The following is a 115,343-nucleotide window of genomic DNA, read 5'->3' as shown; positions in this document are numbered from 1 at the left end:
ATGACCGGCAGAACATCGATCTGAGCCAGTTTTCCCGTGGTGGCTACATCATGCCGGGTACGTACGACATGGTGGTGCGTATCAACAAAAATGACCTGCCGGAGCAACAAATCCCCTTTTATGCCCTGAAGGATGACCCCAAGGGTAGCCGCGCGTGTATTACCCGGGCACTGGCGAACGAACTGGGGTTCAAGGAAGAGGTGCTGGCCGGGCTGACCTGGTGGTATGACGGCGCGTGTCTGGACGAAAACAGTGTGCAGGGTATGGAGGTGCGGGGCGACTTGTCCACCAATGCTCTTTACCTGAGTATCCCACAGGCCTTTCTGGAATACACCGATGAGAATTGGGATCCACCGTCACGCTGGGATGAGGGCATTCTCGGCGTGTTACTGGACTACAACGTCAACGCACGCAGCCAGCAACAACTGAAGCAGGGGACCCGCGGGTATAGCCTGAGCGGCAACGGTACACTCGGTGCCAACCTGGGGGCCTGGCGTCTGCGGGCGGACTGGCAGGCTAACCTTGGCCACCAGACCGGCAGTGGGCCGTCGACTCGTCAACAGTTGGACTGGAGCCGCTATTACGCCTACCGGGCGGTGCCGTCGTTGCGTTCGAAGCTGACGATTGGAGAGAGCTACCTTGACTCCGGTATGTTCGACAGCTTCCGTTTCATCGGGGCCAGTCTAGTATCGGACGACAATATGCTGCCGCCGAACCTGCGGGGCTATGCGCCAGAAGTGGTGGGGGTCGCCAAGACCAACGCCAAGGTGATCATCACCCAGCAGGATCGTGTGCTGTATGAAACCACGGTCGCGTCGGGGCCGTTCCGCATTCAGGACATCAACGATGCGGTCAGCGGTGAGTTAAAGGTCCGGGTCGAGGAGCAGGATGGCAGCGTGCAGGAGTTTGTGGTCAACACCGCCAGCATTCCTTACCTGACTCGCCCCGGCATGGTGCGCTACAAGCTAGCGGCGGGCAAGCCCTCGGATTTTGACCATCATTCACGCGGCCCGATATTCGGTACCGGCGAGTTCTCCTGGGGGGTAAGCAACGGCTGGTCGCTGTATGGCGGGGCCCTTGCAGGCGGCGATTATAACGCGCTGTCCCTCGGTATCGGGCGTGACCTGATGATGCTGGGCGCATTGTCATTCGATGCTACCCAGTCGCGGGCCCGGTTGCTGCAGGAAGGCGGCACGCTCAGCGGTGGCTCGTACCGTATGAGTTATTCGAAAAACTTCGACGAGTATGACAGCCAGGTGACGTTTGCCGGTTACCGCTTCTCGGAACAGAACTTTATGAGTATGAGCGAGTATCTGGATGCACGTAATTACGGTGCTCGAACCGGCAACGGCAAGGAGATGTACACCATCACCTTCAACAAGCATTTTCGTGACTTGGGGTTAAGCAGTTATATCAACTACAGCCACGAGACATATTGGGACCGGCCGGCCAACAACCGTTATAACCTGACCGTGTCGCGTTATTTCGACGTGGGCCGCTTGCATAATGTGAGCCTGTCGCTGTCGGCGTATCGCAATCAGTACAACGGTACTAACGACGACGGGGGGTATCTGTCACTGTCGATGCCGTGGGGAACCAGTTCAACCGTCAGTTATAACACCTCGATCAATCGTCGCGATACGACACATCAGGTTGGTTATTACGACAGGATTGACGAACATAACAATTACCAACTGAACGCCGGGATGTCGCGTAGCGGAGGTACCGCGAGCGGATATTACAGTCATGAAGGGGATATGGCGCGCATGAGCGCCAACGCCAGTTACCAGCAGGACCGTTACAGCGCCTTCGGCGTGTCGATGCTGGGAGGGATGACCGCCACGCTGGAGGGGGCTGCCGCCCACCGCGGCGGTGTGGCAGGTGGCACCCGGATGTTGATTGACACCGGTGGTGTGTCGAATGTGCCGGTGCGCGGTTACGGGAACACGACCAGCACCAACGTTTGGGGCAAAGCGGTGATAGGCGATGTGAGTAGCTATTACCGTAACAAGGCGAGCATTGACCTAAACCAATTGGGTGACAACGCGGAGGCCGCCACGTCGGTGGTGCAGGCGACCCTGACCGAGGGTGCCATTGGCTACCGGAGATTTAATGTGATTGCGGGTGCCAAGGCAATGGCGGTCATCAAGCTGGCCGACGGCAGCGAGCCGCCGTTTGGCGCCACGGTGCTGAATGCCCGTAAGCAGGAAACCGGCCTCGTCAATGACGGCGGCAGCGTGTACCTGAGCGGCATTAATGCCGGTGAGCAGATGACTGTGCACTGGGGCGGCGCGGCACAGTGCGATGTGCAGATGCCGACCCCACTACCGGCGGACATGTTGATGAATACGTTGCTGTTGCCGTGCCATCCGAAACGTCAGGCCCTTGAGAAAGCCGCTGAGTCGGCGTTAACCGAAACTGAAACCCTGTTGAAAGCGGCCACTGAGGCCGGGGAAGAGAAAAATGCATAACACTGAGTTAAACGAGTTAAATATGAATAAAAACGTTACGCGGCTGTGCGACGTGTCGGCCCGTACCGTCATGCCGATGGCCCTGACCTTATTGCTGTTGGGCACTCTGGTTGCCCAGCAGGCACAAGCTGCCATCGCGCTGGATCGGACCCGGGTGATTTTTGACGGCAGCCAGAAGTCGGTGAGCCTGAATGTCAGCAACCAGAACAAGCAGCTGCCGTATCTGGCACAGGGTTGGATAGAGGATGAGCAGGGCAATAAAATCCAGAGCCCTCTGACAGTATTACCTCCGGTGCAGCGCATCGAACCGGGGAAACCGAGCCAGGTGAAAATTCAGGCGCTGCCGCCGGCGAAGCTGCTGAGCCAAGACAAGGAGACCCTGTACTACTTCAACTTGCGTGAAATACCGCCGAAGAGTAGCAAGCCGAACACCCTGCAGATTGCGCTGCAGAGCCGTATCAAGTTGTTTTACCGCCCTGCGGGATTGAGCATTGACCCTAACGCTGCGCCCCCTCAGGAGCAAATGACACTGACGAAGCAGGGCGACAAATACGTGGTCAACAACCCGACGCCGTATTACGTGACCCTGGTCGACGCTAGCAACAAGAAAGACGGCCCCGGCATCAAGGATTTTGAGCCAATGATGGTACCGCCGAAAGGCAGCCTGCCTCTGACGGTGAGTGCGGCCAGCGTGGGTGGCAACCCGGTGCTGACCTATGTCAATGACTACGGCGGCCGTCCGCAACTGAGTTTTAGTTGCAGTGGCACCACCTGCACGGTGGTACCGGCGAAGAAGGTATAACCGGATTAACGCCCAGGCGGACACCGGCGAGGCGAAGGACAAGAGCATGACAGGCAAGAAGGACGGCCGCTGGCAAGGCCGGTTCGGGTCGGCTGAACTGAAATACTACGGCACGCTGGGCGGTCTGGCGCTGATGGTGCCGCTAACGCTGGGTGTGATGCTGTGGCTGCTGCCATCTGCCCAAGCGACGGTAGATAACTGGGTGGTCGAGGGTGCTAACGGGACGCTGTATGTGCATGTAGGCCCTGTCACGGCCTTTGACAGCACCGTGCTATGGACTAACAAAAATGGATTGGGTATCCAATTGCTGCAGGGCAGTACCAAGCTGCCTGTCAACACATGGCTGAACTTCACCTACCCCAATAAGCCTGAACTGTGGTCGGTGCCGGTGAAGCCGAGCTGGGTAACCCTAAAGGGCGGGGAGTTTGCCGCAGGTGCCACCATGAAAGTGGATTACCAGTAACGGGAGCAGAGCATGAGCAGAATGATGATGATCCTGCTGCTGACCAGCGGCCTGGCAGGCGTTACCGGCCCGGCGCAGGCAAAGGACGGCGAGGCGGACATAACGTTCCACGGTACGCTGATAACCTCGCCGCCGTGCACCATCAACGACGACAACCGGATAGACGTGGACTTCGGCGAACGGGTGGGCATCAACAAGGTGGACGGGGTGAGCTACCGTCAGTTGATTAACTATCAGATAACCTGCAGGGAGGGCGACCCTGGACAATGGGCAATGACACTGAGTCTGAGCGGCAATGCGGCGGGGTTCGATAATGAGGCGCTGCTGACTGACAAGGCAAACCTGGGTATACGCGTCTATCAAAATGACCAGCCCTTTACGCCGAACACCACGCTAAAAATTGACCGCGATAACCCGCCGCGGCTGGAGGCGGTGCCGGTGAAAAATACCGGCGCGACCTTGACCGAAGGGACCTTTGAGGCCTGGGCAACGCTGCGTGCAGAATACCAATAAGGAACCCGTGATGAAACGTAACAGAAGCCGTTTTTTTGACCGGGCAGTAACGATGAGCGTAGCGGTTCCTTTGTTTGTGGCACTAACGACGGCGCCTGCCGAGGCTGCCGGGGAGAATAACGTTCACCTGTATGGTGCCCTGGTGGCGGAGCCCTGTGTAATACGGCCAGGTGATGAAGAAATCGCGCTGGATTTTGGCAGTGTTATTGACAAAGACCTGTATCTGAACACGCGCACGGTGGGCCAGGCCTTCGAGATACACCTGGAGGAATGTGATCTGACGGTGGGCAAGACGGTGAACGTAACCTTTACCGGCACTGAAAACGGCACCTTGCCGGGTCTGTTGGCCATCAAGGGCGGCAGTCAAGCAACGGGCATTGCCATCGGGTTTGAGACACCGTCTGCCAAACCCCTGCAGCTTAATCAGGCTGGCAGCAAACTTTTGCTGCAGGAAGGGCACAACATTATTGCGCTAAAGGCCTATGTGCAGGGCGAGCCTGATGCGCTCAGGGAACGGCGTATTGAGCGGGGTGCGTTCAGTGCGGCGGCCACGTTCAGCCTTGAGTATGAGTAGGCATGGTATGACTACCATCGAGCGTTTTAAATATGTGGACCAGAGTGGCAGAGACCAAGAGTAAGCCCTGGCAGGCTTTTGTGGGCCAATGGCTTATCCGGTTAGTAAGGTAATTGCCAATCATTCATTTGGGTATACTGACACCACCATAGGCTAGCAATAATGGAAAAAATAAAATTGGAATATAAACCCATCGGTTGCTGGGTAATTGTGATGCTAATGTTCCTTGGTGTTGCTGAAGCGTCGCAAGAGTCCTTTATTATGTTTGATGTTACCGTTATGGCCCCAACATGCACGATAAACGACAACAGGGAAATCGCCGTCGATTTTGGAACTAATGTCATCATTAGCCATCTCGGTGAGTATGGTTATAAATTGACACCGATTATATTTACCTTGAACTGCGCGGCACCCGGGAATTACTCTTTTATGGTTCAAGGTGCTGGAGCTGTCTTTGATGAGGAGCTCCTTGCTACAAATAAACAACAGCTTGGCATAGAGATTACCTATGATGGAAGGCGCCTCCCTCTAAATACGCGACTCTCATTTACCTATCCCAATATTCCAGTGTTGCAGGCTCAGCCAATAGCGAGTAAAATTGGTCTGCTCGCTCCTGGTGAATTTTCAGCAACGGCAAGCGTTCGGGTTAGTTATGATTAAAAAGTATTTACCATTTTTATTCCTGCTTCCTTTTCAGGTATATTGCAATAACCTTCACTTCGCTCCTATTTCAAGTGGCGGATATTTTGTTACTGGTGAGGTGGACCCCAATTTGATGACTCTCAACCCAGGTGTTACATGGGGGAGGTTTTATGTTAACGTCCATGAAACAAAGAGGGATTACTATGCTTTCATTAATAAATACAGCCAATATTGTTCTGTAGATAGAAATGAGGCGGCTGCATATATGAATCGCATTCTCAAGGATGGAGTGAGTGCTACAACGAAGATGACATTTGACGACCAAAATGGGAATTGGACTGTGAGTGTGTTTTGCCAAGCCAGTGCCACCGAATACTGGTATGCTGAGACAACCCTCCCTTCACCACCTTCCAGTGCGAGATGTGATATTGATTATCCATCAACAGTGTCTTTTGGAAGTGTGGTATTGGGTGAGCGGAAAAGTATTAATGCCAATATCAAGATTACTTGTAGCAAATACGCTTATATGAAGGTAAGTCTGTCTAAAAATATCATAGACCTTAATGATGCTAAGGTGAAATATGCGTTCCCTAATGGAAGTAATTCATTCCAGGGAGGTATTAATGGCTCTACCCCCGCAAGTTTTGACGTAACATTTACGTTAGATAATACCGGCACGGCGGTTGGCTATAAATCTGGTAGTGCCGTCATGCTTTTTCAGTGGGAGTAAGTTTTGAATCACGGCTCGAGAGGCGAGCTATGGGAACAACCAAACAGGGAGGCGGCATGTTTTCTCCGCAGGTTGAAGGACTGCCTGCGCACTTCGGCGGGCGGTCGTGGCGAGCGTACCCGCGCGTTCGGGGCTACACACAACTTATCGTACAACGAGGGGCTTATGGAATTACGGAAGCGGTACACTACGATCATAGTCATGCTGACAGCATTCGCCTCGGTGCACTGCAAAGGTGAATTCATTGATATTACAATATAAAACGGCTACAGCTGTAGCTACGAAGCCCTCGGTATCGGTAGATGGGACGTGCTGGCGGAGGGTATGGCTCGTATGTCCAGTTTGATGGGAGAAAAAATGGCTTCCTTCGTCGCTGGACATGCTATGGGACCTTTACCGTTATCCTGCCACCGCTTCAGTGCCAGGTTAGTCAGATTCGTCCGTTCGACCTTGGCACCATTAATGCCGGGGATTCAGTCAATTGTAGCGCCAATGCCCCGGTTCTATTACGTGCAATGCAACTGCAACCACGAGTGCTAAAATTCGTACTCAATTGCAGCTGGAGGGACAAGACGTTGAGTTCACCATGAATGGTAAAACTCTAGGTCTGCAGCCTACCGTGATCGCTAGGGGGTATAACCATACATCAAAGGTGCACAGTGGTGCATAGTAGAGTGATGAGCAGTTAGTTTGTAATTAATTGATTTAAAGCAATTAATTTAATGCGTGAACAGTAAGCATAGTTTTTACATAAATCTTTCTTGAGTAATGAAACTAGGAGGGGTGGCGAAGTATTGTTCATGCAATGGGGTCACTCCAAAGGCCTGCGATTCAGTGAAACGCGTTTTATTCATGATGAGCCTCCATTGGTTGTATTTAAACCAGAGAACTCCATCAAGCGGTAAGACTAAATTCGGGAGGAGGTTACAATTTATTGTCTTCTCGGATGCAGGAATTAATACCTGTCGAGTAAAAATCTATTAAAAATAAAGGGGCAGCATTTTATCCGCATGAGCAGCAATTTTACCGTGTTGGAAGCAAAGCATGTGAGGGCGTAGAACCAGATTTTAAATGAGAAGTTTTGAGAATAAAGGAGAGCTAAAAAAGGATTAATTTTTTTAGATCACTAACATCCTTTTCACAAAAAATGCGTCTTTTCAATCATAAGAAGCCAGGGATGAGTCAGAGAAAATTGTTTCGTGAAGAATCAGTAAAGCACCAGCAAGATAAGTGGGCAGGCAAAGCCATGCTTCTGTCTTCGCTACCAGCAAAGTGGGTAGCAACCTTTTCAATATTATTTATTCTTACACTGATTGCGTTTCTGATATTTGGTAGTTACACGCGCCGTATTCAGGTGAGCGGTGAGGTTACCACTCAACCCGGGGCAATGAACGTTTTTTCGACTCAGCAGGGTATTATCAGCAAGCGTTATGTTAAGACAGGTCAGTGGGTGAAGAAAGGGCAGCCATTATACAGGATTGATCTTGGCAGGGTTACTGACTCGGGCAAAGTTAGCGTGATGACTCGCATTTCAATTGAAAGTCAGCTCACAAAAAACCACAGTATGATTAACAACCTAAAAAAGAATAAAAAAGCAACATTAGATAATGTAGTGGCGCAGCGTGAGCAATATGTTAAAGCGCATAAGCTCACGGAAAAATTGTTGGAAAAAACACTTAAAGATCTTGAAAGCATGCGCAAGTCCAGCCAGAGCTATGCGGAGTATCAGAGGCGTGGGTTAGTTACCAAAGAGCAGTCAAACAACCAGCAGTACATGTATTCCCAACAACAAAATACCTATCAGACACTGTTTAGCCAGAGTATGCAGGAGTCGGTCCAGATTGCCACGCTCGGGACAGATTTAGTGACCCGCAGTGCTGAATTTGATAACCAAATCGCACAGCTGGAAGCACAGATGAATGACCTCGAACGTCAGCAATCTGAAGCAGAAGCTAGCGGCACGATTATTATAAATGCACCTGATGATGGCAGGGTAGAGTCACTGAGTGTAACCCAAGGGCAGATGGTAAATATCGGCGATAGCCTCGCACAGCTTTTGCCAGGAAATAAGGTAACCTATTATTTAATATTGTGGGTACCTAACAATAGCGTTCCCTATATTAAAAAGGGTGATCGGTTAAATTTACGATATGAAGCATTTGCCTATGAAAAATTTGGGCAGTTTCCGGGGGAGATCGCTAATATCTCCTATTTACCCACATCAGCTCAGGAAATGTCAACTTATCATAGCTCTCCTTTGAAAGGGGAGGAGAAAAGTAGCAATGCTTATTATAAGGTACTGGTCGATATTGATAGTACGGCATTCAAATATAAAGACAAAGAGTTACACCTTTCAAGTGGGTTAAAAGCAGACGCAACACTATTTTTGGAGACAAGGCCACTTTATCAGTGGATGTTTGCACCATTTTACCGTATTCAAAAAAGTATAACCGGAGTAGTAAATGAATAAGAATAATAAGATACGCGAACTCTACAACCGGTTACACCTGTCCTGGCGACGCCGGACACCTAAAATGCTGCAAACGGAAGAGGCGGAGTGTGGCCTGGCCTGTTTAGCGATGATTGGAAACTTCCACGGTGTAGATGCAGACTTACTTTCTTTACGTCAGCGTTTTGGTGTGTCATCTCAGGGGACATCATTGACAACATTAATGACGATTGCCGAGAAGCTCAAACTTGATTCACGTGCACTATCATTGGATATCAATGAAGTCAGTGAACTCAAGTTGCCATGTGTTTTACACTGGAACCACAACCATTATGTGGTGCTGACCGAGGTAAAGCATGCACATTTTGTCATCCATGACCCAGGTTTTGGTGAGCGAGTAATCAGTTATAATGAGTTTTCACAAAACTTTACCGGCGTGGCTCTGGAAGTATGGCCTGCGAGTGATTTCGTTACTGTCAAATGGCGGGATAAGTTAAAATTACGCTCCCTGCTAAAGAATGTTCGTGGTCTACCTTCGGCACTAACTAAAATATTTTTTCTCTCTTTGGTTATTGAAGCCATTAACCTGATTTTTCCAGTGGGCATTCAGCTGGTCATGGACCATGTCGTACAGGCAAGTGATCGGGACTTGCTAACCGTAATTTGCTCTGGATTGCTTGTTTTGGTGCTGCTTCGCACAGGAATGATGGTGTTGCGTTCGTGGACTTCAGTAGTGATGAATGCGCTGATAGATATTCAGTGGAAAAATGGATTATTCAATCACCTGTTAAAACTACCTGTTACCTATTTTGAAAAACGTAAACTGGGTGATATCCAGTCACGCTTCGGATCTCTCAATACCTTACGAGAAACCTTCACCAGTAATATCGTCAGCGGGATTATTGATATTATCGTAGCGATAGGCGTGCTGATAATGATGGTCCTATATGGCGGCTGGCTGGTATGGGTAGTTCTGGGCTTTACTTCGCTGTATACCATTTTGCGCGTATCAACCTATCGCTTGTATCGTCAGGCAAATGAAGAACACGTGATAAAAGAAGCGAAAGCAGAATCGCATTTTATGGAAACCTTGTACGGAGTCACGACGCTCAAATCAATGGGACTGGCTAGTACTCGCTCGCGTTCGTGGATGAATTTAAACATTGATACAGTGAATGCACAAATTCGCATTTCACGCCTCGATATGGTGTTTAACAGTGTGAGCACGTTGATTGCAACCTTCGATGAAATATTGATTTTATGGCTGGGTGCAGCGATGGTCATCGATAGCAAACTGACCTTTGGCATGTTTATTGCCTTTAATGCTTACCGAACTCAATTCACAGAGCGCACCAATAACCTTATTGATGTCGTATTACAGCTTCGAATGTTAAGCCTCCATAATGAAAGGGTTGCAGATATCGCACTGACGCCACCGGAAACTGAAGCAGCACCGAGGCGAATTATACCTGCTGTGGGACCAGCAAAATTTGAAGTTACCAATCTACACTATCAGTATGACGATATCAGTCAACCCATTCTCAGGGGATTTAACCTCTCTATTGCAGCAGGCGAAAGTGTGGCAATTGTGGGGCCTTCGGGTGTGGGAAAAACAACATTGCTGAAGATCCTTAGCGGTCTGGTTCCTCCGACTGAAGGAACGTTGAAAATTAATGATATTGACATACAAACTGCAGGTATTAATAACTATCGCCACTGTATAGCGAGCGTGCTCCAGGAGGATAAATTGTTCTCTGGTACTATCGCTGAAAACATTGTGGGTTTTGAATCAGAAATAGATGAAGAACACATGATTCAGTGCTGTAAAGATAGCCACATACATGAAGATATTATGAGTATGGCAATGGGATATTACTCACTAATTAGTGAGTTGGGTGGAAGTCTGTCGGGAGGTCAAAAACAGCGACTATTTATTGCACGGGCACTCTATCGTAGGCCATCTATTCTCTTTATGGATGAGGCTACCAGCCATCTTGATGTTAACAATGAGGCACGAATCAATGAAGCAATTGCAGCATTGAATATCACTAAGGTTATTGTTGCTCATCGCCAGTCAACAATTAATTCTGCTGACAGAATTATTGAGCTAAAGAGAGATAAAATTGAGACAAAATGAGGGTGGTGAGATAAAAAAAGGTTATGATTAGATTGTTGCGACAAAGAGCGCAGTAAAAAGGTGAGCATTACTTGAAAAATGATGTTCAGTATATTAATTAGAGTTCTAACTATTTCTTATGGGAAATAAAAATGAAGGTATTATCAACTCAGGAAACTAACCAGGTTGTAGGTGGTTTTTTCTTCTTTAAATTGTTCTCTTGCGTTATCTCAAAGTTCTGCGGATATAAAAATTCGTCCAGACCACAAGTAGTGAATCCACCTGCTGTTAAACCGCCAGTAGTGAAGCCACCGGTTGTTCACCCGCGCTAAATGATAAATTCAGGCATTAATGGATCAATGCCTGATGCAGCGTAAATGAAATCGGCAGGTGGCTAACCTGCCGATTTTAGCGTAAAGAGTTTAAAATCAAACTGATAAGGTGATGTTAATCATTTCGACTTACAGGGAATGTGCTGGTTCATCCTTTCCTGTCGATTTCATTATACTTCTGAAGTTTTAAACAATTATGACATCACCCCCGCGATAAGAATAAAGATTGGACGTTAACGTGCGATTGATATCGCTATGGATAAACTGTCCCTCTTACAGGTGTCCTCAGGGTTGTGGAGAATGCGGATTTACAGCTACAGTATCAGACTATTATTCTTTAAAATCATATATGCAAGTTAGTAATGCTGTATGAATTATTTTTTATCAAGATGTGGGCATTAAAATATTGCAATATATCATGATGATGTAAATGAGTAGTTAAGATGATTAAGTAAGGTTATAATATGAATCAATGAGCTCGCAAAAGATTTATTGAGTGCTATTCTTGACGGAAAAAATGAGTAAGTAATATACTTATTTTACAAGGCAGTATAAAATGTTTAAGAATGGTTTTTAGGGGATTTTATAATTCGGGTATGGAAATCGGAGTTAGCACATGCATGGTACGGAAGGATATCAAGATATTATATTTACTCTCGATAACGGCGTAATATTCGTTCCTTCAAAACGCTGTTTGATATCAGATAGTGATAAGATTTTTGAACTGTCAGAAAACAGTTATCGTTTTCTGTTATTGCTATTGCAGGGTGAAACAGATAAGCAAAATATTATTAAAAAAGTGTGGCATGAGCAGCGCGGATCTGTTTCAGAGAGCAGCTATTATGGCCAACTCTATCTGCTACGACAGGCATTCACCTTCGTCGGGTTATCTAATACCTTGATCAAAACTATTCCTCGCCGCGGAGTAAAGTACATTGGTTATGTTACCAGTGGAAAGATTGCAGAAACCGAGTTATTAGAGCGCATTACCAGTAATGATAAGAATGTCGTTGCAGAGAACCTCGGCCCGATAAATTCACCCCTGCCGACCGCAGAAACTCCAGTGGATACAGAAATACTCCATTCCGAGAGTATCAGTAACGAAACATCCATAGACAACTGGTATCAGACCAGGAGTTGGAATATTTTTGTCACTACGCTTGCTGTGTTAGCAGTGTGCTGGCTCACTACTATCATCTTTTTTATGGTTGTCTTTCTCAAAAAATGAAAAAAAACACTCTATTGTGATATTTATAAAAATAAAATGAGAGTGAAGTGAAGATCATGATAAATGAGTAGTGTTTAATTTGATGGTCAGGTAGTCAAGCGAATGGAGAGTATCTCTAGTCAGTATTTTATTGCTTGTGCCTTTCTTATCGATAACATATTTTTTAAAAAACGCTACTAGAATAGGGAGTTTTAAATGACTAACATCATCACGAAAGCATACATTATGGTACAATTACGTAGTGAGCAGTTCCTTAAAGACCAGCGCGGCGTAACAGCAATCGAATATGCGCTTATTGGTGTGGCTATGGCAACCTTGCTGGCAGCTATCTTTGGTAACCAAAATTCCGGCTTCCTCGGTGCGATTAATACGGCCTTTACCAAAATAGTTAGTTCAATTACCAGTGTTACTACCGGGAACGGAAAGTAAGCATACTTTTTTGGGGGGGGGGGGGCGCCCCCCAATACTAACAGAAAAATTTTAATTTCAGATGTCTATTTTGTTTGATAGATAAACACCTGATTTTAAGTAGGGTTTAATTAGAAAATAAAACTTGTATAGAACGATATTTTTCGAACGTAAAGATAAAGGGGACATTCTGTGCAGTGGTTGAATAATGTTTGTTACCTGATAATAATAATTATCCTGGCTAAAGTTTGCATGGATGATCTTCGCAAAAGAATAATAAGTAATACAAATGTGTTGTTGATAATTTTCATGGTATGTATTTTGAGTTTATCAGCAGATACAAGTCCTAATATTTTTCTTTCATTATTTGTTTTATTTTTTGGGTTCATGCTCTTTATCAGTAAAATTTTGGGGGCTGGCGATGTGAAATTGATTGTTGCTCTCTCTTTTGCCTTTAACTATGTTCAGTTCATCAATTATCTTTTCTTGGTAGCAGTGCTAGGTGGAGTATGTGCGATCATCGGATTACTTTTTTATCATAAAAACGTCAAGAAAAATGGTATTCCCTATGGCGTTCCTATTGCATTAGCATTCATGCTTTCCTACCCCGTAGGATAACGTAAATATTTTTTAAGGAGCCTGAAGTTGAGTCACCGGACACTATTAATTTTGTCAGTTTTATTACTGGCAGTCGGCGTTGTTGGTATTGTTTGTAACAAAAATGAAACTATTGTAAAGACTGAGATTCCTCCTTCCTCAACAAAAGAGCGAAAAATTCAGGTTGCAGTAGCGAACAATGCATTGCAGCTACGAGAAATATTACGAACGGAAGACTATAAAATCTCCACGATTACCATTCCTGCGGAGTCTACGGATAATCGTGATATAAGTTCTTACTCAAAAGGTGATATAAGTGGATTTTTGATAAGAAACAATGTCGAGGCAGGTAGTGTATTGACAGCCGAATTGCTTGAATCACCAGAGAGTCCAACTTTTTTTCAACATGCCATAAAGTCTGATGAGATTCCTTATCCACTTATAATTAATTCCATTGACTCTTATTTGCTCTCATTACTTCATTCTGGGGATAGTATTTCATTGTATTTGCGATATTCTAAAGGGAGTGAGAAGAAAACTGGGGGAGGTGCAGTCATTCAGGAAGTGTCTGGGGCTATGAGAAGTGAAAGTGAAAAAAAATTAGACCTCATTTTCTCTCGATTGAAAGTTTTGGAAGTTAAACCGGTTGAAAAACATAATTCTATTGATGCACCATTCGCCGGTGATGAAAAAAAAGTCGGTACTATCGCTGTGAAAGTCAGTACAAAACAATATGCCCAGCTTAAAGTCATTGAAGGTAAAGGTGAGCTAATAATTATTCCAGAAAGGCCTGGGCAGAAACTACCTTCACGTATAAGAGTTGGTAATTTATTACCGGTATTTAGTTCCATAGATGAATTGCGAGGGAAAAATTGAACGTCAAGGTAATCTTCCACGCGAACCTGTTTCGCAATTTTTTAGTTATATTGTCTCTGTTCGTGTCCGTGCACAGTCAGACTTCGTTCGCTGCAGAGTCATATTTGTCACCTGGCGAATCTCAAGTTATACAGGTAAAGGGGAGTGTTGATACTGTTTTCATGTCTTCACCCGAGGTCGCTGATTATGAGATGATCGGCGATCGGAGCATCGTGGCCTACGCGCGTAAAGAGGGGAAAACAGATGTTATTGCTTTTGACGAAAATGGAGAGCAGATATTTAAGACAACGTTGGTAGTAAACTCATTGCTCGGCGAAGTACATAAAAACATCAGCAGAATATTCCCTAGCAGTGATATTGAGATTAAAAAAATAGGCCAAAGTTATGTTATCTCGGGAACGGTGGCATCAGAAGATGAAAAAGATAAGATTTATCAGATAGTAGGAGAGGGGATTGGTGCGGCGGCGACTATAAATCAGAAAAAAGTCAGCGCTATCCAGGGGGCTGATAGTACGAGCGACGATAGCAACAATAGTAGTGGATGGCTTGATGAGGTCATTTATAAAGGCGTTATTAATAAGTTGCAGATGCCACTTGCCAATCAGGTCAATGTTAAACTTACCGTGGTCGAAGTCACTAAAAACTTCAGTGAAAATCTGGGCGTTGACTGGGGAACTATCACAGGAGCGTCGTCCAGTGTTACACCTGGTGCATTTCGTTTTGTGAAATTTAACGCTGATACGCTATCTAGTATGGTCCATGCGATTAGTAACGACTCAGTAGCCCGTGTACTGGCTGAGCCGAATTTGTCGGTACTATCCGGAGAAACAGCTCAGTTCCTGGTGGGAGGAGAAGTTCCGCTAGTCACATCATCGCAGAATGGCACGAGCGTACAATATAAAGACTTCGGCATAAAATTGAATATCGGCGCCAAAGTACGAGATACGGGACATATCCGTATCTCACTTAATGAAGAGGTGAGTAATATTGATTCGACGTTCAATAGTCAGGCGGGGATGAGCTTTCCAACTTTCCAGACCCGAAGGGCCCAAACCATCGTAGAACTGGCGGATGGTGAAAGCTTCCTCCTTGCTGGATTGGTGAATAATAGCGAACGTGAAGCACTATCGAAGATCCCGTTTATTGGCGATGTACCTCTCTTAGGTGGGATGTTTCGTAATGCTGCAACTGAGCGTTCGAACAGTGAGTTAGTTGTGGTTGCTACGGTAAATCTGGTTAAACCTGCTAATAAGCGTAATATCAAGATACCTGATTTCCAGCGAACCTCTACGTTGTCCAGATTTTTTAATCTTAGCAAAATTGACAATCGTCTTGAAAGAAAGCGCGCACGGGAATTTATAGAGCAGGGTGGTTTTTCCCATTGATAAGGGTGCACTGATCCATTTCATGGCATGGGGGGCGCAACCATGCTTTTTATATACCTGAAATACAGTATATATAGATTCGGGTTATTTCATACCAAGAAGCGCAAGGTGAAAATTAGTCTGTGCGCCTTTCAATGATGGTAGTTCTCTTCTATAGGGATGTTAAGGGAAAGTAATGTTGTTATTTCCGCAAAAAAGCGTTTCATCTAATGATGTTAATAAGAAAGAATTTTATATATTATCTCCTCGTGTTGGAGTTTTTACAGCATTGAGTGAAAACCTGCGCATGGCAGGTATCAGCTCGGTTGAAAAAATCCGCGTTGATATTACCACGCAGCAACTTAGCGTGCCTGAGAATGCCAATGGGGTAGTGGTCGACATAGGAACCAGCGTTGAGGTTGACAAGATTATGCTGACAATTCATTCACAGATACCACGTGGAGCTTGGTGCTGTCTGGTGGGTGATAGCGATTCAATAGGTCTGGCCCAAAGCTTTATGAAAAATAACATCCACTATTTCAATATACATTCACAGCAGGATAATCTGGTACAGGCGGCGGTGTTGGGTACTGAATTGAAGAGTATCCGCCATCCGGTAAGCGTCAGCGTTCTGGGTTGTAAAGGTGGGATTGGAACTACAACTTTAGGGTTTCTGCTGGCTAATGAGATTGTTCGAGCCCGTAAGTTACCTTCGTTATTTGTGCAGGGTAAGTTTGGCTCACGTGATTTGGACCTCATTACTGGAAAAAAACTGTTGCCTGAGCTGACCCCTGTGTCGAAACAGCTTGATTTAATGAGTAGGGAGAGCGAATTCCTCCCGGACCTTAGCCAACCTGATTTGCAAAAATATAACTTCGTGGTGTTTGAGCAAGCGATCAATGTCGCGAATAAAGAATTGCAACGTGACTTAGCCGAACAGTCGAAATGCGTTGTACTGGTACTTGACCGCTCGATGTCATCAGTGCGTGTAGCACGGAATATGATTGAAAATATCGAAGTTTTGAAACGTTCGAATCGTGTATCGCGTCGTTTATTTGTCTGTATCAGTGATACCAGACCAGTAACGATAAATTCGTTGACTCATGATGATATGAGGGTGCTGTTGAATCATCCTATTGATGCCGTCATACCCTACTCGCGGGAAAAGGGGGGGGGTAGTGCTAGGAGAAAAATGTTTTTCAATAATCCTTCACCATTGCAAGAGCTGGCACGGCAGGTGTTAGGCGGCGCGGTGCAAAAAAAACAAAATCTGTGGCGAAATATTATTATGAATGGCAGGAAGGTTAACTGATGAATAATAGCGTAGATATTGAGCTTCAGGAGATCTTGCGCAATGGTGTACTGAGCAATATCGATATCAATGTTATCGAACATCTGGTGACCGATCGTGCACAGTTGATAACTGAAATGAATCGCATTCTTGAGCGAATCGTTGAGTTGCAAAATATTTATTTGAATGTGGTCGGTCAGCGCCAGATGGCTGAAATGATGGCAGATGAAGTCATTGGATTTGGCCCCCTGCGGCCACTGCTGGAAGATGATACCGTTAGCGATATCCTGGTTAATGGCCCAACAAAAATTTTCGTTGAGCGATTTGGCAAGCTGGAATTAACCCAGCATCGATTCATTAATAATGCACAGTTGACTGACATCGCTAAACGGCTGGTGCAGAAAGTTGGCAGAAGGCTCGACGAGGGGTGTCCTCTGGTGGATGCTCGCCTATCAGACGGCAGCCGTTTGAATGTCGCCATACCCCCCATCGTCTTAGACGGGACGTCGATTTCAATTCGCAAGTTTGGGAAGTCATCTTTACAACTGGCGGATCTTGTTGAACATGGTGCATTGAGTGGGCAGATGGCGAACTTTCTGGTCATTGCCGCACGTTGCAGAGTGAACATTATCATCTCTGGGGGAACTGGTTCTGGTAAAACGACATTGCTTAATTCATTGTCGAAATATATTGATGAAAGTGAACGTATCATCACTATGGAAGACGCAGCAGAGCTGAGACTAATGCAACCTCATGTACTAAGAATGGAAACACGCCTTGCTGGAGTTGAAAATACGGGGCAGGTCACCATGCGTGCATTGCTGATCAACTCATTACGTATGCGACCAGACAGAATCATTGTTGGTGAGTGTCGCGGTGAGGAGGCATTCGAGATGCTGCAAGCCATGAATACAGGTCATGATGGTTCCATGTCAACGCTACATGCTAACAATCCCCGCGATGCAGTATCACGTCTTGAAAATATGGTCATGATGGCGGGCATGAATATACCGATGGAGTCGATAAGGAAGAATATCGTTTCCGCTGTAAATCTTATCATTCAGGTTTCCCGACTAAATGATGGTTCTAGGAAAATCATGAATATTAGTGAGATCATGGGTATTGAGGGTGACAGAATTATTTTACAGGATATCTTTCATTTCAAAAGCCAGAATGAGCGTGATGAGACAGGGAAAATACAAGGTGAGTTTGTTAATAATGGGTTGTTGATGCGTTCAAGTGTAATGAATAATGCGATAATGTTTAACCTGAGTAATGAGTTGAAGTTGATATTTGGAATGAGTTAATTAATGTACTATTTATTGTTTTTTTTCGGGCTAGGTTTGCTATTAGTCAATCTGTATTATTGGCGTCGTATGATGAAAGGCGCTATAGGAGCGGCAGAACGGTCTGTAGCCAGGTTCGGTATTATAAATCTCTTAAGAAAACGACTGGATGAATGGTGTTTGTATGCCATTTCCGATAATACAATAAAAGGAATGCGTGGGTTAATTATTGCCTTTTTGTTTTTATTAGCGGCACTAATATCTAACTACCTCTGGTTGCATTTTGATTGGATTGGGCTGATCATTATCACTAGTGTAACGATATTTTTTGGGCAGATTAATATTGGCCGGATGCTGCATCATAAAAACTATGAGGCTCGCTTCCCAGAAGCGTTGTCGATTATCAATGCTGCGGTTTCGGCAGGTAACAGCATTCATCAGGCATTGCAGCGTTGTGGTCAAGGGATCGATGGAGAAATGGGGCAGACTTTCAATCGTATCGCGCGAAGACTGAATCTGGGTGAAGAACCTGAAAGGGTAATGAAGGATGCCAGGGGGCTTTATCCTTACCGCGAGTTCTACTTTTTCTCTGTGATTATTTTGATTAGTATTCAGCGTGGTGGACAGTTACGTGTGCTTATTAGTCGACTTTCCCGGATAGTTAACAATAGTAAAACTATCGCTCGGCGTAAAAAGGCCATGACATCAGAGGCACGTTCTTCGGCGAAGATTGTTGCAGCGATCCCTATCTTGTTTTTTATAAGCATGAAATTTTTGAGTCCGCAGAATTATGACTTTATTATTAACGATCCGCTGGGGAGAATGATCTTATACTATGCAGTGAGTAGTGAGGCTTTGGGTATGTTTATTATCTGGCTGCTATTACGTAAGGCGACGTAATGATATTTATATATAGCGTAACCCTAGTGTTTGGTCTGGTAGTGACAATCTGTACTCTGCTAAGAATGCAGTCACTGTCGAGCCAGAAAAAAATTATTGAGCAAAGTCACGAGTCGAACAGTAATGAAATTTTGACGACTATTGATCACCGCTTACTTATTATTAACAACAATTTATGGTTAAGTCGCCTGGATCTACTTGATAAAAAAGTTAGCCTGAAATTGAGGTTGTGTGGTGCTGTAGGAGGGGGGGCTCTACTGCTAAAATTTACAGGTGCATGGAACCTGTCAATGCAGGAGTTGGCGATGATATTACTGATTGTGTTAGTGATAATTATTGTCACTCCAGGCATTCTGGTCAATATGGGAGTGAAAACGCGTATGAAATTACTCATTGACGCAATTCCATACTATATCGATCTTGTGGCGGTTTGTGTGCAATCCGGGATGACTGTTGAAAGTGCATTACGGTTTGTTTGTGATAATTTCCATGAAATTGATCCAAATTTAGCCAGTCTAATGTTAATTGTTGTTAAAAAGGCGGATGTCAGTGGTCTGCAGTCTGGCCTAGAAGAACTATACCGATCCATGGAGGAAACGGAAATGCGCATGTTTTGCTCTACACTTCAGCAAAGTGTATTTTATGGGACCTCTTTATATGAGAACCTCCTCGAGATATCAAGAGAAATTCGTGAGTTACAACTACTTGATACTGAGGAGAAGGTTGGAAGCCTGTCAGCAAAGATGAGCATTCCTCTTATTGTATTTATCATGTTCCCAATTGTCGTTTTGATCGCGGCGCCAGGTATTTTAAGGATAATGAAAAGTGCTGTTTTTTAAGAAATCAATTATTATTGTTTCATTTTGCACAATACTATCTGGCTGTAATTTGCTGGAAGGGAAAACTGCGCGAGATGATAAAGTAAAAGAAACTGTCTTGTTACAAACTAAGGATTACGATGGGTTGATCAATTTATATCGTGGAAGTTTAAAAGAGCGAAATAATCCTCAGGACCGTTTTAAACTGGCTTTTTATTATCATGAAGCTGGTGATTATAAATCATCCCTTTACTATCTGGAACCACTGGCTGGGGAGAATAGTGAAACGGACATACTGTTAACTAAGGACCTAATATATTTAGGACAATATGATAAGGCGCTAGCGGTGACTCAAAATATGATTAAGAGAAACCCGAATAATGCTGAAGCCTGGAACCTACAAGGTGTTGCCAGTGCGCTAAATGGAGACTCTGTCGCTGCGCGTCGCTTCCTGTTGTCTGCCCGTGACCATTTTCTTGCTGATGAGAAAAGTATCAACAATTTAGCCATGCTATCAATCATGGATGGAGATTATAGTGATGCCGTTGCCATGTTACTACCACAATATTTTCGTGGTAAAAAGAGCAGAGTGATGATGCATAACCTGGTGTTTGCACTGGTTAAGACATCGGATTTGCAATCGGCTTACAATATTATTGAAAGAGAAAATCTCTCAGAGCATCCTTACGATCTCATCGAATCGCTTAGTCAAGTCCTATTAACCGATAAAATGAAAATATGAAGAAATTAATTTCGGTTTTTTTTAAAAATAACCGTGGCGTAGCCAGTATTGAATTTTCTTTAACCGTTATATTGTTCATCTTTATGGTTATGTTTGTCGCTGAAATTGCTCGTATGGCATATATATCCTCGGTGTTAGATTTAGCTATATCTGAGGGAGCTAAGGACGCAAAAAATTACTCATCTGCTAGTGGTAATGATTACCAGACTCGCTTCAGACAACGTATGACAGAGCAGGGAGGAACCTTGTGGGGTTTCCTGGCTGAAAAAGATATGCTGGCTATAAACGTTTCTTATGCTAGCTCAATAGCTGAAATGATTTATAGCGGTGGTGGAGTCAGTGGAAGAAATAAACCGTTGGCAAGATATTTTGTAAGATATCGCTATCAACCTATTTTTTTTCCGGTACCTGATGCATGGAAAGAATCAACATTTATCCGAGAGGTGATTTTTGTTCAGGAATATGAACGTTCGGAATTTATGGACTGATCAGCGAGCGTCGATAACGGTGGAGTTCGTCTTTATCGCTATTGCTCTGGTAACATTTATTTATTTCCTTGGGGATTTAGTTATGCGTCAGGCACTGATTGGACGCCTGGATCGTACTGCCTATTCGATAGCCGGAGTACTACGAGAAAGAACGCAACTGTACGCTGCGCGTGAAAATTTATCGCAATACGACGTTGATAGTGCGCTTTTACTAACAAAGAAAATATTGGCAGATATGGACCCTGCAATAGACCAAAATGCCATTGGTTTGATAGTAGAAGAGGCGCATTTTTATCCTCCCTCTAATGTTAATGATACTTCAAAAAATTTAAAGATGTATCGGTTATGGACGGCAAATAACTCATCCGTTAGCTGTGCGCCTCCGGTATTACTGTCCAGACAACTGGCTCTATCTCCCAGAGGAAGTTATACCCGCTGGGTGCCTATTTATCAAATTACGGTTTGTGCACCCACTTCTAGTATCTATACAAGGATGACCAGCGGGTTATGGACTAAGCCGGTGATGACATCGTATGCATCCGTTATGGTTCGCTAATTCATCATTATTAATTGTTATCCGCCACTGAGTTTTTACCAACGGAAACAGGTCTGCCATTTTCTTGGTCAGCCAGCCGCATACGTGAGCTTTATAAGAAGGTTGGTATGGATAACATTAATCATGAACCGAGGTAAATCATGTTAAAAATTAGAAGATTATTGAAGACGCCAGGAGCATTTCTTCGCGATCAGGGAGGGGCATTTGCCGTCAGCTTCGTCATGATGAGTGGTTTTCTGCTTGCAATGGCAACGTTGGGCCTTGAAGGATCGAGGATTATCACAGACAAAGCCAGACTATCTGATGCGATGGAACAAGCTGCACTAGCGCTAACTGCAGAAGATAACGGAGCAGGAAATCCCCGTAATAACGTTATTGCTACCGCTTATTTTAATGCTTACATGCGCCACAATACGGCAGTATATACACCAAAAATTACTGTGTTAAATGGACGTTCTGGATACGATGGTAATCTATCTTATGTCGAATACCGAGTTTCTGGTCAGACCGTGCAAGATGCCTGGCTTGCATCGCCTCTTTTCCCTAACTTCGGGAAAAAAATTGTGGTGGGTAACAATGCGGCAGCCCGTAAGTATCGTTCAAATATCGATGTGGTTTTTGTCACGGATTTCTCCAGTTCGATGACCGATTACATCGATGGCTATCAGAAGATTACGGAGCTAAAAAGAATCGTTCTGAAACTCTCGAATGAGCTTTTTTCACAGAATGTAGGCAATAAAGTTGGTTTTGTACCATTTAGCTGGGGGACGCGTACCGGAGATCACTGTACTCCACAATTTGTGACTCGCGTGCCGGCCCCCAAAGGGATCCTCAGTGAGTTTGAGTCTATGGAAAATCTGGGCCAGTACATTGATAGCCGTGCCACCGTTGCGGCTATCCCCAATAGGGTGGACGATATTAACGTACCGATCGATGATGTTTACGAAGATCTGTGTCTTAAATTCGCTAATGCCAAACAAATTCCGCTCACCGGTAGCATGACAGATATTTCAAAAATCAATGCAATGACCGCCCATGGGGGGACGCTAGTTAGCTCCGGTGTACTTGCTGGTACGCAGGTTTTGGCAAAGGGAAGTGGCAACCGTAAAGTGTTAGTAATTATTTCTGATGGTATGGACGACCCTGATGCAGCGAAGGTTCCTATCACTCGAAATCTCATTGCCGCAGGGATGTGCGACAAAGTGAGGAATTCACTACAGGTTGGTAGGGCGATAGGTAAGATTGCTTTCATCGCACTAGGCTATAATCCGACGGTAAACTGGAGTGCCTGCGTAGGGGCCACTAACTACTATACCCCACATAGTCTGAGACAGTTTGAAGACTCATTACGCCGGGCCGTATTTGAAGAAGTAGGGCACAACACGATTAAAGATTATTAGATAATAACTAATTAAACTTTTATACGGATTTATAAGGTCTCAATCAGGTAAATAAGGATTAGTGATGTTAATATTCTCTATCATTGGCAGGGTGAGAAGGAATATATTATCTTGCTAATGCGGATGTAATTAATGCCATCCTTTAATGGATGGGGTAATTACTAAAATATCTGTACTTTTAAGGACTAAACAAATGAAAAAGATTTTCGCGCTTTCTCTTATCACTGGTGCTATGTTCTCTGCTTCAGTATTTGCCGCAACGCCAGCAAGTTATGATACTAAATTCAACGTTAGCGCTAACGTACCTGACAGTGCGCACATCACCGATGCAAGTGGCCGTCCTCTGACCGATCTTGATGTTGAGTTAAAGCCTGCTGCAAGTGGCTTCATGGAAGCGACTACTCCGGCACTGCGTCTGTGGAACAATGACGTGGCAAAGCTGGAGGTTTCACTGATCCTTGACGATGGCCAGAACGCAAGTGGTGGTGCTTTTACTCTGTACAGCACCGATCGTGACACGTTGTCTTCTTTAAGCTATAAAATTAATACCATCACTGAAGTGGGTCAGAAAGCTTACGTTAAGTCAGGCGATTCTCAAGATTTTACCCTGCAAGCTAACGGCACCCATGGCGAGCTGCCGGTGGCATTCAAGTTTGTTTCTGACGCTAAATACAGCGAACTGGGACAGGGTAACTACACCGGCGTAGTTTACGCTAACGTAAATGCGAAAGCCTAACTCTTAATCGAGTGTCAGGGTTAGGTAACTGACCCTGTTTTTTAATGATAAAACTAATTCAAACAATAATTACTCTCGTTATCATAATCGTAGCGATGACGGACTGTGTTGCAATAGAGTCACCTAAGTTTGACGTTAATATTAATGCGGAGTCGATACCACGAGTGGCGCTATATTATAAGTTGCGTCCGATCAGTAACGGTGAAATTGATTTCCCATTACCTATAAATGGGGCTTCAAAACATTTTGAAAATACCTCTACCTCATTTTATATAGTAGGAAATATTCCGGGTGCTGAAGTGGTATTTTCCGATTCGGATTTTACTCTCTATTCGTTGTCAGGAAGAGATAATGTCATCAATCTTACGGGGGAGTTTGTTTTCAATAATAATCACTCGTCAGCTTTGCAGATGATTTCTATTCCTGTTCTTAAGAATATACTGTTTGCAAACTCGACTAATGGATTTAAAGTTCATTTCAAGTCAAAATCCCTAGCGGGTAATTATTCCCAGGGTGGTTATGCAAACTCCTTCACATTATTAGTAAAACCAACGCTTTAATTCTGGCAGGGAAGTATGAAAAGTAGAATGGCGCTAGGAATGGTATGTTTTGTATGGTGCATGGGTTTAAGGCCTTTTACTGTTCAGGCTTCCGTAATAGAATTGCCTGTCGGATTTGAAGAGATTTTCAATGCTCAACAAAACGAAATATTTGATTTTATTTATAGCGGCGCCTCTATCGGTTCATTCACTGCACTTTTCGATAACGATAAGGTCATGCTAGATGCACCGCAAAATATATTTGAGCAGTTAACCGCCGCAGATATGCCTGCATTAAGTGTAGATAGAAATAAATTACTAAAAGAACTTTCTGCACCTTTGAAAAGAGTGGCGGGGCAGGAATTTGGAAATCATAGCATTACTGTGTGGATAAACAGTTCTGATGCTTCTTTGCACCTGTTGTTACCTGCAGAGTACTTTTCCTCTTCTGAGGGTGTGACTAAAAAAAATTATATTACTTATAAAAAACAGTCCGGGTTCGTACATAACCACAATGCAAATTTCTTAGCAGATAGTTATGGCGATAGCTTTACCTTTTCATCGGTAGATACATTAAATCTTACCGGTAATAGCTATTTAAAAGGTGCATGGAGTTACTCGAAAGAAATAAAATATCATATTGATGAACTGACATTATATTTTGAGAAAAATAGTACGCGTTTCAAGGCTGGTCGCCAGCGTATTAATGATAACTATACTTATAGCACTCCCTCATTGCGCTACAGTTTTTTCAATCCTCTGAGTTTTGATGGGATATCGGTAGGATATATGACCGATAACTATTTGGATCTGACGCGAGGGGCTGCCTCCGGTGTCACTGTTTTTCTGCCGCAGTCAGGTACGGTTGAGATTTATGCTAATGGAAAAATGATTGATTTACAGCAATTACCTCCGGGATTGCAAACCCTTAATACGGATAGCTGGCCGATGGGGGGCTATGATGTACAACTTGTTACCATCCTGACAAATGGTGCCCGTGAAACTAAAATTCAACCGTTCTTCAAGCGTAGCGGAATGTTCCGCTCGGGCGATCTCGAGTATACTCTTCAGGTTGGTAGTTACGACCGGGAACAGTCTAACGTCATTTCCAGTCGTAATTATGAGTGCGTTGAATGTATGGGCAATCAACGACGTGATAAATCCGCCCGTAGTACACTGGCGAGTTTCGCTGCGGGTTATACCACTAGCTCTGTCGTCTCTTTTGGCGGTGGTGCGTTACTTGATTATAGTAATTCCTACCTCAATGGCAACCTGGATATACCGGTTGACAGCTGGGTTGCAGAACAACTGCATACCGATTTTATCATTGGCAATGATGGTAGCTATGGCTATCAACTGGGGATGAATAAAAACCTTAATCATCTGGGTCTTAATCTTAGCTACCGTAGCCATCGCTATCGTGGTGACGAGCCGGATTACCGTCGGCAGGGCGCGGTGCCAGCTTATGACTTTAATTTTTTTCAGCTTGGTGCCACAACTTTTATACCATGGAATATCGGGCTTTCAGCAACATATAGCATGAACACTCAATATCAGCAGTATAAGATGCGTGATAAAAATAACTATAATTCCTGGGATATTTCATTAAACCGGGATATGCCTCTTTCACATATGATGAACTTGCGTGTCGAGCTGGGCTACCATCAGGCCTCAAATAAATCTATCCGTACGCTGGCGGGACGTGACTCATTGAGTAAAAGCAATGACGACCGTTTTTTTGCAAACTTTACCCTCGGATTCCGTGAGCAGAGCTTTAACCACTATCAGACTCTTAACCTGCGTGGTAAGCTCAGTGATAACCCGCAGGAAAAAGCTGATTACAGTACTGACTATGCCGTAGATTTATACAATCCCGATTTTGACCGAAGTGGGATCTATTCACTGAGCGCCAGCGCCAGTCAAAGTCAGGGCAATCAACGTAGCGCAGGAGGCAGCCTGTTAGTTGATAATAATCTAGGATACAGCTCAGCGGGAATAGTTCACACGCTCGGCAGCGGAAGTTATAACCAGTACTATTTTTCCCAACGTAGTGGTTTCGCCATAGGCGATAATTCCATGGCGTGGGGTAAAACCGATAATACGTCTGCCTTGATTATCGATGCGACTGAACTGCCTCGCGGTCAGTATTTCGAAATCAATAATCGTGATAGCCAGGGGGTTGTCGTTATGGGGGGTAAAAAAACGACGCTTAACATACAACCTTATCGTAAGATTTTACCTATTGCAGAACAGTTGTTTAATGATGAAATAAATCAATTTTATAATTTGTCCACCCGCTCTGCGTCGACATGGGCGCTTCCAGGCCAAGTATATAATGTAAAGTTGATGGCAACGAAAAATCAAACCGTAACTGGCCGTGTTTATTCTAAGGGGTATCCTTTGCCTAATGCCCGCATCGTGGGGGGCAATGCGATCACTGACAGTGAAGGCTACTTTGTTGGTGACTTTATACTCAATATTCATAGTCAGTTGGGCAGTCTTAAAGTAGAAAAAGATGGCATCAAATACCAGTGTCCATTGCAGAATGAAAATATCAAATTAACACATGGCGTAATGCAAATTCGAGAGGTTCAGTGTGAGGTTAAGTCGTAGTGCTACAATGCTTTCTGTTGTCGTTTCAGTTTGTCTACTTTCGGTTGATTCAGTTAAGGCAATTGAAGTATTTCCAATTATTAAAGAAGTCAAAAGTAACTCGCCAAGAGACAACTATTTAACTGTAAAGTCAAATTTTCAGGTTTCTACTGATGATACCAATACAAATTCGGATAGTCAGCAATATGAATTTGTGACGCTAGAATTATACTCCGTAATCAATCCAGGTTTTGAAAAAGAGCGGCTGGAAAAAGTGCTGACTCAGGAGGACCCTGAAATTATCTATTCTCCTTCACGGATGGTTGTGCCATATGGTGAAGAGCGAAAAGTACGATTGATGCCACTTAAAGCAGTAGATGTGGAGAAAGTGTATCGGCTACGAATTCGCCCCAGCTATCCTGAACATGAAATAGATAAAGGAAAAGTCCGGTTTGCCATCGGCTATGATGTGCTATTACGCTATTTACCAGAAGGTAAACATACGACAGGAGTAGCTATTCGTTGCAATGGTGATAACTGGGAAATTAGTGCAACCGGGAATGTCCGTAGTGAGTTAAGGAATCTGGTCATTGATGGCAGGAAGGACAAAGTAAACTTTAATGTTTACCCGACATCCAATCGTTCCTTGCATGTTAAGCATAATCTGGCCTTTGAGATGGATAAAACCACTTACAGATATCAAGACTGTAGGCTAAAGGAATAAATAATTATGCGTCTACTGTCCATGATATTGCTAATGTTTAATATTCACTCTGCGCTGGCAAATGAGTTACTCCTTCGTCCCCTGCCGGCAGGTGGCTGGAGTATTACTCAAGGAGCGGTGACTGACATGGCGCCGAATATTGTTTCGCAACCGCAACCAGCGGGCAAGGCATTAGTCATCCAGATTATGCCTGCCGGTTATGGTACCTGTGAAGGGAACCGGCTTAGTGGCCTGGGTCGACTTTCGTCAGTCAATATTTCCTTCAGTGCCGTCTCAGGAAGTGGAAAACATTCGTCTGAGATGATGAGCTGCGGTCAGTCGATAAATATTACCGGACCAACCGAATTGCAACGTCCGGCTGTTAAAGCAGAGATAGTTAACGTCGATAAGCGAGCATTTAAAAGTGATCTTCAGGAATTGTATGGGCAAAAAATATTATTGGGGAGTATTACTTTCATCAACGAAGGTAACCGGCCAGTCATTCATCATATTTACCTTGATCTGACGCTGTTGCCCACAGCGGCCCCAGCGTTACAGGCATCATTCAACAAGGCGACATTATTACTTGGTGAGGTTAATGCGTTTAGGGATGCTCGACAAAGGTTAATGTTGAGTATCAGTAAAACTCAATATGCTGGTAATCTGGCACAGCCATATATTTTGAAATTTGAGTCAAGCCAGATGAAGGATAATAGTTATCAATTAAAATCTGTACAGGGAGATATTCATGTGCCATATAAGGTTATGATCCATGACGTAAATATTTCTCCAGGCGATGAGTATCGTGGCGTGGTTGCCGCTGGCGAAGCAACATCTGATATCGTTCAGATTGAATTCTTACTGCCTTCAACACAGGTGGGAGGGATAGCCGCAGGGACTAAACTTTCCGATGTTTTAACAGCTGTGATTATTCCGGACAGTTAATGAGGGTTGTCATTTTGCATCTGTCAAAAATATTTTTTTATTCCCTTACTGTTTTCTGTTCCGTAAAGGTGAGTGCAGCAATTGTGCCAGTACGAACAGACATCAATGTTCAGGCCGAGGTTTCAACTGCCGTGCAGATTTTCGTGAACGGCAAGGATGTTACTAACGGCAGTATAAACCTAAGTTTGGTTGAAAATAAAGGGTATCTCTCGGCTACCACACCGCCATTTCTTTTTATCGGTAATGCCCGAAATGTCTCCCTGAGTTTACTTCAGCCAGCGAGAAAATCATTACTTTCTCAAAACGGTGATGCCATGCAACTTGCCGTTAAGTGGATACGGCTTGATGGGGGGATGGTGTACGCTGATTATGATTACAGTAATATCCCAGTCTATCCCAGACTAGCAGAAGTTCCTGACCCAAATGGTGGGGTAAAAGTCCTTTTTGAATCTGTAAACAGAGCCGAGTCCTACCCCTTAGGGATATATAGTGGTACTTATACGGTTATTGTTACTCCATCTGCTTGATTGTTAATTTTCCCCGTGATTGCGGGCGTTGCGTATCTAATGGCTCCTTAAATATGCAGCGTTTCCGCATCCTTTTTAATTTTTAGCCTGGAGGGGGCATTACTTTCTGGGGGGCGCGCAAATTTAATATGTTAATGCTACTGAAATTCTGGCAATCACAGGGTAAATGCTATCTGGCAAGTATTTGTCGCACTCTGGCTTGATTTAATTCACGACGTTAAGTTTATCTTGCTAGCCCATACAGCGAATTTAAGGCCCCTGTGGACCCTTACGTTTCAGACATCGCTGCGCAGTGGTACAGCGTATTATTATCTGCCTTTTAAGTCTTACGGAAGTTAGCGTAACAGATCTCATATTGGCATCTATTCTGACTTCATTTAATCCCGGTTATTATAAAGTTAATCTCTGGTGAATACGCTGCCTCAATGGCATAAACAGTTTCCGCCCCTTCCATGCCACGCTTTATGCGCCTGGCGGGGAGGGACTGAAGCCCTTCAATACTGTACAACGTAAACCAGTAATCCATCGACCCACTGATGAACGGGGGCAGCAGAGCGTTCTGACCACAAAGCTGACTCGGTTGCCCGCAGCATCAGCACGGCACCCAGCCTGCGGGTGTGGTTCTTGTCACGCGTTTATGGATAGTTTTTGCATTAGATGTCGTTCGGTACGGGGTATGGGGGCTATGATCGGCATACCTCAGTCCGGTTGGTGGTTTGGGATATTCAGCGATTGATCAGATCGCTTAAATCAGACCGAGTTCCCTCTGGTGACCTACTCTTTAGAACGGCTATTTAGGCGAAATTACGCTAATGGTCTAAGCGCGTCCTGGCAGTGGCAAGCTGAGGCTGGAGAGGGTAAAATAGACAGAATGATCGAGATAAGTGCTTAAAAAATAAAAGTGCTTTAAATTCATATGGTTGATTAACTGTAGGTTAAAATTAAGATTTTAGTCATAGCGCTTAAAAAACCCATAAAATCAAAATAGGATGGAATAATGGCTAAGAACCGTAGTCGTCGTTTACGTAAAAAGTTGCATATCGAAGAGTTTCAGGAACTAGGCTTCTCTGTAGCCTGGCGTTTTGCTGAAGGGACCGCCGTTGAAGATATCGACAGCACCCTGGACGCGTTTATCGAGGAAGTGATCGAGCCGAACGGCCTGGCGTTTGACGGCAGTGGCTATCTGCAGTGGGAAGGTTTGATCTGCCTGCAGACGATTGGCCATTGCACCGACGAACACCGTGAGCTGATCAAAAACTGGCTGGAAGCACGTAAGCTGAACGATGTGAAAACCAGCGATCTGTTCGACATCTGGTGGGATTGATCCCGTCCGATTAGCATTGCCGAAGGTGCCTTAATGGCACCTTTGTTTTATCTGGTGTCCTTTCTGGAGTAGTGAGCGCGGTGGTAACAACATTAGATAACGCGTTGCTGGAAGAGATCCTGCAACAGGTACGCCCGTTGATTGGGCAAGGTAAGGTTGCAGACTATATTCCCGCTTTGGCAGAAGTCGCCGCCGATCGGCTGGCGATCGCCGTCTGTACCGTTGACGGTGAGCTGTTTCAGGCCGGGGACGCGACGGAGCGCTTTTCGATCCAGTCGATCTCCAAGGTATTGAGCCTGACGCTGGCGCTAACGCGTTATCAGGAAGGTGAAATCTGGCAGCGGGTGGGGAAAGAGCCCTCTGGCCTGCCGTTTAATTCGTTGCTGCAGTTGGAGATGGAGCAGGGCAAACCGCGCAATCCGTTTATCAACCCCGGAGCGCTGGTGGTATGCGATATGCTGCAAACCCGGCTTAGTGCTCCCAAGCAGCGGATGCTGGAAGTGGTGCGCCAGTTGGCAGGCGTTGATGACCTATCCTATGACACCCGCGTGGCGCGCTCTGAATTTGAGCATTCCGACCGCAATGCCGCCATTGCCTATCTGATGAAGTCGTTCGGTAACTTCGACAATGATGTGCTGACCGTGCTGCAAACCTATTTTCACTACTGTGCGTTACGTATGAGCTGCATTGAGCTGGCACGCAGCTTTGTCTACCTGGCTAACCAGGGCCGGACGCTTGATGGCGAAGAGGTGATCAGCCCCTTGCAAGCCCGGCAGATTAACGCCTTGATGATGACCAGCGGTATGTATGATGGCGCAGGCGAGTTTGCCTATCGGGTTGGCATGCCGGGCAAGTCTGGAGTGGGCGGCGGTATCATCGCCATCGTCCCTGATGAACTGTCGATTGTCGTCTGGTCGCCGGAGCTGGATGCATCCGGTAACTCATTGGCGGGAACTGCTGCACTAGAACTGTTGTCTCAACGCATTAGCCGTTCGATTTTTTAACTCCATCGCACATGCGGTTGGAAGGGAGTCAGGAGAAACTATGTTAAAGAGAACCGGATTGGCCTTGCTGTTGTTAACGGCTTCACAGGCGCATGCCGAGTACCAGTGCAGCGTCAGGCCACAGGACGACGTGATTATCAGCCCACAGACCGTACAGGTGGTAGGTGCCAGCGGTAACCTGCAAATCACCGCCGACGGCGATGTCACTCGTGATGGCAAAGCATTGAGCCTCAACGATAGCCAGCGCCAGAAGGCGTTCAGCTACCAGAACGCATTGCGTAAAGACTTACCCTGGATCGATCAGGGTGCGCAGCAGCATCTGGAAAAGGCGCGGGTAGCGCTGGATAAAGTCATCGTTCAGGAGTTGGGCACAGACAGTAACGTACGCAACCGCCTGACCACGCTCAACGATCAGTTGAAGCAGCAGATGAACCGTATTATTGAACACCGCAGCGACGGCCTCACGTTCCACCACAAGGCGATCGCTCAGGTGGAGCAGGATGGCCGCAATATCGTGCAGCAGAGCATGGGCGGTGTATTGCAGGACAGCCTGAACGAAATGGGCGTCAAGCAGGTCGCCAACAGCAATGGCAACCCGTTGCAGGCGATTATGGGCAACCTGGGTGGGCTACAGCAGGCCATCAAGAACGAATGGAATAATCAGGAGCAGGACTTCCAGAACTTTGGTCGCGACGTGTGTAAGCGCGTAACGGCTCTGGAAACCCAGCGTAAGGATCTGGTTAAGGCGCTGAACTAAGGTTTGACGTTAACAGGTTCCGTTGTTTTAAGAGTTGCACTCTTAACTCGACGGAACTTTTTTTTTGCCAGGGAAGCGTGTGGCAGCGAACCGCATTGATTAGCTAAACGGGCGCAGCATGCGGCGCCCCCTACAGGTTAGTTATTCTTCCGGCAAGAACAGTTCCAACAGCGAATTAAGGAACAGTTTGCCATGCTCGGTGATCTGCCAATACTCTGGCGTCTCTAGCAGATAGCCTTTAGCCAATGCTTCGTCCAATGGCGCGCGGATCACACTCTCATCCAGCCCGGTATATTGGGCGAACTCGGCGCGTGGCGCAGCTTCCAGCAGGCGGAAACGGTTCATAAAGAACTCGAATGGCCGATCGTGCGCCTCGACTTCATGCAGCTTGTCCCGATAGTCACCCCGCATAAAGCCGCGCGGATGCTTGGTTTTGGCGGTGCGCAGAATGCGACCATCGGCAAAGGTCAGCTTGCCGTGTGCGCCACAACCAATCCCCAGATAGTCGCCAAAGCGCCAGTAGTTGAGGTTGTGCTGACACTGATAACCCGGTTTGGCGTAGGCCGAGGTTTCGTACTGCTGATAACCGGCGGCACTCAACAGCTCATGCCCTTGTTCAAAGATATTCCACAGCGCGTCATCATCCGGTAATACCGGCGGGCGTGAGCTGAACAGGGTATTTGGCTCGATGGTGAGTTGGTACCAGGACAGATGCGGCGGATTAAGGGCGATAGCCTGGCGCAGATCGTCCAGCGCTTCTTCCAGTGACTGATCCGGCAAGCCATGCATCAGGTCCAGATTGAAACTGCGTAGGCCCAGGCCGGTTGCCAGATGCGCCGCGCGTTTGGCCTCATCCGGGCCATGAATGCGCCCCAGACGGGTTAACTTCTCGGCGCTAAAGCTTTGTACGCCAATCGAGATGCGGTTCACCCCGGCGCGCTGGTAGCCACTGAAGCGATCGGCCTCTACGGTGCCTGGGTTGGCTTCCATGGTGATCTCGGCGTCATCCGCGACGTGAATGCGTGCCCGCACGCCATCCAGCAGCGCCTGCATGGCTTCGGCACTCAACAGGCTCGGCGTACCCCCACCGATAAAGATGGTGCTGATTGCACGACCGCTGGCGAGCGGCAAATCGGCATCCAGATCCGCCAGCAGATGATCGACATATTCCTGGTGCGGCACTTCGCCCTTCAAGGCATGCGAGTTGAAATCGCAGTACGGGCACTTTTGTACGCACCAGGGAATATGGATGTACAGGCTGAGCGGTGGCAGTTGTACGCTGTTAGCTGGCATTACGCATCGCTTCCAACATCAACTTCAACGCCTTGCCACGGTGAGAAATGGCAATTTTCTCTTCCCGCGTCAACTCTGCTGCGGTGCAGCCCAACTCTGGCACATAGAAGATCGGATCGTAACCGAAACCGCCAACGCCGGCCGCTTCAAAAGTAATCTCACCGTTCCAGCAACCGTGGAATACCAGCGGAGTTGGATCTTCTGCATGACGCATATAGACCAGCACGCAATGGAATTGAGCACCGCGCTTGCCCTCAGGCACGTCTTTCAGCGTCACCAGCAGCTTGTCCAGATTCTGCTGGTCGCTGGCCTCTAAACCGGCATAGCGGGCAGAGTAGATACCCGGAGCACCGCCCAAGACATCGACTGCCAGGCCAGAGTCGTCGGCAATCGCTGGCAGGCCGGTGATCTGCGCGGCATGGCGGGCTTTGAGAATGGCGTTTTCAATAAACGTCAGGCCGGTTTCTTCGGCGGAGTCTACGCCAAGCTCGGTTTGCGCTACCACGTCAAAGCCGAAATCGGCCAGCAGTTCGGCGAGTTCACGCACTTTGCCGGGGTTGCCGGTGGCAAGAACGATTTTTTGCATATTAGATACCTTGAAATTATTCGATGAGCGCCGCGATGGCCTCAGGGATCTGTTGCGGGTTGAGGATGCGCAATTGCTTGTGCCGCCCTAGTTCGCCTTTCTCGATGATCACGTTGCTTTTCGCCACCTTGAACTGCTTGGCGATAAACTTGATGAGATGGGCATTGGCCTGGCCATCAACCGGCGGTGCGGTGATGGCGACTTTTATCTCGTCGCCATGCAGGCCAATAATCTGATCGCGGCTGGCTTTGGGCTGAATATATAGCCTGACCACCAGCCCGTCCAGTTGCGGGGTAACTGCACTCACAGCAGGAACCAGAGCTCGCCAAACAGATCCATCCCCAGGTAGTTGATCAGATACAGGATCAGGATCACCACCATCGCGGAGAAATCAATACCGCCCATCGCCGGGATCACGCGACGGATAGGGGCCATCAACGGCTCGGTAAGCTGGAACATCACATAGTCAATCGGGCTGCGGCCCTGGCTGATCCAACTCATCAAGGCGCGAATGATCATCACCCAGAAGATCAGGTAGCCGACGGATTTGATTAGAGAAATCAGGCCAAACAGCAAGTTGTACAGGCTGAGTGACAGGGTACCGCTCTGGATCAGCAGCAGTAGCGGATATTTGATGGTCATCAGCAGGAACGCCAACAGTAATGAGGCGCTATCTACCGGCCCCATCGAAGGAACGATGCGGCGCAGAGGGCCGACGATCGGCTGGGTGATTTTCACCACAAACTGCGAAAACGGGTTATAAAAGTCAGTGCGCGTCAGTTGCATCCAGATGCGCAACAGCAGCACCATCACGTAAATATCAACGACGGTTTTGACCAGGAAAGTCAGCGTTAGCATGTAAGTTACCCTTCTCCTTAACTTCTGGGTTATCCCCTTGGTTATCAGACCACCGTGGCGGCCTGAAACTCATCGGGCATAGTTAAAATGATTTTTCCATTTCCTGCGCACGGGAAACGGCGGCCTGCATGGCTTTGGCAACGGTCTCTGGCAACCGCTGTTCGTTGAATACCCGCAACGCCTCGGCTGTGGTGCCCCCTTTGGAGGTCACCTGCTCACGTAGCGTGGTTAGCGAGATCTCCGGGTTGGCGGCGGCTAATGCCGCAGCACCGATAGCGGCTTGCTGCACCAGATCGCGAGCGGCCTGGCTGCTGAATCCCATACGTTCGGCTTCCTGTTGCATGGCATCCATAAACAGGAAGAAATAGGCCGGTGCACTGCCTGCGGCGGCGATCACGCCATTGATACCGTTTTCGTCATCAACCCAGCAGACTTTACCCACCGAGCTCATCAGATCGCTGGTGTAATCACGATCCTGTTGGCTAACCTGCTCGGGAGCATACAGCCCGCTCATTCCTTTACCGACCAATGAAGGGGTATTGGGCATGATGCGCACGATATTCAAGCCTTCGCCGAGCATTTGATAGAAACGGCTCACCAGAATACCGGCGGCGATCGACAGCACCAGTTTACCGGAGAAATCGACCTGTTCCTGTAAAGGTAAGCAAACCTGCGCCATCATTTGCGGTTTCACTGCCAGGACCACGACGTCGGCCTGTTGTGCACAGCTGATGTTGTCTGCGCTGCTGTTGATGCCATATTCGGCGGCCAGGGCGTCACGGTTTTTTGCCGACGGCGCACAAACGCTGATGGCCGTTGCCGGATAGCCACCGGCGACCAGGCCAGCAATGATAGCGCGAGCCATATTACCGGCACCAATAAAGGTAATTTTGCGATGTTGCATCCAATCCTCGTTATACGGTGGTGTGCGAGTAGTCACGGGCGCCAAAAATTGCGGTGCCGATACGAACCATCGTGCTGCCAGCGGCGATCGCTGCCTGCATATCATCTGTCATGCCCATCGACAGCGTATCCACCTGCGGATAGCGCAGCTTGAGCTCCTGGAAAGCGTCATTCATCTGGCCGAATGTTGCCAACTGGCGCTGATAGTCGTGTTCCGGGGCCGGGATGGCCATCAGCCCACGCAAGCACAGGTTAGGCAATGCGGCGACCGCCTCGGCCAGCGCAGGCAGCTCACTCAATACAATGCCAGATTTACTCTGCTCGTCACTGATATTTATCTGGATCAGCACGTTTAATGGCGGCATTTCTGCGGGGCGCTGATCGCTCAGGCGCAGGGCAATACGCAAGCGGTCAACGGTGTGGCACCAGGCAAAGTGCTCTGCCACCAGCCTGCTTTTATTGGATTGCAGCGGGCCGATAAAGTGCCATTCCAATCCAGCCCCTTCCGGCCGCTGGGCAAAATACTGGATCTTGTCTACCCCTTCCTGCACGTAATTCTCGCCGAACGCGTGCTGGCCTGCGGCGATGGCTTGTGCGATCGCCTCCGCAGGTTTGGTTTTGCTGACTGCAAGCAATGTCACTTCTTCTGGAATGCGTGCGCAGTCTTGAGCGGCCGCTGCGATGCGGCTCCTGACATCCTGCAGATTCTGTTGGATAGTGCTCATGATTAACCCGGGAGATTGATATGGATATCGATGAATTTGTGGCCCTTAGTGTAAAGCATAATGCCTCCGATCTGCACCTATGTACCGGCCATCTGCCAATGTTACGTATCGATGGGGAACTCCAGGCCGTGGAAAGTGGGGAAATCCTCACTCAACAACAGATGGCGGCATGGTGCCAAACGCAGTTGTCGCAGACAATGTGGCAGCAACTCCAGCAGGTGGGGCAGCTCGATCTGGCGCTAGCCCTGGCTGATGGTACCCGGCTGCGTGCCAATTTCTTTTTGCAGAACGCCGGGGTCTCTGTGGCGCTACGCAGGATAGCCAGCCAGTGCCCAACGTTGGCCGAACTGACTACCCCGGAAATTATTCCGGCGCTGCTGCAGTGTGAAGATGGCTTGATACTCGTCACTGGCGCTACCGGCAGCGGCAAGTCGACCACCTTGGCGGCGATGATCGACTTTATTAATCGGCATCAGCGCCGCCATATCCTCACGCTGGAAGATCCGATCGAGTTTATCCACCGTAGCCAGCGTTCCCTAATCCAGCAGCGGGAGTTAGGCCGGGATACCCACAGTTTTGACGATGCGCTGCGGGCCGCACTGCGTGAAGATCCAGACGTGATCCTGCTAGGGGAGCTACGTGATACCACCACCGTTCGGCTGGCGTTGACCGCGGCAGAAACCGGCCATTTAGTTCTGGCTACTTTGCATACCCGCAGCGCGCCACAGGCGGTGGAACGGCTGGTGGATGTATTCCCGGCGGAAGAGAAAGCCTATGTTCGGGCCCAGTTGGCCAGTAGCCTGCAGGCGGTGATCGCGCAAAAGTTGCTGAGCAAGCCCGGGGGAGGGCGTGTGGCCATTTACGAGATCCTCACGGCCACGGCGGCGGTGAGCAGCATGATCCGCGAAGGTAAAACCCATCAGTTGGTCAGCGTATTGCAAACCGGTGCGCAGTCAGGCATGCAAACTTTTGAACAAGGGTTGCAACAGCGTGTTGCGCAGGGAATATTATAATGCCACAATCGATTAGCTATTTTTCCCTTATACCTTATATTTAATTGCAATCAATAGCGCAGAGGTTGCGTGCGAGAGCGAAATATATTGGTAATTCAAGAGCGAATTGTGTTGCAGTATAAGCAACTATCTATGGGATGTTATTTTTAGGACTAGTATTAGGATAAGGATATTCTTATGGGTTCTTGGCTGATTGTTGACGATCACCCCGCAATTTGTTTCGCTGTGAAAGCAATTTTATCTTCATTAGGTAATGACTCGATCCAGACCGCAACTAACGGTCTGGATGCCATGGCGCGAATAAGGGAAAATACGCCGCAGCTGGTGATCCTTGATATCATGCTGAACAAAATGGATGGGCTGCAGATCCTGCAGCATATTCGCCAGGTGGACAGCGCTATTAAAGTGGTGGTCTATACCAGCCTGCCCACGGGGAGCTATGCAGAAAGAGCGTTGCGTGCCGGAGCTAGCGGGTTTTTCAACAAGGATCAGGATATCAGTCAATTGGCACCATTGTGCCAACTGGTGCTGCAAGGCTATGCCTGTTTTCCACAGATTACTCTGATGCCTTTGCTAAACTCACCGCAAAAGAGTGAGAATAATCTTACGAATCTTTCCAATCGTGAATTGACCGTGTTACGGTATTTGTCAGAGGGTCTTAGCAATAAGGAAATAGCCGATCGTCTGATTTTGAGCAATAAAACTATCAGCACTTATAAGACACGTCTGATGGAAAAACTAAAAGTTAGTAGTACAGAAGGTTTGGTGGCTTTTTTTCACCATCAGAGTGAACGACCTGACGATGAATAAATTGCTTTTGATACTTTTGTTTTTTTGCTGCGGTGTTTCCGCTGGGGAAGTTCCAGCATTTCGTGAAACTAATTTGCTTAGCCGTAGCCAAGTTCAATTATCCGAACCCGAGCTAACCAGTGATGATTGGCAATGGTTGCGCCGTAAACGTGTGCTGGTTTTCGGCATTGCGGCACCCAATTATTCTCCTTTTGATATCATCAGTGGCACCCGGGATTATGGCGGTATCAATGCTGATTACCTGGGGATTGTCGGCTATAACCTTAACGTACAGATAAAGGTGCGTTACTACGAAGATGCCTCAGCCCTGCGGCGGAGTCTGGATAAGGGAGAAGTCGATCTGATCGGCAATGTCGCTGCAAAAAACGTAGCCGATCCCGACATGCTGCTTTCTACACCTTATGTCTCTGCCTCACCGGCATTGGTGGTGCGCACCGACAGCCTGCTGCAACATAGTTCCCCCAAGCGCATTGCTATCGAGCGCCTATACAGCGGTAATCAGAGCTTGGTAGCACGCTTCCCGGCGGATTATCAGGTTTTTGACATACCGCGCCGGGCGCTGGAGGCGTTGTCGTTCAAGAAGCTGGACGCTTTTATTGGTGATGCCACGGTAGCTCGCTATTTAATCAACCAGGGCAACCTGAACAATCTGCGTTTGCAGCTACTGCCGCAGCAGGATATCAAAGGTTTCTCCTTTGGTATGGCCAGCGGGAACGTGCGTTTACAGAGAATATTGAACGCTGTTTTAGCGAGAATTCCGGAAAGCACTCAAGCAGAGATCCAAAGCCGCTGGAATGGCGGGATCCCCATGTCACAAAGTGATGAACACCTGCTGCTGACCTCACTGGAAAGAAAGTGGGTGGAAGAGCATCCCAGGGTGCGCTTGGCCGTGAATGGTGATTTTGCCCCTCTGGGCTTTTTCGACGTTCAGGGGGAGTTCCGTGGTTTGACGGCGGATGTCATGGAGGCTATCTCTAGCCGTATAGGGCTAAAATTCGACATTATCCGCGCGCAATCACTGCAAGACTCCCTGGATGCGGTGAAAACCGGCAGGGCTGATATTGTCGCTGGCGTGACGCTAGATGCAATCTGGCCTAACGGGTTGCTGACCACTCGATCTTATTTATTCAACTCTTGGGTATTGCTGGGGATCCAGGAGCAGATTAGCCATGATCCTCCGCAGTTGATTGCCCTGGTCGCAGGGCACCCTCTGCAGGTTATCTTGCGGGAACAGTACCCCGAGAGCCGGATCATTACCGTGCCTTCACCCCAAGCCGGTATTGAGGCGCTAAAAGCGGGGAAGGCTGAAGCACTCGTGTTGCCGATGATTAGCGCCGATTATTTCCTGGCTCGGGAGCCCACATCGGGGCTTAGTATTCTGAGTGCTCTGGATATTGAACCGGCGCGTTTTGTGATTGGTGTCTCTGGTAATGAATATCCCTTGGCAACCATCCTCGATAAGGCATTGCTGAATATCCCCCCAGAGGATATCCATGCGATGACCAGCAATTGGTATAACAACACCTATCTGCTTGAAGGGACCCCGGGTGATGGAGAATTGCTTGCCCACTGTTATTCCACTGCATGGTTACTGATCGTTCTGTTGCTGGCAATGCTGGTGATCGTTTTGGTTATCAGCCGGTTGCGCAGTAAGCGCCGCCTGGTGCAGCGTTGCCAGGCGATCATAGATAGCGTGCCCTTGCCGATTTACATCACCAATCTGAAAGACCAGATAGTGATGGCGAACACGCCGTTTTTTAATGCCATCAATGTTCCTGCAGAGAAGGTGATCGGTAGCTCACTGGACAATTACCCACTGCAACTGCCTGTTACGCTGGATATTGGCCGGGGCGGTGAGCAGGAACAGGTTTTATCTGTTATGCAGTTGGGAGGCCAGCCGCATACTTTGCAGCAGTGGGGCCAATTGCTGATTACTGAAGATCAGCGTGCAGAAGGCAAAATCGGCGGGTGGTTCGACGTGACCGAACGCGATCGCCTGATTGCGCAGTTACAGCAGGCGAAAGAGCGCGCAGACAGTGCCAACCGGGCTAAAACCACCTTCCTGGCCACCATGAGCCATGAGATCCGTACCCCGCTCAATGCCATTATCGGCATGTTGGAACTGTTGCTGAACCGCCCGCAACGGGAGGAAGCTTTAGATCGAGAACTGCTGAGCGTTGCACATGAGTCTGCCCATTCTCTGCTGGCCTTGATTGGTGACATTCTTGATATCTCACGCATTGAGGCTGACCGTCTGATCCTGCATCCACAGCGTGCAGATATCCGTCGTTTGATTGAAGCCGTAGCGATGTTATTTGACGGTGTGGCACGCCAAAAAGGGTTAGCGTTCAGGTTGGATATTGACGCGGAGATCACCGGCGATGTGTTAGTTGATCCCATGCGTTTCAAGCAGGTGCTATCCAATCTGGTGAGTAATGCCATCAAGTTTACCGAGCAAGGGCAGGTCACGCTCAGCGTCGTGGTCGATCAGATTAGCGAAGAACGAGCGGATCTGCGGCTACGTGTTTCTGATACTGGCAAGGGGATTGATGCTGTTACTCAAGCGCGTCTTTTCCAACCCTTTACTCAGGGCAATGGAGAGGCTGGCGGGACAGGGCTTGGGCTGTATATTTGCCGCAAGCTGGTGGAGATGATGGGGGGGACCATCGCATTGAACAGTGAGGTGGGTATTGGCAGCGAGGTCACCGTGCTGCTTTCGGTGCCGAGATTGCTGAAATTCTCCCCTCAAACACCTCTGGAGGAACCAGCCCCGGTGGCATCATCCCAACTGCGGGTACTGATCGTTGAAGATCATCCTGCGGGCAGAATGTTGTTGACCCAACAGTTACAGTTTCTAGGCCATCAGCCCAGTGCTGTGGGGGATGGGGAGCAGGCGCTGCAGTTGCTGGAGCAAGAGAGCTTCAACCTGATTATTACCGACTGCCAGATGCCTGAACGTGATGGTTACAGCCTGAGCCGCCAAATTAGGCACCTCGAGCATGAACAGCAGTCCGTTCCTACGGTGATCTGGGGGCTGACGGCCAATGCGCAAGAAAGTGCACGGGAGGCCTGTCTGCAGGCGGGAATGGATGACTGCCTGTTCAAGCCGGTTAACCTGAGCATATTAAAAGCGAAATTGTCTACGCTGCCACTGGCTGATGCGGGGAACAGTGAAGAGGAACCCGCGTTTATCGTGGAAGATTTGCCAGCGGAATTGCGCCAGCCAAAGGTATTGCGGGAGTTCATCCAAACCCTGCTGGATTGTTTACAGGAAGACTGCGCGCAACTTGCCATGGACATTAAGCAACAACCGATGGACCTGATAAGCATACGGGCGTTGGCCCATAAACTGGCCGGCGCGGCCCGGTTGGTGAATGCTGAAAGACTGAATCAAGCTTGTCAGTCATTGCATGACAACCCCGTTCAGGCAACCGCAACGGTGGTGCTGGGGGAAGCACAGCGGCTGCTCAGCACCTTAAGGAAGCTACAACGGACTACAGAAGAATAGTCCCTTCCTACAGAGTGATTAAGGCTTCTGTAGATATTAAGGTAAGGGCGATCATTTTATTCTTTGTTGCACAGGAAGGGGGGCTTTTGGGCTCCTCATGTGTAATAACGTTTAAGGATTAAATGATGAAAAACACCACTAAATTAGCGATTCTGCCACTGGTTCTGGTTCTGGGCGCCAGCTTCTCTACCATGGCTAATGCGGCTTACGACTGTAACGCCAAGCGTGCAGCGATCGAATATCAGATCCAGCAGGCTGAGAAGTACGGTAACTACAACCGCGTAGCGGGTCTGAAGCGTGCTTTGAGCGAAGTTAATGCCCATTGCACCAACGGCAGCGTGCTGCAGGACGCGCAGAAGAAAGTCACCAAGCTGGAACAGAAACTGGCTGACAAGCAGAAAGACGTCCAGGAAATTAAAGCCGACCTGCGCGAAGCTCAGGCTAAGGGTGACGCCAAGAAAGTGGCCAAGTACCAGAAAAAACTGCAAGAAAAGCAGGCTGACGTAAAAGAAATCAAACAAGAGCTGAAGCAGGCTCGCGCTGAACTGGCCGCTGCACAGAAATAAGCAGTCATGATTTGGTAATTAAGGGGCGCAGATGCGCCTCTTTTTGTGTCGGATAAATATTGTGGTTTGCACTCAGGGAACGAATGAAACCCACTTTTCATATTGCCATTATGTCGTTAAGCCTGTTGGTTAACGGTGCCAGGGCTGAAACAAATAACGTCTATCTCATTATTAACGATAACTTTAAGGGTGAGCTGGCCGTTAACCTGGGGCTGGATGGGCAGCCGTGTATTAATGCCCCATTGCTACGTGAGTGGGGGATACGTGATGCCGCGATAGTGATGGAAACGACCCCTGAAGGCTGTATTCTGCCCGACGTATTGAGTGCCCGAAAAATTGGGGTTTTCTATGAGCCGATAGCACAATTGCTGACGGTAGATATCCCGGCTGGCATGCTGGGTGACAGCAAGCTGGCAGGCCGCTGGGATGACGGCATCAATGCGGCATTTGTTAACTATCAGTTCAATTACGGCCATTATGCGGGCGAAAACTATCGCGATACGCAACGGCACGAAAGCCTGTATGCCGATATCACCACCGGGGTAAACGTGGGCCCTTGGCGGCTGCGTTATCAGCCCGTCTATCAGAAAGAGATCTGGGGTAATCCGACCTGGCACACCGAAAGGGCGCTAGCCTATCGGGATATCAAAGCCTGGCGCGCCACGCTGACCTTGGGCGACAGCGTGACGCCGTCAGTTTTGTTCGACAACGTCCGATTCCGTGGCATCAGCCTGGTATCGGATAGCCGAATGCTGCCGGATGGCCTGCGGCAGTTTTCACCTTGGGTACGCGGCTTCGCACGCAGTAATGCGGAGGTGAGGGTGCGCCAGAACGGTGAAATCATCTATCAGACGTTTGTTTCCCCGGGAGCATTCGTGTTGAAAGACGTCTATCCGCCCGCGCTCGAAGGGGATCTTACCGTCACGATACGCGAAAGCGACAGTACCGAAACCGAACGGAAAATACCCTATTCCTCCATGCCCAACCTGGTTTATGCCGGTCAGTGGCGCTATGACGCCTCGGTGGGTAAATACCAACCTTATTACGGCATGGAAGAGGAACAGCCAGGCTTTGCCCAGGCATCGGTCAGCTATGGGCTACCTGGAAAGGTCACGCTGTACGGGGGTTTCCAGGGGGCGGATATTTATCGCAGCGCGGCGGTCGGGATTGGTAAGAGCCTTAATCAGTGGGGAGCGATCTCGGCGGATTACACATTTTCGTCTGCCCGTCAGCCAAGGCGTTCAGCGCCGGACACCGGCGGCATGGCGCGTATGCGTTACGCCAAGGCTTTCCCGGCCTGGGAGTCTTCCCTCAGCCTGATGGCGCAATATTATCCGCGGCAGCGCTATCGTACGTTTGGCACGGCGATAGATCAGCAGAGCACCTATTGGTGGGACTGGGAAGACGGCATTTTTGTCGGTGACTTTGACGAGGAAAAAAAGTATCGCCTGGAAGCGCGCTATAACCAGTATCTGTCCGATTCAGACAGCCTTTACCTGACGTTGGCTCGAGAAGCCACTCGGGGTAATCAAAGAGGCGAAACCAGCATTGAGATGGGTTTCAGCGCCAGCCTGGGTAAGGTAGACGTTGCGCTGTATGCGGAATATAACCGCCCCTCGTATGGCAAAGAACAGGCACAGTTGGGGCTTTCTGTCTCCCTGCCGTTGAACGCGCTCGGCGCACCACGTATGAAGCTGAACTATGATCATACGTTGGCTAACGATCGGACCGACAGCCGGCGGATAGGCGTCAGCGGTACGCTGCTTGACGACTATAGCCTGAGCTACAACGCTAGCACCAGTCAGAGCCAACGCAATGGCAGCAGCCAGGATCTAAGCGCCAATTATCAATATAACGCAGGTGATCTGCGGGTAGGTCATTCGCAAGGGGCAGGCTATCGCCAGCAGAATCTGGAGCTTGCTGGCAGCCTGATGGCGCATCAGGAAGGGCTCACGCTTGGGCAGACGTTAGGCGAAACCGTGGCCATCGTCAGCGTGACTGGGACGCCGGGGATTGGCATCGATAATCAGTATGGCGTCACCACCGACTGGCGGGGCTATGCGCTGATAGGCAATCTGACGCCGTACCGTATCAACAGTCTGACGCTGGACAGCCTTGAACTACCGGATACGCTTGAGTTGCCTGAATCCGATCAGGAAGTGGTGCCTACCGCCGGTGCGATCATGTTCAGCCGCTTTGCTCCGGCACGGAAAATCAGCCCGGATGCTGCTCAAACCAGCTCTCCAGAATAACCACGGCGGAGGCAGAATCGACGCTGCCTTTATCCAATGCGCGGAATCCACCATGGTCAAACAGATTGGCCCGTGCTTCAACGGTGCTCAGGCGCTCATCATGCAGGGCAATCTGCACGCCAAAGCGGCCATGGAGTCGGTTGGCAAATTTACGCGCTCGTTCGGTCAGCGGCTGTTCGGTGCCATCCATATTCAACGGTAAGCCAACCACCACCAGGTCTGGCTGCCATTCTTTCAGCAGGCGCTCGATCTTCTGCCAGTCAGGTACACCGTCCTGGGCTTTAAAGGCCGCCAGCGCCCGAGCGGTGCCAGTAATTTCCTGGCCGATCGCTGCGCCGATGCTTTTGGTCCCGAAGTCGAAGGCGATAATGGTGCGGTTAGTCATCAGGCGTGTCCTGCGTGGCTGGCAATGCTGCGAATATCGATGCCAAGGCGGTTGGCTGCTTCACGCCAGCGGTTGGCGATCGGCGTGTGGAACAGAATGTCGGTGTCAGCCTCGGTGGTCAGCCAGGCATTCTCCAGTAGCTCTTGTTCCAACTGGCCCTTTTCCCAGCCCGCATAGCCAAGCGCCACCAGCACATCGGCGGGTTGATCTGGCGTGCCAAGCGTTTCCAGCACGTCTTTTGAGGTGGTGATCATGGTGGCCGGTGAGATTTGAATGCTGGAACCAAAGCCTTTGCGTGGGGTATGCAGAATAAAGCCGCGATCGTCAGCCAGCGGGCCACCGGCGAACACTGGCTTATCCAGGCTGATCGCCGGATCGCGCGGTGAAGGCTTGATGTCGAGTTTATCCAGCACCGTCTCCACGGTGAAATGTTCCACGGGCTTGTTGATCACTAATCCCATGGCTCCGTCGTCATTATGTTCGCAAACGTATATCACCGAACGTTTGAAGCGCGGATCTTGCATTGCGGGCATGGCAATCAGGAAATGGTGCTGTAAATTCATGGCGTTAATTCAATTCGGAAGTAAAATGCATGCCCTCTCCCAATGAGAGAGGGCGCGTCGTCGGCCTACTTCGCGGCCAGACGTTTTTCAATGGCGTCCATCAGCATGCCGGTGACGGAAACCGGGAATGCAGCTTCGATCTCACGGGCACAGGTTGGGCTGGTGACGTTGATCTCGGTAAGGCGATCGCCGATCACGTCCAGGCCAACAAAGATCAGCCCTTTCTCTTTTAGCGTTGGGGCAACTGCGCGGGCAATTTTCCAGTCGCTTTCGCTCAGCGGGCGCGCTTCACCACGGCCACCGGCGGCCAGGTTACCACGGGTTTCGCCTTGGGCAGGGATACGCGCCAGGCAGTATGGCACTGGCTCGCCATCCACCACCAGGATTCGTTTGTCCCCATCCTTGATGGCTGGCAGGAAGTTTTGCGCCATGCAGAAACGGCTGCCGTGTTCGGTCAGGGTTTCGATAATCACCGACAGGTTGGGATCGTCCTGCTTCACGCGGAAGATCGAGGCCCCGCCCATGCCGTCCAGCGGCTTGAGGATGATGTCACCGTGCTGCTGGTGGAATTTACGGATATGAGCAGCGCTGCGGCTGACCAAGGTGTCTGGCGTCAGCTCCGGGAACCAGGCGGTGAACAGCTTTTCGTTACAGTCACGCAGGCTCTGTGGCTTGTTGACCACCAAAGTACCTTTCACTTCGGCACGTTCCAAGATGTAGGTCGCATAGATGTATTCAGTGTCGAACGGCGGATCTTTGCGCATCAGGATCACGTCCAGATCCTGCAACGCCAAATCCTGCTCGCTGCCAAAGCTGAACCAGCTCTCTTTATCTTCTTTCACGTTTAGCAGGCGCGTGCGGGCACGGCCATCACCGGCATGCAGATAGAGATCGTTCATCTCCATATAATGCAGTTCCCAGCCGCGGCGCTGCGCTTCGAGCAGCATGGCAAAGCTGGTGTCTTTTTTGATATTGATGGATGCGATAGGGTCCATCACGATGCCGAGCTTGATCATCTCTTCTCCTTACGAACCTGTGAAGACAGGTCCTTAGCCCAGGTCGCCGAAACGGACCTGCAAAGCGGTAATTGCGGTGAGCGCGGTGGTTTCTGTACGCAAAACGCGTGGCCCCAGCAGGATATCAGTAAATCCATAGTCTGTGGTCATGGCAATTTCTTCGGCGGATAATCCGCCCTCCGGCCCAATGAGCAGACGTACGCTCACTACCGGCAGCGGCAGGGTATTGATACTTTGGCTGGCGCGTGGGTGCAGGTTCAGCTTGAGGCTATCGTCCTGCTCGGCGCACCAGTGTTCCAGAGTCATCGCTGGGCGGATCTCCGGAATGCGGTTGCGGCCGCATTGCTCGCAGGCCGCGATGGCGATTTTTTGCCACTGCTGGAGCTTTTTCTCCAGGCGCTCGCCGTCGAGTTTAACGCCGCAGCGCTCGGAAAATAGCGGAGTGATCACGTTCACCCCCAACTCGATGGATTTCTGGATGGTGAATTCCATCTTTTCGCCACGTGAGATCACCTGGCCAAGATGTAAGTTGAGCGGTGATTCGCGATCTTCCAGTTGCCCGGCGTTGATCTGAACCAGCACGTTCTTTTTATCCACCCGGGTGATTTCTGCTTCAAACACCTGGTTGCTGCCATCGAACAGTTGCAGTGCCTGCCCGGCGCTCATCCGCAGCACGCGGCCGACATGATTGGCTGCATCCTCGCTCAATGCAATTTCTGCACTGGCGCTCAAGGGCTCTGGATGGTAAATGCGGGGTTTACGCATAATGATTGTCAGATCCTGGCTCAATGATACGGCGCTGCCGATGGCAGCGCGAAAGCACTATAGTAGGTCAGCCTTTTCGCTGCTGACAAGCCTGTTGAATATAAGGGTTGTGATTCCCTTGTACCATGGCGATGTGTGCTTCACGTCGGCATTCCCAAGTGTTGACCGGATACTGGCGGTTCCAGGCTTCAAACAGCTGGGTTTGCTGGCGTGAAAGCGGTAACTGGTAGCGATCGCGCATGTAGAAGTAGGTGCGGGCGATGGCGCCTCGCGCACGGGCCGGTGGCTCGGCCTGCTTGTTCTTGAAGTCTACCTTCATCTGGCACTGTCCGTATTGCCCTTCGCCACCCCGCCACTGGCTGTACATAAAGTTATTGCGGTCACCGTTGACTTCACCGATGGCAGGTTGCAGGTTGTGCAAGTCGATCTCTATCTGGCGATAAACCGGATCCTTGTTGCAGTTTTTACGCCCACCCTGTTGCCAGCACTGTAACTGATGGCCGAACTGCCAGGCCGGAACCACATGTTCCCACTCGATACGCTCGGCGCGTTGGGCATTTTTACGCACCTGATAGCCACAGCTACCGAGATCGGGAATACCTTTCTTACCTTGCCAGTCGATCTTGCAGCCACAATAAAAGCTGCCTGGGGCGTCCTGGTTGATTTTGGCGGCAGCAGCCTTGGCCTGGGTAAAGTTATTAATCCCCTTGGCTAGCGTGCCGCTGGAGGCCGTCAATACGACTAAAAATAAAATTTTGCGATGCATATTCCAAAACAGCTCAAAATTGGAAAGGCAGGCAGGGTAACGGAAGTCACCGACAGGTGCAAATAGAGATAATGGATTGTTTTAACTTATAAATATGATTGTTAACGGCTTTGACTAACCGGAAAATGTCAGCTTTTCACCACACTGGCGGCAGCGGTATTCGCTCTCGCCGCGCATCACCCGATTATGGCGGCGCAGGGTCAGCTGATGCTGCTGGCAATCGCAGCGGTAAGGGAAGGTTTTGCTCTGTACCGAACGGGTCTCAAACTGGTGGGTACGGCTGGCCGGAACCTGCAATACGTTTTCCATCATCCAGCGCCATTCCCGGCCATGCGGCGGCACGCGGCCAAACTGGCGGAAGACCAGCAGATGAGCCAACTCATGGGGGACCACTTCGTCGATAAACGGCTGTTGGTTTTCCATCAGCAGCACCGGGTTGAGGCGGATTTCCCAGGCTTGCAGCCAGGCGGTGCCCGCGCTGGTGCCGCGTTGCTGATACAGGATCTTGGGCTCTGGGAACTCGACGGCAAAATGCTGCCGCGCCAGCTGCAACTTGTCTCGCAGGCAGCGCATTACCGCCTGTTGCAGCGCAATGGGGATTCTTACTCTGTTCATAGTGGCGCTAGCTTAAGCAATGATGCGGCGGCTGGCAACGGGGCAGTAAGGAAAAGTCTATGGGCTCTTAACCGTCACGCAAGGCTTGTATGTACGAGGCTTGTGTCTACAATAGCAGCGATTTTTCCCCTTACCCTAACGGCGATAACCATGCTTTTACCGAACCAGATTGAATTACTCAGCCCCGCCCGCGATGCAGGTATCGCCCGTGAAGCTATTTTGCACGGGGCCGATGCGATCTATATCGGTGGCCCAGGTTTCGGCGCCCGCCATAATGCTGGCAACAGCCTGAGCGATATCGCCGGACTGGTTGAATTTGCCCGCCGCTACCGGGCCAAAGTGTTCATCGCCCTCAACACCATTTTGCATGATAACGAGCTGGAGCCAGCACGCCGCTTGATCCATCAACTGTATGACACCGGAGTCGATGCGCTTATCGTGCAAGATATGGGGATCCTGGAGCTGGATATTCCACCCTTTGAGCTGCATGCCAGTACCCAGACCGACATCCGTAGCGTAGAGAAGGCTCGTTTCCTGTCCGATGCCGGTTTTTCCCAATTGGTGTTGGCACGTGAGCTGAATCTCACTCAGATAAAAGCTATCAGTGACAACGTTGACGCCGCCGTCGAGTTTTTCATCCATGGCGCGTTGTGCGTGGCCTTCTCCGGCCAGTGTAACATTTCCCACGCCCAGACCGGACGCAGTGCCAACCGTGGCGACTGTTCGCAGGCGTGCCGGCTTCCTTACACCCTGAAAGATGAGCAGGGGCGGGTAGTTGCGTATGAAAAGCATCTGCTGTCGATGAAAGACAACGATCAAAGCCGCAACCTGACGGCGTTGATCGACGCCGGTGTTCGCTCATTCAAGATTGAAGGGCGTTATAAGGATATGAGCTATGTGAAAAACATCACTGCGTACTATCGTCAGCACCTGGATGCCATTCTCAACGATCGTTCCGATCTGACGCCGGCATCGTCAGGTCGCACGGAACACTTTTTTATTCCGTCGCCGGATAAAACCTTCCACCGTGGCAGTACCGATTACTTCGTTAACCAACGCCAGATGGATATTGGTGCCTTTGACTCACCCAAGTTCATTGGCCTGCCTGTAGGAGAGGTGCTAAAGGTGGGTAAAGATCATCTGGACGTGGAAGTAAAAGAATCGCTGACCAACGGTGATGGACTTAACGTGCTGATCAAGCGCGATATCGTCGGCTTCCGTGCTAATAAGGCGGATAAAATTGCTGAAGGGCGCTACCGGGTTTGGCCTAACGAAATGCCGGCGGGTCTGGATAAGCTGCGCCCAAATCATCCACTTAATCGTAACCTCGATCACAACTGGCAACAGGCGCTGCTAAAAACCTCATCGGAACGCCGCATCGCTGTCGATATTCTGCTGACACAAAGCAGCGACGGAGTGACGCTAACCCTGATCAGCGAAGAGGGCATCAGCGTCAGCCATACGCTGCAGGGCGAATTCGGCGCCGCCAACCAGCCGGAGAAAGCGCTTGTCACACTGCGTGACGGACTGAGCAAACTGGGGCAAAGCCTTTATTACCCGCGTGACGTTCATATTGATCTGCCGATGGTTTGCTTCATACCCAACAGCCAGGTCAACCAACTGCGCCGCGATGCGGTGGAAGCGCTGGACGCCGCACGCCTGGCGGTAAACGAACGCGGCGACCGCAAACCGGTTTCCGTCCCGCCGCCGGTTTATCCGGATACGCACCTGACGTTTCTTGCCAATGTTTATAACCAGAAGGCGCGTAAGTTCTACCAGCGTTATGGTGTCACATTGATTGATGCCGCCTTCGAGGCGCACGAAGAAAAAGGGGATGTACCGGTAATGATCACCAAGCACTGCCTGCGCTTCGCCTTCAACCTCTGCCCTAAACAGGCCAAGGGTGTGCAGGGTGTGAAGGGGCGGGCATCGCCGATGCAGTTGGTACATCAAGGTGAGGTGTTGACGTTGAAATTTGACTGCAAGCCATGTGAGATGCATGTGATTGGCAAGATCAAAAATCATATTTTGCGGATGCCAGTGCCGGGGAGTGTGGCAGGAGGGATCTCGGTAGAGGAGCTCAAGGCGACTCTACCGGGGAAGAAAAAATAGCCGTATACCAGAGACTGCTGACAAACCCTCACCGGGCTAACAATGTAGGGGCGCTGCATGCTGCGCCCGTCTGGATAATCAATGGGTTAGCAAATACTGGTATAGATAGATCCCGACCAATTCAGCAATATTGCCACTTTGTCAGCAATCTGATACCAGGTCATTGCTGAAAACGGCGTGGTGTGGACATGAGGCAGCAAGGCAATTGTCGCAACGCTATTTTCCCACAATGATAAGCCGATCGACTCACACAGATTGTAATCATTGTGTTAACTGCGGGATAATAATCCGTGCATGATGAGTCTGTACCCGCAGTTCTCACCGGATGAGGTCAGAAAAACATCGCCAGCGTTAAGTCCTTACGTTAATAGAGGTTATTTTGCGATTTGGCGCAATAACTGACTACCTAAAAATACGTAAGGTGTGGGGAGTTTTTTTGACGCAGCGCGCCCCGAGCACGCTGGGTAAGTGTGAATTTAACGCAGCTGATGTTGCAAGTGAGAGATCAATGTCGAATAAACCGTTCCATTATCAAGATCCGTTCCCGCTGAAGAAAGACGATACCGAATACTATCTGCTAAGCCGTGACCACGTTTCCGTCGGCGAATTTGCCGGCCAGGAAGTCCTCAAGGTTGACCCGCAAGCCCTGACCCTGCTCGCCCAGCACGCTTTCCACGACGCCTCGTTCATGTTGCGCCCTGCGCACCAGCAGCAGGTGGCGGATATCCTCAACGACCCCGATGCCAGTGAGAACGACAAGTACGTTGCGCTGCAATTTTTGCGTAACTCAGAAATCGCCGCCAAGGGTATTTTGCCAACCTGCCAGGATACCGGCACGGCGATCATCATGGGTAAAAAGGGCCAGCGCGTCTGGACCGGTGGTGGGGACGAAGAAGCCCTGTCGCGTGGGGTGTACAACACCTTTATCGAAGACAACCTGCGCTATTCGCAAAACGCCGCGCTGGATATGTACCAGGAGGTCAATACCGGCAGCAACCTGCCTGCGCAGATCGATCTCTACAGCGTGGATGGTGACGAGTATAAATTCCTGTGTATCGCCAAGGGCGGTGGTTCGGCCAACAAAACCTACCTGTATCAGGAAACCAAGGCGCTGCTGTCCCCAGGTAAGTTGAAAGACTATCTGGTCGACAAGATGCGTACTCTGGGCACCGCGGCCTGCCCACCGTATCACGTGGCCTTTGTGATTGGCGGCACTTCGGCGGAAGCCACGCTGAAGACCGTGAAGCTGGCTTCAACCAAATACTATGATGCGTTGCCAACCGAAGGCAACGAACACGGCCAGGCGTTCCGCGATGTGGCGCTGGAAGAGGAACTGCTGAAAGAAGCCCAGAATTTGGGCCTGGGTGCACAGTTTGGCGGCAAATACTTTGCCCACGACGTGCGTGTAGTGCGTTTGCCACGCCACGGCGCTTCTTGCCCGGTGGGGATGGGGGTTTCCTGCTCCGCCGACCGGAATATCAAAGGCAAGATCAACCGTGAGGGGATCTGGCTGGAGAAACTGGAGCATAACCCAGGTAAATTTATTCCACAGGAACTGCGCCGCGCGGGTGAAGGGGAAGCGATCAAGGTGGATCTGAACCGCCCAATGGCTGATATCCTCAAGCAGCTGTCACAGTATCCGGTGTCTACCCGCCTTTCCCTGAGCGGCACCATCATCGTTGGGCGTGATATTGCCCACGCCAAGCTGAAAGAGCGCCTGGATCGTGGCGAAGGTTTACCGCAGTATGTGAAAGATCACCCGATCTACTACGCGGGCCCGGCCAAAACGCCAGAAGGCTATGCTTCAGGTTCTCTGGGGCCAACTACGGCAGGGCGCATGGACTCCTATGTCGATCTGTTGCAGTCACACGGCGGCAGCATGATCATGCTGGCCAAAGGTAACCGCAGCCAGCAGGTGACGGATGCCTGCCACAAGCACGGCGGATTCTATCTTGGCAGCATTGGTGGCCCGGCGGCGGTGCTGGCACAGCAGAGCATCAAGAGCCTGGAGTGCGTGGAATATCCTGAACTGGGTATGGAAGCGATCTGGAAAATCGAAGTGGAAGATTTCCCGGCCTTTATTCTGGTAGATGACAAAGGTAATGATTTCTTCCAGAAGATCCAGGAATCTCAATGTACGCGCTGTGTGAAGTAAGCTGATTGATAGCCGCCCCCGGTGGGCGGCTTGTTCTTTGAGTAACAAGCTGCGATGTTTGTGATGAATTCGTCAGCCTTTGTAAAATAGTGTCGTCGCTTTGGACGCTCTAAATAAATCTGTATACCATTGCCGTGGACAATTTTGGCTAGGAAAAGTAATGGTGACGCAGGAAACACATATCAAAGAATTACTGGTCTGGATAGAAAACAACCTACGCAATCCACTATCCCTGGATATTGTTTGCGAGAAATCCGGCTACTCTAAATGGTATCTGCAGCGCATGTTCCGCCAACAGACCAACCTGCCCCTTGCTGCTTATATCCGCGCCCGTCGCCTCTATCTGGCGGCCTTCTCATTACGCTTTACGCAAAAAAGCATTCTGGATATTTCGTTGGAGTATCAGTTCGATTCCCAACAGACATTCTCACGCTGTTTCAAAAAACATTTCTCTGTCACACCTAGCGCCTACCGTAAGGCCCAGAATTGTGACTTCAGCCATCTGGTGCAATCGCTGTCGCTGAATCAACCCAGCGATATCTCTATTGACTATGTTGAGGTTAAACCAGACAGCTACTCGCTGGTCGGTCAGTATTATTCTTATCACATCGATATTGAACAGTTGGGCGAATCCCACGCGACAATTCGTGATGGAATAAAGGATCGTTTTTGTGATGAGTTTAAATTAAATCCAGACAAACTTTATGCGCTAACCAATTTTACGCCCGATGGTGAGCGGGTGAAGGTCGACTATTTTGTGGCGGTAGATAAAACCATCGCCAAAGGTAAATCGTTGCTGGAACTACCGGAAATCAGCGGCGGTTATTGCCGCTTTCGCTATGCTGGCAAGCCAGTGGCCCTTCACGAGTATATCGCCAGCGTTTATACCAAACTTCTGCCGCAGTTTAATCTGGTACGCCGGGAAGGGTACGATATCGCGCAGCATAGCTACTCGCTAGATGGTGACGAAGAGCTGTACCTGGAATATGAGTATCTAATTCCGATAGTGCCAGACAAAGCCTTTGCAGAGAAAACCAGTCCGCGCTCCTGATTGTCATTGCGGATGTAAATACCGCCCGAAACGGGCGGTAATCAAAGACCTCGATCAGTGTGAACCAATCTCCCGTAGTGGTTTCCCAGCCATCAAATTCCGCTCGATATGTTCCAGAGAGATATTTTTGGTTTCAGGTATCAGAGCAATGGTAATGAAGATAAATACCAGGTTCAGCCCGGCATAGATCCAGAAGGTATGCGCGCTGCCCAGGGTGTTGAGCATAGTCAGGAAGGTGGCCCCCACGATCATGTTGGCGATCCAGTTTACCGTCGTTGAGCAGGTGATACCGAAATCACGGCCTTTAAGCGGTTGGATCTCTGAACACAATACCCAAATCAGCGGGCCGGCACTCATGGCAAAACCGACAATAAACATCAGCAACATCAGTATCGCGAAGTATTGAGCCGCAGGCGTATCCATGCCGATATTCATCATGGTACCCAATGTCCCCATGCCGATGGCCATCACCAGGAAGCCCAGCTTCAGCGTAGGTTTACGGCCCCAACGATCCACCAGGCCGATGGCAATAAAGGTTGCCAGCACGTTCACTAACCCGACGATCACCGTTCCCCACATTTGTTGCGCTGTACTGGCAAAACCGGCCAGATCGAAAATTTTCGGCGCGTAATACATGATGACATTCATGCCGGTGAACTGCTGCATGACCTGAAGCAATACGCCAAGATAGACCGCACGGCGGAAATTCTTGTTGTCTTTGAACAGTGCCCAACCGCTTTGCTTTATTTTCAGGCTTTCACGGATCTCATCCAGTTCGGCTTTCGCCTGTTCAGTCGTATCTCGCAGCATTTCCAGCACTTTCCTGGCTTCTGCATCACGGCCACGTGACGCTAACCAGCGAGGGCTGCGGGGCAGGAAGAACACGCCAACGAACAGCAACAAAGCCGGAAGGGTGATGATACCCAGCATCCAGCGCCATGAACCGCTGTAGCTGAAAGCCGTATCGGACAGATAAGCCCCCAGGATCCCTATCGTAATCATTAACTGGTACATGGAAATCATGCTACCGCGAATGCGCTCAGGCGCGATTTCAGAAAGGTACAGTGGGGCAGTGAAGGATGCGATGCCTACTGCCAGGCCGAGCAGAACGCGGGAAATCAGCAGCACATCGTTGTTGGGGGCGAAAGCAGAGCAAAGCGAGCCAATGACAAACAGCACGGCGCCAATCATCAGGCTGTATTTGCGCCCCAGCCGGTAAGAGAGCCAGCCACTGCCGACAGCGCCAACCGCTGCGCCAAACATCATTGAGCTCACCACCCATTCTTGTTGCTGGGAAGTGATTTGGAACTCATGAGCAATAAAAGGTAATGCTCCGGCGATCACGCCGATATCCAGTCCAAACAATAAGCCTGCCAGTGCTGCCAGAAAACAGACAAAGAAGGTCATTTGGGCATTCGATCTGCCTTTGCTTGTTGATGATGTACTCATAACGGCCTCGGTTAACCAGATAGGTGATTCGTTAGTAGGCTATGTTATTGGTCTGGGTGATGATTTAACGTGCTATCGATCACATTTAGTGTAATCGCTTACACTTGGTGTGTTTATGGATTGTCATTTAACATCATGAATATGAGATGTTAAACTATGGGTTAAGGTGTGGTTGGTGATTTTTGATGTTAATTTGTGTAATCGCTTTCATTTTTTGGCCAGCAAATGATTTGCCATCGCGGGAAGGATTGCGTCAGGTATTCAACTGGGTTGGCGGTGTTGGTTCTTCTGCTGCACGATATCGGCCATCACGGCCAGCGCGATCTCCGCTGGAGTTTTACTGCCAAGCGGCAGGCCGATCGGCGCATGGATACGGCCGAGTTCCTGCGGGCTGAATTCGGCGATCTGTTGCAGCCGTTGGCGGCGGCGATCGCTGTTCCGTTGGGAACCCATCGCACCGATGTAAAATGCCGGGGTGTGGATCGCCTCCATCAGGGTTAAGTCATCCATGCGCGGATCGTGGGTCAGCGCCACAATTGCGGTGTTGGCGTGGCAACCGCCTTCCTCAATGAATTTGGCCGGGAACTGGCGCAGCAGGGTGATATGCGGTTTGAGCTGCGTAGCGAAGTTCTCCAGAGCTTCCGGACGGCTTTCGCATACCAGCACTTCAAAGCCGAGTGCGCTGGCAAAGTCGGCGCAATACAGCGCCACGCTGGAAAGCCCGGCAATCAGCAACCGAGGAGCGGCGGCGATGTGCAACTGGATCTCCTGTTGGTTGCGCACGACCTGGGTGGCGCTGGCAAAGCTGGTGGTTTCCAGCGCGCTACAGGCATTGGGCAAGGTCAGGTGTTTGACCAGGGCATGATGGCCGGCCAACGCCTCGGCGATATTGCGCAAGTAGCTAATGCTGGCAGGGCCCGCGGGCAGATGCTCGATCAATACGTCCAGCACGCCACCACAGGGCAGCGCCACGCTGGGGGTTAGCCCGCCAGCACCGTAGCGGATCACCTGGCTGGCGGCTTGATATTCCCCTTCTGCCAGACGGCGTAAAAAGTCCTCTTCCACGCAGCCACCGGATAACGATCCACAATAGTGTCCGTCGCGGGTAGCCACCATCAACGCGCCAGGAGAACGTGGTGATGAGCCATAAGTGTTCAATACGGTACACAGCCATACCGGCTGCTGTTCCAGCCAGTTGATTGCCTGGCTGACTACGGTGATATCAAGGTGTTGCATTAATTAATGGACTCGTTTGCTACTAGCTGGGAAGGGAGATCGATATCTTGCACGATGCCCGGTTGGTCGAGATGGAGCAGGTAAACCCCCCCGTGACTGCGTAGCAGCTCTCGCGCACCATTATCGCCATGCAGCGCACACAGTTGTTTGCGCAAAATGGCGGTGAAGCCCACCGGGTGGCCGGGATGGTGCTGGAAACTGGGGCGAACGATACTGTGTTGGCTCAGGGCTGCGGCTACCTGTACAAAGATCTGCGGCGAGACAAACGGCATATCCGCCAAATGGATCAGCCAGCCATCCCATTCTGCCGTTGCGGCAACGCCAGCGGCAATAGACTCACCCAGCCCACCGCTGGCCAGTAAGGTGCAGGGAACCTGATGCGCAGCACAAGCCTGTTGCACCGGCAGGTTTTCTGGCCGGGTGACGACCCGTACCGGTAAACCGGAGGCCAGCGCCTGTTGCAGCGTCTGTTCGAACACCGTCTTGCCCTGCAATAGGGCATTAAGCTTGTTGCCACTGCCACCGGCCTGAATAAAACGCTCACCCCGCCCGGCGGCGGTAATCACGATACCTGTCGTCATCTCTTTTGCCCACGTTTGCGCAAATCAGCCACACTATAGAGGCATTATATGTTTCCAAGTGTTTCATTTTATGAAAACAAAATGTTAATACTCACATATTTTTGGTTATAAGCTTATGATTATAACGTCTTCGGCAAGGTTACTAGCGGTTGCGCAACAAAACCGATAAAAAAAACGACTTACCTCCAGCCTTCGGGTTAAGGCGCTAATGCCGTATCTGGATGCTAGGGGTAGATAAGAACGTAAAGGATATTTTATGAGCAATTTCAACCCGTCACGACGCCGCTTTATCAAGGGTGCCGTGATAGCGGGGGTGTCTGTTTACCTCGCGCCTCTGTACAGCCGCGCCTATGCCGCGCTGTTTGAGCAGAAGATCCTGCAATCGCCCAACTGGGATGCGCAGACTAAACGCATTCGCTACCGTATCGATGGCCGCTCCAAGGTCATGGGCCAGAAAGTGTTTGCCCGCGATATTCGTGCCGTTGATATGCCGCACTGGCCGCAGCAGCAGGCTCATGCCTTTATTCTGCGCGCCACCAAAGCCGATCGTCTGTTTACCGGCATCGATCTCTCCTTGCTGGGGGACGATCTGCAACCGGATCGTTTAGTTACGGCAGAAGATCTCGAGCGAGATGGCTTGGCCTTCCCGGCGTTTTATGGCGATGACATGCTGCTGCCCACAGGGAAAACCCCAGCCTATCTCGGCCATGCGGTGGCAATCCTGATTTATCATGATTTTGCTCGTTTCCGCTTTGCCAAAGACAAGCTGAAATTCCACGACGAAGTGATCCAGTATGGTACTGAAACCGGCCCGTTACAGCGCGATCCTTGGGGTAGCTTCCGCTACGTGCGCGTCGGGGGCGAAAAGCCATTCGATGACGATCGCTTCTCCAGCCTGAAAGACACTCCTATCTTCCCGCTGTCAATGCGCAGACACCTGCCGGTGTGGCCGGAAGGGCGTGAGGGCGGCAAGCTGGATCAGGAAGGCATGTATTACGCTGGGATGATTGCCGACCAACTGCAAACCCCACCGCAGGACTGGTTGGTAATGTCACGCCGCTATACCACGCAATCCGTTGATACTTCGGCCCTGGAGCCGGACAACGCCAATGGCTGGTTTGATACTGCCAGCCAGACCCTGCACCTGGTGATCCCGACCCAGTCCCCGCAGGAGGTGGCGGACGAAATGCCACGCATGTTGGCCAAACGTCATCAGCCGGTCAAACAGCTGATCCTGCACCCTTGTTACACCGTGGGCTACGGCTCGAAAGATCACTATAACTTCCCATATTACGGTGCGGTTGCAGCGTTGTACGGTGACGGGCTACCGGTGCGGCTGGCTAATGACCGCTATGAGCAGTTCCAGACCTCGATCAAGCGCCATGCCTTCGATATGGATTACCGCATTGCGGTAGACAAGCAGACCGGCGTATTGCAGGCCTTCCAAGGGGCGATGACCGCCGACGGTGGCGGGCGCTGTAACTTTACGCCATCGGTGGTGATGGTTGGCGCTACGGCGGCCCAGTCGATTTACTACTTCCCGAAAAGCGATCTTTCCTCGGTCGGGCTGGCCTCTCGTGCCATCGATGCGGGTTCCGCACGCGGTTACGGCACGTTGCAAAGCATGGCCGCCACCGAGATGATGATGGACGAATTGGCACAAGAGCTGAAGCTCGACCCGATCGAGTTTCGTTTGCGCAACGTGCTCAAGTCCGGCATGAAAAACACTCAGGGGGCGATCCCGGCAGGGGCTATTCGCGCCGATGAAGTGCTGGTGAAAGCCTCACAGCATGAGATGTGGCGCAAACGCGCCGAACGCAAGGTGGAGTTTGAGAGCCAGAATCCCGGCAAACGCTATGGCGTAGGCTTTGGCTGTGTACAGAAAGACTTTGGCACCGGGGCTGAAACCTCTTTTGCTCGTGTGGAGTTCAGCGAAGACGGGCGTATCTCGCTGTTTCACAGCGGGGCCGAAATGGGCACCGGCATGTCAACGTCGCAGTCGGTGCTATGTGCGCAATGGCTGGGTAAACCGGCGGATGAGGCTCATTTCTCGGTGACTGATTGGGCGCTGTTACCGATGGTGACCAGCGGCGATCCCTACACGATGTCGCAGGATGAGCAGGACAAGCTGCAAACCAATCCGAACTGGACGCCAAGCTACTGCTCACCTTCCAGCGCCAGCAACTCCGCTTACTATTTCTCGCACAGCACGCGTGAAGCGGCCCGGTTGGTGTTTGAACAAGGGCTGTGGCCTGCCGCGCTGTCTATCTGGCAGTCTGGTATTGGTGGTGGCCAGGCGGCACCGCTGGTGGTGCGTAAAGAAGATGCTCGCTGGGTCGAAGGTGGCCTGACGGCGGCCGGGATGCAGATATTGCCGTTTGAGCTGTTGGCTAAGAAAGCCTATCAGATGGGTAACCTGACTGGCGCAGTGGTGCACGTCTTCAACCGCTGGCAGTGGGCGGAAGCGGACTTCAAGCTGAATAATCACAGCGAGCGCCTGCCTGTCGACGGCTTGTCGGTACGCATTGGCAACGGTGAATTCAGCACCCTGGCACGTGAGCAGGTTTATTACCCGCCAACCCAGCGTAATAACGCGGCTGTGACCTATTACAGCGCCGTGGGTACGTTGACGGAAATAGCGGTGGATATCGCTACCGGCAAGGTTGAACTGCTGAACCATCATTCGATTATGGAGTGTGGCAACCTGATCGTGCCTGAGCTGGTTTCTGGCCAGTTGCAGGGCGGTTTGGCGATGGGTATTGGCCATGCGCTGCATGAGTATTTACCGCTGTACGAAGATGGGCCAGGTAACGGTACCTGGAACTTTAACCGTTACCATTTGCCGCGCGCCAGCGATGTGGCGGTCTGGAAACAGACCGGTGACATCCTGCCTGCGCTGTCGGAAACCGATCCGCCGAAAGGAATGGCGGAAGTCGTCATGATCCCAGTGGTCGCCGCATTGGTTAACGCCATTGCCCACGCCACCGGCCATCGTTTCCGTGATTTGCCTGTCCGTGCCGAAAATATTCTTGAGGTGTTACCATGAGCATTAAAACCCAACCCATTACCCTGACCGTTAACGGCAAACAATATGGCCCCGTCGAGGTACCGGAAGGGCTGATGATGATCGATTTTCTGCATGAATATCTCGATCTGACCGGCTCACGTCTCGGCTGCGGGCAGGGCATCTGCCACGCCTGCGTGGCGATCCTCGACCATCCAAGCGGCACCAGCGAAGAAATCCGTACCTGTATCACCGGCGCTCACTTTTTCAATGGCAAACAGGTACGCACCATCGAAGGCCATGCGGAGGTGGATAATCAGGGCGAAGTGGTTGAACTCTCTCCGATCCAACAGTCGTTCCTCGATCATTACAGCTTCCAGTGCGGCTATTGCACGCCGGGCTTTGTCAATGCGGCCACCATCTTTGTCGAGAAGCTCAAGCGCGAGCCAATTCCGCGCGATCAGTTGGAAGGCGCGATTGAGCAGGCGTTGGAAAACCATATCTGCCGTTGCACTGGCTATGTCCGTTATTACGAAGCGGTGCGTGACGTAGTGTTGAAAACCCCTGGCCTGCTGAAGGAGACGGCGTAATGAAAAAACGTCTCGCATTGTTGATTGTGCTGATTGCGGCGATTGTCATCGCCGTGCTGTGGTGGCGAGAAAACCGCAGCTACGACGGCCCAGTCCAGCAGGTTACCTCCAGCAGCGAACAGATTGCCCGTGGGCGTTATCTGACGCAGGCTGCCGACTGCGCCGCTTGCCATACCGCCGCTGGTGGAGCACCGCTAGCGGGTGGCTATCCTCTGGATACTCCATTCGGCACCATTTATGGCAGCAACCTGACGCCTTCTGCCGACCAGGGGATTGGCCGTTGGACCAAGGATGACTTCTTCCTGGCGTTGACGCAGGGGGTGGCTCCGGGTGGTCGCCATCTGTACCCGGCGATGCCTTATACCTCCTACAAAGGCATTTCGCGTGAGGATGCGGATGCTATTTATGCCTATCTGATGTCGCGCCCGGCGGTGGACGTAGCCATTCCAGCCAACGAGATGCCGTTCCCGTTCAACCAGCGGATGGCGTTGATCGGTTGGAATTTGCTGTTCCGCAACAGCGATCCGTTACCAGCCAGCTCGCAAGGGAACTCCGCTGAATGGCAGCGTGGCCGTTACCTGTCTGACGTGCTTGGCCACTGTGGCGAATGTCATACGCCACGGGGCATGCTGGGGCAGATGGAAGTGAACAAGCCGATGCAGGGCGGCGATCTGGGGCGCTTTATCGCGCCGGATATCACGCCACAGGCTTTGGCACAGCGCGGCTGGACGCCAGAGGATCTGAGCCGTTTCCTGAGCACCGGGTTAGCGCCGCAGGGCTCGGCGTTTAGCGAAATGCACATGGTGGTCGATCTCAGCACTCGTCATTTGACGCCGGAAGATCATCGGGCGTTGGTGACCTACCTGATGGGCGACAAGCCACCGCAGCCGGTGGCCGCTAAGATCGGGCAGGGCAGCGATGCCGGGCGTATCACCTATCTCGATCAGTGCTCCGCCTGCCATGAGCGTGATGGTGCAGGTATACCGCATGTGGCGGTGGCGATGCGTGATAATGCCACGCTACGCCAACCAGACGGCAAGAACCTGATCGTTTCGGTGCTGGATGGGCTACCAGCTCAGCAATTCCCCGGCAACGAAAGCATGCAGAGCATGCCGGGCTTTGCCGATCGTCTGGATGATGCGCAAATTGCCGAGCTGGTGAATTACCTGCGTGTCACCTGGGGCGGACTGCCGGCGGATATCACCGCCGAGCAGGTGAAGGCACTGCGCAAAGCTCATTAACCCCGTCAACTGTGGGCTAGTGATTATCTGCCGGAGGAACGCCAAACAGTGGCATTCCTTCGGCATCCCACTCCAGAGTTTTAATCCGCGTATGGCGATTCGGATCGTATAACGGATCGCCTTCTATTTCGGTGTAATTGCGGGCGTGGTAGACCAGCACGTCATTACCCTGCTCATCCACGGTAAAACTGTTGTGTCCTGGGCCGAACTGGCGGTTGGCATAGCTGGTGCGAAACACCGGTTCGCTGGCCTTATGCCATTGTGTCGGATCGAGGAGATCGGCATCGATGTCTGCCCACAGCAGGCCGATGCAATAATTCTCGTCGGTGGCGCTGGCCGAGTAGCTGATGAAGATCCGCTTACCGTGTTTGATCACCGCCGGGCCTTCGTTCACCCAAAACCCAATGGTTTCCCAAGGCAACTCCGGTTTGCTCAGCATCACCGGGGCCCCTGTTAGCGTCCAGGGATTGGCCATTTCTGCCAGATACAGGTTGGAGTTTCCCCGGATCTGCGGGTCTTGCTGCGCCCAGAGATAATAGTGCTTTCCCTGATGCTCAAAGTGAGTGGCATCGAGCGAGAAGCTGTCGATCGGGGTTGCAATACGCCCTTTCTCTACCCATTCTCCCTCCAGCGGGTTGGCGGCGCTGCACTCCAGCGCAAACATGCGATGCTGGAACAGGCCGTCGGCAATCTCCGGGCTATGGGCCGCCGCAAAGTAGACATACCACTTACCGTCGATAACGTGCAGCTCAGGTGCCCAGATCAGGTTGCTCATAGGCCCAGACGCGGGTTTACGCCAGATGACCTGCGCTGGGGCCTGTGCAAGCTCCGTCAGTTGCCGAGCGCGGCGCAGTTCCAGGCGATCGTACTCCGGCACCGAGGCGATAAAATAGTAATAGCCGTCGCTATGGCGATAGATAAAGGGATCGGCACGCTGTTCAATCAGTGGGTTAGGGTAAATAGACATCTGTTCCTCTCAAGAGTGTTTGGCTTCGAGCTGTTGTTCGCGGTATTCCGCCAGTTCCTGATAATTGACGCGGCGCTTTTCCAGATCGCTCTGGATCTGTGACATCAGGTTGCGATCCACTTTCAGCAAACGGACCACGCCAGCGGTGATCAGGTAGCCCACGCCAGGGATCACGGTAAACAGCAAGACGATGCTCTGCAGTGCCCCGGCGCTTTGAGCTCCTGCATCGGCCTGATAGCCGGAGTAAGACATCACGAAACCCACCATTGCCCCGGCTACCGCCAGCCCGACCTTCAGGAAGAACAGGTTACCGGAGAAGCTGATACCGGTGATGCGCTTGCCGGTTTTCCATTCGCCGTAGTCGTCCACGTCGGCCATCAGCGACCAGTGCAGCGGGGAAGGGATCTGATGCAGGATATTCAGCAGGAAGTAGGCCACCACGATCAGCGAGGTCAACTGCGGATTGAGGAAGTAGAAGCCGCTGGAGAAGATGGCCAGCACGATGTTGGTCCAGAAGAATACCTTCAGCTTGCAGAAGCGGTCGGTTAACGGCTTGGCCAGGGCGCTGCCGATCATCATACCGACCACGCCCAAGGCGATAAACAGGCTGGCGAACGAGGTGGATTGCTGCATGACGTAGGTGACGTAATACATGGTGGCGGCCATGCGAATAAAGCCGGGGCAAACGTTGCAGAAAGTCAGCAACAGAATGCGTACCCACTGATCGTTTTTCCACACGTCTTTCAGATCGGCCTTCAGCGCATCGTGAGTGGGCACCGCCGGGCGGATACGTTCTTTCACCGTCGCAAAGCAGAACAGGAACATAGCCAGTGCGATCAACGCCATCACGCCCATCGACATTTGGTAGCCCTTGGCCTTGTCGGCCCCGCCGAACCATTCCGCCATCGGCAACAGGGTTAGCGAGAGGATTAGCGTTGCGATGCCGACCATGATGAAACGGTACGACTGGCAGGAAACGCGCTCTTGCGGGTCGGCGGTGATCACGCCTCCCAGCGAGCAGTAGGGAATGTTGATGGCGGTGTAGGTCAGCGACATCAGGAAATAGGTGACAAAGGCGTAAATCACCTTGCTGTTATAGCTCCACTCCGGGGTGGTAAACATCAATACGCTAAATAGCACGTAAGGCAGGGAAATCCATAACAGCCAAGGGCGGAAACGGCCAAAACGGCTTTGGGTTCTATCGGCAATCGCTCCCATAATGGGATCGCTCACGGCGTCCAGTACGCGTACGGATAGCAGCAAAATCCCCACCAGTGCTGGGGTAATGCCAAAGATATCGGTATAGAAGTAGTTGAGGAACAGCATGATTGCGCCGCCGATCATGTTGCAACCGGCGTCTCCCATGCCGTAGCCAATCTTTTCTTTTATCGATAGGGCATTGCTCTTCATGGACATTTTCTCCGCGATGACAGGATCGGACTGTTGGATAACGATTATTGCCCTGCGTGGCGGTGAACTATCAGAAATTAATGGTTGTAGAGATGGACAAATCAGCCACTGCGGAAAAAGTGTGAGCCAGTTGGCAAAAAGCGTAGGGTAAAAAAAGGCCCGCGCTGGCGGGCCTGAGAAAACTGATTCAAGATTAACGGCTTGCGGCACTGGCCGGTTGTTGGCCACGCTGCTTGATGAAGTAACCGATACCGAGAATAGCGAGCCATACCGGGATCAGCAGCACGGAAATCTGGATCCCCGGCGTCAGATACATGATCACCAGAATGGCAGCCAAAAAGGCCAGGCACAGATAGTTGCTGAACGGATACCAGAAGGCTTTGAACTTCGGCTCGACGCCCTCATGGTTTTTCGCCTTGCGGAATTTCAGGTGTGCCAGGCTGATCATCGCCCAGTTGATCACCAGGGCAGACACCACCAGCGCCATCAGCAGCTCAAAGGCACGGCCTGGGATCAGGTAGTTAATCAGCACGCACAGTGCGGTTGCCAACGCAGAGAAACCGATGGCAACTACCGGCACACCGCGGCTATCCACTTTCAGCAGGGCTTTCGGGCCATTGCCCTGTTTGGCCAAGCCGTACAGCATGCGGCTGTTGCAATAGACGCAGCTGTTGTAGACCGACAGCGCAGCCGTCAGCACCACGATATTGAGCACCGTTGCGACCATATTGCTGTTCAGCGCATGGAAGATCAGCACGAACGGGCTGCCGCCTTCGACCACTTTGCCCCACGGATAGAGTGACAGCAGAATAGTCAGCGAACCGATATAGAACAGCAGGATGCGGTAGATCACCTGGTTGGTGGCTTTCGGGATGCTTTTTTCCGGGTTATCGGCTTCGGCGGCGGTAATGCCCACCAGCTCCAATCCACCGAAGGAGAACATGATCACCGCCATCGCCATGAGCAACCCCATGGTGCCGTTCGGGAAGAACCCGCCCTGGGCCCACAGGTTGGTGACGCTGGCTTCCGGGCCGCCGAGGCCGCTGAACAGCAGGTAGGCACCAAAGACGATCATGCCAATGATGGCGACGACTTTGATGATGGCGAACCAGAACTCCATTTCACCATAGACCTTCACACTCGACAGGTTGATGGCGTTGATGGCCAGGAAGAACACGGCAGCGGAGATCCAGGTGGGGATCTCCGGCCACCAGTACTGCACGTAAATGCCCACCGCGGTCAGTTCCGCCATGGCAACCAGCACGTACAGCACCCAGTAGTTCCAGCCGGACGCGAAACCGGCGAAGTTCCCCCAGTATTTATAGGCGAAGTGGCTGAAAGAACCGGCCACCGGCTCTTCTACCACCATTTCACCGAGTTGACGCATGATCAGGAAGGCAATAAAACCGCCAATTGCATAACCAAGGATGACCGACGGGCCAGCCATTTTTATTGTTTGAGCGATACCGAGGAACAGGCCGGTACCTATAGCGCCACCTAAGGCGATCAGCTGGATATGGCGGTTTTTCAGGCCGCGCTTCAGCTGGTCGCCATGCTGTTGACCATCCATCAATGAAACCCTCTGTGCTGACATAATGCTCATTACCGTAAAGTAATGATTACGATGTGTGTTGTTTTTTGTTTACGACGTTATAGCTATAAATTCCGCGGCGTCGCTACCGTTTGGCAGAGAATAATGGTATGTGCGAAAGTTTGCACCTGCTTTGTTGTTCGAATGATGAAGATTGCAGCAGTTTAGGCAACAAAATGCGGGTTGTGTGACGAGCGGGGGGATTGCGTGCACGAAATAAGCAATAACTCACAGAATTGGCAAAAATAATCGCCATTGTTGTTGTTTTTTTGTTAACAGGACAGGGCTCGGAAAGCAGTAGTAAAGCGAAAATAACCCTTAATCTCCTTGCCATATAACCCGGGCATTCTTCTAACCAGAGGTTTCACAAAAGTTAAATTCGGCGGCTACCTCGTAAATGGTATTACCAACGCTGAGTTGCCGGTTTGCAAAGGCTTATGGATTGAAGTGTTAAAATGTGCGGCATTCATGATTTCGATCAAGGCCCATATGGACAGGAGGTGAATACTTTGTTACTTTACCGTCACGTTTTTGAAATTGGTATTACCAATTGACTCCGGGCACTTCGCAGAGAAGAAATCACCCATGGCCTACAGCAAAATCCGCCAACCCAAGTTGTCAGATGTTATCGAGCAACAGCTCGAATACCTGATCCTCGAGGGTACGCTACGTCCAGGCGAAAAGCTGCCTCCAGAGCGCGAGCTGGCGAAACAGTTTGATGTTTCCCGCCCTTCTCTGAGAGAGGCAATTCAGCGTCTGGAAGCTAAAGGGCTGCTCCTGCGTCGCCAGGGAGGCGGCACCTTTGTACAAACTAATCTGTGGCAGAGCTTCAGCGATCCGCTGGCTGAGCTGCTGGCCGATCATCCTGAATCACAATTCGATCTGCTCGAAACCCGTCATGCCCTCGAAGGTATCGCTGCCTATTATGCGGCGTTGCGTGGGACTGACGAAGATCTGGCGCGCATCCGCGACTGCCATCATGTGATCCAGCAAGCTCAGGACAGCGGCGATCTAGACGCCGAAGCCGACGCGGTCATGCAATACCAGATTGCCGTGACCGAGGCTGCCCACAACGTTGTGTTACTCCATCTGCTGCGCTGTATGGGCCCGATGCTGGAACAGAACGTTCGTCAGAACTTTGAATTGCTCTACTCGCGCCGTGAGATGTTGGCAACAGTGAGTAGCCATCGCGCCGGGATCTTTGAGGCGATTGTGGCACGCGAACCTGAAAAGGCCCGTGAAGCCTCGCACCGCCATTTGGCGTTTATCGAGGAAATTTTGCTGGATCTCAGCAGGGAACACACCCGGCGTGATCGATCGCTGCGGCGTCTCCAGCAACGCAAGGATTAAGAGTGGTTCTCTTCAAGGCACACCAGCTTGTAGAGATAAAGCTCGGAGTGCTTAGTTAAGTACTTAAGCGGCAACCAAACTGATGAGCCTGTCTTCGTGCGTTTTACGATAGAGCGCAGGAAGACAGGCTCCAAACAAACCATTAGACAGATAAGGAATACCACCATGTCAGAACGTTTAAACAATGACGTGGATCCGATCGAAACCCGCGACTGGCTGCAGGCGATCGAATCGGTCATCCGTGAAGAGGGTGTTGAACGCGCTCAGTTCCTGATTGATCAGGTGCTGGGAGAAGCCCGCAAGGGCGGTGTTAGCGTTGCAGCTGGTGCTGCGGCTAACAACTACGTCAACACCATCGCGGTAGAAGACGAACCGGCATACCCGGGCAACCTGGATCTGGAGCGTCGTATTCGTTCTGCTATCCGTTGGAATGCCGTGATGACCGTGTTGCGTGCTTCCAAGAAAGATCTGGATCTGGGCGGCCACATGGCTTCCTTCCAATCTTCCGCGACCTTCTATGAAGTCTGCTTTAACCACTTCTTCCGTGCTCGCAACGAAAAAGACGGCGGCGATCTGGTTTACTTCCAGGGCCACATCTCTCCGGGCGTTTATGCACGTGCCTTCCTTGAAGGCCGCCTGACCGAAGATCAAATGAACAACTTCCGTCAGGAAGTGCACGGTAAAGGCCTGTCCTCTTACCCGCATCCAAAACTGATGCCTGAATTCTGGCAGTTCCCGACCGTCTCCATGGGTCTGGGCCCAATCAGCGCCATCTATCAGGCCAAGTTCCTCAAGTATCTGGAACACCGTGGTCTGAAAGACACCTCTGGCCAGACCGTTTATGCCTTCCTGGGCGACGGCGAGATGGACGAACCAGAATCCAAAGGTGCGATTACCATCGCAACCCGTGAGAAACTGGACAACCTGGTATTCGTCATCAACTGCAACTTGCAGCGTCTGGACGGCCCGGTTACCGGTAACGGCAAGATCATCAACGAGCTGGAAGGCATCTTCGCAGGTGCTGGCTGGCAGGTGCTGAAAGTGATCTGGGGCGGTCGTTGGGATGAACTGCTGCGTAAAGACACCAGCGGCAAGCTGATCCAACTGATGAACGAAACCCTGGACGGCGACTACCAGACCTTCAAATCCAAAGACGGCGCTTACGTGCGTGAGCACTTCTTCGGCCGCTTCCCGGAAACCGCTGCGCTGGTCAAAGATATGACCGACGACGAGATCTGGTCTCTGAACCGTGGTGGTCACGATCCGAAGAAAGTCTTTGCTGCTCTGAAAAAAGCGCAGGATACCCAAGGTAAACCAACCGTGATCCTGGCCCATACCATCAAAGGTTACGGCATGGGTGAAACTGCGGAAGGTAAAAACATCGCTCACCAGGTGAAGAAAATGAACATGGAAGGGGTTCACCACTTCCGCGATCGTTTCAACGTGCCAGTGGCCGATGCCGATATCGAAAAACTGCCATACATCACCTTCGAGAAAGACTCCGAAGAGTACAAGTATCTGCACGAACGTCGTCAGGCGCTGGAAGGCTACGTGCCAACCCGCATGCCGAAATTCACCGAGAAGCTGGAAATGCCAGCTCTGGAAGATTTCAGCTCCTTGCTGGAAGAGCAGAACAAAGAAATTTCTACCACCATCGCCTTTGTGCGTGCCCTGAACGTGATGCTGAAGAACAAGTCGATCAAAGATCGCCTGGTGCCAATCATCGCCGACGAAGCGCGTACCTTCGGTATGGAAGGTCTGTTCCGTCAGATCGGTATCTACAGCCCGAACGGCCAGCAGTACACCCCGCAGGACCGTGAGCAGGTTGCATACTACAAAGAAGACGAGAAAGGCCAGATCCTGCAGGAAGGTATCAACGAACTGGGTGCTGCCTCTTCATGGCTGGCCGCAGCGACTTCCTACAGCACCAACAATCTGCCGATGATCCCGTTCTACATCTACTACTCCATGTTCGGTTTCCAACGTATTGGCGACCTGTGCTGGGCAGCGGGTGACCAACAGGCGCGTGGCTTCCTGATCGGCGGGACTTCAGGGCGTACTACCCTGAACGGCGAAGGTCTGCAGCACGAAGATGGCCACAGCCACATTCAGTCTCTGACCATCCCTAACTGCATCTCTTACGATCCGGCTTACGCGTATGAAGTGGCAGTGATCATGCATGATGGTCTGGTACGTATGTACGGTGACGCGCAAGAAAACGTCTACTACTACCTGACTACGCTGAACGAAAACTACCACATGCCAGCCATGCCGAAGGGCGCAGAAGAGGGTATCCGTAAAGGTATCTACAAGCTGGAAACTCTGGAAGGTAGCAAAGGTAAAGTACAGCTGCTGGGCTCCGGCTCAATCCTGCGCCATGTGCGTGAAGCTGCGCAGATCCTGGCGAAAGACTACGGCGTGGGTTCTGACACCTACAGCGTAACTTCCTTCACCGAACTGGCGCGTGATGGTCAGGACTGTGAGCGTTGGAACATGCTGCACCCAACCGAAACCCCACGTGTGCCTTACATCGCTCAGGTGATGAACGAGGCGCCAGCGGTAGCTTCTACCGACTACATGAAGTTGTTCGCAGAGCAGGTTCGTACTTTCGTACCAGCCAGCGATTATCGCGTACTGGGTACTGACGGCTTCGGTCGTTCAGACAGCCGCGAAAACCTGCGTCACCACTTCGAAGTTGATGCTTCCTACGTGGTGGTTGCTGCTCTGGGTGAACTGGCTAAACGCGGTGAAATTGAAGCTTCTGTGGTCGCTGATGCGATTAAGAAATTCGACATCAACCCAGAAAAAGTTAACCCGCGTCTGGCATAAGAGGTACTGAACAATGTCTATCGAAATCAAAGTGCCGGACATCGGTGCAGATGAAGTTGAAATCACCGAGATCCTGGTGAAGGTTGGCGATAAGGTTGAAGTTGAACAATCGCTGATCACCGTGGAAGGCGACAAAGCCTCCATGGAAGTGCCTTCGCCGCAGGCTGGCGTGGTGAAAGAGATCAAAGTGGCCGTCGGTGATAAAACCGAGACTGGCAAACTGCTGATGATCTTTGAAGCAGAAGGTGCGGCCGCTGCCGCACCAGCCGCCAAGGCTGAAGAAAAACCAGCCGCAGCTCCTGCAGCTGCCGCAGCCAAAGATGTTGAAGTACCAGACATCGGCGCTGATGAAGTTGAAGTCACCGAGATCCTGGTGAAGGTTGGCGATACCGTGACTGCCGAGCAGTCTCTGATCACCGTAGAAGGCGACAAGGCCTCTATGGAAGTGCCTGCGCCATTCGCCGGTACCGTGAAAGAGATCAAAATCAACACCGGTGACAAAGTGAAAACCGGTTCCCTGATTATGGTCTTCGAAGTGGCTGGCGCGGCTTCTGCTGCCCCTGCTGCTGTGGCTACCCAGGCGGCTCCGGCTGCTGCCCCTGCGGCAAGCGCGGCGAAAAACGTCGAAGTGCCAGACATTGGTGGCGACGAAGTAGAAGTGACCGAAGTGATGGTGAAAGTGGGCGATAAAGTTGCCGCTGAGCAGTCACTGATCACCGTTGAAGGTGACAAGGCTTCTATGGAAGTTCCGGCTCCGTTCGCGGGCACCGTGAAAGAAATTAAAATCGCTACCGGCGACAAAGTGAAAACCGGTTCTCTGATCATGGTGTTCGAGGTGGAAGGCGCTGCACCAGCACCTGCCGCTGCTCCGGCCCAGAAAGCAGAAGCTGCTCCGGCTCCGGCCAAGCAGGAAGCCAAAGCGGCTGCACCTGCCGCTGGTAAAGGCGAGTTCGCTGAAAACGACGCCTACGTTCACGCTACCCCAGTCATCCGCCGCTTGGCGCGTGAGTTCGGTGTTAACCTGGCGAAAGTGAAGGGCACCGGTCGTAAAGGCCGTATCCTGCGCGAAGACGTTCAGGCTTACGTGAAAGACGCGGTCAAACGTGCCGAAGCCGCTCCTGCCGCTACCGGTGGTGGCCTGCCAGGCATGCTGCCGTGGCCGAAAGTGGACTTCAGCAAGTTTGGTGAGATCGAAGAAGTTGAACTGGGCCGCATCCAGAAAATCTCTGGTGCCAACCTGAGCCGCAACTGGGTGATGATCCCGCACGTGACTCACTTCGACAAGACCGATATCACCGATCTGGAAGCGTTCCGTAAGCAGCAGAACGACGAAGCTGCCAAGCGTAAGCTGGACGTGAAGTTCACCCCGGTGGTGTTCATCATGAAGGCCGTTGCCGCTGCCCTGGAGCAGATGCCACGCTTCAACAGCTCACTGTCCGAAGATGGCCAGAAGCTGACGCTGAAGAAATACATCAACATCGGCGTGGCGGTAGATACGCCAAATGGCCTGGTGGTTCCGGTATTCAAGGATGTGAACAAGAAGAGCATCACTGAGCTGTCCCGTGAACTGATGGCGATCTCCAAAAAAGCGCGTGACGGTAAGTTGACCGCAGGCGAAATGCAGGGCGGTTGTTTCACCATCTCCAGCCTGGGTGGTATCGGGACTACTCACTTCGCGCCGATTGTTAACGCGCCGGAAGTGGCTATCCTGGGTGTCTCCAAGTCTGCGATGGAGCCGGTCTGGAACGGTAAAGAGTTCACTCCGCGTCTGATGATGCCAATGTCGCTCTCCTTCGACCACCGTGTGATTGACGGTGCTGATGGTGCACGCTTTATCACCATCATCAACAACATGCTGGCCGACATTCGCCGTCTGGTGATGTAATGAAAAAAGGGCGCAGCATGCTGCGCCCTTAGTAATTCAGTAGCAGTTTTGTCGGGTTTTGCATGACTCGACAGAATTGTTGGGACACGGGTCACTCGAACACGCTTTGCAGATTATTAACAATTCTGTAAACTGCTCGCGGTGTATGCGTCCCGGTGGATGAAGGGCGTTATGAGATTGATTAATAATATGCCCAATGGATTTCAAGCTGCAGTTAGGCGGTAAGTTCGTGAGTCCCCAGTAGCCTACTTGAGTAAGTGACTGGGGTGAACGAATGAAACCAACAACGCTGCAGCTTGAAAGACGAAGGGGATAAAATGACGTCTGACCCGCCGGACAACTAATTAAGAGGTCATGATGAGTACTGAAATTAAAACTCAGGTCGTGGTACTTGGGGCGGGCCCTGCAGGTTACTCCGCTGCTTTTCGTTGCGCTGACTTAGGTCTGGAAACCATTCTGGTTGAGCGTTACTCCACTCTGGGTGGTGTTTGCCTGAACGTGGGCTGTATTCCTTCCAAAGCACTGTTGCACGTTGCCAAAGTGATCGAAGAAGCCAAAGCGCTGGCCGAGCACGGCATCGTTTTCGGCGAGCCGAAAACCGACATCGACAAAGTGCGCGTCTGGAAAGAGAAAGTCATCAATCAGCTGACCGGTGGTCTGGCTGGCATGGCTAAAGGCCGCAAAGTGAAAGTGGTCAACGGCCTGGGTAAATTCACCGGCGCCAACACGCTAGTGGTTGAAGGTGAGAATGGTGCAACTACCATCAACTTCGACAATGCCATCATCGCCGCAGGCTCCCGTCCGATCCAACTGCCATTTATTCCTCATGAAGATCCACGCGTGTGGGATTCCACCGATGCACTGGCGCTGAAAACCGTTCCAGAGCGCATGCTGGTTATGGGCGGCGGTATCATCGGCCTGGAAATGGGCACCGTATACCATGCACTGGGTTCACAGATCGACGTGGTTGAAATGTTCGACCAGGTGATCCCGGCTGCAGATAAAGACGTGGTGAAAGTCTTTACCAAGCGTATCAGCAAGCAGTTCAACCTGATGCTGGAAACCAAAGTGACCGCGGTAGAAGCCAAAGAAGACGGCATCTACGTCACGATGGAAGGTAAAAAAGCCCCTGCAGAACCACAGCGCTACGACGCGGTGCTGGTAGCGATCGGCCGTGTGCCGAACGGTAAACTGCTGGACGCTGGCCAAGCCGGTGTAGAAGTTGACGAACGTGGCTTTATCCACGTCGACAAACAACTGCGTACCAACGTGCCGCACATCTTCGCGATTGGTGACATCGTCGGTCAACCGATGCTGGCGCACAAAGGCGTGCATGAAGGCCACGTAGCTGCTGAAGTTATCGCCGGTATGAAGCACTACTTCGACCCGAAAGTGATCCCATCGATCGCTTACACCGAGCCAGAAGTGGCATGGGTAGGGATGACTGAGAAAGAAGCCAAAGAGAAAGGCATCAGCTACGAAACTTCCACCTTCCCGTGGGCAGCTTCAGGCCGTGCTATCGCTTCTGACTGTGCAGACGGTATGACCAAACTGATCTTCGACAAAGAAACGCATCGTATCATCGGTGGCGCGATTGTCGGCACCAACGGCGGCGAGCTGTTGGGTGAAATCGGTCTGGCAATCGAGATGGGTTGTGACGCAGAAGATATCGCATTGACTATCCACGCTCACCCAACCCTGCACGAATCCGTAGGCTTGGCAGCAGAGATCTACGAAGGCAGCATCACCGATCTGCCAAACCCGAAAGCCAAGAAGAAGTAATTTCTGCGGTTGGTAAGGTTGATAAGCGGCTCCTGTAAAGGGGCCGTTTTTATTTGGCGAGTTGTAGACATTCCCGCTCCGGACTTAAAAAGTAGGGGCGCTGCATGCTGCGCCCGCCTGGATAAAAGGCCGCTCAAAGAGCGGCCAGTAGCTTACTTGTTCTGGAGTACAACGTTGAAGATCAGTTGGTTGCCGGAAACTGACCAGCCACCTTTACTTACTCCAAACACCGATCCCAGTACAATGAGCAGGATAATGAGTGATCTCCCTTTCATTGCGCGTTCCCTGTGGAACCACGACCACCGCGACTTCACCGGGAAAGCCCCGGTGGAACAAGCACTTGGTAATGCTTGTATCGCAGTAGTTGCAGCACTGTTCTCAAGCCCGATGACCGGCTGCTAAACCGGCAGAACAGACCCAAAATCAGGGTACATAAAAAAGGTTCGTTTTTACACCCGGGTGGTTGATTTTTTAACCATCTTTACGCACAATGCTGGAACTTGGTAGTGCTTGTATCGTTCTTTAACGATGTAAAAAATTCGTTCGGTGCCTGCTAACACCGCGCGGATACAAAAGAACCGTCTTTATGGCGGTTTTTTTGTGCCTTGAGCCGGGGGATTGGCGAGCCCCTGATAAAAGGCCGCTCAAAGAGCGGCCAGTAGCTTACTTGTTCTGGAGTACAACGTTGAAGATCAGTTGATTGCCGGAAACTGACCAGCCACCTTTACTGACTCCAAACACCGATCCCAGTACAATGAGCAGGATAATGAGTGATCTCCCTTTCATTGCGCGTTCCTTGTGGAACCACGACCACCGCGACTTCACCGGGAAAGCCCCGGTGGAACAAGCGCTCGATAGCGCCTGTATCGCAGTAGTTGCAGCACTGTTCTCAAGCCCGATGGCCGGCTGCTAAACCGGCAGAACAGACCCAAAATCAGGGTACATAAAAAAGGTTCGTTTTTACACCCGGGTGGTTGATTTTTTAACCAAATTTACGCACAATAGCCTTGCTCGGTAGCGCTTGTATCGTTCTTAACGATGTAAGAAATCCGTTCGGTGCCTGCTAACACCACGCGGATACAAAAGAACCGTCTTTATGGCGGTTTTTTTGTGCCCAATGCCCGCCAATTTCCCCAACTCTATCGATAACCATTGTAAAAGTATGGACGTTATGTTGTGCTCATTGGGCTGAGATTGCTGTTGTGCCGTAACGAACCCGAGCCCGTCCCGCCTGCTTTGCAGCCGATTACGCTGCGGTCAACGATTCAGCAAAGATTTAATGTTGCTTTTATGTGAACGAATTAACAACCGATTCAAATCCTGATATGCTGGCTGGGCGGAACCGGGCACTGTACCTTACTTACAGTCCAGGATATCGACAGCAGTGCCCGACAAGTATCACCGTACGCTCTACCCGTCGTCTTTCGAGCCGTAGCGTTGTTGACTGCACTCGCTCACCCCAGTCACTTACTGTAGTAAGCTCCTGGGGATGAACGAGCTGGTCGCCTAGCTACAACTCGAAATCCATAGGGTATAAAAACGGTTGAATATAAAACGCCAGGCACAATAAATGACAATGAGAGCGAGGAGAAAGTCGTGCTAGAAGAATACCGTAAGCACGTGGCCGAGCGTGCTGCAGAGGGCATCGTCCCTAAGCCATTAGATGCGACACAAATGGCAGCGCTGGTTGAATCATTAAAAAATCCGCCAAAAGGCGAAGAAGAATTTCTGTTAGACCTGCTGATTAACCGTGTACCACCGGGCGTCGATGAAGCCGCCTATGTCAAAGCAGGTTTTCTGGCAGCCGTTGCCAAAGGCGAAGCCACTTCCCCCCTGGTTACCCCCGAAAAAGCCATTGAACTGCTAGGCACCATGCAGGGCGGTTACAACATTCATCCGCTGATCGATGCGTTGGATAACGAAAAGCTGGCACCGATTGCTGCCAAGGCGCTTTCCCATACGCTGCTGATGTTTGATAACTTCTACGACGTAGAAGAGAAAGCCAAAGCCGGTAACCCACACGCCAAGCAGATCATGCAGTCCTGGGCCGATGCCGAATGGTATCTGTCTCGCTCACCGTTGGCGGAAAAGATCACCGTGACCGTGTTCAAAGTGACTGGCGAAACCAACACCGACGATCTGTCACCCGCTCCGGATGCCTGGTCACGTCCAGATATCCCACTGCATGCGTTGGCTATGCTCAAGAGCGAACGTGAAGGTATTTTCCCGGATCAGCCGGGTAGCGTTGGCCCGATCAAGCAGATTGAAGAGCTGAACAAGAAAGGTTTCCCGCTGGCCTACGTCGGTGACGTGGTCGGTACCGGTTCTTCTCGTAAATCAGCCACCAACTCGGTGCTGTGGTTTATGGGTGACGACATCCCCTACGTGCCGAACAAGCGTGGCGGCGGTGTGGTGCTGGGTGGCAAGATTGCGCCAATCTTCTTTAACACTATGGAAGATGCCGGTGCGTTGCCGATCGAAGTGGACGTCTCCAACTTGAACATGGGCGATGTGATCGACATCTTCCCGTATAAAGGCGAAGTGCGTAACCATGAAACCGGTGAACTGGTTGCCAGCTTCGAGCTGAAAACTGATGTGCTGCTGGATGAAGTGCGTGCCGGTGGCCGTATCCCACTGATTATCGGCCGTGGCTTGACCACCAAGGCGCGTGAAGCGCTGGGCCTGCCGCACAGCGAAGTGTTCCGCATTGCCAAGCCGGTAGCGGCTAGCAGCAAGGGCTTCTCGCTGGCGCAGAAAATGGTTGGCCGCGCCTGTGGCGTTGCTGGTGTTCGCCCTGGCGAATACTGCGAACCTAAGATGACCTCGGTTGGTTCACAGGATACCACCGGCCCGATGACCCGTGACGAGCTGAAAGATCTGGCTTGCCTGGGCTTCTCTGCCGATCTGGTGATGCAGTCGTTCTGTCACACTGCCGCGTACCCGAAACCGGTAGACGTCACGACTCACCATACGCTGCCAGACTTCATCATGAACCGTGGCGGCGTTTCGCTGCGCCCGGGTGATGGTGTGATCCACTCCTGGCTGAACCGCATGTTACTGCCGGATACCGTCGGTACCGGTGGCGATTCCCACACCCGCTTCCCGATCGGCATTTCCTTCCCGGCCGGTTCTGGTCTGGTGGCCTTTGCTGCCGCGACCGGTGTGATGCCGCTGGATATGCCTGAGTCGGTGCTGGTGCGCTTCAAAGGCAAAATGCAGCCTGGTATCACCCTGCGTGATCTGGTGCATGCTATCCCTTACTACGCGATCCAGCAGGGCCTGTTGACCGTAGAGAAGAAGGGCAAGAAGAACATCTTCTCTGGCCGCATTCTGGAGATCGAAGGTCTGCCGGAACTGAAGGTTGAGCAGGCGTTTGAGCTGACCGATGCCTCGGCAGAACGTTCCGCTGCCGGTTGTACCATCAAGCTGGATAAGGCACCGATTGCCGAATATCTGAGCTCTAACATCGTGCTGCTGAAGTGGATGATCTCCGAAGGTTATGGCGATCGCCGTACTCTGGAGCGTCGTATTCAGGGGATGGAAAAATGGCTGACGGATCCGCAGTTGCTGGAAGGCGATGCGGATGCTGAATATGCCGCAGTGATCGAAATCGATCTGGCCGATATCAAGCAGCCAATCCTGTGTGCGCCGAACGATCCGGACGACGCGCGCCTGCTGTCCGACGTGGCCAACAGCAAGATCGACGAAGTGTTTATCGGTTCCTGTATGACCAACATCGGCCACTTCCGTGCGGCGGGTAAACTGTTGGATCAGCATAAAGGCCAACTGCCAACTCGCCTGTGGGTGGCTCCGCCAACCAAGATGGACGCAGCGCAACTGACTGAAGAAGGCTACTACAGCGTCTTTGGCAAGAGCGGGGCGCGTATCGAGATCCCTGGCTGTTCACTGTGTATGGGTAACCAGGCACGCGTAGCGGACGGTGCGACCGTGGTTTCCACCTCGACCCGTAACTTCCCGAACCGTCTGGGTACCGGTGCCAACGTTTATCTGGCTTCCGCAGAGCTGGCAGCAGTGGCATCACTGCTGGGCCGTTTGCCAACGCCTGATGAGTATCAGACCTATATGGCACAGGTCGACAAGACGGCGGCGGATACCTATCGCTACCTGAACTTCGACCAGTTGACCCAGTACACGGAAAAAGCCGACGGTGTGATCTTCCAAACCGCGGTGTAATTCGGTACTGAGTCAGCATCATCACGGGGAGCCTTTGGGTTCCCCGTTTTTTTGTGATCGTCTCCCACTTTTATTGATATTAACTGATTGATTAGTCTTGTTTTGATGAAATCATTACTCTCAGGCTAATAAACCATCCCCCTGCTTGATTGATGGCGTTCTCCTAGACTCTTACTCTAACCGTACTGAACACAACCAAGTAAACCCAGGAGGTTGAGGTATGTTGCTTCATCAAAGCCCCACGCGCGTTTGGGATACCCGGCGGCAGGAAAAAAAACGCCGTATCGCGAGTGTGCAAGGGCAGTCGCAGGGCAAAGTGATCCCCACCGCCGATCTGACCAGCGTGTTGGAAAAGCTGCTGGTTTCTGGCGATCGGGTAGTGCTGGAAGGTAATAACCAGAAACAGGCCGATTTTCTCTCCCGTATGCTCGCCGAGGTCAACCCCGCCAAGGTCCACGATCTGCATATGATCATGCCAAGCGTTGGCCGCGCCGAGCATCTGGATATTTTTGAAAAGGGCATCGCCCGCAAGCTCGATTTTGCCTTCTCTGGTACCCAGAGCCTGCGCATTTCCCAACTGTTGGAAGATGGGCAGCTCGAAATCGGTGCCATCCATACCTATATCGAACTCTATTCCCGCCTGTATGTGGATCTGGTGCCGAACGTGGCGCTAGTGGCCGGGTTCAAGGCCGATCGTCATGGCAATCTGTACACCGGGCCAAGTACCGAAGATACCCCGGCACTGGTCGAGGCCACCGCGTTTAAAGACGGCATCGTCATCGCTCAGGTCAACGAACTGGTTGATGATGAAACGGACTTGCCAAGAGTTGATATCCCCGGTTCCTGGATCGATTTTGTGGTGGTGGCAGACAAGCCGTTCTTTATTGAACCGCTGTTTACCCGCGATCCGCGCCTGATCAAACCGGTGCATGTGTTGATGGGGATGATGGCGATCAAAGGCATCTACGCCAAACATCAGGTGCAATCGCTGAACCACGGTATCGGCTTTAACACCGCCGCCATTGAACTGCTGTTACCTACCTACGGCGAGCAGCTGGGCCTGAAGGGTAAAATCTGTAAACACTGGACTCTGAACCCACATCCAACCCTAATCCCGGCGATCGAAAGTGGCTGGGTGGAGACCGTACACTGTTTTGGCGGTGAGCTGGGGATGGAGAATTATATTGCCGCCCGTCCGGATATTTTCTTTACCGGTAGCGACGGTTCCATGCGCTCCAACCGTGCGTTTTGCCAGATGGCCGGTCAGTACGCTGTAGATATGTTTATCGGCTCCACCTTACAGATCGACGGTATGGCCCACTCATCTACCGTGACACGGGGCCGCCTCTCCGGTTTTGGCGGCGCACCGAACATGGGGCACGACCCACACGGTCGTCGCCACGCTACGCCTGCCTGGTTGGATATGATCGAAGAGCCGGATCCGTTGGCCCGTGGCCGCAAGCTGGTGGTGCAGATGGTGGAAACCTTCCAGGCAGGAGCCAAACCGACCTTCGTAGAAAAACTCGATGCCGTCGATGTGGCGCAAGAGTCTGGTATGCCGTTGGCGCCAGTGATGATTTACGGCGATGACGTGACTCATGTGCTGACCGAAGAGGGGATTGCTTATCTGTATCGTGCACGCTCGTTGGAAGAGCGCCGCGCCATGGTGGCTGCGGTGGCCGGTATCACCGATATCGGGCTGGGTGTGGACGCCAAACGCGTGGCCGAGTTGCGCCGCGAAGGCAAAGTGGTGTTCCCGGAAGATCTCGATATTCGCCGTACCGATGCTTCGCGTTCTTTGCTGGCCGCGGGCAGCGTAGCGGATCTGGTCGAGTGGTCCGGCGGCTTGTATGACCCGCCAGCTAAATTCCGGAGCTGGTAATGAAACTTTCCCCCTGTTTAATCGCCTCTGATGCGGATCTTGTTGCCGCACGATTGGCGGAGTTTGCCACACAAGCGCTAGTGGATGAGGCGCGTCTCAGCCCGAAACCGGGGCTGGTGGATGCCCGGGGTTCCGGTGCGCATCAGGATCTGACGTTGGCGTTGATGGAGCGTTCGGCCCACAGCCTGACGCCGGTCTTCCATCGGCTGGCGATTGCCGGTTGGCAGCGTCCGGCAGATAGTGCATTACGCCAGGAAGTTGGCCGGATTGGCCGGGAAGGTGAACAGCGGATGATGGCAGCCACTGCCGGTGTTAATACACATCGCGGGGCGATCTGGGCGATGGGCCTGCTGGTGACGGCGGTAGCCATGCAGGGGGGTAACGCAACACCATCCAGCAGTTGCGCATTAGCCGCGCAGTTGGCGCAGTTGCCGGATCACGCCAGCCCGAAGGTGTTCAGCAAAGGCTTGCGAGCCACTCAACGTTACCAGGTACCCGGCGCGCGGGAAGAGGCCCAGCAAGGTTTTCCGCATGTGATGCAACGGGCGCTGCCGCAGCTGTGGCACAGCAGGAGCCAGGGGGCCAGTGAGTCAGCCGCGCAGATTGATGCGCTGATGGCCATCATGACCACCCTGAGCGATACCTGCGTGCTGTCGCGTGGTGGGTTAACGGCGCTGAATGCAATGCAGCAGGGGTCTGCCGAGGTACTGCATGCCGGAGGATATCAACATCCGGCAGGACAGGCGGCGTTGGCCAAACTGGAACAACGGCTATTGGCGAGCAACGCTTCACCCGGCGGCGCGGCCGATTTACTGGCTGCGGCTCTGTTCCTCGATCGGGCTACGGCCCGCTGAATAATCAATCCAGAGGAAGTTATGGAACATATCGATTTGAGTTATCCGGCCAGCATTACGCTGCCGGGTAAGGCACTCACCGGCGTCGTAGGATCCGGTGACATGGAGGCTCTGTTTGAGCCTGCGGCTGACGGCACACTGACGGTGGCGATCAAAACCTCCGTAGACGGTAGTCGTCAGCGTTGGCAGCACCTGTTTGAACGCCTGGCTTCTTTGCGTGATTTACCTGCCGGACGGTTAGAGATTAACGACTTCGGCGCTACGCCGGGGGTGGCTCGGTTGCGTATCGAACAGGTATTTGAGGAGGCCGCCCATGCGTGATGATCTCAGCTTCATTGAACTCAGCGCCCGGGAGCGCGCTCGTAATCTGCTGGACAGCGGCAGTTTTCGTGAACTATTGGGGCCATTTGAGCGTATTACTTCACCCTGGCTGGAGCCGCAGGGCATCGTCACCCAGGCCGATGACGGTATGGTGGTCGCCAAAGGCACCATTGACGGTAAACCGGCGGTGGTGGTGGCGGTAGAAGGGGCATTTCAGGGCGGTAGCATGGGGGAGGTTTCCGGTGCCAAGATGGCCGCGGCCCTGGAGCTGGCAGCAGAAGATAACCGCAACGGCATTGCGACTCAGGCAGTCTTGCTGCTGGAAACCGGTGGCGTGCGTTTGCAGGAAGCCAACCTGGGGCTGGCAGCGATCGCGGATATTCATGCGGCGATTGTCGATCTGCGCCGTTACACCCCGGTGGTGGGTATTATTGCTGGAACCGTGGGTTGCTTTGGCGGGATGTCGATCGCAGCTGCATTATGCAGCTACCTGATCGTCACCCGTGAAGCACGCCTGGGCTTAAACGGCCCACAGGTAATTGAACAGGAAGCCGGTATCGAAGAATACGATTCCCGCGATCGGCCTTTCATTTGGAGCATGACCGGTGGCGATGTGCGCTATCGCAGCGGCTTTGTCGATGAAGAAGTCCCGGATGCGCTGCATGCGGTCAAGGCGGCGATGACAGGTTGTCTGCAACGCGGCGTGCCTGCCCAGCACCGCTCCGACAATTATCACTATTACTTGCCGAAACTGTCGCAGTTCGATACCCGCCAGCAGGCGGACTCGGCGGTCATTGCTCAACTGTTTGCTGCGGAGGATCGGGTATGAGTACGTCATCATCAAGCCGTGGAGAATATTGGTTCTCTTTGCTGACGGAGGGGGCCGATCAGCGCCAGGGGCAGTGCGCCTCGATCCGGGTCGCGGACGCTGAACTAGAGGGCCAACCGGTGCGTTTTATCGCCGTGGTGCCGGATGCAAATAACCATTACCCACGCGCCGCACGCGGTGAAGTGGGTTTACTGGAAGGTTGGACATTAGCCCAGGTAGTCAGTGAAGCGGTCGCGGCTGACGTTGATAAAGCACAAAAGCGAGCCATCGTGGCGGTGATCGATGTGCCGAGCCAGGCCTATGGGCGTCGGGAAGAGGCCTTTGGTATTCATCAGGCGTTGGCCGGTGCGGCCGGGGCTTATGCCAAGGCTCGGCTGGCAGGCCATCCGGTGATTGGTTTGATCGTCGGGAAAGCCATGTCCGGCGCGTTTCTGGCGCACGGCTATCAGGCCAACCGCTTGATCGCCTTCAACGATGCAGGCGTGATGATCCATGCGATGGGCAAAGAGTCTGCAGCGCGCATCACGTTACGTTCCGTAGAGGCACTGGAGAAGCTGGCAGCAACCATTCCACCGATGGCCTATGACATCGAGCATTACAGCTCGCTCGGCCTGCTGGAACAGTTACTGGATATCCGTGACCCGCTGCAGGCCAGTGAGCAGGAGCTTAATCTGGTGCGCCACTCGGTGGTCCAGGCGATTGCTAAAACTCGCAGTGAAGGGGTTGGATTAACTAACCGCCTGGGGGCAGACAACCGCCATAGTTCTTCGCTGGTGCGTGAACGTATGCGCGCAGAGTGGTAATGCCACGTTAGCCATTTTTACGTCAGAGTTCAGGAATCTAATACGACCGCCGGGAGAGCGCCTTTGATGCGTTCCATCCCGGCATATAGCTTCACCTGCATATAACAACATAACTAATACCATCGCACCTGATCTGACTGATTTTTTCTTTTTAACAGGTGATTTATGACATACGTAATTATTCATGCCTTGGCACCGATTTTTGTCATTATGCTGCTGGGCTTTTTTGCCGGTAAGGCAAAAATGGTCGATAACCAGAACGTTTCATTACTCAACATCTTCGTGATGGATTTTGCACTACCGGCGGCCCTGTTCGGTGCCACCGTACAAACGCCTTGGGCGGGGATCGTTGAGCAGTCGCCGCTGATCGTGGTGTTGGTGCTGGCGATGTGGATCACCTATGCGGCGATCTATTTTACCTGCACCGGGATCTTCCATAAGTCTCCGCAGGATGCCGCGGTGCTGACGCTCACCGTGGCGTTGCCCAACTATGCCGCGCTTGGCCTGCCGATCCTCGGTAGCGTACTGGGGGAAACGCCGGGAACCTCGCTGTCCGTGGCGGTGGCAATCGCCTGTGGTTCGGTACTGATGACGCCGTTCTGCCTGCTGATCCTCGAGCGTGAAAAAGCCCGCGCAGCCGGTGCGGTTCAAGGTTCCAGCCTGGGCATGTTGCCGGTGCTGATGTGGCGCTCGGTGAAAAAACCGATCGTCTGGGGGCCGCTGCTTGGGGTGGTGCTGTCGGCGGTAGGCGTGCATATGCCTGAAATGGTGCTGGCCGCGATCAAACCGCTTGGCCTATCGGCTACGGCGACAGCGCTGTTCCTGACCGGCGTGATCCTGTCTGCCCGTAAGTTGCAGATCAACGGCCCGGTGCTGCTTTCGAGCGTAACCAAACTGCTGATCCAACCGTTTATTGCCTGGGGGCTGGTGCTGGCATTGGGCCTGCACGGTAGCGTGGCCATCACCGCTATTTTGATGATTGCCCTTTCCGCCGGCTTCTTCGGTATCGTCTTTGGTAACCGTTTTGGCGTGCAGTCGCCGGATGCCGAAGCCACGTTACTGATCAGTTCCGTGTTGTGTATCATTACCTTACCGCTGTTTATCACCCTGACCTCAGGGATGTAACTGGAGAAGCCGATGATTCGCCCGCATGACCTGATTTGGATTAGTGACCGTTCTGCCCTCAGCGCCGACCAGGCGTTGCCGGAGTGGGTTAGCCAGCAGTGGCGCACCTCATTACCGTTGGTGGTGCGGCGCGATGTTCAGAGCAACGGGCGGATCCCGGTGGGGATCCGGGGTATGAAACGCAGCCAGCGCGCCGCAGCCTGGGTTAGTGCAGAGGCTATCCGGCGCATAGTGACGCCGGAGTTTTTGGTGAGTGAGCCGTTGGCGTTGCTGCACTCGAGCTTTGTTTCCCAGCCTCCGGTGCAGGCGCTCATAATGCTGGCTCAGCGGCCTTGGCCGTGGGGCTGGGGCGTGACCGGCAGCTGTGGTTATGCGCTGGCGACCGAAATCCCGGTGATGCATGCCGACAGCGATCTGGATCTGTTGGTTCGCTGCCCGCAGCCTGCCAGCCCCGAGGAGTTGCAGCGGCTGGCACAGTGGTTACAGGCGCTGCCTTGCCGCGCCGATGCCCAAATAGAAACACCGCTCGGCGGCTTTGCCCTAAGCGAATGGCTGCGGGATGGACGAGCGATGCTGAAAACCGCTGAGGGGCCGTTGTTGACGACCGATCCATGGGCCAGCTCTCAGGAGATCTGATGAAGATTTTATTTACCTTTCCCGGCCAGGGACCGCAGGTGCCTCAAATGCTGCACCAACTGCCGGCCAATGAAACTACCCGACAGTTGTTAAGCGAGGCCTGCGCTGTTCTTGACCAGGACGTACTGACGTTGGACAGTGCCGAAGCCTTACAGAAAACCCGGGCGGTGCAGCTGTGCCTGCTGATAGCCGGTGTGGCCTACGCGCGGGAATTACAGCAGAACGGGATCGAGGCTGATTTTGTCAGTGGGCTATCCATCGGCGCTTTTCCGGCCGCGGTGATTGCTGGGGCCTTGGCATTTCCCGATGCCGTCCGGTTGGTGGCGTTGCGTGGCCAGCTAATGGAGGAGGCGTATCCGGCGGGATATGGCCTGGTGGCGATTATAGGCTTGCCGTTACGCCAGGTGGAAAGGCTGATAGCAGAGGTCAACAGCGCTGAGCTACCGGTCTATTTGGCCAATATCAATGCCGAAGACCAATTGGTCATTGCGGGTAGCGAAGCAGCGATGGCGCAGGTCATGGCACTGGCAAAAACCGCAGGTGCAGCTAAAACCCAGCGTTTGGCAGTGAGCGTTCCTTCCCACTGTGCCCTGTTGGCACAACCGGCGGAAAAGCTGGCGCAGGCCATGAAGCAGGTAAATATCAACCGGCCGCAGATTGCGTATCTCAGTGGCAGTACCGGGCGCGTGTTATGGCAACCGGAGCGAATTGCTGACGATCTGGCCTTCAATATGGCCCGCACCGTGCGCTGGCATGAGGCAATGGTGGCGGCCTACGAACGGGAAGTCCGTCTGGCGATCGAAATGCCGCCGGGCGCGGTATTAACCGGCTTGACCAAAAAAGTGATGGAGCAGGGGGAAGCGCTGTCCCGCTGCCAACTGGGGCTGAACGCAGTCTGCGGCATTGTGGCTAAATATCGGCGAGATTAAACCGGCCCTTCACCGCGTGCGTACATGCGGCCTTCCGCCGTTAACGCCAGCAGGTTCGGATCCTGCTGCTGGTTACGGTTGAACACCAGCGCGATGGTTTGGCGCATCTGGTACTGTTCGCACAGCGGCAGTAATTTCAAGGTGTGTTCATACATCTTCTTCATCCGCCCAGGCACCAGCGTGTAGCCCACCCCGGCCTGCACCAGGCTGAGCATTGAGAAAATATCATTCACCCGGGTGACGATTTCCGGTTCAAAACCGGCAATCTGAAACGCTTCGCTAAAGCCGTGGTAGGTGGCGAAGCCTTCGGTCAGGGAGACAAACTTCTGGCTGCGAAAGTCTTGCAGGTCTGCCGTGCCATCGCTGTTTAGCGCCGAGGCTGCCGGTGCGGCAAGATAGATATCATCTTCAAACAGCGGCAGGATCTCAAAGCGTAGCGGATCGATTTGACTGTCCGAAACCGAAATCAGGATGGCGTCCAGCAATTGGTTCTCCAACTGGGCCAGCAGATCCTCATTCGATCCCATCGTCAGGCTGATCTCCATGGCCGGGCGGCGTACCTTCAGCCCCATGATCAACCGTGGAATAGTTTCCAGCGTCAGTGAGTAGAGCGTGCCGATACGCATGCGTTGCTGGCCAAACCCCGCCTTCAACCGAGTTTCTTCGATGCCTTTGTAGGTGAGATCCACGATATCGCGTGCGTATTCTGCCAGCGTAAGTGCTGCGGGCAGGGGCAGCAGGTTGCGTCCTTTATGAATAAACAGCGGGCAGCGAAAGCCCTCTTCCAGGGTATGTAACGCACGATGCACGCTAACGCTGCTCAAGCCAAGCTGTTCGGCGGCTCGGCCGATGTTCTCCTTCTCCATAAACGCCAGAAAGATTTCCAATTTTTTCAGGGTGATTTCGCTGTCGATCATCGGCTCAGGCTTGGGTAAGGGCTAAGAAGTGTCATGATAACAACAATTGCCCGTCCATAGCAGGCACCGAGAGCCTTCCCGCTTCCCAAGTGGAGGGCAGGCCGTTATATTGCGCCACGAATTATTGAACAACTTTGCGAGCGCTCACTGAGTTAGCCGCGAATTTAGGGTTAAACTCAGTCTTATACACGGCTCAGGAGGGCATGCTATGGATTACGAATTTCTGCGTGACGTAACCGGTCAGGTGGTGGTCAGATTTTCGATGGGGCATGAGGCCATCGGCCATTGGATTAACGAAGAGCTCAACGGTGATTTTAACCTGCTGGACCGTATTGAAGCCGGTGCGGCAGGGGTCAAGGGCAGTGAGCGTCAGTGGCAGTTGGAAGGTCACGAATACACGTTGCTGATGGACGGTGAAGAGGTGATGATCCGCGCCAACCAGTTGGAGTTCGAAGGTGACGAAATGGAAGAGGGGATGAACTACTACGACGAAGAGAGCCTCTCTTTCTGCGGCATCGAAGACTTCCTGACGGTGCTGAAAGCCTACCGCTCGTTTATGCTCAACTACTGATTATCCAGACGGACGCAGGATACTGCGCCCCTTATGAGTCCCAGGTGGCCGAATCTCGGCCGCCTTTCCTCCCTTTTGTAGTGATTAAATAAAATCAAATAATCATGTTACTGATTTTTTAATCTGCGACACAGCGCCGATTTTTTATTTTTTGATTCAATATAATCATTTTGATTAAAATAAATCATAATGACGAGGGTAGGATGAAAATTAAGGCGACAATAGAGAAAATCCCTGGGGGGATGATGGTCGTCCCACTGGTGCTTGGCGCAATGATCAACACCTTTGCTCCACAGGCGCTGGATATCGGCGGCTTCACCACGGCACTGTTTAAAAACGGTGCGGCTCCACTGATTGGTGCTTTCCTGCTGTGCATGGGGGCTGGCATCAGCTTCAAGGCGGCTCCGCAGGCACTGTTGCAAGGCGGCACTATTACCTTGACCAAGCTGCTGGTTGCCATGGCCTTGGGGTTAGGCGTTGAACATCTGTTTGGTGCGGAAGGTATTTTCGGCCTGACCGGTGTGGCGATCATTGCCGCAATGAGCAACTCCAACGGTGGCCTGTATGCGGCGTTGGTAGGCGAGTTTGGTAATGAGCGGGACGTAGGGGCGATTTCGATCCTATCCCTGAATGACGGGCCGTTCTTCACCATGATCGCGTTGGGTGCGGCAGGTATGGCGAATATCCCACTGATGGCGCTGGTGGCGGTGTTGGTTCCCCTGCTGGTAGGGATGATGTTGGGTAATCTGGATCATCAGATGCGCGACTTCCTCACCAAGGGGGGCCCAATCCTGATCCCATTCTTTGCCTTCGCGCTCGGTGCTGGCATCAATCTGGAAATATTACTGCAAGGCGGTATGGCCGGGGTTCTGCTTGGCGTGTTGACCACTTTTGTCGGCGGTTTCTTTAATATTCGCGCCGATCGGCTGGTGGGTGGCTCAGGTATTGCCGGTGCGGCAGCATCGAGCACTGCCGGTAATGCGGTGGCGACGCCATTGGCGATTGCCCAGGCGGATCCTTCGTTGGCTAGCGTCGCGGCTGCTGCGGCCCCATTGATTGCCGCTTCGGTGATCACCACCGCTATACTGACCCCGATTCTCAGCTCTTGGGTGGCGAAGCGTAATGCCGCGAAGGGCGCAGCGCTGAAGGAGACAGCATGAAGATGATCGTGATTGCCGATGATTTTACCGGAGCCAACGATACCGGTGTGCAATTGGCAAAAAAGGGCGCGCGTACCGATGTAGTGCTCAACGAGCTACCACAGTCTACCCGGCGCACGGATGTGCTGGTGATCAATACCGAAAGCCGGGCGTTATCTCCTGCAATGGCGAGCGCCAAGGTGAGCGAAGCCTTGCGAGCTTATTGCCAGAGCGATACGCCGCCCCTGGTGTATAAAAAAATCGACTCGACCTTTCGCGGTAACGTAGGGGCCGAGATCGAAGCGGCGATGGTCGCCAGCGGTGCGCAGTTGGCTATCGTGGCCGCAGCCATCCCCGCTGCGGGACGGGTAACGCTCAATGGTGAATGCCGGGTTCACGGCGTACCGTTGGTGGAAACCGAGTTCGCCAGCGATCCGAAAACGCCGATCGTTTCTTCTCATATCAAGACCTTGATTGGTTTGCAGACTGCCTATCCGATCCACGAGTTGGATTTACAGGTAGTACGTAGTGGCGAGCTAGGCCGCGAGTTACCGCTCCTGAGCCACAACGGGCCAGCGATTGTGGTAGTTGATGCCGAAACGGATGGCGATCTGGCGCAGTTGGCACAGGCAATCCAGCAACTCGGCAGCCGTTATCTGCTGGTGGGCGCTGCCGGGCTGGCAAATGCATTGCCAGCCAGCAGCTATCTGGCTGCTCGCCAGCGTCTGCCCGTGCTGGTGGTTGCCGGATCGATGAGTGAAGCCACCCGACAGCAGATTGTGTTTGCCGCAGAAGAAAAATCGCTCGGCATACTGGACATTGATGTTGAAGCCTTGTTGCAACTGCACAGCCAGTCTGCGGTAGATGAAATTATTCGTCAGGCTGTCAGCGTACTGCGAGATCGGCAGCACTGCGTGCTACGCACCTGCAGAGATGCCGATGCTCGCCAGATGATCGATACGCTTTGTGAAAAGCATGATCTTTCGCGCCAGCAGTTGGGGGACAAAATCAGCCAGACATTAGGCTCCATCACCTTGGCGATTATCAATCAGGCTCAGATTGGTGGCTTGTTCCTGACCGGCGGCGATATCGCCATTGCGGTTGCGAGAGCGCTGGGTGCGGAAGGTTACCGTATTACCAGTGAGGTTGTTCCTTGTGTGCCCTGTGGCACTTTCGTCAACAGCGAGATCGACGATCTGCCGGTGATCACCAAGGCCGGCGGATTTGGCGGCGCTTCAACGCTGCGGGATGCACTTTATTTTATTGAGGAGATGTACAGTGGCAAATAACACGATTGCGGTCACCATGGGCGATCCGGCAGGCATTGGGCCAGAAATTATCATTAAGGCGCTGTCTGAAGGCGAGTTGGCGGGAACGCCAGCGGTCGTGGTGGGCTGTCTGCAAACGTTGCAACGTATTCAGGCATTGGAGATCGTGCCAAAGGTCGAATTGAGGCCGATCCTGAACGTTTCGGAGGCACGCTTTGCGCCCGGAATTATCAACGTGATTGATGAACCGCTAGAGGATCCCGCAGCGCTGACACCGGGGAAAGTGCAGGCACAAGCGGGCGATCTGGCTTACCGATGCGTAAAGCGTGCCACCGAACTGGCCATGGCGGGTGAGGTGATGGCCATCGCCACGGCGCCGCTGAATAAAGAGGCGCTGCATCTGGCCGGGCATCTGTATCCAGGCCATACGGAGCTGTTGGCAAAACTGACCAACAGCCGGGATTATGCGATGGTGTTGTACACCGATAAGCTGAAGGTGATCCATGTTTCCACCCATATCGCCCTGCGCAAGTTCCTTGATACGCTGAATGCCGAGCGGATCGAAACGGTGGTGACGATGGCGGATACCTTCCTCAAGCGCGTCGGTTTTAAACATCCAAGGATCGCGGTCGCGGGCGTTAACCCCCACGCGGGTGAACATGGCCTGTTTGGCGATGAAGAGATCAACATTGTCAGCCCGGCGATTGCGGCAGTAAAACAGCTTGGGATCGATGTCTCAGGCCCGTGCCCACCGGATACCGTCTTCCTGCAGGCTTATGAAGGCCAGTACGATATGGTGGTCGCCATGTACCACGATCAGGGGCATATCCCCCTCAAGCTACTGGGCTTCTACGACGGGGTTAACATCACGGCGGGCTTGCCGTTTATCCGGACTTCTGCCGACCACGGCACCGCGTTTGATATTGCCTGGACAGGTAAAGCCAAGTCTGAGAGCATGGCGATCTCGATTAAATTAGCCACTCAGTTGGCGTGATATCACGGACGTCATGAAGCCACAAACTCGCCAGGACCAGATTCTGGAATACCTGAAAGCTCATAATCTGGTCACCGTTGAGCAATTGGTCAGCGCTATCGATGCTTCTCCTGCCACCATCCGGCGCGATCTTATCAAGCTGGATGAGCAGGGGATCATAAATCGTAGCCATGGTGGCGTGGCCCTCAACCGTTTTATCCCCGCACAGCCCACCACTAACGAAAAGCAGCTGCGTAACCCGCAGGAGAAGCGGGCGATCGCCCTGTATGCGGCCACGATGGTTAAAGCCGGTGACGCAGTGGTGCTGGACGCAGGCACCACCATGCTGGAGCTGGCGCGGCACTTGACCCACCTTCCGCTACGGGTGATCACTGCCGATTTGCATATCGCACTGTTTCTCTCAGGATTTAAACAGATCGAAGTGACCATCATTGGTGGCCGTATTGATGACAGCAGCCAGTCCTGCGTCGGCGATCATGGGCGCAGGTTGTTGCGTGGGATCTACCCGGATATTGCATTTGTCAGTTGTAACTCGTGGAGTATTGAGAACGGTATTACCACCCCAACCGAAGAGAAGGCGGGTTTGAAGCAAGATCTGATGGCCAATGCCCGCCAGCGGGTGCTGTTGGCAGACAGCAGTAAATATGCTGCCTATTCATTATTTTGTGTGGCTCCGCTTGGCAGCCTGACGGATATCGTCACCGATAAGGCGCTGCCTGCCACCGCACAGCAGCAACTGGCGGATTTACCCGCAGGCTTGCATCTGGTGTAACCTCAACCAGGGGGCTTGCATGCTCCGCTCGTGGAATACGCGTAATGGGTTTAATCGGGTCGAACATGTTCGACCCCTACAAATTTAACTCGGAGCTCGTGGCGTAGGGGCGCTGCATGCCGCGCCCGCCTACTATCACAGGTGCGGAATATTGCGCCCGTAGTAGATCTCCTGCATCTCTTTCCACAGCAGATCGGTGATCCTTTTCCGCTCCGCCTCGCTCAGTTCGTCCGGCCTGGCGTTGAACAGATAGTGCTTCAGATCGAAATCCTTCAGCAGCATCTTGGTGTGGAAGATGTTCTCCTGATACACGTTCACATCCATCATGTGGTACAGCGCCTTCATATCCTCGGACATAAAGTTCTGGATCGAATTGATCTCATGATCGATGTAATGCTTCACGCCGTCGACATCGCGGGTGAAACCACGTACGCGATAGTCCATGGTGACGATATCGGATTCCAACTGATGGATCAGATAGTTCAGCGCTTTGAGCGGTGAAATCACGCCGCAGGTAGAGACTTCAATATCGGCCCGGAAGGTACACAGACCGCCTTCTGGGTGGCTTTCCGGATAGGTGTGGACGCAGATATGGCTTTTATCCAGATGTGCCACCACCGTCTTTGGCAGCGGCCCTGGGTGCTCAGAGGTATCCACGTCTTTCGGATCGACCGGCTCTTCGCTCATCAGGATGGTGACGCTGGCGCCTTGTGGATCGTAGTCCTGGCGGGCGATGTTGAGAATATTGGCGCCAATGATCGAGCAGGTTTCACTGAGGATCTCGGTCAGGCGGTTGGCATTGTACTGTTCGTCAATGTAGGCGATATAGCCATCGCGATCGTCTGCGGTTTTGGCATAACAAATATCGTAAATACAAAAACTCAGGCTTTTGGTCAGGTTATTGAAGCCGTGCAGTTTAATCTTTTGCAATTAGTTTTAGCCCCTATCTTCTCGCTTAACGTGAAACGTTCAGTGCATTAAGCAAATACTGCGGCAGGGCAAAGCTGCCAGCGTGAATTGCCGGATTGTAGTAGCGGCAGTCTAAGCCACTTTGATGAAAGCGTTGTTGCAGTGTGGTGACATCCAGCTGGCGCAAGGCCGGGTTCTGGCTGGCCCAGGCAAAGGTCATGATGCCGCCGTAATAGGTCGGGATCGCTGCCTGATAGAAGCTGACGTCGTTAAAATACTGGCTGAGCTTGGTGTGGCTGTTGACCGCTTCGTCCTGCTGCAGGAAGCAGACGCCGTTCTGGGCCACGAAGATGCCGCCCTCGTTGAGGCAGCGTGCGCAACCTTCATAGAACGCCGAGGTAAACAGGCTTTCACCGGGGCCGATCGGATCGGTACAGTCAGAAATAATCACGTCGAACTTTTCGTCGCTCTGGTTGACGAAATTGACGCCATCGTCGATCACCAGCTTGAAGCGGGGATCGTCATAGGCCCCGGCGTTGTGATTCGGTAAGTATTGGCGGCAGAACTCCACCACGCCCGCGTCGATCTCAACCATGGTGATATGTTCAACGCCCTGATGACGGCAGACTTCACGCAGCATAGCGCCGTCGCCACCGCCGATAATCAGCACTTTCCTGGCCTGGCCATGGGCCAGCAGCGGCACGTGGGTCATCATTTCGTGATAGATAAACTCATCGCGCTCGGTGGTCTGCACCACGCCATCGAGAGCCATCACGCGGCCCAGCACCGGGTTTTCAAAGATCACCAGATCCTGATGTTCGGTTTTCTCACGGTAAAGTACCTGCTCTACTGAGAAGTACTGGCCAAAGTTGGCATGCAGCGTTTCATACCAAATCTCTTTCTGGGTCATGTGCGGGTTACTCCGTAATAACAACCATGAAAAATGAGCGCAACATCATAAACCCTCCGTGTGGCAAATTACAGCATTGTCGGCAGGGCAACAGATAGGCGATAGCAAACCCTGCCAGCTATCGTTGGCAAGGCTGAGAGAAAGCAGGGGGAAGTTAGTTGGCGTAGGCCAGAAGGCTCAAGGAGTCGCGCGCCAGAGATTTGCACTTATTGGGGGTAGGAATAGCAATGCCGCTGAGATCGCGGTAGCTGTCTTCACCCAGGGATTTCATATTAAAGCTATTATAGTTAGTCAAATCCCAACGGTTTTGCTGGGCGAAGTACACGATGGCACGTTTGATTTGCGCGTTAGGCAAATCATTATAGCCACAGTCGTTTTTGAGATAGACAAACACCGCGGTCAGATCGGCAAGATCTTCCGCTTCGGATTCATTCAGCGCCAGGCTGGCATTGGAAAAGCCCAGCATAGTCAGCAATAGCATTAACAACGTTGTTTTTTTCATCATGAAATAGACCTGTTCAATATCTGCTGACGTTACCACACTTGGCTGTAAAGGCACCAAATTAATTATGCGGGCTTAACACTCCTTAATAGTAGTTCTTGACCTTCCACTAAGGGGAGGGTTTAGGCTGCGGACCTTAAGCTTTCGATCACTGAGAAAAGGGAACCAGCGATGTTACGCCGTGATTTTATCAAACTGACCGCCGCAATAGGTGCCGCAAGCGCCTTGCCATTATGGAGCCGTGCCGCCTGGGCCGCCGATCGCCCAGCCTTGCCGATCCCACCGATTTTGACGCCAGATGCGCAAGGAAAGATCGCGTTAGCGCTGCAAACCGGTGAGATGAACTGGTTGCCTAACGTGGCTACCCGCACCTGGGGGATCAACGGTGCGTTGCTTGGCCCTGCGGTCCGTTTGCAACGGAGTAAGCCGGTGACGGTGGATATCAGTAATAAACTGCCAGAGGCCAGCACGGTGCACTGGCACGGTTTAGAGATCCCCGGTAATGTCGACGGTGGTCCACAAGCCTTGATCCAACCTGGTACTACCCGCACGGTGAGTTTCACTGCCGATCAGCCAGCGTCTACCTGCTGGTTCCATCCCCATACGCATGGCAAAACCGGCGAGCAGGTGATGAAGGGGCTGGGGGGACTGGTGCTGTTGGAAGATGACGAAAGCAGCCAGCTACCCTTGCCGAAGACCTGGGGAACAGATGATATTCCCGTGATCCTGCAAGATAAGCGCCTGGGCAAAGACGGCCAAATCGAATATCAGTTGGACATCATGAGCGCGGCCGTGGGCTGGTTTGGTGACCGTATGTTCACCAACGGTGCCAGCTATCCGCAACACATTGCGCCACGCGGCTGGCTGCGTCTGCGTTTCCTGAACGGCTGTAACGCCCGCTCGCTTAACCTCTCCACCAGCGACAATCGGCCATTATACGTGATTGCCAGTGACGGTGGCTTCCTGGGCGAACCGGTTAAGCTGACCGAACTGCCGATGCTGATGGGCGAGCGCTTTGAAGTGTTGGTCGATGCCTCCGATGGTAAGCCGTTCGATATCGTTACCCTGCCGGTGAAGCAAATGGGTATGACGTTGGCCCCGTTTGACCAGCCGCTGCCGGTATTGCATATTCAGCCATCGCTGGCACTGGGCGTGAAATCCATGCCGGACAGCCTGGTGAAATTGCCTGCGCTGCCATCGCTGGCCGGGGTGCAGGAACGCTGGTTGCAGCTGATGATGGATCCTAAGCTGGATATGCTGGGGATGCAGGCTTTGATGGATCGTTATGGTCACCAGGCAATGGCCGGGATGAGCATGGATCACGGCAATGCCGCTGGCAACATGGCTGGTATGGACCATAGCAAGATGCAAGGCATGGATCACGGTAACATGGCGGGAATGGACCACAGCAAGATGGATCATGGCAGCAAGCCGTTTGATTTCAGCCATGCCAACACCATCAATGGCAAAGCCTTCGATATGAACAAGCCAGCGTTTGAGGCTAAACGGGGCAAATATGAGAAATGGACCATCTCTGGTGAAGGCGACATGATGCTGCACCCGTTCCATATCCATGGCACCCAGTTCCGCATTCTGTCGGAAAACGGCAAGCCACCGGCGGCCCACCGGGCAGGTTGGAAAGATACGGTGCTGGTAGAAGGTTGGCGCAGCGAAGTGCTGGTGCGTTTCAATCATCTGGCCAGTGCCGATCAGGCCTATATGGCCCACTGCCATCTGCTGGAACATGAAGATACAGGGATGATGCTAGGCTTTACCGTAGCTGAATAAGTTATCCCTGGCTGCGGCTTGTCACGCCGCAGCCTGTAAAGTGGTGACGCACTCGCGTCGCCACCGCCCGCCAGCTATGCTAAACTCTGCGCCCTTCTTCCGGCAACTGACCTGAAAACTATGAAACACACTGTAGAAGTAATGATTTCCGAGCAGGAAGTTAAGACCCGTATTGCTGAACTTGGCCGCCAGATCACCGAAGACTACCGCGATAGCGGCAGCGATATGGTGCTGGTCGGGCTGCTGCGTGGTTCTTTCATGTTTATGGCCGATCTGTGCCGCACTATTGAGGTGCCGCATGAGGTCGATTTTATGACCGCTTCCAGCTACGGCAGCGGCATGTCTACCACCCGCGACGTGAAAATCCTCAAAGATCTGGATGAAGACATCCGCGGTAAAGACGTATTGATCGTCGAAGACATCATCGATTCCGGCAACACCCTGAACAAGGTGCGCGAGATCCTGGCATTGCGTGGGCCGAAGTCGTTGGCGATTTGTACGCTGCTGGACAAGCCTGAGCGCCGTGAGGTTGAAGTACCGGTGGAATATGTCGGCTTCCCGATCCCGGACGAGTTCGTAGTGGGTTATGGCATCGATTACGCCCAGCGTTATCGCCATCTGCCTTACATCGGCAAAGTGGTGATGCTGGACGAATAATCCGGCCAGGGTTCAGCAGGGCGCTGAACCCCGATAAGGCGCTAGAACAGGCCTTTCTCCTGCTTGAGTGTGGCTATCGCTTTGCGGTAGCCCATCTCCAGGCTCTCACGGCTGGTGGCGGTGACTTCCAGATCGTGCAGACGACCGTCCTGGATCCCGTATACCCAACCGTGGATCATTACTTTCTGGCCGCGTTTCCAGGCAGACTGCATGATGGTTGAGTGGCCCAGGTTATACACCTGCTCAATGACGTTGATCTCGCACAGCACATCCAGACGTTGTTCCGGCTCCAGCTCGCCGAGCAGGGAACTGTGCTTGTACCACAGATCGCGAATGTGCAGCAGCCAGTTGTTGATCAACCCCAGTTCCGGGTTCTCTACTGCCGCTTCTACCCCACCGCAGCCCAGGTGACCACAGATAATGATATGTTCCACCTCCAGCACGTCGACGGCATACTGCACCACTGACAGGCAGTTCAAATCGGTATGGATCACCAGATTGGCGACGTTACGGTGAACGAACAGCTCACCCGGCTCCAGGCCGGTCAGGCGTTCGGCAGGCACGCGGCTGTCTGAGCAGCCGATCCACAAGAATCGCGGTTTTTGCGCTTGAGCCAAACGTTCAAAAAAGCCGGGATCTTCCTTGTTGATGTTAGCGGACCAGGCTTGGTTATTGGCGATAAGCCTTTCGATTTCTTGCATGGCGGTTATTGGCCTGTTATGAACGAATTGCGTTGATGTAATATATGGCAAGCGTCACAATTTGGAAATCGGAACAGTTGATCAAATTTCTGCCCTATGGAATTCGCACGGATTCAACTCGGTAATAAGGCCGCTGATGATAAACTCCCTCTTAGACAAGTTCGGCAGCCAACTCCATCACAAGGTACTCTCATAACTTATGAATTATGCACTGGAAATAGCGCAGCTGACCAAAACCTACGCGGGTGGCGTCAAGGCATTGCGCGGTATCAATCTGAACGTGGAGGCGGGGGACTTTTATGCCCTGCTGGGGCCGAATGGCGCCGGGAAATCCACCACCATCGGCATTATCAGTTCGCTGGTCAACAAGACGGCGGGCACGGTGCGAGTGTTTGGTTACGATATCGATAAGGATATCGTTAACGCCAAGCGTCAGCTCGGGCTGGTGCCGCAGGAGTTCAACTTTAACCCGTTTGAAACAGTGCTGCAGATTGTGGTCAACCAGGCGGGATATTATGGCGTGGAACGCCGCGAGGCGATGGCGCGGGCAGAAAAGTACCTCAATCAGCTCGATCTTTGGGGTAAACGTAACGAGCGGGCGCGTATGCTGTCTGGCGGGATGAAACGCCGCCTGATGATTGCCCGTGCGCTGATGCATCAGCCCAAACTGCTGATCCTCGACGAACCGACTGCTGGGGTGGATATCGAGCTGCGTCGCTCGATGTGGGGCTTCCTCAAAGAGCTGAACGCCCAGGGCACCACCATTATCCTGACCACGCACTATCTGGAGGAGGCAGAAATGCTGTGCCGCAATATCGGCATCATCCAGAACGGTGAGCTGGTAGAAAACACCTCGATGAAGGGGCTGTTGGCCAAGCTGAAGTCCGAAACCTTCATCCTCGATCTGGCGGCGAAAAGCCCATTGCCCCATCTTGAGGGTTATCACAGCCGTTTGACGGACACCTCTACGCTGGAAGTGGAAGTGATGCGTGAGCAAGGTCTGAACGGTCTGTTCACCCAACTGAGCGCACAGGGGATCCAGGTCCTGAGTATGCGTAACAAGGCCAACCGGCTGGAAGAGCTGTTCGTCAACCTGGTGAATGGCAATGGAGAACAAGCATGATGCATTTGTATTGGGTGGCCTTGAAAAGCATCTGGGCCAAAGAGATCAACCGCTTCGCCCGCATCTGGATCCAGACGCTGGTACCGCCAGTGATCACCATGACCCTGTATTTCATCATCTTTGGCAACCTGATTGGGTCGCGTATTGGTGAGATGCACGGTTTTGATTATATGCAGTTTATCGTGCCGGGCCTGATCATGATGGCGGTGATCACTAACTCCTACGCTAACGTGGCGGCGTCTTTCTTTAGTGCCAAGTTCCAGCGGAATATTGAAGAGTTGCTGGTGGCACCGGTGCCGACGCACGTGGTGATTGCCGGTTATGTTGGCGGTGGCGTAGCGCGTGGTATCTGTGTGGGGATCCTGGTGACGGTGATCTCGCTGTTCTTCGTTCCCCTGGTAGTCCATTCCTGGTGGGTGATCGCGGTGACGCTGCTATTAACGGCGATCCTGTTCTCGCTAGGCGGTTTGCTTAATGCCGTCTTTGCCAACACGTTCGACGATATCAGCCTGATCCCGACCTTTGTGCTGACGCCGCTGACTTATCTGGGCGGGGTATTTTACTCGCTGACGCTGTTACCGCCGTTCTGGCAGGCGGTCTCCAAACTGAACCCTATCGTCTACATGATCAGCGGTTTTCGCTTCGGCTTCCTGGGCATTTCCGACGTGCCGTTAGCGCTGACCATGCTGGTGCTGGTAGCGTTCATTGCGGTGTTCTACGGGCTGGCCTGGTATCTGATTGAGCGTGGCCGCGGCTTGCGTTCCTGATGTCATTTCCCACCCCCTAACCCTCTCCTTTAGTGAGAGGGGACCGATCGAGTTGGGCTGAAAGCGTAGTGATTCTTCATGAGCACAGACTGACTCACTTTGGATGAGTGGGCGATCGAGTTTGCTGAGATGAGCCCTTAACTTCCAAAAGAGCAGGGGCTAACAGCTCCCTCTCCCTGTGGGAGAGGGTTGGGGTGAGGGCGAATCGTGCTATGCTGGCGCTCCACATTTTCTTCATTTTTTCATGACGCACTCGTAAGCAGAACAAACCATGCAGCCTCAACATAAGATAGCAGCAGGGCTACTCGGCATTGTTATGTCGCTGTTGGCACCGGCGGCGTTGGCGGATTTGCTGTCAGAAGACAGTGCTATTCAAGCCCAATACATGGAAGTGCAGCGTAACAGCGAGGTTTATTCGTTGATCGGTGAGCATGTGATCCCGGTCGGTGAAGTGAAAAAAGGGCAACTGATCCAGATGTTCCCGGCGGATGCGGAATATTACGAGCTTAAGTTTGGCAATGGCACCGGCTTTATCGATAAAAACGACGTTCGCACCATCAGCAAAACCCGTAAGGTGAAGGACGATCTGGGAGATCTGAACAAACCGCTGACCAACCAGAATCTGATCACCCAGCGCGCAATTAACGTCTACACGGCGGCGGATAATAAAAGTGAAATCTTTGGCGTACTGGAAGAGAACCTGCGCTATCCGATTATCGGCAAGCTGAAAGATCGGCTGAATAACACCTGGTATGAGGTCAATATCGGCGATCGTCTGGGATTTGTCAGTGAGTTGGACTGCGAAGTCGACAACGGCATTCCGGTGCTGACCTATCATCACCTGCTGAAAAACGAAGAGAACAAACGTTTCCGCAATACCTCGACGACCACCTCGGACGTGGCCTTCAGCAACCAGATGACCTATTTGAAGCAGACGGGTTATGACACCATCTCGATGTATCAGCTGGAAGCCTACCTGAATAATCAAATCAACCTGCCGGGCAAAGTGGTGCTGCTGACTTTTGATGACGGGTTGAAGTCGGTTTATCGCTATGCGTATCCGGTACTGAAGGATTACGGTTTCCGCGCTACGGCGTTTATCATCTCTTCGCGTATCAAACGTCACCCACAGAAATGGAATCCGGATTCGCTGCAGTTTATGAGCATTTCAGAGCTGAAAACGATCCAGGATGTGTTTGATATCCAGTCACACACCCATTTCCTACATCGTACCGATGGCAACCGTAGGCCGATCCTGCTTAGCCGTTCACTGCATAATATCGAATTCGACTTTGAACACTCAAGACGGGCGCTGGAGCAGTTTAACCCGCATGTGTTGTACCTTTCCTATCCATTTGGTGGCTATAACCAAAAGGCGATCCAGGCGGCAAAAGATGCCGGGCTGCATTTGGCCGTGACCACGGTGCAGGGCAAAGTGAAACCGGGTGATAATCCTTATACCTTGAAACGGCTGTATATCCTGCGTACCGACTCCATCCCTACCATGGCGGAGCGGATAGCCAACAAGCCTGGTGCATTGCCGGGTGTGACGGTAACAGAATAGAGAGAAGACGGGCGCAGAAAGCGCCCGATTTTTTAGGCAACCTGAACGGGGACGGCTTTTGCCTTGCGTTGCAAGTGATTGTCACCTTCGAAGTAGGCGACTTTGGGGTGGTGCTGGCGGGCATCGGCATCGCTCATCTGCACGTAAGAACAGATGATCAGTTTGTCACCCACACAGGCACAGCGGGCGGCCGCACCGTTGACCGAAATAATGCGCGAACCGCGTTCGGCGGCGATGGCATAGGTGGAGAAACGTTGGCCGTTATCCACGTTGTAAATATCGATCGCTTCATATTCCAGGATCCCGGCGGCTTCCAGAAAATCCTGGTCAATGGCGCAGGAGCCTTCGTAGTGCAGGTCAGCCTGAGTCACTTTCACCCGATGCAGCTTGCCTTGCAACATAGTACGTATCATAGCGTTACCTAACTGAATATCGGCCTTTTCAGGCGGCTGAAGAAGAACTGCTTCCTTGCACTATTTATCGTCACCGAAAACCCGGCCAGTCTACCGCCAACCGGGTAAAAACGGCAACGACTGTACAATAAAGGGCTTACTGTGTCAGATCGACCTGTTGATTATCGATCAGGCGGGCTTTGCCCAACCAGGCGGCCATCAGCACCACGGCCCGGCGGCTTTCTACGCCCAGCGGTTGCAGCGTGTCGGCATCGCGAATAAACAGCTCGTCTGGGGTGAAACCTGCTGCGCGCAGTTTTTCGGCCGTCTGCGCCAGCAACTCTTCGATGTGGCGTTCGCCGTTGCCGAGCTGCTCTGCCAGGGCGTTCATGATTTTGCTCAACTGTGGCGCGATCTTGCGTTCTTCTGCGGTGAGATAGCCGTTGCGGGAGCTAAGCGCCAGCCCGTCTTTGGCCCGCACCGTTGGTACACCAACGATATCAATGTCATAGCCCATATCCGCCACCATCTTGCGGATCAACGCCAACTGCTGATAATCCTTCTCGCCAAAGCAGGCCAGATCCGGTTGGATCAGATTGAACAGTTTGCTGACGATGGTGGAAACACCGCGGAAGTGGCCAGGACGGCTGGCGCCTTCCAACATGGTGGAGATCACCGGTACGTCGACGCTGGTGTGTTCTTCCAGCCCTTTGGGGTAAATTTCTGCCGGGGCAGGGGCGAAGATCAACTCGACATTACGGCGATTGAGCTTTTCACAGTCTTCCTGCAAGGTGCGCGGATAGCGCTCCAGATCGTCTGCACGTTCGAACTGCAGCGGGTTAACGAAAATGCTCACTACTACCACGTCGGCACGGGCGCGGGCTTCTTCCACCAGCGTCATATGGCCCTCATGCAGATTGCCCATGGTGGGCACCAGCGCAACGCGTTTGCCCTCTTGCCGCCAGCGGCGGATCTGTTGGCGCAGCAGTGGCAGGGTTTCGATAATTACCATTCCATAACTCCTCGGTGTCTCCCCCGGTGTTGAAGTACCAGGGGATAAGCTAGTTAGCTATACCCGTCGTCTTTCAAGTTGCAGCGTTGTTACCTGCACTTACTCACCCCAGTCACTTACCCAAAAGTAAGCTCCTGGGGATGAGTAAGCTTGTCGCCTAGCTGCAACTTGAAATCCATAGGGTATATCAATCGTGGCCGGTCACTCAGTTGAACGAGTGCTCTTCGTCGGGATAAATCCCTTGCTCGACTTCCCGAATATACAGCTGCACGGCACCGCGAATATCGCCGCCCTGCGCCAGAAAGTTTTTGGCAAATTTAGGGGTATGGCCGCCGGTGATCCCCAAGGCGTCATGCATCACCAGGATCTGGCCATCGGTAGCGTTGCCGGCACCAATACCGATCACCGGGATCGACAAGGCTTCAGTAACCTGGCGGGCCAGTTCGGTTGGTACGCACTCCAGCACCAACAGCTGCATACCGGCCAGCTCCAGATTCTGGGCGTCGATCAGCAGTTGCTTGGCCGCCAACTCGTCACGCCCCTGTACCTTGTAGCCGCCAAACACGTTGACAGATTGTGGCGTGAGGCCAAGATGGCCGCAGACGGGGACGGCGCGCTCCGCGAGCATTTTCACCGTTTCGCAAAGCCAACTGCCGCCTTCTATTTTGACCATGTTGGCCCCGGCGCGCATCACCTCGGCCGCGCTTTGGCAGGCAAGCTCAGGCGTGGCGTAACTCATGAAAGGCAGGTCGGCCAACAGCAGGCTGGCTGGTGCCCCACGGCGTACCGCGCGGGTATGGTAAGCCACGTCGGCCACGGTTACCGGCAGCGTTGAGTCATGCCCTTGCAGCGTCATCCCTAGCGAGTCGCCGACCAGTAATACTTTAATACCTTGTTCTTCAAACAGCTGGGCAAAGCTGGCATCGTAGGCGGTAATAGTCGCAAACTTGCGCTGCTCCTGCTTCCACTGGCGTAAATGGCTCAGGGTGGTAGGTTTCATCACAACGTCTCCTGCAGTAACCGCGCGGCCTGGATTTGTAGCACGGTGGTAAAAAGTGTTGTCATTCTACTGTAACCCTTCAGGGGTGGGTAGCTCCGATGCTGATGGTTAAGATGTTCTTAAGAAGCTTATGATGTAATGGTCTGTCCAAAGGGAGAGCGCATGAGAATTCTGTTGATTGAAGATGACAAACTGATCGGTGATGGCATCAAGGCGGGCTTGACCAAGCTGGGGTTTAACCTCGACTGGTTTACCGATGGCATCGTCGGTAAGAACGCCCTGGACAGTGCACCTTATGATGCGGTGATCCTCGATCTCAGCTTGCCGGGGTTGGACGGGTTGGATCTGCTGCGCCAGTGGCGTCAGGCCGGGCAGGATGTGCCGGTGCTGATCCTGACCGCGCGTGACGCGTTGGAACAGCGTGTCAGCGGGTTGCAAAGCGGAGCCGATGATTACCTGTGCAAGCCTTTTGCTCTAACGGAGGTTGCCGCGCGGTTACAGGCGTTGATCCGCCGCCGCCATGGGCAACTGACGCCTCAACTGGTCCACGGCAACCTGGTGTTTGATGCCGCATCCCGCAGCGTGAGCTGCAACGGTGAGCCCGTGACGCTGACCCCGCGCGAACTGGCGGTGCTGGAACTGTTTCTGCACAACAAGGGGCGTGTGCTGGCACGGCCGCTGATCCAGGAAAAACTGTATAACTGGGATGACGACGTGAGCAGTAACGCGGTTGAGGTCCATATCCATCATCTGCGGCGCAAGTTGGGTAATGGTTTTATCCGCACCGTACATGGCGTGGGCTACACGTTGGGGGATGAACCGTGAAGTCATTGAGTTTGCGGTTGCGGCTGATCCTGATCTTCAGCCTGCTGGCATTGCTGACCTGGTGCTCCGCCAGCATGGTGGCGTGGATGATGACGCGCCACAATATCAACGAAGTGTTCGACACCCAACAGATGCTGTTTGCCAAACGGCTGGCGACCGCCGATCTGGGGGATTTGCTGGCTAATCAGCAAGTGCGCAGCCTGCCAAAAACCAAGAAGATGCTGAACCACGGCAAGCGCGGAGAGCAGGACGATGATGCGTTGGCGTTCGCCATCTTTTCCCACGATGGGCGCATGCTGCTCAACGACGGTGAGAACGGTGAGGATTTTCAGTTTGACGGTGAGCGACAAGGATTTGTCGATGGTCAACGCAAAGAAGATAGCGACAGTTGGCGGTTGCTATGGCTCACCAGCCCGGATGGGCGTTACCGCATTGTGGTCGGCCAGGAATGGGATTATCGGCATGATATGGCGTTGGGGTTGGTGATGGGGCAGTTGCTGCCCTGGCTGGTGACGTTGCCGATCCTGATGTTGCTGATCGCCCTGATGGTTGGCCGCGAGCTAAGACCGTTGCGTGAGGTGGCCGCCAGCCTACGCCAACGAGCTCCAGACGATGCTACGCCGCTGAATGCACACCAGGTACCCAGTGAGGTGCGCCCGTTGGTGGAAGCGCTGAATACGCTGTTTACGCGCATTAATAGCCTGCTGGTGCGTGAGCGTCGGTTTACTTCGGATGCTGCCCATGAGTTGCGCAGCCCATTGGCCGCATTGCGGGTGCAGACCGAGGTGGTGCAACTGGCGGGGGACGATGTGCCCATGCGTGAACATGCAGTGAATAACCTAACGGTGGGTATCGATCGAGCCACGCGCCTGGTGGACCAACTGCTCACCCTGTCCCGGCTGGACTCGCTCGCCGATTTGCACGATCTGGCCTTGGTCGACTGGTGCCAACTGGTGCCGATGACCCTGGCGGAGCTGGATCGACAGGCGCATACCTCCGGGATCACACTGCGTTACCAGCAGCAGGGCGAACCTCCTGCACTATCGGGCCAGCCGCTGCTGTTATCGTTGTTGGTGCGCAATCTGGTGGACAATGCGATACGTTACACTCCGGCCGGTGGCACGGTAACGGTCACGCTCAGCCAGCGGCAACTGACGGTGGAGGACGACGGCCCTGGCGTCACGGCTGAGCATCTGGAAAGACTGGGGGAGCGCTTTTATCGCCCACCGGGGCAGGAACAGACGGGAAGCGGGCTGGGTTTGTCCATTGTGCAGCGGATTGCCGGCTTGCACGGACTGCGGGTGAGCTTTGCCAATCGGACGGAAGGTGGGTTTATCGCGACGTTAACGTTGTCTGGGAGTGGTATTCAACCCTTGGGTTGATGCCACAGCGTCATGCCGTTTTTTGGCACGCGTTGTAAGCACTCCGCGAGGGTTTCACCGTCTGGGAATACCAGATCCGGAGCGATATCCGCCAGCGGGTAGAGCATAAATTCACGTTCTTTCAGGCCGTAATGGGGCACGGTGAGGCGTTCGGTGTCGATCACCAGATCGCCGTACAACATCATATCCAGATCCAGCGTGCGAGGGCCCCAGCGTTCATCTTTGCGCACTCGGCCCTGATTGCGTTCAATCGCCTGGGTGTGATCGAGCAGCTGTTCCGGTGGCAACTGGGTATCCAGTGCCACCACCGCGTTGAGATAATCCGGCTGGTTCTGTGGCCCCAGCGGCTTGGTGCGGTACAGCGGTGAACAAACGATCAGACGGGTGCGTGGAATATGCTCCAACGCCTCCAGCGCGGTCTTCACCTGTTGCAAAGGTTGCGCCAGATTGCTACCCAGCGCGATATAAACGCGGATCATTATGCTCCTTCGTTATTTGGAGACCTGCGGCGTGGGCGGCGCTGACGAGCCCGACGCGGTGCCGGATCTTCGCCTAGCGTGCTCAGCATGTTTTTCTGGCGGGCCGCGGTGGCCACCTGGAATTCATCCCACCATTCGGCAAGACGCAGCATCTCCGGGTTGTTTTCCACTTCGGCACGCAGTGCCAGCAAATCATACGCCGCACGGAATTTAGGGTGTTCCATCAGTTTGTGCGCACGCTTGCCCTGACGACGGGACAGGCGTAACTGCAGTTGCCAGATGTCACGTACCAGTGTAGTGATTCGTTTGGGGATTGCCAGTGAACGGCACTCTTCGTCCAACACATCGTTCATGGCCAGGGCAAAGGCGTCGTAATAGGCCAGGCCGCTTTCCTGCGCCAGTTTCTGTGCGTGCTCCAGCAGTGGGTACCACAGCATGGCGGCAAACAGGAACGCCGGGTTGACGCGCTTGTCGTTTTGCAGGCGATGATCGGTATTTTTCAGTACCTGCTCAAGAATGCGTTCCATCGGCGTGTCGTGATTCGGCGTGAAGTTACGCGCGATCAATGGGAACAGCGGCTGGAACAGCTGATATTCACACAGCTTCAGGTAGGTCTGGTAACCGTAACCCGTTTGCAGCAGCTTCAGCGCCTCTTCAAACAGGCGAGCCGGTGGGATTTCGTGCAGCAGCGAGGCCAGGCGTGGAATTGGCTCGGCGGTTTCTTCGCTGATGGTCATATCCAGCTTGGCGGCAAAGCGTACCGCGCGCAGCATCCGCACCGGATCTTCGCGGTAGCGGGTTTCCGGATCGCCGATCAGGCGGATAACGCCCTGTTGCAGATCGCGCAGGCCCCCAACGTAATCACGCAGGGCAAAGTCGGCTACGCCGTAATACAGGCTGTTGATGGTAAAATCGCGGCGCTGGGCATCGTCTTCGATGGTACCGAAGATGTTATCGCGCAGCAGCATGCCGTTCTGGGCCTGCTGGGAAGAGTTCTTGTCAGATTCCTGACTCTGTTCGTGGTGGCCACGGAAGGTGGCGACTTCGATGATTTCCGGCCCGAACATCACGTGCGCCAGCCTGAAACGGCGGCCGACCAGGCGGCAGTTGCGGAACAGTTTGCGCACCTGCTCTGGGGTAGCGTTGGTGGTAATGTCGAAATCTTTCGGCTTTTTGCCGAGCAACAGATCGCGTACACCGCCGCCGACCAGATAGGCTTCATAGCCGGATTTATTCAGGCGATACAGCACCTTCAGCGCATTTTCGCTGATATCTTTGCGCGAGATCGCATGTTGATCGCGGGGGATAACGGTCATTGAGCGCGTTCCCTCTGCGGCTACAAATGGCGGGCGTTTACGCGGCGCCGGACGGCGGGCAGGTGTTTCCCTGCCGCTCTCGGTAGAGCGCGGTGGCGTTGTTGCTAACGGTTCTGCAGGCGCGCTTTCTTCGCGGACTTGGTTTTTATCGCTGGCCGGCGCATCTTCGCGGGTCAACTTGTCATCGCGGATTAGTACCTTACGGCAGAAATTGGCTACTCGGGTAAAAATGGTACACCTCGATAGTGACGGATAAAAATGGCGCTAACAAAAATAGCGGCTAATCATAGCTTACCCCGGCTGTTTTGAGAATGCCGTTGTGTTTTCACACTGTGGGATCGCTTGCTGACGTGGCACATTTGCCAACTGCCAATGCTCAACCGCCCAGCTCAATAATAACGGCAGATCAAGATCTTGCCAGTTTTCTGGCAGCGGTTGGCGCAGAAACTTCAGGGCAGCAACCAGTACTGGCCGTGGATCGCCAGTGGGCAGCGCGGGAGCATGATTTTGCTTCGACAGTTTAATGCCGTTATTCCCCAGCGCCAGTGGCAAATGCACATAGTCGGGAACCGGTGCCTGTAATTGCTGATACAGCGCAATCTGGCGCACCGTGGGTTCGATCAGATCGGCACCGCGGACGATTTCGGTCACGCCTTGAAAATGATCGTCGATCACCACCGCCAGATTGTAGGCAAACAGGCCGTCGCGGCGGCGGATGATGAAATCTTCCTGTGCCAGCGCCGGATCGGCCCGTAGCTCGCCCTGCAACCGATCGTGGAAGGCATACACCGGGTTTGATTGACGTAAGCGGATTGCGGCACCCTGCGGGCCAAGCCGTAACTGGCGGCAATGACCATCGTACAAACCGCCGATCTGCTGGATGCGGCTGCGGGTACAGGTGCAGTAATAGCTGAGATCCTGGCGTTGCAGCCAATCAAGGGTTGCGCGGTAAGCTTCAGAGCGTTGGGATTGATAGATGACCTGGCCGTCCCAGTGGAGACCATAGTGTTCAAGTGCGGATAAGATACGCCCGGCAGCTCCGGCGACTTCGCGCGGAGGGTCGATATCTTCAATACGTACCAGCCATTGCCCGCGTTGAGCACGAGCCTGGAGGTAGCTTCCCAGAGCGGCAATCAGCGAACCGAAATGCAGATCCCCGGAAGGCGATGGGGCAAAGCGCCCCACATAGTGACTTGCTAGCATATCTGAAGGGATTGCTTCCCTTAACTCTGTGCGGCGCGCGTTATTGGCACGCGCCGCAGGAGGTAACAACTGCTTAGCCGGCCATCTGCTTTTCGCGGATTTCGGCCAACGTCTTGCAGTCGATGCACAAATCAGCAGTCGGACGCGCTTCAAGGCGACGAATGCCAATCTCCACGCCGCAAGACTCGCAGAAGCCGAAATCATCGTCTTCTACTTTCTTCAGCGTTTTCTCGATCTTTTTGATCAGTTTGCGCTCGCGGTCACGGTTACGCAGTTCGAGGCTGAACTCTTCTTCCTGAGTGGCACGGTCTGCCGGATCCGGGAAGTTGGCTGCCTCTTCTTGCATATGCGACACGGTACGATCGACTTCGTCCCTGAGTTGGTTGCGCCATGCTTCAAGGATGCGCCTGAAATGCGTCAACTGGGCGTCGTTCATGTACTCTTCGCCCGGTTTCTCTTGATACGGCTCCACCCCAGCGATGGCGAGAATGCTCAAGGACGAGGTTTTACGGGTTTGCCCTTCTTGCATATTGCTTCTCCTACATACACACGCACTATACCCTTTAATGCTAGTAGGGTATGTCGAATCCCCAATACGGGGGAAAAACAGGCCGCTATAAATAACAGAAGGGAAGAGGGATGGCAATTATTCCTGTCGCCTGCTTGACAATGGTGTGAAGGAAGGCGTATTTGGCGAAGCAATATCCGGTTGTCGATTTATTTGTGCCCGGCACCGCTAGCCAATAAAAAACGGTAACTTAGCGCTTAGCGAGATACCGTCAGGTGATAATTTTGCCCCGTAACAAACAACTTCCACTCCCAACTGCTGAACCTGCGCTAGTAGCACCGCATAATGCTCATCAATATGATTTGCTGGGGTGACCCGATCGATGCCGCTGTGTAACACGGCAAAGAACAGCACCGCCCGCTGCCCTTGTTCAACCACGTTTTGCAACTCACGCAGATGCTTCTGCCCTCTCAGCGTTACGGCATCAGGGAAGTAGCCCTGTTGATGTTGCAATAGTGTGACTGACTTAACTTCAATATAGCAGTCAACCCGGTTTTCTGCCTGTAATAACAAATCGATACGGCTGTTTTCGCCGCCATATTTCACTTCGCCGGTGATTTTACTGTAACCGGATAATTCACTGATTATATTCTGTTCAATAGCTTCACGAACCAGGGTGTTGGCGCGCAGGGTGTTGACGCAGATCCAGTCGCCAGCCTGGGTATGTGTCAGCTCCCAACTGTGGGCATATTTGCGTTTGGCGTTGTCCGAAGTGGAGTACCAAACGGTGTCCCCTGGCGTAGCACAGCCGGTCATGGCGCCGGTGTTGGCGCAGTGCAGGGTAAAGGTTTCACCTTCGGGGGTGATCACATCGGCCAGAAAACGTTTGTAGCGCTTGATGAGCGTGGCCGGTTTTAGCGGTGGGTCAAAGATCATGATTTATCCTGTGGGCCGAGTGGCCACTGCTCTAATTCGTGGTAGCGGGTACGGCCCTGTTCAAACGACGATTGGTAGAGAGAGAAATGGCTGGCGTTGAACGGCCAACCCGGCGTGCCAGGAGGAATAGCGACCGGCTGGGTCGCGGCGCGTAATAACGTGATATGGGGATGAAACGGCATCGGGCTTTGATAACAGCCGCTGCGGGCCGCTTGCGAACGCAGCAATTCCGCCAGCTGTAACAGCGCGCGTGGGGGGCGTTTGCTGCCCAACCATACCACTCCGGGGCGCGGCCAGTGGCCAAGATCGTCCAGATTGAGGCTAAAACCCGCCTGCGTGATACGCCCGGCCTGCGTTTTTAGCGCCAGCTCTTTCTGTGCACTGACCTCGCCGAGAAAGGCTAGCGTCAGATGCAGATTGGCGGCGGCCACCGGGCGGCCATCTTCGGGTTTAAATGCCTCGGCCCGCCAGCGGATCACCTGCTGCTGCAAGGCATCGGGTAGCGACAAGGCGAAGAACAGGCGGCGCGAGCTGGACATGGAACCCCGGTAAATGAATGAAATGCTGAGCCTAATGCTACAATGTGCGCTGTCCATTAACTACCCCATGGAGAGTTTTGTGTCCTCACTGCCCGTCAGCGCGGTTCTTGATGAGCTGCTTGCCGCACTGCAATCTGCCCCACAGGTGTTGTTGCATGCCCCCACCGGTGCCGGGAAATCCACCTGGCTGCCGTTGCAGATCCTGGCAAAAGCCGGGCTGCCGGGGCGTATCATCATGCTGGAGCCACGGCGGCTGGCGGCAAAAAACGTCGCTTACCGTTTGGCGCAACAGCTGGGTGAAGAACCGGGTCAGACCGTGGGCTATCGCATGCGTGCCGAGAGCAAAAGTGGGCCGCATACGCGACTTGAGGTGGTGACCGAGGGCATTCTCACCCGCATGTTGCAGCAGGACGCCGAACTGCAGGGTGTCTCGCTGATTATTCTTGATGAATTCCACGAGCGTAGTTTACAGGCCGATCTGGCCTTGGCTCTGCTGCTGGATGTGCAGCAAGGGCTGCGTGACGATCTGAAACTGCTGATCATGTCCGCGACGCTGGATAATGCGCGGCTGTCGCAACTGCTGCCGCAAGCGCCGGTGGTGGTGTCGGAAGGGCGTAGCTACCCGGTTGAACGGCAGTACCAACCTTTGCCAAGCCATCAACGGTTGGAGGATGGCGTTGCCTCGGCGGTGAAGCGTCTGTTGGCTGAGCAATCAGGTTCGCTGCTGTTATTCCTGCCCGGCGTGGCGGAGATTAACCGCGTGCAGGAACGGCTCATTGGCGAGGTGCCAGCGGATACCGATCTCTGCCCGCTGTACGGCGCATTGCCGTTGGCACAGCAGCAAAAGGCGATCCAGCCGGCGCAGCACGGTCGGCGTAAAGTGGTGTTGGCGACCAATATCGCCGAAACCAGTTTGACCATTGAAGGCATCCGTCTGGTCGTCGACAGCGGGCTGGAGCGCGTAGCACGTTATGACGTCCGTAATGGCCTGACGCGATTGGTCACCCAGCGTATCAGCCAGGCTTCAATGATCCAGCGCGCCGGGCGTGCCGGGCGCTTGGAGTCGGGAATTTGCTGGCATCTGTTTGCCAAAGAGCAGGCGGAGCGTGCTGCGGAACATGCCGAGCCGGAGATCCTGCAAAGCGATCTGGCCAGCTTCTGGCTGGAACTGCTGCAATGGGGCTGTGTGGATGTGGATCAACTCACCTGGCTCGATCGGCCGCCGTTGGCCGCATTAGCTGCCGCTCGCCGTTTATTACATACCCTGGCAGCTATCGACGACGGTGAGAAGCTCACAACCATTGGTCGTCAAATGGCCGGGTTGGGTTGCGATCCCAGACTGGCGGCTATGCTGTGTGCCGGTGCCAAGATGGGAGCCGATGGATTAGCCACGGCGGCGATGTTGGCCGCTTTGCTGGAGGAGCCGCCGCGCAGTGGACAGATGGATATCGGTTATTGGCTGAGCCGCCCCCAGCCACATTGGCAACGCCGGGCGGCGCAATTGAGTAAGCGCTTACCGCAAAAAAGTGGGCAGATTGATGCCGATCTGGCCGCTCCTTTGCTGGCGCAGGCATTTGCCGATCGTATCGCTCAACGGCGCGGGCAGGATGGGCGCTATCTGTTGGCCAATGGCCTGGGCGCAGCGATGGCTCAGGACGAAGCGCTCTCGCGTGCTCCCTGGTTGATTATTCCCAGCCTGTTGCAAGGCCATAACAGCCCGGATGCCCGTATCCTGCTGGCGTTACCCATCGAAATTGATGCGCTGGTGGCGAGGTTGCCCGAGATTGTCAGTAGCCAGACAGCCGTCGAGTGGGATGAGGAAAAGGGCACCCTGCGGGCCTGGAAGCGCCAACAGATTGGCCGCTTGACGCTGCGGGCTCAGCCGCTGGCCAAACCGGCGGAAGAGGAACTGCAACAGGCACTGATAAACTGGGTCCGCGCCCAGGGATTGGTCGTGCTTAATTGGGACACTGCTGCCGAACAGTTGCGCCTGCGTTTACACTGTGCCCAGCGTTGGTTGCCAGAGGCCGACTGGCCACCGGTGGATGACGAGACGTTGCTCGACTCCCTGGAAAGCTGGTTGCTGCCGTCATTGAGCGGCGTTCGCGATCTGCGCGGATTAAAGCAGGTCAATATCGCTGAAGCCTTGGCCCGCCGGTTAGACTGGCAGCAAAAGCAACGGCTGGATAATGCCCTGCCAACTCATTATGCTGTGCCGACCGGTAGCCGTTTGCCGATCCGCTACGATGCCGACAAACCGCCGGTATTGGCGGTGCGTTTACAGGAGATGTTTGGTGAGCAGCGTAGCCCAACGTTGGCTGAGGGTCGCATCCCGGTGGTGCTTGAGTTACTCTCTCCGGCGCACCGGCCATTGCAGATCACCGGCGATCTGGCCGCCTTCTGGCAAGGGGCGTACCGCGAGGTGCAAAAGGAAATGAAGGGGCGCTATCCCAAACACGTATGGCCAGACGATCCGGCTAATACCGCCCCCACCAGGCGCACCAAGAAATACCAGTAACGAATTCAGATGTTTCTTCTGTTCAGCCCGGCAACATAGGCACAGATTAAGCGACAAAATAACGGACCCGTCGTCTTTCAAGCTGCAGCGTTGTTACCTGCACTAACTCACCCCAGTCACTTACCCAAAAGTAAGCTCCTGGGGATGAGATAGTTTGTCGCCTAGCCGCAGCTTGAAATCCATAGGGTATAAATTGCAGCAAGCGTGGAGAAGAACCGCAATGGCTGGGGATGACCGCGAGCCCATCGGGCGCAAAGGCAAACAACCAAAACGTAATCAGCCGCGCAAAGCGGCGCGTCGTCAACGTGACGACGATTATGAAGAAGACGAGTATCAGGATGAGTATGACGATGATGAGTACGATGACGACGAAGAGGAACAACGCATGCCGCCAAAGGTAAAAGCGAAGTCGCCGCGTAAAAAGCGCCGTTGGCTCGGCCTGCTGATAAAACTGTTCCTGGTGATTGCGGTGCTGCTGGCGATCTACGGTGTTTATCTGGATTCCCAGATCCGTAGCCGCATCGATGGCAAAGTCTGGCAGTTACCGGCGGCGGTGTATGGCCGCATGGTTAACCTTGAGCCGGGCATGCCGTATAGCAAAAAGGAAATGGTCGCCCTGCTGGAGGGGATGCAATATCGCCAGGTCAGCCGCATGACCCGGCCTGGGGAGTTTACCGTGCAGGCCAACAGCATCGAGATGCTGCGCCGCCCGTTTGATTTCCCGGATGGCAAAGAAGGCCAGATCCACGCTCGCCTCGATTTCCAAAACAATGGTCTGGCGAAAATCGTCAACATGGAAAATCAGCGTAACTTTGGCTTCTTCCGCCTCGATCCGCGCCTGATCACCATGCTGCAATCGCCGAATGGCGAGCAACGCCTGTTTGTACCGCGCTCTGGTTTCCCAGACCTGCTGGTCGACACGCTAATCGCTACCGAAGACCGCCATTTCTACGAGCATGATGGTATCAGCTTCTACTCCATTGGCCGTGCGGTGGTGGCCAACCTGACCGCAGGGCGTGCGGTGCAGGGGGGCAGTACCTTGACTCAGCAACTGGTAAAAAACCTGTTCCTGACCAACGAGCGTTCGCTGTGGCGTAAGGCCAACGAAGCCTACATGGCTTTGCTGGTAGATTACCGTTATAGCAAAGACCGTATTCTGGAGCTGTATCTGAACGAGGTGTATCTCGGCCAGAGCGGCAGCGATCAGATCCGTGGCTTCCCGTTGGCCAGCCTGTACTACTTTGGTCGCCCGGTCGATGAACTGAGCCTGGATCAGCAGGCGCTGTTGGTGGGCATGGTGAAAGGGGCCTCGCTGTATAACCCTTGGCGTAACCCAAAGTTGGCGCTGGAGCGTCGTAACCTGGTGCTCAAGCTGTTACAGAACCAGGGGGTGATCGACGCTGAGCTGTATAACATGCTGAGCGCTCGCCCGCTGGGCGTACAGCCGAAAGGTGGGGTGATTTCACCGCAGCCTGCGTTTATGCAACTGGTGCGTCAGGAGTTGCAGGCCAAGCTGGGTGACAAGGTTAACGATCTTTCCGGCGTGAAGATCTTCACTACGCTGGATCCGGTTTCACAGGATGCGGCCGAGAAGGCAGTGGAAGACGGTATCCCAGCTCTGCGCGCTGCGCGTCATGTGAACGATCTGGAAGCGGCGATGGTAATTGTCGATCGCTTCACCGGAGAGGTTCGCGCCATGGTGGGCGGTGCCGATCCTCAGTTTGCCGGTTTTAACCGTGCGCTGCAGGCGCGCCGTCTGGTTGGGTCACTGGCCAAGCCGCCAACCTATCTGACCGCGCTGTCGGAACCGGATAAGTATCGGCTCAATACCTGGCTGGCCGATCAGCCGCTGTCGATCAAACTGTCTAATGGCAGTTCGTGGCAGCCGAATAACTACGATCGCCAGTTCCGTGGCCGGGTGATGCTGGTGGATGCGTTGGCCAACTCGCTCAACGTGCCAACGGTCAACCTGGGGATGTCGGTAGGGCTGGATCAGATCAGCGCGACCCTGCAAAAGTTGGGTATTCCTAAATCGGCGATCACTCCGGTGCCTTCCATGTTGCTGGGGGCCATCGGCCTGACGCCGATGGAAGTAGCACAGGAATACCAGACCATCGCCAGTGGGGGTAACCGCGCGCCGCTGTCTGCCGTGCGTTCAGTGATCGCGGAAGACGGCACCGCGTTGTATCAGAGCTTCCCGCAGGCGGAACGTATGGTGCCAGCACAGGCGGCTTACCTGACGCTGTATGCTATGCAGCAGGGTGTGGCACGCGGGACTTCACGTTCGCTGTCGGTCAAGTTCCCTAATTACAACCTGGCCGCTAAAACCGGTACCACTAACGATCTGCGTGACAGCTGGTTTGCCGGTATCGACGGTAAGGAAGTGGCGATTGCCTGGGTAGGGCGTGACAATAACGGCCCAGCCAAATTGACAGGTGCCAACGGTGCTTTGACGCTGTATCGCCGCTATCTGGAAAACCAGACGCCGCTGGTGCTGAAGCTGCAACAACCGGAAGGCATTAGCCAGATGGGGATTGATTCTGCCGGTAACTTTATCTGTGGTGGCAGCAGTTGGCGCACCATCCCGGTTTGGACTGAAAACCCGCAGGGGCTATGCCAGGCAAGCCAGGCCGAGCAGCAACAAACTCAACAGCAGCAAGCCGGCGAACAGAAAGATGCCGATGGCGTTGCTGGCTGGATAAAAGATATGTTTGGCAAATAAACCCCAGCCGTTATGTTAAGCATATTTATCATTTGATTTTACTGTGTTATCAAGCCCGTAGCGTTCTGTTACGGGCTTTCCTTTCTGTGTTGTTGGTTTTATTTCCACTCTGTTAATGCGGTTACCACACCAATCCCATAGCTTTTTTACGGCCGAAATACGCTTGCAGTTCCGCTAGCCTTCTGCATAAAATGCCGCGCTTATAATAATTATTATCGTTCACATTCGTTATCAAATCACATCAGAGAAACCAGACATGCCGACCAAGCGTCATTCCTCATCACCGGCCAAATCAGGCTTGTTCCCCGTAAGCGTTTTGGCTGCCA

Annotated in this window: 104 protein-coding genes and 1 pseudogene (2 of these 105 cut by a window edge); 72 read left to right on the top strand and 33 right to left on the bottom strand. The window is 52.5% G+C overall.

Annotation, left to right across the window (positions count from 1 at the left end):
- The 28 genes from WN53_RS03190 to WN53_RS03060 all read left to right on the top strand — a co-directional run.
- A protein-coding gene (locus WN53_RS03190; RefSeq protein WP_024484073.1) for an outer membrane usher protein crosses the window boundary here: on the top strand, positions 1–2,471 show its 3' portion. 136 nt of this gene lie to the left of the window's left edge; 2,471 of the gene's 2,607 nt are visible here — the last part of the coding sequence; the start codon falls outside the window, past its left edge; the stop codon is at positions 2,469–2,471.
- A 70-nt stretch (positions 2,472–2,541) separates the two neighbouring features.
- Positions 2,542–3,273, top strand: coding sequence for a fimbria/pilus periplasmic chaperone (locus WN53_RS03185; protein ID WP_037411745.1), 732 nt, complete (start codon positions 2,542–2,544; stop codon positions 3,271–3,273).
- A gap of 46 nt (positions 3,274–3,319) precedes the next feature.
- On the top strand, positions 3,320–3,736 hold the full coding sequence (locus WN53_RS28895) for a fimbrial protein (protein ID WP_024484071.1): 417 nt from the start codon (positions 3,320–3,322) through the stop codon (positions 3,734–3,736).
- A gap of 12 nt (positions 3,737–3,748) precedes the next feature.
- Entirely contained in the window at positions 3,749–4,249 is a 501-nt protein-coding gene (locus tag WN53_RS03175; protein WP_024484070.1) for a fimbrial protein, read from the top strand.
- 52 nt (positions 4,250–4,301) lie between these two features.
- On the top strand, positions 4,302–4,823 hold the full coding sequence (locus tag WN53_RS03170; protein ID WP_037411740.1) for a fimbrial protein: 522 nt from the start codon (positions 4,302–4,304) through the stop codon (positions 4,821–4,823).
- A 162-nt stretch (positions 4,824–4,985) separates the two neighbouring features.
- Entirely contained in the window at positions 4,986–5,483 is a 498-nt protein-coding gene (locus WN53_RS03165) for a fimbrial protein (RefSeq protein WP_024484068.1), read from the top strand.
- The gene (locus WN53_RS03160; RefSeq protein ID WP_024484067.1) at positions 5,476–6,195 is read left to right on the top strand and encodes a hypothetical protein; all 720 of its coding nucleotides are present in this window, start codon (positions 5,476–5,478) and stop codon (positions 6,193–6,195) included. Before WN53_RS03165 ends, WN53_RS03160 begins: the two co-directional genes overlap by 8 nt.
- A 1,177-nt stretch (positions 6,196–7,372) precedes the next feature.
- Positions 7,373–8,665, top strand: a complete 1,293-nt coding sequence (locus tag WN53_RS03155; RefSeq protein ID WP_024484066.1) for an HlyD family secretion protein — start codon at positions 7,373–7,375, stop codon at positions 8,663–8,665.
- Entirely contained in the window at positions 8,658–10,781 is a 2,124-nt protein-coding gene (locus tag WN53_RS03150) for a peptidase domain-containing ABC transporter (protein ID WP_024484065.1), read from the top strand. Before WN53_RS03155 ends, WN53_RS03150 begins: the two co-directional genes overlap by 8 nt.
- A 927-nt stretch (positions 10,782–11,708) precedes the next feature.
- Positions 11,709–12,320: a winged helix-turn-helix domain-containing protein gene (locus tag WN53_RS03145; protein ID WP_024484064.1), complete on the top strand. Its 612-nt coding sequence runs from the start codon at positions 11,709–11,711 to the stop codon at positions 12,318–12,320.
- A 195-nt stretch (positions 12,321–12,515) separates the two neighbouring features.
- Complete coding sequence (locus WN53_RS03140) at positions 12,516–12,749, top strand: Flp family type IVb pilin (protein ID WP_024484063.1); 234 nt, start codon at positions 12,516–12,518, stop codon at positions 12,747–12,749.
- A gap of 171 nt (positions 12,750–12,920) precedes the next feature.
- Positions 12,921–13,346 carry an A24 family peptidase gene (locus WN53_RS03135; RefSeq protein ID WP_024484062.1) on the top strand — a complete coding sequence of 142 codons (426 nt, stop codon included), beginning with the start codon at positions 12,921–12,923 and terminating at the stop codon, positions 13,344–13,346.
- Between the two features lie 27 nt (positions 13,347–13,373).
- Positions 13,374–14,201 (top strand): hypothetical protein, encoded by an 828-nt coding sequence (locus tag WN53_RS03130; RefSeq protein ID WP_024484061.1) that lies wholly within the window; start codon positions 13,374–13,376, stop codon positions 14,199–14,201.
- A gap of 104 nt (positions 14,202–14,305) precedes the next feature.
- Positions 14,306–15,586: a type II and III secretion system protein family protein gene (locus WN53_RS03125; RefSeq protein ID WP_099049947.1), complete on the top strand. Its 1,281-nt coding sequence runs from the start codon at positions 14,306–14,308 to the stop codon at positions 15,584–15,586.
- A 175-nt stretch (positions 15,587–15,761) separates the two neighbouring features.
- Positions 15,762–16,877 (top strand): tight adherance operon protein, encoded by a 1,116-nt coding sequence (locus WN53_RS03120; protein ID WP_046808005.1) that lies wholly within the window; start codon positions 15,762–15,764, stop codon positions 16,875–16,877.
- Positions 16,877–18,163 (top strand): TadA family conjugal transfer-associated ATPase, encoded by a 1,287-nt coding sequence (locus WN53_RS03115; protein ID WP_024484058.1) that lies wholly within the window; start codon positions 16,877–16,879, stop codon positions 18,161–18,163. Before WN53_RS03120 ends, WN53_RS03115 begins: the two co-directional genes overlap by 1 nt.
- Positions 18,164–18,166: 3 nt before the next feature.
- Positions 18,167–19,042 carry a type II secretion system F family protein gene (locus tag WN53_RS03110; protein WP_024484057.1) on the top strand — a complete coding sequence of 292 codons (876 nt, stop codon included), beginning with the start codon at positions 18,167–18,169 and terminating at the stop codon, positions 19,040–19,042.
- A 131-nt stretch (positions 19,043–19,173) separates the two neighbouring features.
- Positions 19,174–19,881: a type II secretion system F family protein gene (locus WN53_RS03105; RefSeq protein ID WP_235166946.1), complete on the top strand. Its 708-nt coding sequence runs from the start codon at positions 19,174–19,176 to the stop codon at positions 19,879–19,881.
- On the top strand, positions 19,868–20,602 hold the full coding sequence (locus tag WN53_RS03100) for a tetratricopeptide repeat protein (protein ID WP_051346258.1): 735 nt from the start codon (positions 19,868–19,870) through the stop codon (positions 20,600–20,602). Before WN53_RS03105 ends, WN53_RS03100 begins: the two co-directional genes overlap by 14 nt.
- Positions 20,599–21,090, top strand: coding sequence for a TadE/TadG family type IV pilus assembly protein (locus WN53_RS03095; RefSeq protein ID WP_046808004.1), 492 nt, complete (start codon positions 20,599–20,601; stop codon positions 21,088–21,090). Before WN53_RS03100 ends, WN53_RS03095 begins: the two co-directional genes overlap by 4 nt.
- Complete coding sequence (gene tadF, locus WN53_RS27060; RefSeq protein WP_080660672.1) at positions 21,065–21,646, top strand: tight adherence pilus pseudopilin TadF; 582 nt, start codon at positions 21,065–21,067, stop codon at positions 21,644–21,646. Before WN53_RS03095 ends, tadF begins: the two co-directional genes overlap by 26 nt.
- A gap of 140 nt (positions 21,647–21,786) precedes the next feature.
- Complete coding sequence (locus tag WN53_RS03090) at positions 21,787–23,046, top strand: TadE/TadG family type IV pilus assembly protein (RefSeq protein ID WP_024484053.1); 1,260 nt, start codon at positions 21,787–21,789, stop codon at positions 23,044–23,046.
- A gap of 193 nt (positions 23,047–23,239) precedes the next feature.
- The gene (locus WN53_RS03085; protein ID WP_024484052.1) at positions 23,240–23,782 is read left to right on the top strand and encodes a hypothetical protein; all 543 of its coding nucleotides are present in this window, start codon (positions 23,240–23,242) and stop codon (positions 23,780–23,782) included.
- A 164-nt stretch (positions 23,783–23,946) separates the two neighbouring features.
- Complete coding sequence (locus tag WN53_RS03080; protein ID WP_152526584.1) at positions 23,947–24,342, top strand: hypothetical protein; 396 nt, start codon at positions 23,947–23,949, stop codon at positions 24,340–24,342.
- Positions 24,343–24,357: 15 nt separating this feature from the next.
- Positions 24,358–26,934 carry a TcfC E-set like domain-containing protein gene (locus WN53_RS03075; RefSeq protein ID WP_174469072.1) on the top strand — a complete coding sequence of 859 codons (2,577 nt, stop codon included), beginning with the start codon at positions 24,358–24,360 and terminating at the stop codon, positions 26,932–26,934.
- A 7-nt stretch (positions 26,935–26,941) separates the two neighbouring features.
- Positions 26,942–27,637, top strand: a complete 696-nt coding sequence (locus WN53_RS03070; RefSeq protein WP_235166944.1) for a hypothetical protein — start codon at positions 26,942–26,944, stop codon at positions 27,635–27,637.
- Between the two features lie 6 nt (positions 27,638–27,643).
- The gene (locus tag WN53_RS03065) at positions 27,644–28,561 is read left to right on the top strand and encodes a hypothetical protein (RefSeq protein ID WP_024484048.1); all 918 of its coding nucleotides are present in this window, start codon (positions 27,644–27,646) and stop codon (positions 28,559–28,561) included.
- Positions 28,561–29,088 carry a hypothetical protein gene (locus tag WN53_RS03060; protein ID WP_024484047.1) on the top strand — a complete coding sequence of 176 codons (528 nt, stop codon included), beginning with the start codon at positions 28,561–28,563 and terminating at the stop codon, positions 29,086–29,088. Before WN53_RS03065 ends, WN53_RS03060 begins: the two co-directional genes overlap by 1 nt.
- A gap of 457 nt (positions 29,089–29,545) precedes the next feature.
- Here WN53_RS03060 and WN53_RS28890 read toward each other — a convergent pair.
- Positions 29,546–29,784, bottom strand: a pseudogene (locus WN53_RS28890) (IS630 family transposase); the annotation flags it as partial.
- A gap of 301 nt (positions 29,785–30,085) precedes the next feature.
- On the opposite strand from WN53_RS28890, the gene WN53_RS03055 reads away from it, so the two are divergent.
- From WN53_RS03055 to WN53_RS03045, 3 genes are all read left to right on the top strand, one after another.
- Positions 30,086–30,412, top strand: a complete 327-nt coding sequence (locus WN53_RS03055) for a YggL family protein (RefSeq protein WP_021806298.1) — start codon at positions 30,086–30,088, stop codon at positions 30,410–30,412.
- Between the two features lie 80 nt (positions 30,413–30,492).
- On the top strand, positions 30,493–31,416 hold the full coding sequence (glsB, locus tag WN53_RS03050; protein ID WP_024484046.1) for a glutaminase B: 924 nt from the start codon (positions 30,493–30,495) through the stop codon (positions 31,414–31,416).
- A 40-nt stretch (positions 31,417–31,456) separates the two neighbouring features.
- Entirely contained in the window at positions 31,457–32,173 is a 717-nt protein-coding gene (locus tag WN53_RS03045) for a YggN family protein (RefSeq protein ID WP_024484045.1), read from the top strand.
- A gap of 141 nt (positions 32,174–32,314) precedes the next feature.
- On the opposite strand, the gene hemW is transcribed toward WN53_RS03045, so the two are convergent.
- The 6 genes from hemW to WN53_RS03015 all read right to left on the bottom strand — a co-directional run bounded on the left by hemW (position 32,315) and on the right by WN53_RS03015 (position 36,538).
- A complete protein-coding gene (gene hemW, locus WN53_RS03040) occupies positions 32,315–33,466 on the bottom strand; it encodes a radical SAM family heme chaperone HemW (RefSeq protein WP_021806295.1) in 1,152 nt (383 codons plus the stop codon).
- Positions 33,456–34,052 (bottom strand): RdgB/HAM1 family non-canonical purine NTP pyrophosphatase, encoded by a 597-nt coding sequence (rdgB, locus tag WN53_RS03035; RefSeq protein WP_024484044.1) that lies wholly within the window; start codon positions 34,050–34,052, stop codon positions 33,456–33,458. The genes hemW and rdgB overlap by 11 nt, the downstream gene beginning before the upstream one ends.
- 16 nt (positions 34,053–34,068) lie before the next feature.
- Entirely contained in the window at positions 34,069–34,359 is a 291-nt protein-coding gene (gene yggU, locus WN53_RS03030; RefSeq protein ID WP_024484043.1) for a DUF167 family protein YggU, read from the bottom strand.
- Positions 34,356–34,910 (bottom strand): YggT family protein, encoded by a 555-nt coding sequence (locus WN53_RS03025; protein ID WP_021179666.1) that lies wholly within the window; start codon positions 34,908–34,910, stop codon positions 34,356–34,358. The genes yggU and WN53_RS03025 overlap by 4 nt, the downstream gene beginning before the upstream one ends.
- An 82-nt stretch (positions 34,911–34,992) precedes the next feature.
- Positions 34,993–35,814 (bottom strand): pyrroline-5-carboxylate reductase, encoded by an 822-nt coding sequence (gene proC, locus WN53_RS03020; protein ID WP_024484042.1) that lies wholly within the window; start codon positions 35,812–35,814, stop codon positions 34,993–34,995.
- A gap of 10 nt (positions 35,815–35,824) precedes the next feature.
- Complete coding sequence (locus WN53_RS03015; RefSeq protein WP_024484041.1) at positions 35,825–36,538, bottom strand: YggS family pyridoxal phosphate-dependent enzyme; 714 nt, start codon at positions 36,536–36,538, stop codon at positions 35,825–35,827.
- Between the two features lie 20 nt (positions 36,539–36,558).
- Here WN53_RS03015 and WN53_RS03010 point away from each other — a divergent pair, with 20 nt between their 5' ends.
- The 5 genes from WN53_RS03010 (at position 36,559) to WN53_RS02990 (ending at position 44,687) form a co-directional block, all read left to right on the top strand.
- Positions 36,559–37,551, top strand: a complete 993-nt coding sequence (locus WN53_RS03010; RefSeq protein WP_024484040.1) for a type IV pilus twitching motility protein PilT — start codon at positions 36,559–36,561, stop codon at positions 37,549–37,551.
- A gap of 177 nt (positions 37,552–37,728) precedes the next feature.
- Positions 37,729–38,361, top strand: a complete 633-nt coding sequence (locus tag WN53_RS29025) for a response regulator transcription factor (protein ID WP_024484039.1) — start codon at positions 37,729–37,731, stop codon at positions 38,359–38,361.
- Positions 38,362–38,497: 136 nt separating this feature from the next.
- Positions 38,498–41,869: an ATP-binding protein gene (locus WN53_RS03000; protein WP_024484038.1), complete on the top strand. Its 3,372-nt coding sequence runs from the start codon at positions 38,498–38,500 to the stop codon at positions 41,867–41,869.
- Positions 41,870–41,994: 125 nt separating this feature from the next.
- The gene (locus WN53_RS02995) at positions 41,995–42,435 is read left to right on the top strand and encodes a DUF1090 domain-containing protein (RefSeq protein ID WP_024484037.1); all 441 of its coding nucleotides are present in this window, start codon (positions 41,995–41,997) and stop codon (positions 42,433–42,435) included.
- A gap of 83 nt (positions 42,436–42,518) precedes the next feature.
- Positions 42,519–44,687, top strand: coding sequence for a fimbria/pilus outer membrane usher protein (locus tag WN53_RS02990; protein WP_024484036.1), 2,169 nt, complete (start codon positions 42,519–42,521; stop codon positions 44,685–44,687).
- On the opposite strand, the gene ruvX is transcribed toward WN53_RS02990, so the two are convergent.
- The 6 genes from ruvX to WN53_RS02960 all read right to left on the bottom strand — a co-directional run bounded on the left by ruvX (position 44,650) and on the right by WN53_RS02960 (position 48,797).
- On the bottom strand, positions 44,650–45,072 hold the full coding sequence (gene ruvX, locus WN53_RS02985; RefSeq protein WP_021179674.1) for a Holliday junction resolvase RuvX: 423 nt from the start codon (positions 45,070–45,072) through the stop codon (positions 44,650–44,652). The genes WN53_RS02990 and ruvX overlap by 38 nt on opposite strands.
- Positions 45,072–45,635, bottom strand: a complete 564-nt coding sequence (locus WN53_RS02980) for a YqgE/AlgH family protein (protein ID WP_024484035.1) — start codon at positions 45,633–45,635, stop codon at positions 45,072–45,074. Before WN53_RS02980 ends, ruvX begins: the two co-directional genes overlap by 1 nt.
- A gap of 65 nt (positions 45,636–45,700) precedes the next feature.
- Positions 45,701–46,651: a glutathione synthase gene (gene gshB / locus WN53_RS02975; RefSeq protein WP_024484034.1), complete on the bottom strand. Its 951-nt coding sequence runs from the start codon at positions 46,649–46,651 to the stop codon at positions 45,701–45,703.
- A gap of 33 nt (positions 46,652–46,684) precedes the next feature.
- A complete protein-coding gene (gene rsmE / locus WN53_RS02970) occupies positions 46,685–47,416 on the bottom strand; it encodes a 16S rRNA (uracil(1498)-N(3))-methyltransferase (protein ID WP_024528354.1) in 732 nt (243 codons plus the stop codon).
- Between the two features lie 67 nt (positions 47,417–47,483).
- Positions 47,484–48,182 (bottom strand): deoxyribonuclease I, encoded by a 699-nt coding sequence (gene endA, locus WN53_RS02965; protein ID WP_024484033.1) that lies wholly within the window; start codon positions 48,180–48,182, stop codon positions 47,484–47,486.
- Between the two features lie 114 nt (positions 48,183–48,296).
- A complete protein-coding gene (locus WN53_RS02960) occupies positions 48,297–48,797 on the bottom strand; it encodes a SprT family zinc-dependent metalloprotease (protein WP_021806282.1) in 501 nt (166 codons plus the stop codon).
- Between the two features lie 150 nt (positions 48,798–48,947).
- Here WN53_RS02960 and WN53_RS02955 point away from each other — a divergent pair, with 150 nt between their 5' ends.
- The 3 genes from WN53_RS02955 to WN53_RS02945 all read left to right on the top strand — a co-directional run bounded on the left by WN53_RS02955 (position 48,948) and on the right by WN53_RS02945 (position 54,115).
- Positions 48,948–50,909 carry a peptidase U32 family protein gene (locus tag WN53_RS02955; protein WP_024484032.1) on the top strand — a complete coding sequence of 654 codons (1,962 nt, stop codon included), beginning with the start codon at positions 48,948–48,950 and terminating at the stop codon, positions 50,907–50,909.
- A gap of 508 nt (positions 50,910–51,417) precedes the next feature.
- Complete coding sequence (gene fumA, locus WN53_RS02950; protein WP_024484031.1) at positions 51,418–53,064, top strand: class I fumarate hydratase FumA; 1,647 nt, start codon at positions 51,418–51,420, stop codon at positions 53,062–53,064.
- A 160-nt stretch (positions 53,065–53,224) separates the two neighbouring features.
- Positions 53,225–54,115, top strand: a complete 891-nt coding sequence (locus WN53_RS02945) for a helix-turn-helix domain-containing protein (protein WP_024484030.1) — start codon at positions 53,225–53,227, stop codon at positions 54,113–54,115.
- Between the two features lie 54 nt (positions 54,116–54,169).
- On the opposite strand, the gene WN53_RS02940 is transcribed toward WN53_RS02945, so the two are convergent.
- The 3 genes from WN53_RS02940 to WN53_RS02930 form a co-directional block, all read right to left on the bottom strand.
- Complete coding sequence (locus tag WN53_RS02940; protein ID WP_024484029.1) at positions 54,170–55,564, bottom strand: sugar porter family MFS transporter; 1,395 nt, start codon at positions 55,562–55,564, stop codon at positions 54,170–54,172.
- Positions 55,565–55,825: 261 nt separating this feature from the next.
- Positions 55,826–56,800 (bottom strand): XdhC family protein, encoded by a 975-nt coding sequence (locus WN53_RS02935; RefSeq protein WP_024484028.1) that lies wholly within the window; start codon positions 56,798–56,800, stop codon positions 55,826–55,828.
- Positions 56,800–57,381: a nucleotidyltransferase family protein gene (locus WN53_RS02930; protein ID WP_024484027.1), complete on the bottom strand. Its 582-nt coding sequence runs from the start codon at positions 57,379–57,381 to the stop codon at positions 56,800–56,802. The genes WN53_RS02935 and WN53_RS02930 overlap by 1 nt, the downstream gene beginning before the upstream one ends.
- Positions 57,382–57,637: 256 nt before the next feature.
- On the opposite strand from WN53_RS02930, the gene WN53_RS02925 reads away from it, so the two are divergent.
- From WN53_RS02925 to WN53_RS02915, 3 genes are read left to right on the top strand one after another with little or no spacing between them, the layout of a single operon-like run.
- Complete coding sequence (locus WN53_RS02925; protein ID WP_024484026.1) at positions 57,638–60,427, top strand: xanthine dehydrogenase family protein molybdopterin-binding subunit; 2,790 nt, start codon at positions 57,638–57,640, stop codon at positions 60,425–60,427.
- Entirely contained in the window at positions 60,424–60,975 is a 552-nt protein-coding gene (locus WN53_RS02920) for a (2Fe-2S)-binding protein (protein WP_024484025.1), read from the top strand. The genes WN53_RS02925 and WN53_RS02920 overlap by 4 nt, the downstream gene beginning before the upstream one ends.
- Entirely contained in the window at positions 60,975–62,216 is a 1,242-nt protein-coding gene (locus WN53_RS02915; RefSeq protein ID WP_024484024.1) for a c-type cytochrome, read from the top strand. Before WN53_RS02920 ends, WN53_RS02915 begins: the two co-directional genes overlap by 1 nt.
- A gap of 16 nt (positions 62,217–62,232) precedes the next feature.
- Here the strand turns inward: WN53_RS02915 and WN53_RS02910 are convergent, their stop codons facing one another.
- The 3 genes from WN53_RS02910 to WN53_RS02900 all read right to left on the bottom strand — a co-directional run bounded on the left by WN53_RS02910 (position 62,233) and on the right by WN53_RS02900 (position 66,163).
- Positions 62,233–63,183 (bottom strand): glycoside hydrolase family 43 protein, encoded by a 951-nt coding sequence (locus tag WN53_RS02910; protein ID WP_024484023.1) that lies wholly within the window; start codon positions 63,181–63,183, stop codon positions 62,233–62,235.
- Positions 63,184–63,192: 9 nt separating this feature from the next.
- The gene (locus WN53_RS02905; protein ID WP_024484022.1) at positions 63,193–64,593 is read right to left on the bottom strand and encodes a glycoside-pentoside-hexuronide (GPH):cation symporter; all 1,401 of its coding nucleotides are present in this window, start codon (positions 64,591–64,593) and stop codon (positions 63,193–63,195) included.
- Between the two features lie 193 nt (positions 64,594–64,786).
- Positions 64,787–66,163, bottom strand: a complete 1,377-nt coding sequence (locus WN53_RS02900) for an amino acid permease (protein WP_024484021.1) — start codon at positions 66,161–66,163, stop codon at positions 64,787–64,789.
- Positions 66,164–66,769: 606 nt separating this feature from the next.
- Here WN53_RS02900 and pdhR point away from each other — a divergent pair.
- The 15 genes from pdhR (at position 66,770) to mdcH (ending at position 85,603) form a co-directional block, all read left to right on the top strand.
- Positions 66,770–67,534 carry a pyruvate dehydrogenase complex transcriptional repressor PdhR gene (gene pdhR, locus WN53_RS02895; RefSeq protein ID WP_021179689.1) on the top strand — a complete coding sequence of 255 codons (765 nt, stop codon included), beginning with the start codon at positions 66,770–66,772 and terminating at the stop codon, positions 67,532–67,534.
- A 165-nt stretch (positions 67,535–67,699) separates the two neighbouring features.
- Positions 67,700–70,363 carry a pyruvate dehydrogenase (acetyl-transferring), homodimeric type gene (gene aceE, locus WN53_RS02890; protein WP_024484020.1) on the top strand — a complete coding sequence of 888 codons (2,664 nt, stop codon included), beginning with the start codon at positions 67,700–67,702 and terminating at the stop codon, positions 70,361–70,363.
- Positions 70,364–70,376: 13 nt separating this feature from the next.
- Positions 70,377–72,248, top strand: coding sequence for a pyruvate dehydrogenase complex dihydrolipoyllysine-residue acetyltransferase (gene aceF / locus WN53_RS02885; protein ID WP_046808001.1), 1,872 nt, complete (start codon positions 70,377–70,379; stop codon positions 72,246–72,248).
- 357 nt (positions 72,249–72,605) lie between these two features.
- Positions 72,606–74,030 carry a dihydrolipoyl dehydrogenase gene (lpdA, locus tag WN53_RS02880; RefSeq protein WP_024484019.1) on the top strand — a complete coding sequence of 475 codons (1,425 nt, stop codon included), beginning with the start codon at positions 72,606–72,608 and terminating at the stop codon, positions 74,028–74,030.
- Positions 74,031–74,285: 255 nt separating this feature from the next.
- Positions 74,286–74,432, top strand: a complete 147-nt coding sequence (locus WN53_RS28555; protein WP_158645260.1) for a hypothetical protein — start codon at positions 74,286–74,288, stop codon at positions 74,430–74,432.
- A gap of 364 nt (positions 74,433–74,796) precedes the next feature.
- Entirely contained in the window at positions 74,797–74,943 is a 147-nt protein-coding gene (locus tag WN53_RS28550) for a hypothetical protein (protein ID WP_158645259.1), read from the top strand.
- Positions 74,944–75,626: 683 nt separating this feature from the next.
- Positions 75,627–78,224 (top strand): bifunctional aconitate hydratase 2/2-methylisocitrate dehydratase, encoded by a 2,598-nt coding sequence (gene acnB / locus WN53_RS02875; protein ID WP_024484325.1) that lies wholly within the window; start codon positions 75,627–75,629, stop codon positions 78,222–78,224.
- 220 nt (positions 78,225–78,444) lie between these two features.
- Positions 78,445–80,106: a malonate decarboxylase subunit alpha gene (mdcA, locus tag WN53_RS02870; protein ID WP_024484326.1), complete on the top strand. Its 1,662-nt coding sequence runs from the start codon at positions 78,445–78,447 to the stop codon at positions 80,104–80,106.
- The gene (locus tag WN53_RS02865; RefSeq protein ID WP_024484327.1) at positions 80,106–80,960 is read left to right on the top strand and encodes a triphosphoribosyl-dephospho-CoA synthase; all 855 of its coding nucleotides are present in this window, start codon (positions 80,106–80,108) and stop codon (positions 80,958–80,960) included. The genes mdcA and WN53_RS02865 overlap by 1 nt, the downstream gene beginning before the upstream one ends.
- Positions 80,961–80,981: 21 nt before the next feature.
- Entirely contained in the window at positions 80,982–81,281 is a 300-nt protein-coding gene (locus tag WN53_RS02860; RefSeq protein WP_021806268.1) for a malonate decarboxylase subunit delta, read from the top strand.
- Positions 81,274–82,110 carry a biotin-independent malonate decarboxylase subunit beta gene (locus WN53_RS02855; protein WP_024484328.1) on the top strand — a complete coding sequence of 279 codons (837 nt, stop codon included), beginning with the start codon at positions 81,274–81,276 and terminating at the stop codon, positions 82,108–82,110. The genes WN53_RS02860 and WN53_RS02855 overlap by 8 nt, the downstream gene beginning before the upstream one ends.
- Positions 82,107–82,913 carry a biotin-independent malonate decarboxylase subunit gamma gene (mdcE, locus tag WN53_RS02850; protein WP_024484329.1) on the top strand — a complete coding sequence of 269 codons (807 nt, stop codon included), beginning with the start codon at positions 82,107–82,109 and terminating at the stop codon, positions 82,911–82,913. Before WN53_RS02855 ends, mdcE begins: the two co-directional genes overlap by 4 nt.
- A 165-nt stretch (positions 82,914–83,078) precedes the next feature.
- On the top strand, positions 83,079–84,038 hold the full coding sequence (locus WN53_RS02845) for an AEC family transporter (RefSeq protein WP_024484330.1): 960 nt from the start codon (positions 83,079–83,081) through the stop codon (positions 84,036–84,038).
- Between the two features lie 12 nt (positions 84,039–84,050).
- A complete protein-coding gene (locus WN53_RS02840) occupies positions 84,051–84,674 on the top strand; it encodes a malonate decarboxylase holo-ACP synthase (RefSeq protein ID WP_024484331.1) in 624 nt (207 codons plus the stop codon).
- Positions 84,674–85,603: a malonate decarboxylase subunit epsilon gene (mdcH, locus tag WN53_RS02835; protein ID WP_024484332.1), complete on the top strand. Its 930-nt coding sequence runs from the start codon at positions 84,674–84,676 to the stop codon at positions 85,601–85,603. Before WN53_RS02840 ends, mdcH begins: the two co-directional genes overlap by 1 nt.
- On the opposite strand, the gene WN53_RS02830 is transcribed toward mdcH, so the two are convergent.
- Complete coding sequence (locus tag WN53_RS02830) at positions 85,600–86,520, bottom strand: LysR family transcriptional regulator (protein ID WP_024484333.1); 921 nt, start codon at positions 86,518–86,520, stop codon at positions 85,600–85,602. The genes mdcH and WN53_RS02830 overlap by 4 nt on opposite strands.
- Before the next feature lie 208 nt (positions 86,521–86,728).
- On the opposite strand from WN53_RS02830, the gene yacL reads away from it, so the two are divergent.
- From yacL to WN53_RS02805, 5 genes are all read left to right on the top strand, one after another.
- Positions 86,729–87,091 carry a protein YacL gene (gene yacL / locus WN53_RS02825; RefSeq protein ID WP_021179705.1) on the top strand — a complete coding sequence of 121 codons (363 nt, stop codon included), beginning with the start codon at positions 86,729–86,731 and terminating at the stop codon, positions 87,089–87,091.
- Positions 87,092–87,294: 203 nt separating this feature from the next.
- Positions 87,295–88,251 (top strand): 2-keto-3-deoxygluconate permease 1, encoded by a 957-nt coding sequence (locus WN53_RS02820; protein WP_024484334.1) that lies wholly within the window; start codon positions 87,295–87,297, stop codon positions 88,249–88,251.
- Complete coding sequence (gene dtnK, locus WN53_RS02815) at positions 88,248–89,519, top strand: D-threonate kinase (protein WP_024484335.1); 1,272 nt, start codon at positions 88,248–88,250, stop codon at positions 89,517–89,519. Before WN53_RS02820 ends, dtnK begins: the two co-directional genes overlap by 4 nt.
- Positions 89,479–90,492 (top strand): D-threonate 4-phosphate dehydrogenase, encoded by a 1,014-nt coding sequence (locus WN53_RS02810; protein ID WP_046808000.1) that lies wholly within the window; start codon positions 89,479–89,481, stop codon positions 90,490–90,492. Before dtnK ends, WN53_RS02810 begins: the two co-directional genes overlap by 41 nt.
- A gap of 13 nt (positions 90,493–90,505) precedes the next feature.
- The gene (locus WN53_RS02805; RefSeq protein ID WP_024484337.1) at positions 90,506–91,264 is read left to right on the top strand and encodes a DeoR/GlpR family DNA-binding transcription regulator; all 759 of its coding nucleotides are present in this window, start codon (positions 90,506–90,508) and stop codon (positions 91,262–91,264) included.
- A gap of 135 nt (positions 91,265–91,399) precedes the next feature.
- Here WN53_RS02805 and speD read toward each other — a convergent pair whose 3' ends face one another.
- The 3 genes from speD to WN53_RS02790 form a co-directional block, all read right to left on the bottom strand.
- Positions 91,400–92,194 carry an adenosylmethionine decarboxylase gene (gene speD / locus WN53_RS02800; protein ID WP_024484338.1) on the bottom strand — a complete coding sequence of 265 codons (795 nt, stop codon included), beginning with the start codon at positions 92,192–92,194 and terminating at the stop codon, positions 91,400–91,402.
- A 25-nt stretch (positions 92,195–92,219) separates the two neighbouring features.
- Complete coding sequence (gene speE, locus WN53_RS02795; RefSeq protein ID WP_024484339.1) at positions 92,220–93,083, bottom strand: polyamine aminopropyltransferase; 864 nt, start codon at positions 93,081–93,083, stop codon at positions 92,220–92,222.
- Positions 93,084–93,237: 154 nt separating this feature from the next.
- A complete protein-coding gene (locus WN53_RS02790) occupies positions 93,238–93,585 on the bottom strand; it encodes a YacC family pilotin-like protein (RefSeq protein ID WP_037375824.1) in 348 nt (115 codons plus the stop codon).
- A 171-nt stretch (positions 93,586–93,756) separates the two neighbouring features.
- On the opposite strand from WN53_RS02790, the gene cueO reads away from it, so the two are divergent.
- Positions 93,757–95,373 carry a multicopper oxidase CueO gene (cueO, locus tag WN53_RS02785; RefSeq protein WP_024484341.1) on the top strand — a complete coding sequence of 539 codons (1,617 nt, stop codon included), beginning with the start codon at positions 93,757–93,759 and terminating at the stop codon, positions 95,371–95,373.
- Between the two features lie 120 nt (positions 95,374–95,493).
- Positions 95,494–96,030, top strand: coding sequence for a hypoxanthine phosphoribosyltransferase (gene hpt, locus WN53_RS02780; protein WP_071681992.1), 537 nt, complete (start codon positions 95,494–95,496; stop codon positions 96,028–96,030).
- 41 nt (positions 96,031–96,071) lie between these two features.
- Here the strand turns inward: hpt and can are convergent, their stop codons facing one another.
- The gene (gene can, locus WN53_RS02775; RefSeq protein WP_024484342.1) at positions 96,072–96,731 is read right to left on the bottom strand and encodes a carbonate dehydratase; all 660 of its coding nucleotides are present in this window, start codon (positions 96,729–96,731) and stop codon (positions 96,072–96,074) included.
- 199 nt (positions 96,732–96,930) lie between these two features.
- On the opposite strand from can, the gene WN53_RS02770 reads away from it, so the two are divergent.
- The 3 genes from WN53_RS02770 (at position 96,931) to WN53_RS02760 (ending at position 100,185) form a co-directional block, all read left to right on the top strand.
- A complete protein-coding gene (locus WN53_RS02770) occupies positions 96,931–97,854 on the top strand; it encodes an ABC transporter ATP-binding protein (RefSeq protein WP_024484343.1) in 924 nt (307 codons plus the stop codon).
- Complete coding sequence (locus tag WN53_RS02765) at positions 97,851–98,621, top strand: ABC transporter permease (RefSeq protein WP_024484344.1); 771 nt, start codon at positions 97,851–97,853, stop codon at positions 98,619–98,621. Before WN53_RS02770 ends, WN53_RS02765 begins: the two co-directional genes overlap by 4 nt.
- Positions 98,622–98,892: 271 nt before the next feature.
- Positions 98,893–100,185 (top strand): polysaccharide deacetylase family protein, encoded by a 1,293-nt coding sequence (locus WN53_RS02760; protein WP_024484345.1) that lies wholly within the window; start codon positions 98,893–98,895, stop codon positions 100,183–100,185.
- Between the two features lie 32 nt (positions 100,186–100,217).
- Here the strand turns inward: WN53_RS02760 and panD are convergent, their stop codons facing one another.
- The 3 genes from panD to panB all read right to left on the bottom strand — a co-directional run bounded on the left by panD (position 100,218) and on the right by panB (position 102,589).
- Positions 100,218–100,598 (bottom strand): aspartate 1-decarboxylase, encoded by a 381-nt coding sequence (gene panD / locus WN53_RS02755; protein WP_024484346.1) that lies wholly within the window; start codon positions 100,596–100,598, stop codon positions 100,218–100,220.
- Between the two features lie 136 nt (positions 100,599–100,734).
- Positions 100,735–101,589 carry a pantoate--beta-alanine ligase gene (gene panC, locus WN53_RS02750; protein ID WP_024484347.1) on the bottom strand — a complete coding sequence of 285 codons (855 nt, stop codon included), beginning with the start codon at positions 101,587–101,589 and terminating at the stop codon, positions 100,735–100,737.
- A gap of 205 nt (positions 101,590–101,794) precedes the next feature.
- Complete coding sequence (gene panB / locus WN53_RS02745; RefSeq protein ID WP_024484348.1) at positions 101,795–102,589, bottom strand: 3-methyl-2-oxobutanoate hydroxymethyltransferase; 795 nt, start codon at positions 102,587–102,589, stop codon at positions 101,795–101,797.
- Between the two features lie 162 nt (positions 102,590–102,751).
- On the opposite strand from panB, the gene qseB reads away from it, so the two are divergent.
- Positions 102,752–103,414, top strand: a complete 663-nt coding sequence (gene qseB / locus WN53_RS02740) for a quorum sensing response regulator transcription factor QseB (protein WP_024484349.1) — start codon at positions 102,752–102,754, stop codon at positions 103,412–103,414.
- The gene (gene qseC, locus WN53_RS02735; protein ID WP_024484350.1) at positions 103,411–104,796 is read left to right on the top strand and encodes a quorum sensing histidine kinase QseC; all 1,386 of its coding nucleotides are present in this window, start codon (positions 103,411–103,413) and stop codon (positions 104,794–104,796) included. Before qseB ends, qseC begins: the two co-directional genes overlap by 4 nt.
- Here qseC and folK read toward each other — a convergent pair.
- From folK to thpR, 6 genes are all read right to left on the bottom strand, one after another.
- Entirely contained in the window at positions 104,781–105,275 is a 495-nt protein-coding gene (gene folK, locus WN53_RS02730; RefSeq protein WP_024484351.1) for a 2-amino-4-hydroxy-6-hydroxymethyldihydropteridine diphosphokinase, read from the bottom strand. The genes qseC and folK overlap by 16 nt on opposite strands.
- Positions 105,275–106,591, bottom strand: coding sequence for a polynucleotide adenylyltransferase PcnB (gene pcnB, locus WN53_RS02725; RefSeq protein WP_024484352.1), 1,317 nt, complete (start codon positions 106,589–106,591; stop codon positions 105,275–105,277). The genes folK and pcnB overlap by 1 nt, the downstream gene beginning before the upstream one ends.
- Before the next feature lie 291 nt (positions 106,592–106,882).
- Entirely contained in the window at positions 106,883–107,794 is a 912-nt protein-coding gene (gene gluQRS, locus WN53_RS02720; protein WP_024484353.1) for a tRNA glutamyl-Q(34) synthetase GluQRS, read from the bottom strand.
- 73 nt (positions 107,795–107,867) lie between these two features.
- Positions 107,868–108,323 (bottom strand): RNA polymerase-binding protein DksA, encoded by a 456-nt coding sequence (gene dksA, locus WN53_RS02715; protein WP_021179742.1) that lies wholly within the window; start codon positions 108,321–108,323, stop codon positions 107,868–107,870.
- Positions 108,324–108,530: 207 nt separating this feature from the next.
- Positions 108,531–109,238, bottom strand: a complete 708-nt coding sequence (gene sfsA, locus WN53_RS02710) for a DNA/RNA nuclease SfsA (RefSeq protein WP_021806247.1) — start codon at positions 109,236–109,238, stop codon at positions 108,531–108,533.
- The gene (gene thpR, locus WN53_RS02705; protein WP_024484355.1) at positions 109,235–109,777 is read right to left on the bottom strand and encodes an RNA 2',3'-cyclic phosphodiesterase; all 543 of its coding nucleotides are present in this window, start codon (positions 109,775–109,777) and stop codon (positions 109,235–109,237) included. The genes sfsA and thpR overlap by 4 nt, the downstream gene beginning before the upstream one ends.
- 67 nt (positions 109,778–109,844) lie before the next feature.
- Between thpR and hrpB the strand changes: the two genes are divergently transcribed.
- The 3 genes from hrpB to fhuA all read left to right on the top strand — a co-directional run.
- Positions 109,845–112,295: an ATP-dependent helicase HrpB gene (hrpB, locus tag WN53_RS02700; RefSeq protein ID WP_235166955.1), complete on the top strand. Its 2,451-nt coding sequence runs from the start codon at positions 109,845–109,847 to the stop codon at positions 112,293–112,295.
- Between the two features lie 220 nt (positions 112,296–112,515).
- Positions 112,516–115,017, top strand: a complete 2,502-nt coding sequence (gene mrcB / locus WN53_RS02695) for a bifunctional glycosyl transferase/transpeptidase (RefSeq protein WP_024484357.1) — start codon at positions 112,516–112,518, stop codon at positions 115,015–115,017.
- A gap of 256 nt (positions 115,018–115,273) precedes the next feature.
- Positions 115,274–115,343: the beginning of a ferrichrome porin FhuA gene (gene fhuA, locus WN53_RS02690; RefSeq protein ID WP_024484358.1), read on the top strand. The gene runs 2,132 nt beyond the window's last position; the window shows 70 of its 2,202 coding nt (coding positions 1–70); its start codon is at positions 115,274–115,276; the stop codon falls past the right edge of the window.

This window comes from Serratia fonticola (assembly GCF_001006005.1).
In the GTDB taxonomy this organism is placed as follows: Bacteria; Pseudomonadota; Gammaproteobacteria; order Enterobacterales; family Enterobacteriaceae; genus Chania; species Chania fonticola.
Note: the sequence above shows the minus strand (reverse complement) of the source record. Positions and strands in the feature narration are given on the sequence as shown.

Coding starts and splice junctions, on each gene's coding strand:
- WN53_RS03090 (WP_024484053.1), top strand. CDS start 21,787: ATGTTAAAAATTAGAAGATTATTGAAGACGCCAGGAGCATTTCTTCGC.
- dksA (WP_021179742.1), bottom strand. CDS start 108,323: ATGCAAGAAGGGCAAACCCGTAAAACCTCGTCCTTGAGCATTCTCGCC.
- yacL (WP_021179705.1), top strand. CDS start 86,729: ATGGATTACGAATTTCTGCGTGACGTAACCGGTCAGGTGGTGGTCAGA.
- WN53_RS02980 (WP_024484035.1), bottom strand. CDS start 45,635: ATGAATTTACAGCACCATTTCCTGATTGCCATGCCCGCAATGCAAGAT.
- WN53_RS02915 (WP_024484024.1), top strand. CDS start 60,975: ATGAAAAAACGTCTCGCATTGTTGATTGTGCTGATTGCGGCGATTGTC.
- WN53_RS02990 (WP_024484036.1), top strand. CDS start 42,519: ATGAAACCCACTTTTCATATTGCCATTATGTCGTTAAGCCTGTTGGTT.
- WN53_RS02925 (WP_024484026.1), top strand. CDS start 57,638: ATGAGCAATTTCAACCCGTCACGACGCCGCTTTATCAAGGGTGCCGTG.
- WN53_RS03085 (WP_024484052.1), top strand. CDS start 23,240: ATGAAAAAGATTTTCGCGCTTTCTCTTATCACTGGTGCTATGTTCTCT.
- lpdA (WP_024484019.1), top strand. CDS start 72,606: ATGAGTACTGAAATTAAAACTCAGGTCGTGGTACTTGGGGCGGGCCCT.
- aceF (WP_046808001.1), top strand. CDS start 70,377: ATGTCTATCGAAATCAAAGTGCCGGACATCGGTGCAGATGAAGTTGAA.
- WN53_RS02960 (WP_021806282.1), bottom strand. CDS start 48,797: ATGAACAGAGTAAGAATCCCCATTGCGCTGCAACAGGCGGTAATGCGC.
- WN53_RS02810 (WP_046808000.1), top strand. CDS start 89,479: ATGCACTTTATTTTATTGAGGAGATGTACAGTGGCAAATAACACGATT.
- WN53_RS02765 (WP_024484344.1), top strand. CDS start 97,851: ATGATGCATTTGTATTGGGTGGCCTTGAAAAGCATCTGGGCCAAAGAG.
- speE (WP_024484339.1), bottom strand. CDS start 93,083: ATGACCCAGAAAGAGATTTGGTATGAAACGCTGCATGCCAACTTTGGC.
- WN53_RS02770 (WP_024484343.1), top strand. CDS start 96,931: ATGAATTATGCACTGGAAATAGCGCAGCTGACCAAAACCTACGCGGGT.
- WN53_RS03160 (WP_024484067.1), top strand. CDS start 5,476: ATGATTAAAAAGTATTTACCATTTTTATTCCTGCTTCCTTTTCAGGTA.
- WN53_RS28555 (WP_158645260.1), top strand. CDS start 74,286: ATGAGTGATCTCCCTTTCATTGCGCGTTCCCTGTGGAACCACGACCAC.
- WN53_RS03155 (WP_024484066.1), top strand. CDS start 7,373: ATGAGTCAGAGAAAATTGTTTCGTGAAGAATCAGTAAAGCACCAGCAA.
- WN53_RS02955 (WP_024484032.1), top strand. CDS start 48,948: ATGCTTTTACCGAACCAGATTGAATTACTCAGCCCCGCCCGCGATGCA.
- WN53_RS02865 (WP_024484327.1), top strand. CDS start 80,106: ATGAAACTTTCCCCCTGTTTAATCGCCTCTGATGCGGATCTTGTTGCC.
- WN53_RS03140 (WP_024484063.1), top strand. CDS start 12,516: ATGACTAACATCATCACGAAAGCATACATTATGGTACAATTACGTAGT.
- gluQRS (WP_024484353.1), bottom strand. CDS start 107,794: ATGCTAGCAAGTCACTATGTGGGGCGCTTTGCCCCATCGCCTTCCGGG.
- mdcH (WP_024484332.1), top strand. CDS start 84,674: ATGAAGATTTTATTTACCTTTCCCGGCCAGGGACCGCAGGTGCCTCAA.
- WN53_RS02930 (WP_024484027.1), bottom strand. CDS start 57,381: ATGACGACAGGTATCGTGATTACCGCCGCCGGGCGGGGTGAGCGTTTT.
- WN53_RS03065 (WP_024484048.1), top strand. CDS start 27,644: ATGCGTCTACTGTCCATGATATTGCTAATGTTTAATATTCACTCTGCG.
- WN53_RS02760 (WP_024484345.1), top strand. CDS start 98,893: ATGCAGCCTCAACATAAGATAGCAGCAGGGCTACTCGGCATTGTTATG.
- hpt (WP_071681992.1), top strand. CDS start 95,494: ATGAAACACACTGTAGAAGTAATGATTTCCGAGCAGGAAGTTAAGACC.
- WN53_RS03185 (WP_037411745.1), top strand. CDS start 2,542: ATGCCGATGGCCCTGACCTTATTGCTGTTGGGCACTCTGGTTGCCCAG.
- gshB (WP_024484034.1), bottom strand. CDS start 46,651: ATGATCAAGCTCGGCATCGTGATGGACCCTATCGCATCCATCAATATC.
- WN53_RS03145 (WP_024484064.1), top strand. CDS start 11,709: ATGCATGGTACGGAAGGATATCAAGATATTATATTTACTCTCGATAAC.
- panC (WP_024484347.1), bottom strand. CDS start 101,589: ATGGTAATTATCGAAACCCTGCCACTGCTGCGCCAACAGATCCGCCGC.
- rdgB (WP_024484044.1), bottom strand. CDS start 34,052: ATGCAAAAAATCGTTCTTGCCACCGGCAACCCCGGCAAAGTGCGTGAA.
- hrpB (WP_235166955.1), top strand. CDS start 109,845: ATGGAGAGTTTTGTGTCCTCACTGCCCGTCAGCGCGGTTCTTGATGAG.
- panB (WP_024484348.1), bottom strand. CDS start 102,589: ATGAAACCTACCACCCTGAGCCATTTACGCCAGTGGAAGCAGGAGCAG.
- mrcB (WP_024484357.1), top strand. CDS start 112,516: ATGGCTGGGGATGACCGCGAGCCCATCGGGCGCAAAGGCAAACAACCA.
- fumA (WP_024484031.1), top strand. CDS start 51,418: ATGTCGAATAAACCGTTCCATTATCAAGATCCGTTCCCGCTGAAGAAA.
- WN53_RS02805 (WP_024484337.1), top strand. CDS start 90,506: ATGAAGCCACAAACTCGCCAGGACCAGATTCTGGAATACCTGAAAGCT.
- WN53_RS02940 (WP_024484029.1), bottom strand. CDS start 55,564: ATGAGTACATCATCAACAAGCAAAGGCAGATCGAATGCCCAAATGACC.
- pdhR (WP_021179689.1), top strand. CDS start 66,770: ATGGCCTACAGCAAAATCCGCCAACCCAAGTTGTCAGATGTTATCGAG.
- WN53_RS03075 (WP_174469072.1), top strand. CDS start 24,358: ATGAAAAGTAGAATGGCGCTAGGAATGGTATGTTTTGTATGGTGCATG.
- cueO (WP_024484341.1), top strand. CDS start 93,757: ATGTTACGCCGTGATTTTATCAAACTGACCGCCGCAATAGGTGCCGCA.
- can (WP_024484342.1), bottom strand. CDS start 96,731: ATGCAAGAAATCGAAAGGCTTATCGCCAATAACCAAGCCTGGTCCGCT.
- WN53_RS02845 (WP_024484330.1), top strand. CDS start 83,079: ATGACATACGTAATTATTCATGCCTTGGCACCGATTTTTGTCATTATG.
- WN53_RS03095 (WP_046808004.1), top strand. CDS start 20,599: ATGAAGAAATTAATTTCGGTTTTTTTTAAAAATAACCGTGGCGTAGCC.
- WN53_RS02900 (WP_024484021.1), bottom strand. CDS start 66,163: ATGGATGGTCAACAGCATGGCGACCAGCTGAAGCGCGGCCTGAAAAAC.
- WN53_RS03150 (WP_024484065.1), top strand. CDS start 8,658: ATGAATAAGAATAATAAGATACGCGAACTCTACAACCGGTTACACCTG.
- rsmE (WP_024528354.1), bottom strand. CDS start 47,416: ATGCGTAAACCCCGCATTTACCATCCAGAGCCCTTGAGCGCCAGTGCA.
- WN53_RS03025 (WP_021179666.1), bottom strand. CDS start 34,910: ATGCTAACGCTGACTTTCCTGGTCAAAACCGTCGTTGATATTTACGTG.
- WN53_RS02830 (WP_024484333.1), bottom strand. CDS start 86,520: ATGATCGACAGCGAAATCACCCTGAAAAAATTGGAAATCTTTCTGGCG.
- WN53_RS03045 (WP_024484045.1), top strand. CDS start 31,457: ATGTTAAAGAGAACCGGATTGGCCTTGCTGTTGTTAACGGCTTCACAG.
- tadF (WP_080660672.1), top strand. CDS start 21,065: ATGAACGTTCGGAATTTATGGACTGATCAGCGAGCGTCGATAACGGTG.
- pcnB (WP_024484352.1), bottom strand. CDS start 106,591: ATGACCGTTATCCCCCGCGATCAACATGCGATCTCGCGCAAAGATATC.
- WN53_RS28895 (WP_024484071.1), top strand. CDS start 3,320: ATGACAGGCAAGAAGGACGGCCGCTGGCAAGGCCGGTTCGGGTCGGCT.
- WN53_RS02790 (WP_037375824.1), bottom strand. CDS start 93,585: ATGAAAAAAACAACGTTGTTAATGCTATTGCTGACTATGCTGGGCTTT.
- WN53_RS03120 (WP_046808005.1), top strand. CDS start 15,762: ATGTTGTTATTTCCGCAAAAAAGCGTTTCATCTAATGATGTTAATAAG.
- aceE (WP_024484020.1), top strand. CDS start 67,700: ATGTCAGAACGTTTAAACAATGACGTGGATCCGATCGAAACCCGCGAC.
- WN53_RS02920 (WP_024484025.1), top strand. CDS start 60,424: ATGAGCATTAAAACCCAACCCATTACCCTGACCGTTAACGGCAAACAA.
- WN53_RS02905 (WP_024484022.1), bottom strand. CDS start 64,593: ATGAAGAGCAATGCCCTATCGATAAAAGAAAAGATTGGCTACGGCATG.
- WN53_RS03010 (WP_024484040.1), top strand. CDS start 36,559: ATGGATATCGATGAATTTGTGGCCCTTAGTGTAAAGCATAATGCCTCC.
- panD (WP_024484346.1), bottom strand. CDS start 100,598: ATGATACGTACTATGTTGCAAGGCAAGCTGCATCGGGTGAAAGTGACT.
- WN53_RS02860 (WP_021806268.1), top strand. CDS start 80,982: ATGGAACATATCGATTTGAGTTATCCGGCCAGCATTACGCTGCCGGGT.
- ruvX (WP_021179674.1), bottom strand. CDS start 45,072: ATGACTAACCGCACCATTATCGCCTTCGACTTCGGGACCAAAAGCATC.
- WN53_RS02935 (WP_024484028.1), bottom strand. CDS start 56,800: ATGCAACACCTTGATATCACCGTAGTCAGCCAGGCAATCAACTGGCTG.
- WN53_RS02945 (WP_024484030.1), top strand. CDS start 53,225: ATGGTGACGCAGGAAACACATATCAAAGAATTACTGGTCTGGATAGAA.
- WN53_RS02820 (WP_024484334.1), top strand. CDS start 87,295: ATGAAAATTAAGGCGACAATAGAGAAAATCCCTGGGGGGATGATGGTC.
- dtnK (WP_024484335.1), top strand. CDS start 88,248: ATGAAGATGATCGTGATTGCCGATGATTTTACCGGAGCCAACGATACC.
- WN53_RS03060 (WP_024484047.1), top strand. CDS start 28,561: ATGAGGGTTGTCATTTTGCATCTGTCAAAAATATTTTTTTATTCCCTT.
- mdcA (WP_024484326.1), top strand. CDS start 78,445: ATGTTGCTTCATCAAAGCCCCACGCGCGTTTGGGATACCCGGCGGCAG.
- WN53_RS03115 (WP_024484058.1), top strand. CDS start 16,877: ATGAATAATAGCGTAGATATTGAGCTTCAGGAGATCTTGCGCAATGGT.
- endA (WP_024484033.1), bottom strand. CDS start 48,182: ATGCATCGCAAAATTTTATTTTTAGTCGTATTGACGGCCTCCAGCGGC.
- WN53_RS03015 (WP_024484041.1), bottom strand. CDS start 36,538: ATGAGCACTATCCAACAGAATCTGCAGGATGTCAGGAGCCGCATCGCA.
- thpR (WP_024484355.1), bottom strand. CDS start 109,777: ATGTCCAGCTCGCGCCGCCTGTTCTTCGCCTTGTCGCTACCCGATGCC.
- WN53_RS02995 (WP_024484037.1), top strand. CDS start 41,995: ATGAAAAACACCACTAAATTAGCGATTCTGCCACTGGTTCTGGTTCTG.
- qseB (WP_024484349.1), top strand. CDS start 102,752: ATGAGAATTCTGTTGATTGAAGATGACAAACTGATCGGTGATGGCATC.
- proC (WP_024484042.1), bottom strand. CDS start 35,814: ATGCAACATCGCAAAATTACCTTTATTGGTGCCGGTAATATGGCTCGC.
- WN53_RS03170 (WP_037411740.1), top strand. CDS start 4,302: ATGAGCGTAGCGGTTCCTTTGTTTGTGGCACTAACGACGGCGCCTGCC.
- WN53_RS03055 (WP_021806298.1), top strand. CDS start 30,086: ATGGCTAAGAACCGTAGTCGTCGTTTACGTAAAAAGTTGCATATCGAA.
- sfsA (WP_021806247.1), bottom strand. CDS start 109,238: ATGATCTTTGACCCACCGCTAAAACCGGCCACGCTCATCAAGCGCTAC.
- WN53_RS02840 (WP_024484331.1), top strand. CDS start 84,051: ATGATTCGCCCGCATGACCTGATTTGGATTAGTGACCGTTCTGCCCTC.
- WN53_RS03110 (WP_024484057.1), top strand. CDS start 18,167: ATGTACTATTTATTGTTTTTTTTCGGGCTAGGTTTGCTATTAGTCAAT.
- WN53_RS02855 (WP_024484328.1), top strand. CDS start 81,274: ATGCGTGATGATCTCAGCTTCATTGAACTCAGCGCCCGGGAGCGCGCT.
- WN53_RS03175 (WP_024484070.1), top strand. CDS start 3,749: ATGAGCAGAATGATGATGATCCTGCTGCTGACCAGCGGCCTGGCAGGC.
- hemW (WP_021806295.1), bottom strand. CDS start 33,466: ATGCCAGCTAACAGCGTACAACTGCCACCGCTCAGCCTGTACATCCAT.
- WN53_RS29025 (WP_024484039.1), top strand. CDS start 37,729: ATGGGTTCTTGGCTGATTGTTGACGATCACCCCGCAATTTGTTTCGCT.
- WN53_RS03165 (WP_024484068.1), top strand. CDS start 4,986: ATGGAAAAAATAAAATTGGAATATAAACCCATCGGTTGCTGGGTAATT.
- WN53_RS03070 (WP_235166944.1), top strand. CDS start 26,942: ATGCTTTCTGTTGTCGTTTCAGTTTGTCTACTTTCGGTTGATTCAGTT.
- mdcE (WP_024484329.1), top strand. CDS start 82,107: ATGAGTACGTCATCATCAAGCCGTGGAGAATATTGGTTCTCTTTGCTG.
- WN53_RS28550 (WP_158645259.1), top strand. CDS start 74,797: ATGAGTGATCTCCCTTTCATTGCGCGTTCCTTGTGGAACCACGACCAC.
- folK (WP_024484351.1), bottom strand. CDS start 105,275: ATGATCCGCGTTTATATCGCGCTGGGTAGCAATCTGGCGCAACCTTTG.
- WN53_RS02910 (WP_024484023.1), bottom strand. CDS start 63,183: ATGTCTATTTACCCTAACCCACTGATTGAACAGCGTGCCGATCCCTTT.